Source organism: Streptomyces doebereineriae, from assembly GCF_031845645.1.
In the GTDB taxonomy this organism is placed as follows: Bacteria; Actinomycetota; Actinomycetes; order Streptomycetales; family Streptomycetaceae; genus Streptomyces; species Streptomyces canus.
This window is the reverse complement of the sequence record NZ_JAVREZ010000002.1, coordinates 624023-739365: the sequence shown is the minus strand read 5'-3', so window position 1 is coordinate 739365 and position 115343 is coordinate 624023. Positions and strand designations below refer to the sequence as shown.

Annotated in this window: 103 protein-coding genes, 3 tRNA genes and 1 pseudogene (1 of these 107 cut by a window edge); 68 read left to right on the top strand and 39 right to left on the bottom strand. The window is 68.7% G+C overall.

Annotated elements, in window-relative coordinates; all coding sequences use genetic code 11:
• Positions 1-340: 340 nt before the first annotated feature.
• From RNB18_RS08910 to RNB18_RS08900, 3 genes are all read left to right on the top strand, one after another.
• Positions 341-1453, top strand: a complete 1113-nt coding sequence (locus RNB18_RS08910) for a LacI family DNA-binding transcriptional regulator (RefSeq protein WP_311713571.1) — start codon at positions 341-343, stop codon at positions 1451-1453.
• 200 nt (positions 1454-1653) lie between these two features.
• Complete coding sequence (locus RNB18_RS08905) at positions 1654-2718, top strand: metallophosphoesterase (protein ID WP_311713570.1); 1065 nt, start codon at positions 1654-1656, stop codon at positions 2716-2718.
• Positions 2719-2911: 193 nt separating this feature from the next.
• Positions 2912-3775, top strand: coding sequence for a hypothetical protein (locus RNB18_RS08900; protein WP_311713569.1), 864 nt, complete (start codon positions 2912-2914; stop codon positions 3773-3775).
• 108 nt (positions 3776-3883) lie between these two features.
• Here RNB18_RS08900 and thiC read toward each other — a convergent pair whose 3' ends face one another.
• Positions 3884-5662: a phosphomethylpyrimidine synthase ThiC gene (gene thiC / locus RNB18_RS08895; protein ID WP_311713568.1), complete on the bottom strand. Its 1779-nt coding sequence runs from the start codon at positions 5660-5662 to the stop codon at positions 3884-3886.
• 253 nt (positions 5663-5915) lie between these two features.
• Between thiC and RNB18_RS08890 the strand changes: the two genes are divergently transcribed.
• Entirely contained in the window at positions 5916-7646 is a 1731-nt protein-coding gene (locus RNB18_RS08890; RefSeq protein ID WP_394817600.1) for a YibE/F family protein, read from the top strand.
• A gap of 160 nt (positions 7647-7806) precedes the next feature.
• Here the strand turns inward: RNB18_RS08890 and RNB18_RS08885 are convergent, their stop codons facing one another.
• The 4 genes from RNB18_RS08885 to RNB18_RS08870 form a co-directional block, all read right to left on the bottom strand.
• Positions 7807-8244: an SsgA family sporulation/cell division regulator gene (locus RNB18_RS08885; protein WP_069759570.1), complete on the bottom strand. Its 438-nt coding sequence runs from the start codon at positions 8242-8244 to the stop codon at positions 7807-7809.
• Positions 8245-8342: 98 nt separating this feature from the next.
• Positions 8343-9077, bottom strand: a complete 735-nt coding sequence (locus RNB18_RS08880; protein ID WP_311713687.1) for an IclR family transcriptional regulator — start codon at positions 9075-9077, stop codon at positions 8343-8345.
• 441 nt (positions 9078-9518) lie between these two features.
• Positions 9519-9731: a DUF5326 family protein gene (locus tag RNB18_RS08875; protein WP_037711649.1), complete on the bottom strand. Its 213-nt coding sequence runs from the start codon at positions 9729-9731 to the stop codon at positions 9519-9521.
• Positions 9732-9890: 159 nt separating this feature from the next.
• The gene (locus RNB18_RS08870) at positions 9891-10208 is read right to left on the bottom strand and encodes a cupin domain-containing protein (protein WP_069759568.1); all 318 of its coding nucleotides are present in this window, start codon (positions 10206-10208) and stop codon (positions 9891-9893) included.
• A 58-nt stretch (positions 10209-10266) separates the two neighbouring features.
• Between RNB18_RS08870 and RNB18_RS08865 the strand changes: the two genes are divergently transcribed.
• From RNB18_RS08865 to RNB18_RS08845, 5 genes are all read left to right on the top strand, one after another.
• A complete protein-coding gene (locus RNB18_RS08865; RefSeq protein WP_311713567.1) occupies positions 10267-10644 on the top strand; it encodes a phage holin family protein in 378 nt (125 codons plus the stop codon).
• 6 nt (positions 10645-10650) lie between these two features.
• Complete coding sequence (locus RNB18_RS08860; protein ID WP_311713566.1) at positions 10651-11142, top strand: low molecular weight protein-tyrosine-phosphatase; 492 nt, start codon at positions 10651-10653, stop codon at positions 11140-11142.
• The gene (locus RNB18_RS08855) at positions 11139-12278 is read left to right on the top strand and encodes a cystathionine gamma-lyase (RefSeq protein ID WP_311713565.1); all 1140 of its coding nucleotides are present in this window, start codon (positions 11139-11141) and stop codon (positions 12276-12278) included. Before RNB18_RS08860 ends, RNB18_RS08855 begins: the two co-directional genes overlap by 4 nt.
• A gap of 225 nt (positions 12279-12503) precedes the next feature.
• The gene (locus RNB18_RS08850) at positions 12504-13424 is read left to right on the top strand and encodes a LysR family transcriptional regulator (protein ID WP_311713564.1); all 921 of its coding nucleotides are present in this window, start codon (positions 12504-12506) and stop codon (positions 13422-13424) included.
• An 88-nt stretch (positions 13425-13512) separates the two neighbouring features.
• Entirely contained in the window at positions 13513-13995 is a 483-nt protein-coding gene (locus tag RNB18_RS08845) for an NUDIX hydrolase (protein ID WP_311713563.1), read from the top strand.
• A gap of 12 nt (positions 13996-14007) precedes the next feature.
• On the opposite strand, the gene RNB18_RS08840 is transcribed toward RNB18_RS08845, so the two are convergent.
• Together RNB18_RS08840 and RNB18_RS08835 are read right to left on the bottom strand one after the other, a co-directional pair.
• Positions 14008-15627 carry a globin domain-containing protein gene (locus RNB18_RS08840; RefSeq protein ID WP_311713562.1) on the bottom strand — a complete coding sequence of 540 codons (1620 nt, stop codon included), beginning with the start codon at positions 15625-15627 and terminating at the stop codon, positions 14008-14010.
• Between the two features lie 424 nt (positions 15628-16051).
• A complete protein-coding gene (locus tag RNB18_RS08835) occupies positions 16052-16684 on the bottom strand; it encodes an HAD family hydrolase (protein ID WP_311713561.1) in 633 nt (210 codons plus the stop codon).
• Between the two features lie 208 nt (positions 16685-16892).
• On the opposite strand from RNB18_RS08835, the gene RNB18_RS08830 reads away from it, so the two are divergent.
• A complete protein-coding gene (locus tag RNB18_RS08830; RefSeq protein WP_311713560.1) occupies positions 16893-17759 on the top strand; it encodes a GNAT family N-acetyltransferase in 867 nt (288 codons plus the stop codon).
• Between the two features lie 88 nt (positions 17760-17847).
• On the opposite strand, the gene RNB18_RS08825 is transcribed toward RNB18_RS08830, so the two are convergent.
• Positions 17848-19056, bottom strand: coding sequence for an MFS transporter (locus RNB18_RS08825; RefSeq protein WP_311713559.1), 1209 nt, complete (start codon positions 19054-19056; stop codon positions 17848-17850).
• A 206-nt stretch (positions 19057-19262) separates the two neighbouring features.
• Here RNB18_RS08825 and RNB18_RS08820 point away from each other — a divergent pair, with 206 nt between their 5' ends.
• Complete coding sequence (locus RNB18_RS08820; protein ID WP_311713558.1) at positions 19263-19715, top strand: GNAT family N-acetyltransferase; 453 nt, start codon at positions 19263-19265, stop codon at positions 19713-19715.
• Between the two features lie 91 nt (positions 19716-19806).
• Here RNB18_RS08820 and RNB18_RS08815 read toward each other — a convergent pair whose 3' ends face one another.
• Positions 19807-21192, bottom strand: coding sequence for a serine hydrolase domain-containing protein (locus RNB18_RS08815; protein ID WP_311713557.1), 1386 nt, complete (start codon positions 21190-21192; stop codon positions 19807-19809).
• 408 nt (positions 21193-21600) lie between these two features.
• On the opposite strand from RNB18_RS08815, the gene RNB18_RS08810 reads away from it, so the two are divergent.
• The gene (locus RNB18_RS08810) at positions 21601-22233 is read left to right on the top strand and encodes an NADPH-dependent F420 reductase (RefSeq protein WP_311713556.1); all 633 of its coding nucleotides are present in this window, start codon (positions 21601-21603) and stop codon (positions 22231-22233) included.
• A 96-nt stretch (positions 22234-22329) separates the two neighbouring features.
• Positions 22330-23265, top strand: coding sequence for an SDR family oxidoreductase (locus tag RNB18_RS08805; RefSeq protein ID WP_311713555.1), 936 nt, complete (start codon positions 22330-22332; stop codon positions 23263-23265).
• A gap of 292 nt (positions 23266-23557) precedes the next feature.
• Here RNB18_RS08805 and dnaB read toward each other — a convergent pair whose 3' ends face one another.
• Entirely contained in the window at positions 23558-25036 is a 1479-nt protein-coding gene (gene dnaB, locus RNB18_RS08800; protein ID WP_311713554.1) for a replicative DNA helicase, read from the bottom strand.
• 460 nt (positions 25037-25496) lie between these two features.
• Between dnaB and RNB18_RS08795 the strand changes: the two genes are divergently transcribed.
• A complete protein-coding gene (locus RNB18_RS08795) occupies positions 25497-26834 on the top strand; it encodes an MATE family efflux transporter (RefSeq protein WP_311713553.1) in 1338 nt (445 codons plus the stop codon).
• 155 nt (positions 26835-26989) lie between these two features.
• On the opposite strand, the gene rplI is transcribed toward RNB18_RS08795, so the two are convergent.
• From rplI to rpsF, 4 genes are all read right to left on the bottom strand, one after another.
• Positions 26990-27436, bottom strand: coding sequence for a 50S ribosomal protein L9 (rplI, locus tag RNB18_RS08790; protein ID WP_250073675.1), 447 nt, complete (start codon positions 27434-27436; stop codon positions 26990-26992).
• Between the two features lie 18 nt (positions 27437-27454).
• Positions 27455-27691 carry a 30S ribosomal protein S18 gene (rpsR, locus tag RNB18_RS08785; protein WP_003949403.1) on the bottom strand — a complete coding sequence of 79 codons (237 nt, stop codon included), beginning with the start codon at positions 27689-27691 and terminating at the stop codon, positions 27455-27457.
• A gap of 58 nt (positions 27692-27749) precedes the next feature.
• A complete protein-coding gene (locus RNB18_RS08780) occupies positions 27750-28352 on the bottom strand; it encodes a single-stranded DNA-binding protein (protein ID WP_311713552.1) in 603 nt (200 codons plus the stop codon).
• Positions 28353-28432: 80 nt separating this feature from the next.
• Positions 28433-28723, bottom strand: a complete 291-nt coding sequence (gene rpsF / locus RNB18_RS08775; RefSeq protein WP_311713551.1) for a 30S ribosomal protein S6 — start codon at positions 28721-28723, stop codon at positions 28433-28435.
• Between the two features lie 263 nt (positions 28724-28986).
• Here rpsF and RNB18_RS08770 point away from each other — a divergent pair, with 263 nt between their 5' ends.
• From RNB18_RS08770 to RNB18_RS08760, 3 genes are all read left to right on the top strand, one after another.
• The gene (locus RNB18_RS08770; RefSeq protein ID WP_057609124.1) at positions 28987-29298 is read left to right on the top strand and encodes a hypothetical protein; all 312 of its coding nucleotides are present in this window, start codon (positions 28987-28989) and stop codon (positions 29296-29298) included.
• Between the two features lie 183 nt (positions 29299-29481).
• On the top strand, positions 29482-30603 hold the full coding sequence (gene femX / locus RNB18_RS08765; protein ID WP_311713550.1) for a peptidoglycan bridge formation glycyltransferase FemX: 1122 nt from the start codon (positions 29482-29484) through the stop codon (positions 30601-30603).
• A 75-nt stretch (positions 30604-30678) separates the two neighbouring features.
• Positions 30679-31710 (top strand): alanine racemase, encoded by a 1032-nt coding sequence (locus RNB18_RS08760; RefSeq protein WP_053846236.1) that lies wholly within the window; start codon positions 30679-30681, stop codon positions 31708-31710.
• 147 nt (positions 31711-31857) lie between these two features.
• Here RNB18_RS08760 and RNB18_RS08755 read toward each other — a convergent pair whose 3' ends face one another.
• Positions 31858-33360, bottom strand: a complete 1503-nt coding sequence (locus RNB18_RS08755; RefSeq protein WP_311713549.1) for a glycosyltransferase family 87 protein — start codon at positions 33358-33360, stop codon at positions 31858-31860.
• Between the two features lie 108 nt (positions 33361-33468).
• On the bottom strand, positions 33469-36153 hold the full coding sequence (locus RNB18_RS08750) for a transglycosylase domain-containing protein (protein WP_311713548.1): 2685 nt from the start codon (positions 36151-36153) through the stop codon (positions 33469-33471).
• 351 nt (positions 36154-36504) lie between these two features.
• Here RNB18_RS08750 and RNB18_RS08745 point away from each other — a divergent pair, with 351 nt between their 5' ends.
• The 3 genes from RNB18_RS08745 (at position 36505) to RNB18_RS08735 (ending at position 39675) form a co-directional block, all read left to right on the top strand.
• On the top strand, positions 36505-37185 hold the full coding sequence (locus tag RNB18_RS08745) for a PadR family transcriptional regulator (protein ID WP_311713547.1): 681 nt from the start codon (positions 36505-36507) through the stop codon (positions 37183-37185).
• A gap of 44 nt (positions 37186-37229) precedes the next feature.
• Positions 37230-38312, top strand: a complete 1083-nt coding sequence (locus tag RNB18_RS08740; protein WP_311713546.1) for an inositol-3-phosphate synthase — start codon at positions 37230-37232, stop codon at positions 38310-38312.
• A gap of 88 nt (positions 38313-38400) precedes the next feature.
• The gene (locus RNB18_RS08735) at positions 38401-39675 is read left to right on the top strand and encodes an MFS transporter (RefSeq protein WP_311713545.1); all 1275 of its coding nucleotides are present in this window, start codon (positions 38401-38403) and stop codon (positions 39673-39675) included.
• A 78-nt stretch (positions 39676-39753) separates the two neighbouring features.
• Here RNB18_RS08735 and RNB18_RS08730 read toward each other — a convergent pair whose 3' ends face one another.
• The gene (locus RNB18_RS08730; protein ID WP_311713544.1) at positions 39754-41196 is read right to left on the bottom strand and encodes a CCA tRNA nucleotidyltransferase; all 1443 of its coding nucleotides are present in this window, start codon (positions 41194-41196) and stop codon (positions 39754-39756) included.
• 254 nt (positions 41197-41450) lie between these two features.
• On the opposite strand from RNB18_RS08730, the gene RNB18_RS08725 reads away from it, so the two are divergent.
• From RNB18_RS08725 to trxA, 7 genes are all read left to right on the top strand, one after another.
• Positions 41451-43820 (top strand): DUF6049 family protein, encoded by a 2370-nt coding sequence (locus RNB18_RS08725; protein WP_311713543.1) that lies wholly within the window; start codon positions 41451-41453, stop codon positions 43818-43820.
• Between the two features lie 44 nt (positions 43821-43864).
• Entirely contained in the window at positions 43865-46138 is a 2274-nt protein-coding gene (gene murJ / locus RNB18_RS08720) for a murein biosynthesis integral membrane protein MurJ (RefSeq protein ID WP_311713542.1), read from the top strand.
• 119 nt (positions 46139-46257) lie between these two features.
• Positions 46258-47946: a protein kinase family protein gene (locus tag RNB18_RS08715; RefSeq protein ID WP_311713541.1), complete on the top strand. Its 1689-nt coding sequence runs from the start codon at positions 46258-46260 to the stop codon at positions 47944-47946.
• A gap of 21 nt (positions 47947-47967) precedes the next feature.
• Positions 47968-48693 carry an RNA polymerase sigma factor SigM gene (sigM, locus tag RNB18_RS08710; RefSeq protein WP_266562426.1) on the top strand — a complete coding sequence of 242 codons (726 nt, stop codon included), beginning with the start codon at positions 47968-47970 and terminating at the stop codon, positions 48691-48693.
• A complete protein-coding gene (locus tag RNB18_RS08705; protein WP_311713540.1) occupies positions 48690-49586 on the top strand; it encodes an anti-sigma factor in 897 nt (298 codons plus the stop codon). The genes sigM and RNB18_RS08705 overlap by 4 nt, the downstream gene beginning before the upstream one ends.
• Before the next feature lie 167 nt (positions 49587-49753).
• Positions 49754-50722 (top strand): thioredoxin-disulfide reductase, encoded by a 969-nt coding sequence (trxB, locus tag RNB18_RS08700; protein WP_311713539.1) that lies wholly within the window; start codon positions 49754-49756, stop codon positions 50720-50722.
• A 44-nt stretch (positions 50723-50766) separates the two neighbouring features.
• Positions 50767-51099 carry a thioredoxin gene (gene trxA / locus RNB18_RS08695; RefSeq protein ID WP_007383275.1) on the top strand — a complete coding sequence of 111 codons (333 nt, stop codon included), beginning with the start codon at positions 50767-50769 and terminating at the stop codon, positions 51097-51099.
• 52 nt (positions 51100-51151) lie between these two features.
• On the opposite strand, the gene RNB18_RS08690 is transcribed toward trxA, so the two are convergent.
• The 9 genes from RNB18_RS08690 to rpmH all read right to left on the bottom strand — a co-directional run bounded on the left by RNB18_RS08690 (position 51152) and on the right by rpmH (position 58062).
• Positions 51152-51769 (bottom strand): GNAT family N-acetyltransferase, encoded by a 618-nt coding sequence (locus RNB18_RS08690; protein WP_057609102.1) that lies wholly within the window; start codon positions 51767-51769, stop codon positions 51152-51154.
• Between the two features lie 320 nt (positions 51770-52089).
• On the bottom strand, positions 52090-53190 hold the full coding sequence (locus RNB18_RS08685; RefSeq protein ID WP_311713538.1) for a ParB/RepB/Spo0J family partition protein: 1101 nt from the start codon (positions 53188-53190) through the stop codon (positions 52090-52092).
• Entirely contained in the window at positions 53187-54260 is a 1074-nt protein-coding gene (locus RNB18_RS08680; RefSeq protein ID WP_078935937.1) for a ParA family protein, read from the bottom strand. The genes RNB18_RS08685 and RNB18_RS08680 overlap by 4 nt, the downstream gene beginning before the upstream one ends.
• A 265-nt stretch (positions 54261-54525) precedes the next feature.
• Positions 54526-55242: a 16S rRNA (guanine(527)-N(7))-methyltransferase RsmG gene (gene rsmG / locus RNB18_RS08675; RefSeq protein ID WP_311713537.1), complete on the bottom strand. Its 717-nt coding sequence runs from the start codon at positions 55240-55242 to the stop codon at positions 54526-54528.
• Positions 55243-55363: 121 nt separating this feature from the next.
• Positions 55364-55876, bottom strand: coding sequence for a Jag family protein (locus tag RNB18_RS08670; RefSeq protein ID WP_311713536.1), 513 nt, complete (start codon positions 55874-55876; stop codon positions 55364-55366).
• Positions 55877-55891: 15 nt separating this feature from the next.
• The gene (yidC, locus tag RNB18_RS08665; RefSeq protein WP_311713535.1) at positions 55892-57181 is read right to left on the bottom strand and encodes a membrane protein insertase YidC; all 1290 of its coding nucleotides are present in this window, start codon (positions 57179-57181) and stop codon (positions 55892-55894) included.
• A 3-nt stretch (positions 57182-57184) separates the two neighbouring features.
• Entirely contained in the window at positions 57185-57535 is a 351-nt protein-coding gene (yidD, locus tag RNB18_RS08660) for a membrane protein insertion efficiency factor YidD (RefSeq protein WP_057609092.1), read from the bottom strand.
• Positions 57532-57903, bottom strand: a complete 372-nt coding sequence (gene rnpA, locus RNB18_RS08655; protein ID WP_059208182.1) for a ribonuclease P protein component — start codon at positions 57901-57903, stop codon at positions 57532-57534. Before rnpA ends, yidD begins: the two co-directional genes overlap by 4 nt.
• A 21-nt stretch (positions 57904-57924) precedes the next feature.
• A complete protein-coding gene (rpmH, locus tag RNB18_RS08650) occupies positions 57925-58062 on the bottom strand; it encodes a 50S ribosomal protein L34 (RefSeq protein ID WP_005482975.1) in 138 nt (45 codons plus the stop codon).
• A 383-nt stretch (positions 58063-58445) separates the two neighbouring features.
• Between rpmH and dnaA the strand changes: the two genes are divergently transcribed.
• The 11 genes from dnaA (at position 58446) to RNB18_RS08595 (ending at position 72655) form a co-directional block, all read left to right on the top strand.
• Positions 58446-60398, top strand: coding sequence for a chromosomal replication initiator protein DnaA (dnaA, locus tag RNB18_RS08645; RefSeq protein ID WP_311713534.1), 1953 nt, complete (start codon positions 58446-58448; stop codon positions 60396-60398).
• Positions 60399-61267: 869 nt separating this feature from the next.
• The gene (gene dnaN / locus RNB18_RS08640; RefSeq protein ID WP_020119489.1) at positions 61268-62398 is read left to right on the top strand and encodes a DNA polymerase III subunit beta; all 1131 of its coding nucleotides are present in this window, start codon (positions 61268-61270) and stop codon (positions 62396-62398) included.
• A 217-nt stretch (positions 62399-62615) separates the two neighbouring features.
• The gene (gnd, locus tag RNB18_RS08635; RefSeq protein ID WP_311713533.1) at positions 62616-63491 is read left to right on the top strand and encodes a phosphogluconate dehydrogenase (NAD(+)-dependent, decarboxylating); all 876 of its coding nucleotides are present in this window, start codon (positions 62616-62618) and stop codon (positions 63489-63491) included.
• Positions 63492-63556: 65 nt separating this feature from the next.
• Complete coding sequence (gene recF / locus RNB18_RS08630; RefSeq protein ID WP_311713532.1) at positions 63557-64678, top strand: DNA replication/repair protein RecF; 1122 nt, start codon at positions 63557-63559, stop codon at positions 64676-64678.
• Positions 64675-65217, top strand: coding sequence for a DUF721 domain-containing protein (locus RNB18_RS08625; RefSeq protein ID WP_311713531.1), 543 nt, complete (start codon positions 64675-64677; stop codon positions 65215-65217). The genes recF and RNB18_RS08625 overlap by 4 nt, the downstream gene beginning before the upstream one ends.
• Positions 65218-65589: 372 nt before the next feature.
• The gene (gene gyrB / locus RNB18_RS08620; RefSeq protein ID WP_311713530.1) at positions 65590-67662 is read left to right on the top strand and encodes a DNA topoisomerase (ATP-hydrolyzing) subunit B; all 2073 of its coding nucleotides are present in this window, start codon (positions 65590-65592) and stop codon (positions 67660-67662) included.
• Between the two features lie 42 nt (positions 67663-67704).
• Entirely contained in the window at positions 67705-70302 is a 2598-nt protein-coding gene (gene gyrA, locus RNB18_RS08615) for a DNA gyrase subunit A (protein WP_311713529.1), read from the top strand.
• An 18-nt stretch (positions 70303-70320) separates the two neighbouring features.
• Positions 70321-71124: a DUF3566 domain-containing protein gene (locus RNB18_RS08610; protein WP_311713528.1), complete on the top strand. Its 804-nt coding sequence runs from the start codon at positions 70321-70323 to the stop codon at positions 71122-71124.
• Between the two features lie 111 nt (positions 71125-71235).
• A tRNA-Ile gene (locus RNB18_RS08605) sits at positions 71236-71312 on the top strand.
• A 377-nt stretch (positions 71313-71689) separates the two neighbouring features.
• The gene (locus RNB18_RS08600; RefSeq protein ID WP_311713527.1) at positions 71690-72061 is read left to right on the top strand and encodes a hypothetical protein; all 372 of its coding nucleotides are present in this window, start codon (positions 71690-71692) and stop codon (positions 72059-72061) included.
• Positions 72062-72301: 240 nt separating this feature from the next.
• Positions 72302-72655 carry a VOC family protein gene (locus RNB18_RS08595; protein WP_311713526.1) on the top strand — a complete coding sequence of 118 codons (354 nt, stop codon included), beginning with the start codon at positions 72302-72304 and terminating at the stop codon, positions 72653-72655.
• Positions 72656-72805: 150 nt separating this feature from the next.
• Here RNB18_RS08595 and RNB18_RS08590 read toward each other — a convergent pair whose 3' ends face one another.
• Positions 72806-73144: a DUF6344 domain-containing protein gene (locus RNB18_RS08590; protein ID WP_311713525.1), complete on the bottom strand. Its 339-nt coding sequence runs from the start codon at positions 73142-73144 to the stop codon at positions 72806-72808.
• Positions 73145-73483: 339 nt separating this feature from the next.
• Here RNB18_RS08590 and RNB18_RS08585 point away from each other — a divergent pair, with 339 nt between their 5' ends.
• Positions 73484-73612, top strand: a complete 129-nt coding sequence (locus RNB18_RS08585; protein WP_003999697.1) for a DLW-39 family protein — start codon at positions 73484-73486, stop codon at positions 73610-73612.
• Between the two features lie 220 nt (positions 73613-73832).
• Complete coding sequence (locus tag RNB18_RS08580; RefSeq protein ID WP_394817603.1) at positions 73833-75227, top strand: hypothetical protein; 1395 nt, start codon at positions 73833-73835, stop codon at positions 75225-75227.
• A 1969-nt stretch (positions 75228-77196) separates the two neighbouring features.
• Here RNB18_RS08580 and RNB18_RS08575 read toward each other — a convergent pair.
• Positions 77197-78097 (bottom strand): annotated as a pseudogene (locus RNB18_RS08575) (serine/threonine-protein kinase); the annotation flags it as partial.
• 238 nt (positions 78098-78335) lie between these two features.
• Positions 78336-78884: a helix-turn-helix domain-containing protein gene (locus RNB18_RS08570; RefSeq protein ID WP_031036313.1), complete on the bottom strand. Its 549-nt coding sequence runs from the start codon at positions 78882-78884 to the stop codon at positions 78336-78338.
• 184 nt (positions 78885-79068) lie between these two features.
• Between RNB18_RS08570 and RNB18_RS08565 the strand changes: the two genes are divergently transcribed.
• A tRNA-Ala gene (locus tag RNB18_RS08565) sits at positions 79069-79141 on the top strand.
• Positions 79142-79248: 107 nt separating this feature from the next.
• On the opposite strand, the gene RNB18_RS08560 is transcribed toward RNB18_RS08565, so the two are convergent.
• A complete protein-coding gene (locus tag RNB18_RS08560; protein ID WP_311713523.1) occupies positions 79249-80199 on the bottom strand; it encodes a glycoside hydrolase family 26 protein in 951 nt (316 codons plus the stop codon).
• Between the two features lie 150 nt (positions 80200-80349).
• Entirely contained in the window at positions 80350-81051 is a 702-nt protein-coding gene (locus RNB18_RS08555; protein ID WP_311713522.1) for a DUF5324 family protein, read from the bottom strand.
• A gap of 242 nt (positions 81052-81293) precedes the next feature.
• On the opposite strand from RNB18_RS08555, the gene RNB18_RS08550 reads away from it, so the two are divergent.
• Both RNB18_RS08550 and RNB18_RS08545 read left to right on the top strand, forming a co-directional pair.
• Positions 81294-81827, top strand: a complete 534-nt coding sequence (locus RNB18_RS08550; RefSeq protein WP_311713521.1) for a peptidylprolyl isomerase — start codon at positions 81294-81296, stop codon at positions 81825-81827.
• 104 nt (positions 81828-81931) lie between these two features.
• Positions 81932-82816: a rhomboid family intramembrane serine protease gene (locus tag RNB18_RS08545; protein ID WP_311713520.1), complete on the top strand. Its 885-nt coding sequence runs from the start codon at positions 81932-81934 to the stop codon at positions 82814-82816.
• Positions 82817-83059: 243 nt separating this feature from the next.
• Here RNB18_RS08545 and crgA read toward each other — a convergent pair whose 3' ends face one another.
• Complete coding sequence (gene crgA, locus RNB18_RS08540; protein ID WP_311713519.1) at positions 83060-83314, bottom strand: cell division protein CrgA; 255 nt, start codon at positions 83312-83314, stop codon at positions 83060-83062.
• A 140-nt stretch (positions 83315-83454) separates the two neighbouring features.
• On the opposite strand from crgA, the gene RNB18_RS08535 reads away from it, so the two are divergent.
• From RNB18_RS08535 to RNB18_RS08510, 6 genes are read left to right on the top strand one after another with little or no spacing between them, the layout of a single operon-like run.
• Positions 83455-84234, top strand: a complete 780-nt coding sequence (locus tag RNB18_RS08535) for a DUF881 domain-containing protein (protein WP_311713518.1) — start codon at positions 83455-83457, stop codon at positions 84232-84234.
• A gap of 27 nt (positions 84235-84261) precedes the next feature.
• On the top strand, positions 84262-84951 hold the full coding sequence (locus RNB18_RS08530; RefSeq protein ID WP_266562388.1) for a class E sortase: 690 nt from the start codon (positions 84262-84264) through the stop codon (positions 84949-84951).
• Between the two features lie 16 nt (positions 84952-84967).
• The gene (locus RNB18_RS08525) at positions 84968-85165 is read left to right on the top strand and encodes a hypothetical protein (RefSeq protein ID WP_311713695.1); all 198 of its coding nucleotides are present in this window, start codon (positions 84968-84970) and stop codon (positions 85163-85165) included.
• Entirely contained in the window at positions 85162-85800 is a 639-nt protein-coding gene (locus RNB18_RS08520) for an aminodeoxychorismate/anthranilate synthase component II (RefSeq protein ID WP_311713517.1), read from the top strand. Before RNB18_RS08525 ends, RNB18_RS08520 begins: the two co-directional genes overlap by 4 nt.
• A complete protein-coding gene (locus tag RNB18_RS08515) occupies positions 85797-86915 on the top strand; it encodes a class E sortase (RefSeq protein ID WP_311713516.1) in 1119 nt (372 codons plus the stop codon). The genes RNB18_RS08520 and RNB18_RS08515 overlap by 4 nt, the downstream gene beginning before the upstream one ends.
• Positions 86916-86928: 13 nt before the next feature.
• On the top strand, positions 86929-87666 hold the full coding sequence (locus RNB18_RS08510; RefSeq protein WP_311713515.1) for a class E sortase: 738 nt from the start codon (positions 86929-86931) through the stop codon (positions 87664-87666).
• 65 nt (positions 87667-87731) lie between these two features.
• Here the strand turns inward: RNB18_RS08510 and RNB18_RS08505 are convergent, their stop codons facing one another.
• The 7 genes from RNB18_RS08505 to RNB18_RS08475 all read right to left on the bottom strand — a co-directional run bounded on the left by RNB18_RS08505 (position 87732) and on the right by RNB18_RS08475 (position 96690).
• A complete protein-coding gene (locus tag RNB18_RS08505) occupies positions 87732-88202 on the bottom strand; it encodes a DUF2034 domain-containing protein (RefSeq protein ID WP_311713514.1) in 471 nt (156 codons plus the stop codon).
• 322 nt (positions 88203-88524) lie between these two features.
• Positions 88525-90507: a Stk1 family PASTA domain-containing Ser/Thr kinase gene (pknB, locus tag RNB18_RS08500; protein WP_311713513.1), complete on the bottom strand. Its 1983-nt coding sequence runs from the start codon at positions 90505-90507 to the stop codon at positions 88525-88527.
• A 169-nt stretch (positions 90508-90676) separates the two neighbouring features.
• Entirely contained in the window at positions 90677-92149 is a 1473-nt protein-coding gene (locus tag RNB18_RS08495; protein ID WP_311713512.1) for a peptidoglycan D,D-transpeptidase FtsI family protein, read from the bottom strand.
• Positions 92146-93600, bottom strand: coding sequence for an FtsW/RodA/SpoVE family cell cycle protein (locus RNB18_RS08490; protein ID WP_057609046.1), 1455 nt, complete (start codon positions 93598-93600; stop codon positions 92146-92148). Before RNB18_RS08490 ends, RNB18_RS08495 begins: the two co-directional genes overlap by 4 nt.
• A 27-nt stretch (positions 93601-93627) precedes the next feature.
• A complete protein-coding gene (locus RNB18_RS08485; protein ID WP_311713686.1) occupies positions 93628-95193 on the bottom strand; it encodes a Stp1/IreP family PP2C-type Ser/Thr phosphatase in 1566 nt (521 codons plus the stop codon).
• Positions 95194-95291: 98 nt separating this feature from the next.
• A complete protein-coding gene (locus RNB18_RS08480) occupies positions 95292-95804 on the bottom strand; it encodes an FHA domain-containing protein FhaB/FipA (RefSeq protein WP_037707129.1) in 513 nt (170 codons plus the stop codon).
• Positions 95805-95814: 10 nt separating this feature from the next.
• Complete coding sequence (locus RNB18_RS08475) at positions 95815-96690, bottom strand: DUF3662 and FHA domain-containing protein (protein ID WP_311713511.1); 876 nt, start codon at positions 96688-96690, stop codon at positions 95815-95817.
• Positions 96691-97158: 468 nt separating this feature from the next.
• Here RNB18_RS08475 and RNB18_RS08470 point away from each other — a divergent pair.
• The 19 genes from RNB18_RS08470 to RNB18_RS08380 form a co-directional block, all read left to right on the top strand.
• Positions 97159-97245: transfer RNA gene (locus RNB18_RS08470), tRNA-Leu, on the top strand.
• Positions 97246-97678: 433 nt separating this feature from the next.
• Complete coding sequence (locus RNB18_RS08465) at positions 97679-97882, top strand: hypothetical protein (RefSeq protein WP_311713510.1); 204 nt, start codon at positions 97679-97681, stop codon at positions 97880-97882.
• A 179-nt stretch (positions 97883-98061) separates the two neighbouring features.
• Positions 98062-99072, top strand: a complete 1011-nt coding sequence (locus tag RNB18_RS08460) for a helix-turn-helix transcriptional regulator (RefSeq protein ID WP_311713509.1) — start codon at positions 98062-98064, stop codon at positions 99070-99072.
• A gap of 176 nt (positions 99073-99248) precedes the next feature.
• Positions 99249-99518, top strand: coding sequence for an acyl carrier protein (locus RNB18_RS08455; protein WP_311713508.1), 270 nt, complete (start codon positions 99249-99251; stop codon positions 99516-99518).
• A 33-nt stretch (positions 99519-99551) separates the two neighbouring features.
• Positions 99552-100814 carry a beta-ketoacyl-[acyl-carrier-protein] synthase family protein gene (locus tag RNB18_RS08450; protein WP_311713507.1) on the top strand — a complete coding sequence of 421 codons (1263 nt, stop codon included), beginning with the start codon at positions 99552-99554 and terminating at the stop codon, positions 100812-100814.
• Entirely contained in the window at positions 100811-101974 is a 1164-nt protein-coding gene (locus RNB18_RS08445) for a beta-ketoacyl synthase N-terminal-like domain-containing protein (RefSeq protein WP_311713506.1), read from the top strand. The genes RNB18_RS08450 and RNB18_RS08445 overlap by 4 nt, the downstream gene beginning before the upstream one ends.
• Positions 101967-103004, top strand: a complete 1038-nt coding sequence (locus tag RNB18_RS08440; protein WP_311713505.1) for a beta-ketoacyl synthase N-terminal-like domain-containing protein — start codon at positions 101967-101969, stop codon at positions 103002-103004. The genes RNB18_RS08445 and RNB18_RS08440 overlap by 8 nt, the downstream gene beginning before the upstream one ends.
• Positions 103005-103045: 41 nt before the next feature.
• Positions 103046-103873, top strand: coding sequence for an alpha/beta hydrolase (locus tag RNB18_RS08435; protein ID WP_311713504.1), 828 nt, complete (start codon positions 103046-103048; stop codon positions 103871-103873).
• A gap of 81 nt (positions 103874-103954) precedes the next feature.
• On the top strand, positions 103955-104932 hold the full coding sequence (locus RNB18_RS08430; RefSeq protein ID WP_311713503.1) for an acyl-CoA thioesterase: 978 nt from the start codon (positions 103955-103957) through the stop codon (positions 104930-104932).
• The gene (locus tag RNB18_RS08425) at positions 104929-106143 is read left to right on the top strand and encodes a beta-ketoacyl-[acyl-carrier-protein] synthase family protein (RefSeq protein WP_311713502.1); all 1215 of its coding nucleotides are present in this window, start codon (positions 104929-104931) and stop codon (positions 106141-106143) included. Before RNB18_RS08430 ends, RNB18_RS08425 begins: the two co-directional genes overlap by 4 nt.
• Positions 106136-107239 (top strand): beta-ketoacyl synthase N-terminal-like domain-containing protein, encoded by a 1104-nt coding sequence (locus RNB18_RS08420; RefSeq protein ID WP_311713501.1) that lies wholly within the window; start codon positions 106136-106138, stop codon positions 107237-107239. The genes RNB18_RS08425 and RNB18_RS08420 overlap by 8 nt, the downstream gene beginning before the upstream one ends.
• Positions 107223-108038: an SDR family oxidoreductase gene (locus RNB18_RS08415; RefSeq protein ID WP_311713500.1), complete on the top strand. Its 816-nt coding sequence runs from the start codon at positions 107223-107225 to the stop codon at positions 108036-108038. Before RNB18_RS08420 ends, RNB18_RS08415 begins: the two co-directional genes overlap by 17 nt.
• Before the next feature lie 58 nt (positions 108039-108096).
• Positions 108097-109215: a beta-ketoacyl synthase N-terminal-like domain-containing protein gene (locus RNB18_RS08410; RefSeq protein WP_311713499.1), complete on the top strand. Its 1119-nt coding sequence runs from the start codon at positions 108097-108099 to the stop codon at positions 109213-109215.
• 136 nt (positions 109216-109351) lie between these two features.
• Positions 109352-109621, top strand: coding sequence for an acyl carrier protein (locus RNB18_RS08405; RefSeq protein WP_311713498.1), 270 nt, complete (start codon positions 109352-109354; stop codon positions 109619-109621).
• On the top strand, positions 109618-110067 hold the full coding sequence (locus RNB18_RS08400) for a 3-hydroxyacyl-ACP dehydratase FabZ family protein (protein ID WP_311713497.1): 450 nt from the start codon (positions 109618-109620) through the stop codon (positions 110065-110067). The genes RNB18_RS08405 and RNB18_RS08400 overlap by 4 nt, the downstream gene beginning before the upstream one ends.
• The gene (locus RNB18_RS08395; RefSeq protein WP_311713496.1) at positions 110064-110573 is read left to right on the top strand and encodes a 3-hydroxyacyl-ACP dehydratase FabZ family protein; all 510 of its coding nucleotides are present in this window, start codon (positions 110064-110066) and stop codon (positions 110571-110573) included. Before RNB18_RS08400 ends, RNB18_RS08395 begins: the two co-directional genes overlap by 4 nt.
• A 23-nt stretch (positions 110574-110596) precedes the next feature.
• On the top strand, positions 110597-111349 hold the full coding sequence (gene fabG / locus RNB18_RS08390) for a 3-oxoacyl-[acyl-carrier-protein] reductase (protein WP_311713495.1): 753 nt from the start codon (positions 110597-110599) through the stop codon (positions 111347-111349).
• Entirely contained in the window at positions 111346-112065 is a 720-nt protein-coding gene (locus RNB18_RS08385) for a 2-hydroxychromene-2-carboxylate isomerase (RefSeq protein WP_311713494.1), read from the top strand. Before fabG ends, RNB18_RS08385 begins: the two co-directional genes overlap by 4 nt.
• A gap of 212 nt (positions 112066-112277) precedes the next feature.
• Positions 112278-115343, top strand: the 5' portion of a protein-coding gene (locus RNB18_RS08380) for an AMP-binding protein (protein WP_311713493.1). It continues 420 nt past the right edge of the window; only the first 3066 of its 3486 coding nucleotides appear in the window; it begins with the start codon at positions 112278-112280; its stop codon lies beyond the right edge, outside the window.

The window sequence follows — 115343 nt, the reverse complement described above, 5'->3', positions numbered from 1 at the left end:
GCCGCTGCGTACACGTCAGAGCGAACCTCGTCTGCCCCACAGGCATCAGGGGCATCACCGTACGAAGGCAGACGAATCAGGGGGCGCGGTCACATATATCTATGCGCCGGTGGCTCGCGCCGTGGCGCGCGTCACCCGTGCAGGTGAGTTGAGACCTCTTCGAAACATCGGGGACTTGGCAGGCCCATGCGTGCCGACAAGTTACGTAATGCCATTGGATCGTTTAACTGGCTCTGTTTCAAAGGTAGTTGACGCCATATGACCTTGCAGAAACGTGCCTGTCAACGCGTGCATATGCGTCCGCCCTACCCCACCGCATGAGCCCTACTATCGGCTCGCCATGACAGCAGCAGGGAAGCACCAGGTGAGCCGCGCGGAAACCTCCCGTCGAGGCAGCCGGCCGGGCCGGGCGGGCATCAGAGACGTTGCCGCCGCCGCCGGAGTCTCCATCACGACCGTCTCCGACGCCCTGAACGGCAAGGGCAGGCTCCCGGACGCCACCCGCCGCCATGTCAGAGAGGTCGCTGACCGGCTGGGCTACCGGCCCTCAGCCGCGGCCAGAACCCTCCGTACCGGCAAGTCGGGACTCATCGGCCTGACCGTGACGACGTACGGGGATGAACCTTTCACCTTCACCGAGTTCGCGTACTTCGCCGAGATGGCGCGGGCCGCGACCTCCGCCGCACTCGCCCGCGGCTACGCCCTCGTCATCCTGCCCGCGACCTCACGCCACGACGTGTGGTCGAACGTCGCCCTGGACGGCACCGTGGTCATCGACCCGTCCGACCAGGACCCGGTCGTCAGCGAGCTGGTCCGGCAGGGTCTACCGGTGGTGTCCGACGGTCGCCCGGCCGGTACCCTCCCGGTCACCGCCTGGGTCGACAACGACCACGAGGCCGCCGTCCTCGGCATCCTCGACCATCTGGCCGAGGCCGGCGCCCGCCGCATCGGCCTGCTGACGGGGACGACGACGGACACGTACACCCACCTTTCGACCAGCGCGTATCTGCGGTGGTGCGAGCGGGTCGGGCAGGACCCGGTGTACGAGGCCTACCCCGCACACGATCCGTGCGCGGGCGCCGTCGCCGCCGACCGGCTGCTCGCCCGCCCGGACCGGCCGGACGCCGTCTACGGCCTGTTCGACCCGAACGGCACCGACCTGCTGGCCGCCGCCCGCCGCTACGGGCTGCGCGTCCCCGACGACCTGCTGATCGTCTGCTGCAGCGAGTCCACCGTGTACGCCAGCACCGAGCCGCCCGTCACCACGCTCTCCCTCAAGCCGCGCCGCATCGGCACGGCCGTGGTCCAGCTCCTCATCGACGCCATCGAGGGGGTCGAATCGGACCAACCGGTCGAGCAGGTGATACCGACCGAGCTGATCGTGCGCACCTCCTCCCAGCGGCGTGCCCCGCGCACGACGGTCAGCTCGCCGCGGTCGCCCGAGGAGAAGTAGCAGGAAGCGGCCGGGCGAGGGTCCAAGCCCGGCCCAATCGGGGCGAATGCCGCGGTGAACAGGAGTCTTGCTCCGATTCACTACCCCTGGGTCATCACATGGCGCGATCCGCATTCCTATGATGGGCCCCACGACACCGCGGGCCGCTGCGACCAGGCAGTCCGAAGCGGTGCAGATGCGGCGCGATGGTGGAGGGTCTGATGACTCAGGGGGCCGGTCAGGGACCCGAGGTGGAGCGCACGGCGGTGCTGCGCGACTTCCGGGTGCCCGCGTACGTCAACGAGACCGGTCCGTACGGCCACAGCACGCACCCCGGCGACGTCGTCCCGGCCGGCGAGGAGGCGTACCCGGAGGGGTACACCCCCACCGAGCAGGACCTGCCCGTCATCCATCACGGTGACGAGCTCCAGGCGGCCGCCGACCCCGCGGCACAGGCGGTGGACGGTCCCGGTCCGCTGTTCGTCGTCGGCGACGTCCACGGCTACCTCGACGAACTGACGTCCGCGCTCCAGGACAAGGGCCTCGTCGACGCCGCCGGCAACTGGTGCGCGGGCACCGCCCGGCTGTGGTTCCTCGGCGACTTCACCGACCGCGGGCCCGACGGCATCGGCGTCATCGACCTCGTGATGCGGCTGTCCGCGGAGGCCGCCGCGGCCGGCGGCTACTGCAAGGCCCTCATGGGCAACCACGAACTGCTGCTGCTCGGGGCCAAGCGGTTCGGCGACACCCCCGTCAACTCCGGCGCGGGCACCGCCACCTTCCAGGCGGCCTGGCTGCTCAACGGCGGACAGAAGACCGACATGGACCGCCTCCAGGACCACCATCTGCAGTGGATGGCGCGGCTTGACGCCGTCGAGGAGGTCGACGGACATCTGCTCGTCCACTCCGACACCACCGCCTATCTCGACTACGGCGACTCGATCGAGGCGGTCAACGACACCGTCCGCGAGACCCTCACACGCAACGACGCGGACGAGGTGTGGGATCTGTTCCGCAAGTTGACCAAGCGCTTCTCCTTCCGCGACGAGGGCGGCGCCGACCATGTGCGTTCGCTGCTCGATACGTACGGCGGCAACCGCATCGTTCACGGCCACAGTCCGATCCCCTATCTGCTCGGCGAAGTGGGTTCCGAGGACGATGAGGAAGAATCCGGTCCGGTGGTCGATGGACCGCACGTCTACGCCGACGGACTGGCCATCGCGATGGACGGCGGGGTGACCATGGCCGGAAAACTGCTGGTCCAGCAACTGCCCCTGGATATCTGAACGTTCGCGGGGCAGTCGTTCCCGCAGGACGGACCGACCGGCGACCGCGCAGGCCAGAGGCCAATTTCTGGAAACCCCCTGTCACCGTGTGCCGTCACCGCTCTACCATCGGCTTATCCGTAGCAGGCTCCCCTCCGTTTCTGCCCGACGGCTCGTTGGCATGCGAGCCCCAAGCCCTACGGAGCATCGGGGGATGCACATGAACAGCGTTCCGCAGCACCTGCACAGCGAGGACCGCCAGGAGTACGAGCGGATCCTCGATGAGGCGCTGCGCTCCGCACCACACCGTCCCGAACTGGCCGCTGTCGGACAGCGGCTGAATCCCGAACAGCTGCGCACCATGGCGCTCAACGCCACCGCACTCGTCACGGCGGCCGCGGCGACCGAGTACCAGCACTACGTGAAGGTCCGCGAGGAACAGCGCCGCCCGGCGGCGCCGTCCACCCTGTCGTCCGTGCATGAACCCGGTCCCGCCGAGTCGGGCACGGGTGCGATGGGGCTCGCCACCACCATGGGAGAGGTCGCCGAGACCGCCGGTGCGGGCGCCGTCGCCGTCGCCGCGGTCCTGACGCCCGTCCTCGCCGGAATCGCCGCGGCGATCTTCCTGCTCGTGGGTTACATCCTGCAGATGCTCGACCCCGAGCCGGCGTTCGCCCACGCCATGATCACCATCGGATGGGTGTTCGGCGCCCTGACCGCGGCCGCGATCCTGGTCGCCGCTGTCGGACTGCTGCTCACCGCTCTGCGCAACCGGCCCTCGCCGGACGCGGGGTACGGCGAGCTGAGCGAGGAGGTGGCACGGGCCAGGGACGCCTGGCGCGAGGCCCTGCTGGAACGCGGCATCCTCCCCTTCCTCAGGGAGGCCCTGGCCGACCCCGGCACCGCCGCACTGCACCACACGGCTCCACCCGCACCGACCAGCCGGATGCCCAGCCTCGGCTACGGCCGCCCGGGCTTCAGCAGCCCGGACGACGGAGCGTCCGGTGCCCGCCCGAGCTTCAGCAGCCCGGACTACTCCAGCCCGGACTTCGGGGGGCCGGAACACCAGCCGGAGTAGCACCCGGCGCGGCCCCTCGGCTTGCGCCCCCACCACGGGGAGCGCAAGCCGAAGACCCGGCCGCGTGCCGGCCGCCGATGCGCCACGCCGGTCGGCGATCCGCCTGCGTCAGTCCGTGATCGGCAGATACACCCGGTTGCCCGCCGCCGCGAACTCCTTCGACTTCTGGGCCATGCCCTCCTCGATCTCCCCCTGGCTGTCGCCGTGGCGACGGCGAATGTCCTGGGAGATCTTCATCGAGCAGAACTTCGGCCCGCACATGGAGCAGAAGTGAGCCGTCTTGGCCGGTTCGGCCGGGAGGGTCTCGTCGTGGAACTCCCGGGCTGTGTCGGGGTCGAGGGCCAGATTGAACTGGTCCTCCCAGCGGAACTCGAAGCGCGCGTCGGAGAGGGCGTCGTCCCACTCCTGGGCGCCGGGGTGTCCCTTGGCGAGGTCGGCCGCATGGGCGGCGATCTTGTAGGTGATGACACCCGTTTTGACGTCGTCCCGGTTGGGGAGGCCCAGGTGCTCCTTGGGCGTGACGTAGCAGAGCATCGCGGTGCCCCACCAGGCGATCATGGCGGCGCCTATACCGGAAGTGATGTGGTCGTAGGCCGGCGCGACGTCGGTGGTCAGCGGGCCGAGCGTATAGAACGGAGCTTCATCGCAGATCTCCTGCTGAAGGTCGATGTTCTCCTTGATCTTGTGCATCGGGACGTGCCCAGGGCCCTCGATCATGGTCTGTACGTTGAAACGCTTCGCGATCCGGTTGAGTTCCCCGAGCGTGCGCAACTCCGCGAACTGTGCCTCGTCGTTGGCGTCCGCGATCGAACCGGGCCTGAGGCCGTCGCCCAGCGAGTACGTGACGTCGTAGGCGGCGAGGATCTCGCACAGCTCCTCGAAGTTCTCGTACAGGAACGACTCCTTGTGGTGCGCGAGGCACCAGGCCGCCATGATCGAGCCGCCGCGCGAGACGATGCCGGTCTTGCGGTTGGCCGTCAGTGGTACGTACGGCAGGCGCACGCCCGCGTGGACCGTCATGTAGTCCACGCCCTGCTCGGCCTGTTCGATGACGGTGTCCTTGTAGATCTCCCAGGTCAGCTCCTCGGCGCGGCCGTCGACCTTCTCCAGGGCCTGGTAGAGCGGCACCGTGCCGATGGGGACGGGGGAGTTGCGCAGCACCCACTCACGAGTGGTGTGGATGTTGCGGCCGGTGGACAGGTCCATGACCGTGTCGGCGCCCCAGCGGGTCGCCCAGGTCATCTTCTCCACCTCCTCCTCGATGGAGGAGGTCACCGCGGAGTTACCGATGTTGGCGTTGACCTTCACCAGGAACCGCTTGCCGATGATCATCGGCTCGATCTCCGGGTGGTTGACGTTCGACGGCAGTACCGCGCGCCCTGCCGCGATCTCCTCGCGGACGACCTCGGGAGAGACATTCTCCCGGATGGCCACGTACTCCATCTCGGGTGTGATCTCTCCGCGACGGGCGTAGGCGAGCTGCGTGACCGCGTTGCCGTCACGGCTGCGGCGGGGCTGGCGTGGCCGCCCCGGGAACACCGCGTCGAGGTTGCGCAGGCCACCCCGCGGCGAGGTGTGCTTGATCCCGTCGTCCTCAGGGCGCACGGGACGTCCCGCGTACTCCTCGGTGTCCCCACGGGCGATGATCCAGTTGTCCCGCAGTGGGGCAAGGCCCCGTCGGACATCCGTCTCGGTGAGAGGATCGGTGTACGGGCCGGACGTGTCGTACAGCGTGACCGACTGCCCGTTGGTGAGGTGCACCTGCCGGACCGGCACCCGCAGATCGGGGCGCGAGCCCTCGATGTACGCCTTGTGCCAGCCGATGGACTTCCCGGCCTCCCCGTCGAGCTGATCGGAGGCAGGCGTGCGCGCGTCCTTGATGGTCATGAGACCTACTCCCTACGCCGGCATTACCCGGTAACAGGTTCGGCGGTCGACGCAGCGGTTTCCGTCTGCCGACGTTTCGTGGGGAACGTCACTCGCTGGAGATGACGTTCCACGTGAAACATCGCTGGGACGGAGGTCAGCGCCCTCTCAGCCCGGTGCTCCGAGCTCCCGCGTGTACAAAGGTGGCTCCACGCTAGCGTCAATTCGGGCGCGGTGAACAGAGGGCCCCTGTCGTTCTTGCGATGATCGGGCGGTGACCACGACGCATCAGCCCCCGTACCCGCCTCCCGAGCCTCCGCGCCGGCCGGGCTCCGGAAACGGCCCCGGGCTCGGCCCCGGCAATGGCTCCCGCGGGAGCTACGGAAACAGCGGGGCCGGGGCCGACGGCTGGCACGAGCATGAGCACGGCGGGCAGGGCGGGCAGGGCGGGCACAGCGGGCAGGGCTACGGGTACGGGCCCGGAGCCGGTGGTGAAGGCCAGCGCGGTGGGGGCAGTGACCTGGGCGGCGGCCACAGTGGTGGCGGTCAGGGTGGCGGGGGCCGGGGTGGTGACGGCCATGGGCACGAACCCGGCGACGGACACGGGCACGGGGAGGGGCAGAGGGACGGCTCCGGGTCCGGCAGCGGTGGCGGGCACGGCCACAGTCACAGCCACGGACCGGCAACTCCCGTCTCCAAGCACCTGCGCAAGGTCATCGCGGCGATCCTCATCCCGTTCGGCGTAGCCGTCGTGGTGGGGCTGGCGGTGCTGTGGCCCGGTGGTGCCCCGGCACACCAACGCACCGGGGTCGGCTTCGACCGGCAGACCCAGCAGGCCACGGTCAGCAAGGTCGTGAGCATCAGCTGCAAGTCGGTGAACGCCTCGGGGGAGACCCCGACCGGGGACACCTCCACAGCCGAGGGCTCCTCCGCCGAACAACAGGCGAACGGCACCTGCAAGAAGGCGACGATCCGGGTCGACACCGGCAACGACAAAGGCCGCACCTTCACGGAGATCGTCCAGCCGGACCAGTCTCGGCAGTTGCACGAGGGCCAGAAGGTCGTGGTCGCGTACGAACCCTCGGCGCCCAGGGATCTGCAGTACTCGGTCGCCGACGTGAACCGCAGGCTCCCCATGGGGCTGCTCGCCGGCATCTTCGCGCTCGCCGTGGTGATCGTCGGGCGGCTGCGCGGTGTCATGGCGCTGGTCGCGCTGACCGTCAGCTTCCTGCTGCTGAACTTCTTCGTCCTGCCCGCGATCCTGCAGGGCTCGAACCCGCTCCTCGTGGCGGTGGTCGGGTCGAGCGCCATCATGCTGATCGCCCTCTACATGTGCCACGGTCTGTCGGCCAGAACCTCCGTGGCGGTACTGGGCACGCTGATCTCCCTGATTCTGATCGGCATCCTCGGATCGCAGTTCATCGGTTGGGCCGCGCTCACGGGCAACACGGACGACAACACCGGGCTCATCCATGGGTTGTATCCGTCGATCGACATGAGCGGCCTGCTGCTCGCCGGCGTCATCATCGGCTCGCTCGGTGTCCTTGACGACGTGACGGTCACGCAGACCTCGGCCGTCTGGGAGCTGCACGAGGCCAACCCGACGATGGGCTGGCGCGGGCTCTACCGCGCGGGTATCCGGATCGGGCGCGACCACATCGCCTCCGTCGTCAACACGCTCGTCCTCGCCTACGCGGGTGCCGCGCTGCCGCTGCTGCTGCTTTTCTCCATCGCGCAGTCCAGCGTGGGGACCGTTGCCAACAGTGAGTTGGTGGCGGAGGAGATCGTGCGCACGCTGGTCGGCTCGATCGGCCTCGTCGCCTCGGTACCGGTCACCACGGTCCTCGCGGCCCTGGTGGTCTCGGCGGACCGGCCGGAGGCGGAGGCGGTGGGGTCGGGGGCACGGACTCCCGTACCCGTACCGGCGACGAGTGTGAGCGCGGGCACGGCCGACAGCCGGCCGGCAGCGGCACGAGGTGGCAAGGGGCGGCGGCGCAAGCGTTAAGAGGCACCCTGGGGCTCCCGGCTCCCGGTATCAGCGATGAGATCCGCTCGCCGTAGAACGGGTGCGGACACGCCCGCTGGATCATGCCGCATCGGCAGAAGCGTTCCTGCGTCCTCCCACCTCACGATGAAGCGTGCCGTCACCTCACATCGGTAGAGCCTCAGCCCGCGCTCTGTTCCTCCGCCAGGATCCGGTCCAGCGCCTCGTCGAGGTGGGTGTCGAAATCGGCCAGTGCGGCCTCCTGCCCCAGCGGCACCAGCTTGTCGGTGCGGTCGAGGAACGCGATGACCGGCGCCGTCGACGAGCGGAACAGTGCCTGATCACCGCCGACCTGAAGCCTGATCAGAACGTCGCCCAACAGGTCGGAACCGGCGGGCGAGACCCGCACATCGCCCTCCCCACATGGCCGGCCCACCCCGTCGATCAGCAGCTCACGGCCGAAAGCCCAGGTCACCGGGTCGTCGCCCGGGAGATGGAAGGTGAGCCGGACTGCGTAGGGATCGCAGGCCTCGTAGCGCAGCTCCACCGGAATGCGGAAGGAGAGCTCCTCCGAGACGAGAAAGCTCATCATGACCTCTGCCTGTACGGACTCACGCATCGCCTACCCCGTCATCTGCCTTCGTTGGCCGGGAATGATCCCTCTGACACTGGTGGCATCTTGCTGAACGTGCACGACAGATCACAAGGAGTGAGTTTTCAGATACTGATAGAGATCGCCAGCGAGCCCATCAGCCGCCCGATTTCCTCTTGCAGTTGCTGGGTCGCGGCCGGCAACCGGTCCGCCTGATGGGCAGGCAGGGAGATGGCCATCGTTGCCGCAGCGTTACCCAATGTGATCGGAATGGCCGCGCACACCGTCCCCAGCGCATACTCCTGGCGCTCGGTCACCGGCTCCATCCGCGCGGTCCGTTCGAGACGCCGGAGCAGGCTGTGCCCGTCTCGCACGGTGTACGGGGTGATGGACTGCACGGGGTACCGATCGAGGTGGTCGCGCCGAGCCTCGTCGTCGAGCTGAGCGAGAAGACACTGTCCGATGGCGTGCGCGTGCCCGGTCTCGCGGAAGTCGGCCCACTCCTCGACCGCCGGGTTGCCGGGGCTGTCGGAGACACAGAGGACCTCGATCTCGCCGTTCCGGTACTGCGCGTAGTACACCGGCACGCCGATCAGGTCGCGCCAGTGCGCGAGTGCTTCGACGACGGTGCTGCGACGTTTCTGCTCGGCTCCGCTGCTGCTCAGCCGCTCGGCCGCCTCCCCGAGGAAGAACAGGCCCTTGTCGCGGCGCAGATAACCCTCGTGCACGAGGGTGCGCAGCAGGTGGTACGCCGTGGGGAGCGCCAGCCCGGTCTCGCGGGCGAGTTGTTTGGCGGGGGCTCCGTGCTCGTGCTCCGCGACGGACTCGAGCAGGCGCATCGCACGCTGGACGGACCCGATGAGCGTGGCGGAGTGGGTCTGTTCGGGCGCTTCGGAGGAGGGCGCCGCGTGGCGCTGTACGGGGGCTGACGGCCGTACGGGAGCGGATGTCTGTACGGGGGCTGACGCCCGTACGGGAACTGACGGTCGTACCGGAGCAGACGGCCGTACGGGAGTTGTCGGTTGTACCGGCGCTGTCGGTTGTGCGGGAGCCGTCGTCGAGAGGGTGTCGATCTGTGCGGGTGCGGTGTCAACCGTGGCCAAGGGTCACTCCCGGAGCGCGAGGGGGCAGCCCGTGCGGGAAACACGGGAGGGGGTGTACGCCGCTCGCGGGGTCGTCCCCGCGTCGAGTTCCGGACTTTAACGGTCCGACACCGCACATATACGGCCCGTCCGGAAAACTTCCCTCCCCCGAGGGAACGGGGGATTCCTGTTACCGGTCGCCCCGCCCGCTCCGGACGCTCACCAGTCGCTGCGCGACGAGGAGCTCGACATGAACTTCCGTACGACGTAGACGAGTCCGCCGACCAGGGCCACGAAGACCAGCAGCTTGAAGAGCAGGCCGATGACGAAGCCGACAACTGTGGCTATCAGCCCGCCGAAAACGACCAGGGCAATGACCGGCACAGCGATCCACTTCACCCACCACGGCAGCCCCGCGAAGATCTCTCCCATCGCACTTAACCTCTCTGAAGTCCTGCACGGTCCGGCCCTTCTGGTACCGGATCCACCAATGTCCTGCACTCGATGCTAGGGCCGGCAGGTGCCTCTGCGGGGGCCTCGCACCCCTTGTCCTCCCCTGACTGATCCCCTAGGGAACCCCGAGGCCACAAGTCAGCTCTCCGGGGGAGAGAACACCACCATGACCCTGAGGTCCTCGCTGATGTGGTGGAACTTGTGGGCGACACCGGCCGGCACGTACACCACGCTGCCGCGCGACACCTGAGTGGTCTCCATGCCCACGGTGATCGCCGCGCGGCCGCTGACCACGAAGTAGACCTCGTCCTGGTGGTGCGGCTGCTGCGGGTCCTGGGCGCCCGCGTCGAGTGCGTACAGGCCGACGGACATGTTGCGCTCACGCAGGAACTGCAGGTAGGCACCGTCGTTGGCGGCGCGCTCCGCCTCCAGTTCATCCAACCGGAATGCCTTCATCGACTTAGTCCGCCCTCGTCAGTGCCCGTAACCGATCTCTTCTGTCACGATCAGACACATGAAGAATTTCGTAGTCAAGACGATCGCCAACGCGGGCGCTCTGGCGGTCGCGGTGTGGCTGCTCGACAAGATCACCCTGACCGGTGACAGCACCGGTAAGAAGGTCTGGACGCTGATCCTCGTCGCCCTGGTCTTCGGCCTGGTGAACTTCCTGGTCAAGCCGATCGTGAAGGTACTGACCTTCCCGCTGTTCATCCTGACGCTCGGCCTGTTCACACTGATCGTCAACGCGCTGATGCTGCTGCTCACCTCGTGGCTCGCCGACAAGATCGACCTGAGCTTCCACGTCGAGGGGTTCTGGACCGCCGTCCTGGGCGGCCTGATCATCTCGATAGTGGCCTGGGCCCTGCACGTCGTCCTGCCCGACGAGGACTGAGGAGGCATGGCCTACCGCGTCTGTTTCGTCTGCACCGGCAACATCTGCCGTTCCCCGATGGCGGAGTCGGTCTTCCGCGCCCGCGTGGCGGAGGCCGGCCTGGACGGTCTGGTCGAGGTCGACAGCGCCGGAACCGGCGGCTGGCACGAGGGCGACGGCGCCGACCCGCGCACCGTCTCCGTCCTGGAGGAGCACGGTTACGAAGGCGGCCACACGGCCCGGCAGTTCCAGCCGTCCTGGTTCTCCCGCCTCGACCTCGTCATCGCCCTCGACACCGGCCACCTCAGGGCCCTGCGACGCCTCGCACCCACTCCGCAGGATGCCGGGAAGGTGCGGCTGCTGCGTTCGTACGACCTCGCCGCGGGGGACGAGCTCGACGTTCCGGACCCGTACTACGGGGGCCTGGACGGCTTCGAGGAGTGTCTTGAGATGGTGGAGGCGGCGAGCGAGGGTCTGCTCGCCGAGGTGCGCGAGCAGACGGAAGGACGGGTGGCATGAGCGACAGGGCTGCGGACAAGGGAGAGGGCACGCGCGCGGTGCGGGCCGGACTGCCCGAGGCGCTCAAGAACGAACCGACCCTGCCCGGTCCGGCCTTCGCCGCGCACTTCCATCTGCCCGGGGAGGTCGACGGCCCGTACACCTACGGCCGCGACACGAACCCGACCTGGAGCCTGCTGGAAAGCGCCATTGGCGAGCTGGAGGCGCCGGGGCAGGACGGCGTGGAGACGCTCGTCTTCGCCTCGGGCATGGCGGCCATTTCCGCTGTGCTCTTCTCCCAACTGCGCGCAGGCGACACCGTGGTCCTGCCCGACGACGGCTACCAGGCACTGCCCCTGGTGCAGGCACAGCTGGAGGCGTACGGCATCGAGGTGCGCACCGCTCCGACCGCCGGTGACGCCCAGCTCGACATCCTGGACGGCGCACGGCTGTTGTGGATCGAGACGCCGTCGAACCCCGGCCTCGACGTGTGCGACATCCGGCGGCTCGTCGAGGCGGCACACGCGCGTGGGGCGCTCGTAGCCGTCGACAACACGCTCGCCACTCCGCTCGGACAGCGCCCGCTGGAGCTCGGCGCGGACTTCTCCGTGGCCAGCGGCACCAAGCAGCTCACGGGGCACGGAGACGTCCTCCTGGGGTACGTCGCCGGCCGCGAGGGCGAGGCCATGGGCGCCGTACGCCGTTGGCGGAAGATCGTCGGTGCGATCGCGGGACCCATGGAGGCCTGGCTCGCGCATCGCTCGATCGCCACGCTCCAGATGCGGGTCGACCGGCAGAACGCGACCGCCCTCGTGCTCGCCCAGGCGTTGCGCGAGCGGCCGGAGGTGACCGGGCTGCGCTATCCGGGACTGGCCGACGACGCCTCGCACAAGATCGCATCGCAGCAGATGCGCCGTTACGGATGCGTGGTTTCCTTCACGCTGCCCACGCGCGCGCGTGCCGACCGTTTCCTCGACGCCCTGCGGCTCGTCGACGACGCGACGAGCTTCGGCGGGGTGCGCTCCACGGCCGAGCGGCGTCGGCGCTGGGGCGGGGATGACGTGTCGGAGGGCTTCATCCGCTTCTCGGTCGGGGCGGAGGATCCCGAGGATCTGGTGGCGGATGTGCTGCGTGCGCTGGACGAGTCGACGGACTGACCGATTCCTGAGGGCTCCGCAGGTGTCCGGCTACGTACAACGGACGGTCCGAGCCTCCCCCCTCGTGGCTCGGACCGCCCCGGTTCTGCGCGCGAAGAACCGCGCGAACAAGGCTAGTTGACTCTCTGTCAGTGTCCAATCACAGTAGCGACAGAGACCTATCGACATATTTATAGTTGGGCCCTGCCTCGATGCCGGGAGAAGGGCAGGGAAGGGGGGCATTCCATGGATCTGGCTTTGCTGCGCACCTTTGTGACGGTGCACCGGGCCGGTTCCTTCACCCGTGCCGCCGCGCTGCTGGGTCTCTCGCAGCCGGCCGTCACCTCGCAGATCCGCACTCTGGAGCGGCAGTTGGGGCGCCCCCTCTTCCTGCGACAGGCCCGCGGAGTGACCCCGACGACCATCGGCGACGAACTCGCCCACAAGGCCGCCCCCCATCTGGACGCCCTGGTGGAGATCACCGAGACTGGCCTCGACGACGAGTCGTCCCTGAGGACGCTGCATCTCGCGGGGCCACCCGAGTTCACCGCTGAGCGGGCTCTTCCCGCGCTCACCGAGCTGACCGGCGAGGACGGCCAGGGCTACGCTCTGCGGGCGTCCTTCGGGAACGCCGAGGAAACACTGGAGGGTCTGGCTGCCGGGCATCACGATCTGGCCATCAGCACGGCTCGTCCACGGGGTGCGCTGCTCACGGCGAGCACGCTCTGCGACGAGGAGCACGTCCTGGTCGCCGCCCCGAGCTGGGCAGGTCAGATCGGCTCAGGGGAGGCGCTCAAGACTGTTCACGCGGTCAAACGAGCCCCTGCGTTCGAGAACGTCCCCGTGATCGAGGTGCACGAGTCACTCCCCTTCGTTTCGCGCTACTGGGCATCCGTCTTCGATTCCCGCCCGGCCGCACCCGGCGCCGTGGTCGTCCCCGATCTGCGTGCGGTGCTCGCCTGCGCGGCCGCGGGCGCCGGACTCGCGGTGCTGCCCCGCTATCTGTGTGCGGCAGCCCTGGAACGTGGTGACGTCGTCGCTCTCCACGAGCCCACCGTGCCGCCGCTTCGGACGTACTTCCTGGTGGTGCGCACCGGAACGCTGGCCATGCCACACATCGCACGGGCGCACGAGTGGTTACTGCGGGCGGCTGCCGACTGGTGTTGAGCAGGTACTTTGCGGATTTCACGCAGCGAGCCCGGCTGGTCACCACATGCGATGTTTCACGTGGAACCATCCGGGCCACATTCCCCCCATGACCGTCCGACCCGTGGTCAAGCGCACCGCCCGAGCCGTCCTGCTGGACGGTGACGCCCTGATCCTGATCAAGCGCACCAAGCCCGGCATGGATCCTTACTGGCTGACCCCCGGCGGTGGAGTCGAGCCGACGGACACGACCGTCGTCGACGCCCTGCACCGCGAGGTGTACGAAGAGCTCGGCGCCAAGATCACCGACGTGGTGCCCTGCTTCGTGGACACCGTCGAGCACATCGGCGACGACGGCGGCGCGACCGGAGTGAAGGTGCAGCACTTCTTCGTCTGCCACCTGGAGTCGATGGACCCGTCGCTCCGGCACGGGCCCGAAGTGGACGAGCCCATCGGAGAGTACGAGATCGTCCGGGTGCCGTTCACCCGCGTCGGGATCGCCTCCGTCCACCTCGTCCCGCTGTCCCTGCGGCACTATCTGGACGGCAACATCGAAGGCGTACGGGCCATGCACGCCCCGGATCTGGGCTGACCTCTCGCCGGGTCACTGCGCCAGGACGATTTCCTCCACGGAGTCGTGGCGTATACGTTCCGACGGGATCCCGATGGACCTGAGTGTGTCCACACCGCTGCGGATCATGCCGGGCGGGCCCGAGAGATAGGCGTCGTACTCGTGCCAGGGGCCGAATTCGCGTACGGCGTCCGGGAGCTGGAGATGGGCCTGCCGGTCGACGATGGCGCGGACGGACAGCCAGGGGTGGGACTGCTGGAGCCTGAGCATCGTGTCGATGTCGTACAGGTCGTTGTCGGTGCGAGCTCCGTAGAACACCTCGACCGACCGTCGTGCGCCGTGTTCGGCCACGTCCTCGACCAGCGCCTTGATCGGGGCTATGCCGGTGCCACCGCCCAGACAGAGCAGTCCGCTGTCGGTGGTGTGGTCCACGGTCATCGACCCGGTCGGCGGACCGAGCCGGATGACGTCGCCGGGGTGGGCCCGATGCACCAGGGCGTTGGAGACCCAGCCCGCGGGGACGGCCTTCACGTGGAACGACAGCAGACCGTCCGAGCGTGGCGCCGAGGCGAAGGAGTAGTGCCGCCATATGCGCGGCCACCACGGCGTCTCCAGGCTTGTGTACTGGCCGGCGAGGAACGGGTAGGGCTGGTCGGGCCGGACAGTGACGACGGCGACGTCCGGGGTCCTCAGATCGTGTGACACGACCTCCGCATACCACCAGGCGGGGGCGCGCAGCTCGTCCGCTGCTGCCGCGTCGATCATCACCTGCGAGATCGTCGTGTACGCCCGGACCCAGGCGGCTTCCGTCTCCGTGTCCCAGATGCCGGAGGCGTACTTGCTCAGCGCGCCGATGAGGCACTCCCCGACCGCCGGATAGTGCTCGGCACGGGTGCCGTACTTGCGATGGCCCCGGCCCAGGTTCTGCAGGTAGCTGACCAGGACCGGGGCGTTGTCGATGTGCTCGGCCGCCGTCAGCAGTGCCCTGAGCAGGCGGTCCCGCTGGGCGTCCATGGCGGCGGGGAACATCGGACGCAGATCGGGGTGGCGTACGAAGAGCAGTGCGTAGAAGTACGACGTGACCTTCTCGGCGACGGGGGCGACCTCGGCCATGGTCCGGCGGATGCGGACGGCGTCCGGGGAGGGCGGTTGGTCTCTCGGGGACAGGCCCGGGAACTGCGGCGCGTTGGTGCCGAGCGGGGTGGTGGCGCCCTGGGGCGGGGAGAAGCGCTGGACGGGCACTCGGAGGCCCGTGGAGGGAGTGTCGTCCGGCACTTCCTGGGGCTGAGCGGGGGTGGAAGTCGGGGTCTGCGAGGTCTGCTCCGGTGGGTGTATTTCCTCCGGCCGGGCCGGGAGCTGTGTCTCGTCGTCCGGCGCGGCCATCTCCTCGGCGGGTGTCACTTCCTCGCCGTCGGTCTGCGTGCCGGGCGGCGCTCCGGCCTCGTCCGACGGGTCCCCTTCGGTGGCTGTGGAGGGCCCTGGCGAGTTCCCCGTCCTCGTCCTGAGGACCGGGCGCAGCGCGGCCAGTCTGCTTCCCTCCGCCGTCTGCTGTTCGGCGCCGGGCGCCGCCGTCGGCTGATTGCGTGGAGTGAACCAGCCGTCCCCGCCCCCGGATATGCCGTTGTCGGCCGACATGGTGGTCGGAGCGTCCATGGTGTGCCTCGCCTCGAACATCTTTCGGTCGGTCTGCGCACTTCCTCGGTCGGAAGATGCCTGCTTTCCCCCGCAGACGGCTTGCTTTCCCGCTCGGCGTCATGGCCAACACGGCCACATTCAACCCGTATCCGCCGTCCGTACGGACAAGTAGGCGAGAGTGTGACATTGGCCGCATCACCCTCACTGCAGCGTCCCACCGCGCACGGATGCCCTGGCCGTGTAACCACAAATGCGGGTCTTCGATCTCTCTGTCCCGTTAGGCTGCATTGCCCCGCTCTCGGGCCGCACAGGGGTCGTCGCACCCCAGTACGGACAGGAACCGGAGTCGACCCTACCGGTCACCGCTCCGCACACAAGTCCCCCCTCCTCCTCCACGAATTGCTCGCGGGGTGTTCGCGGGGCGAACCGTGAATTGACTCAATTACCGGACGTGGCGCACCAATTCATAGGCTTCCCATAGATCCATGCCCTTGTAGGAGTGGGTCGAGATGTCGGACAGGTGATGGTCCGCATTGACCGCCACGGAGATCGGCACCGCGGCGAACAGGTCCTTGTCGGAGGACGAGTCTCCATAGGCAATGCAGTCCGCCCGTGTCACTCGGAATTGCTCACACAGCCGGTCCGCGATCAGGACCTTGGCGGCTGCGCTGAGCACTCCGGCAGGATCCACGGGCTCGGTGAAGGGGACGGCCGGAAAGCGGGACCCGTATGCGGCATGGGCTCCCCAACTGGTGAGCCGTTCCACGAAGAAGGACGGCGACAGCGACACGACCGCGCAGTAGTCGCCCTGCTCCCTGATCTCGGCCCAGACCTCACGAATGCGGGCCAGCCACGGGGCACCTTCGAAGGCTGCGACGACGTGTGCCTCGGTCAGGGACGCCCACAGCGCGTACACCTGCTGCGCGTATTCGGGTGGCCCTATCAGTCCGGCCCCGATCGCCTGGTCGAGTGCCACCGTCTCGGCCTCGAGCCCGAGCTGCCGGGAAATCTGTACGGGCGCACTGGTCCCATGCAGCAAAGTGCCATCGAGGTCGAAGAGATGAAGTCTCGCCATGTTCTTGAGGCTAGTGGTCCATCAACCCGGTGAGGCATCTGGGGCGCTTCCGGTCGATCGCCGGACGGTCGCCGTTCTCCGATGTTTCACGTGAAACACCCGGCATCTGATCGCCTGTTGTGCGCTTGGCTACGACATGGCCAAAAGCTCGTACGCACCCCCGGAAACAGGTGGACGCCGAGGGCACCCATCGGACAGCCTGACCTGCGTGCCGACTCCTTCCCTCGCCGCTCTTCCCATCCGTCGTCTGACGCTTCGCGATCTCACCGCCTGCGCGGACTTGTCCGAGGACCGGGGGTGGCCGCGCGAGGAGCACAAGTGGGGCCTCCTGCTCGCGGCCGGAAAGGGCTACGGCATCGACGACCCTCACGGAGGGCTCGTCACCGCCTGCGTGGTCACGGAGTACGGCCCCTACAGCGAGCCCGACCTGGGAGCAATCGGGATGGTGCTGGTCGCCGAACGGCACGCCCGACAGGGCATCGGCCGTCGGCTCATGCGTCACGTTCTCTCCGCGATGGGCACCACCCCTCTGACTCTTCACGCGACGCCCTTTGGCCGCCCGCTCTACGAGGAACTGGGCTTCAAACTGACCGGCCGTGCGGAGATGCTCCAGGGGCACTTCACTCCGGGCGGGCCGGCGCCGACGGTGAGCACGCGTGCGGCCACCGCTGAGGACCTCGCCACGATCCTCCGGCTCGACGAGGAGGTTCTCGGCACGGATCGCACACACCTCATCACCCGGCTGCCCGCCTTCGCCGACCAGTTGCGCGTAGCCGAGGAGAGCGGACGGATCATCGGATACGCCGCCGCCTGGCCCAACATGAACACCCATGTCGTGGGCCCTCTGATCGCCCGTGACACCGAGACGGCACAGGCACTCCTCACATCGCTCGCCGCAGGCACCGACCGTCCACTGCGCACCGACATCGACGTACGACACGAAGAGCTGCGGGCGTGGGCCGGAGAACGCGGTCTGACTCCCGTCGGGCTCAACTCGGTCATGACGTACGGAATCCCGGAGCTGCCGGGCGACTGGAGTCGGCGGTTCGCTCCGCTGACCGTGGCGGCGCTCTGAGTCACGTCTGTACGCCGCCGTCGGCTCCCCGGACTTCGGGAAGCCGACGGCGGCGTCGTCGTAGTGCCTGGCTGCCGGTCAGGTCGGCTCAGTGGTGCACTGCGGGCCTCTGTCCGTCGGGCGTCGCCCCTGCGACCACGGCGCTGGAAGCGCTGTCCCGACGCTCCAGCGCGGCCGAGAGGAACGCGAGGAGGAGAGCCCCTGCGGCCAGGGCGGCACCCACCCAGTTGGGGGCGGTGTAGCCGAAGCCGGCAGAGATGACCAGGCCGCCGAGCCAGGCCGAGAGGGCGTTGCCGAGGTTGAAGGCACCGATGTTCACAGCTGAGGCGAGCGTGGGGGCGTCGTGCGCCTGGTCGAGGACCCTCTTCTGGAGTGGCGGCACGGCGGCGAAGCCCAGAGCACCGATGAGAGCGATCGTGACGCCGGCCAGGGCCTTGTTGTGCGCGGTGAGCGTGAAGAGCGCGAGCACGACGGCCAGGGCGCCCAGGGAGACGTACAGCATGGGCATCAGAGCGCGGTCGGCGTACTTGCCGCCCACAAGGTTGCCGCCGACCATGCCGAGCCCGAAGAGGACCAACAGCCAGGTCACCGAACTGTCGGCGAAGCCCGCCACGTGGGTCATCATCGGCGCGATGTAGGTGATGGCAGCGAAGACACCGCCGAAGCCGAGGACAGTCATCGCCATGGCGAGCAACACCTGGGCATTCTTGAAGGCGGCCAGCTCGTGGCGCAGACGCACGCCCTCCGGCCGGGGCATCTCGGGGACGAGCCTGGCGACGCCGATCAGACCGACGACGCCGAGGGCCGCGACGATGGTGAAAGTCAGACGCCACCCGGCGGTCTGGCCGATCAGCGTGCCGAGCGGGACGCCGACAACATTGGCGACGGTCAGGCCGGTGAACATCATCGCGATGGCTCCGGCCTTCTTGTCCGGGGCCACCAGGTCGGCGGCGACGACCGAGCCGATGCCGAAGAAGGCTCCATGGGCGAGGGAGGCGACCACCCGTCCGATCAGCATGACGGTGAAGGCCGGGGCGAGGGCGGAGAGCAGATTGCCGACGATGAACAGCCCCATCAGCAGCATCAGCATCCGCTTGCGGGAGACCTTGGTGCCGAGGGCGGTCATCAGAGGAGCGCCAAGCATGACGCCGAGCGCGTAGCCGGTGACCAGGAAGCCGGCAGTGGGGATGGAGACCCCGAAGTCGTCCGCGACCTCGGGCAGCAGCCCCATGATCACAAACTCGGTGGTTCCGATTCCGAAGGCCCCGATCGCGAGAGCCAGAAGCGCGAGCGGCATGGGGGGGACCCTTCCCAGACGATTGCAGGAGCGTGTTGCACACGGCCACAATAATTGCACGCGCTCTATATCTGCAAACGATGGCTATCGTGGCACGCTCCTGCCTCGACAGGTGAGCAGGGAGCGACGGCGTGGGGTGGGCTTGTTCGGCCCACATCGAGCGCCCTGCGGTGCCCGCACTCGAGCACCCGGCATAGGGTGCGGCCATGGGAGATCTTGAAATTCGGCCCGCCGCGCTGGACGACCTCTCCGCGATCGTCGCCATGCTCGCCGACGACCCCCTGGGCGCCCAGCGCGAGTCGCCGAACGACCTGGCGCCGTATGTGCGCGCGCTGGAGCGCCTCTCCTCCGACCCGAACCAGCATCTGGTCGTCGCCACGCGGGAGGGTCGTGTGGTCGGCACGCTCCAACTCACGGTCATTCCGGGACTGTCTCGGCGCGGTGCCGCCAGATCGATCATCGAAGGGGTACGCATCCACTCCGACGAGCGTGGCAGTGGGCTCGGGACCCGGCTCATCGAGTGGGCGATCGAGGAATCCCGGCGTCAGAACTGCCAGTTGGTGCAGCTGACGTCTGACAACACACGCACGGACGCCCACCGCTTCTACGAGCGGCTCGGTTTCACGGCCTCGCACGTGGGCTTCAAGCTGGCCCTGTGATCCTCCCCCATAGTCACTCGTCCGCCGCATAGCAAGGCGCCCTGTTTCACGTGAAACAGGGCGCCTTGCTATGCCGATGGGGCAGGGGCGTCTAGCCGATGCCTCGCCACCCCTCCGGATCGACACCACCCGGCACGGAAGCCCCCTCGTCGTACGGCTGCCGAGTGAAAACGAACGAGCCGAGGTCGAGATGGTCCACGGACCCGTCAGGGCGCCGTACGGCCTTCAAGAGCTCCCCATGGAAGTAGCCCTCCAGCCCGGTCCAGGTACCGTCACCGTTGGCCCGAAATCGCGAGCGCCGGCCCGTGCCCGACAGGGGCTCCAGCGAGGCGAGTCCGTCCGCAGTCAGCCGTAGGGCGAATCCGTTCGTTCCCCAGTACCACTGACCCGCCAACTCCAGTGAGGGCGAGTCGGCTTCGTGCATCGGGCGCCAGGGCTCGGGGATTCCGGGTTCGGCCTCGGCGACGATCCGTACGAGATCGGCCCCTACGACGGACAGCAGCGGGCCGGAGGTGCAGTTGGCCAGCACCACTGCGGCCACGTCGTCCGCCACACTGATCGTAAGATTCGCCAGGAAGCCGGGCAGCGAGCCCGAATGGCCCACGAGCAGTCGCCCGTCGCGGTGCTGGACCTGCAATCCGAGCCCGTAAGAGGCGCCGTCGGCGAGATCCCCCAGCCCGGCCGGAGCCGCGGGCATGTGCATTTCCCTCACGGTCTCCGCACTCAGTACGCGATCGTCACCGTTGGTGAGGAAGACCGCGAATCGGGCCAAGTCTCCAGTGGTGGACCAGAGTTGACCCGCGGGAGCCATCCGTCCGAGATCCTCGGAGGGCTCGGGCAGCATCACATCGGCCCACGGATGTACGGCCCACCCGCCCGCATGCGGCGCTTCCTGGCGGACGCTCGTGCGGTCGAGGCCCAGAGGTACGAGCACTTCACGTCGGAGCACCTCCTCCCACGGAGCCCCGCGCAGCTTCTCGACGAGTGCGCCCAGCAGGGTGTAGCCGGGGTTCGAGTAGTGGAAGCGGCGTCCGACGGGGTGCAGAAAGGGCTGCTCGCCCAGTACGTCGGCGATTTCCGGGCGCAGTCCCCCGGAGGTGCGCTCCCACCAGGGCGCGGGAGACTCGGCCGCCAATCCACTGGTGTGAGCGAGGAGTTCAGCGACCGTGGCCTCCCCCGCTCCCGTGCCGGACACGTGCTTCTCCAGCGGATCACCGAGGTCGAGCAGTCCCTCGTCCCGCAGTCGCATGACGAGAACGGCGGTGAAGGTCTTGGTGATCGACCCGATGCGGTACTGCACGTTCTCGTCCGGGCCGTGCCCGTCCACCGAGGTGCGCGAACCGTGCCACACCGTCCGTCCGCCCCGCACGACCGCCGCTACCAGCGACGGTGCCCGCCCTTCGGCCTGGGCCACAGCGATCCGGTGCAGCAACGCCCTGCGCGTGCCGGGAAGCAGCTCTCCCTGAGATGTCGTCATGCCCCCAGTCCATCCCGCCGGGTACGCGGACGTCGACTTCTTTAGCCCCGTGGGCCTTGCAGGGGATGGACCGCCGCCGCCCGTCTCACGCCCAGGTCAACACCGCGTCGAACGCTCGGCACCTGGGCGGCGATTACCGGTGGATCGGTCGGACTCGAGTTCAACCTGTCGGCCGCGGCGACGAAGTGACGCAATTTGCGCAGGTCCAAACCCATGGCGCCTTCCCCAGGCCGGTGATGCCTCCTCGGCATCACCACTGCTAAAAGAAGTCTTGGACACCCAATCAAGCAAATGGCATCGTTAATGGGACCGGAGCGATTCGGAATAATAATTCGGCGTTGACGAAAAATCGTTAACAACGACGGGGTGGGCATGCCGTTCTGTCCAGCTCCGGAAAGCAGGAACTCCATGAGCAGCATCAGCATTATCGGCCTGGGCAACATGGCCGGCGCCCTCGCCGACCGGGCGCTCGTCGGCGGCCACGCAGTCGAGATCATCGGCCGCGACCCGGCCAACGCCAAGGAATTGGCCGCCGTGCTCGGCGGCGCCACCGTAGGGGCAGCAGGCGCCGCCCCGGCCGGAGACATCGTTGTCCTCGCCGTGCCGTACGGCAGCGCGGCGGCGGTGGTGAGCGAGTACGGGGACACACTGCGCGGCAAGGTGGTTATCGACATCACCAACCCCGTCAACGCCGATTTCACGGGCTTGGTCACCCCCGAGGGCAGTTCCGGGGCGCAGGAGATCGCCAAGGCCGCCCCCGTCGGCGCGCACGTCGTCAAGGCGTTCAACACCCTGTACTCCCATGTTCTGGCCGCCGGCCCAGCCGAGGGCCGCCCATTGGACGTGTTCATCGCCGGCGACGACGCGCAGGCAAAGGCACGCGTGTCGGCGTTCATCGAGAGCCTGGGACTGCGCCCGATGGATACCGGGCAGCTGCCAATGGCGCGGACATCGGAGAACGCTGCCCTGTTGATGCTGGGCCTCGTCGCCCACTCCATCAAGCACACGAATTTCTTCCTCGGCGTCAGCATTTCCAGCTGAGTGCACTCGCACCACTACTTCTCGCGCCACGTCACACCAGCCGGTCTACAGCACGAGAAGAAAAGCCCTTCCACCCATCCTCACAAGGACAGCAGCATGCGCGTTTTCGTCACTGGCGGGACCGGCCATTCCGGTTCGTACATCATTCCCGAGCTCATCGCCGCCGGGCACGAGGTCACCGGTCTGGCCCGGTCGGACACGGCCTCGGCGGCGGTGTCCGCGCTCGGCGCGAAGGTGCGTCGCGGCGACCTAGAGGATCTCGACGGGCTCAAGGAGGCGGCCGCGGACTCCGACGGCGTCATCCACGTCGCGCACAGGCAGGATCTGCTTCCGTCCGGCGGGATCGACGCCGTGGCCGCCGCAGAGCTCCCGATCATGCTCGCGTACGGCGAGGCACTGGCGGGAACGGGAAAGCCGCTGGTCGCGGCGGGGAGCATAGGCTCGCCAGGGAACCTGGGCCGGCCCGCCACCGAGGAGGACCCGGCCCTTCCGGGCGGCGATGAGTACAAGGGCACCCTGCGGGTTCGTAACGTCGTGGAGACCGCCGTCGTCGGCCTCGCTGAGCGGGGAGTACGGTCTTCGGTCGTGCGGATTGCCAACATCGCGCACAGCACGACCGATCGTGCCGGCTTCCTCGTGCAGCTGATCGCGCTCGCGAAGGAGAAGGGTTTCGTCGGCTACCCCGGAGACGGCGCGAACCTGTGGAACGCCGTGCACGTCCGCGATGTCGCCTCCTTGTTCCGCTTGGCGCTGGAGAAGGGGCCGGCCGGCAAATACTGGCACGCGGTTGGGGACGGGGCCATCCCGCTCCGCGAGATCGCCGAGGCCATTGGCAGTCGTCTGGGCCTGCCCGCCGTGAGCGTTCCCGCGGACGTACTGATGGTGCCGGGATACTTTGGGTTCCTCGCGAACATCGTCACGCAGAACTACCCGGCGTCCAACCTCATCACCCGCCGGACCCTCGGCTGGGAACCCGCTCAGCCCAGCCTGCTCGCCGATTTGGACAACGGCCATTACTTCTCCGCCAGTTGACGGCAAGGACCCGAGTCGGCGTTCGCGTTGAGCCCGCAGGTCCAGATGTTCCTGCAGCAGTTGCCGCATCAGATCTCGTTCCCGCGTCGTGAGGAGTAGCCTCGCGGTCCAGCGATATGCCAGCTTCTCCAGGTCGGTGAAAGTGGCCTCGACCGACGCCCGGATCGGCGGGATCTCGGGAGAGGCAGCCCCGGATACGGCGTCGTTCTTCACCTGGTCCAGCAGTTCCCTCTCCAGGCGTTCGGCGCCGACGTGTACGGCTCTCTGACAGCCGCGGTTGATCAGCGTTATGTCAGGTCTGCGCCATGTCCACGAAGCGCGAGTAGTGGCCCTGGAAGGCGACAGTGATCGTCGCCGTCGGACCGTTACGGTGCTTGCCCACGATGATGTCCGCCTCGCCCGCGCGCGGAGACTCCTTCTCGTAGGCGTCCTCACGGTGCAGCAGGATCACCATGTCGGCGTCCTGCTCGATGGAACCGGACTCACGCAGGTCGGACACCATCGGCTTCTTGTCCGTACGCTGCTCGGGACCACGGTTGAGCTGCGAGAGCGCGATCACCGGGACCTCAAGCTCCTTGGCCAGGAGCTTGAGATTACGGGACATGTCCGAGACCTCCTGCTGACGGCTCTCGGAACGCTTGGAACCACCGGCCTGCATCAGCTGCAGATAGTCGATGATCACGAGCTTGATGTCATTGCGCTGCTTCAGCCGCCGGCACTTGGCCCGGATTTCCATCATCGACAGGTTCGGGGAGTCGTCGATGTAGAGCGGGGCGGAGGACACCTCGGGCATTCGGCGCGCCAGCCGGGTCCAGTCCTCGTCCGTCATGGTGCCCGAACGCATGTGGTGCAGGGCCACACGCGCTTCCGCCGACAGGAGACGCATCGCGATCTCGTTGCGCCCCATTTCGAGGGAGAAGATGACGCTGGCCAGGTTGTGCTTGATGGAAGCCGCGCGGGCAAAGTCCAGCGCGAGGGTGGACTTTCCCATGGCGGGGCGGGCGGCGATCACGATCATCTGGCCCGGGTGCAGGCCGTTGGTGAGCGAGTCGAGGTCCGTGAAACCGGTGGGCACACCGGTCATCTCGCCGCTGCGCGAGCCGATCGCCTCGATCTCGTCGAGCGCGCCCTCCATGATGTCGCCGAGCGGCAGATAGTCCTCGCTGGTGCGCTGCTCAGTGACCGCGTAGATCTCGGCCTGGGCACGGTTGACGATCTCGTCGACGTCGTCGTCGGCCGCGTATCCCATCTGGGTGATGCGCGTCCCCGCCTCGACCAGACGCCGCAGGACAGCGCGCTCGTGGACGATTTCCGCGTAATACTCGGCGTTCGCCGCCGTCGGCACGGTCTGGACGAGGGTGTGCAGATACGATGCGCCGCCGACCTTGTTGATCTCCCCGCGCTTGGTGAGCTCGGCGGCGATCGTGATGGGGTCGGCCGGCTCGCCCTTGGCATAGACGTCCAGGATCGCCTGGAAGATCGTCTCGTGGGCGGGCTTGTAGAAGTCGTGGCCCTTGATGACCTCGACGACGTCCGCGATGGCGTCCTTGGACAGGAGCATGCCGCCGAGGACGGACTGCTCCGCATCCAGGTCCTGGGGAGGGACCCTCTCGAAGGCCGCGCCTCCGCCGTCCCACTCGCCGGTGTCCCTGCCGCGGTCGTGCTGTTCGTCTCGGCCCCGGCCTCCGTCGCCGCGGCGGCGCGCGGAAGGCAGACGATCACTGGGACCGCTGTCGGCCCAGGGGTCGTCCAAGGGCTCGGAAATGCTCACCGAGCCACCTCCTCCCGTCCGCCGAGGCGGACCTCGCCGTGCTTTTCAGTTCTACGGCACGGCACTGACAAATGAGACGCCCAACTCCGGTTCTAGCGCGTCGGTTTTGTGATGATTTCCAAGCCGACGAACGGAGCGGGCGCCGGACCACGGTAGGCCCGTCGGCACCGTCAGCCAATCTGGTTATCCACAGGCCATGTGGACGACGGCCCGGATGCTGTGGAGAACTCGGCAAAACCTGTGCACGACTCGGTGGACAGGCCTGTGAACAAGCTGCGCCTCATCCTCAAAGAGGTGACTTGACCTGCACCTTCGCCGTCCACCGGCTGTGCAGAAGAAAAACTTTCCCGGTCGGCTCAAGATCAGTTCGAACTGTACACAGCGGCGCACTCCCCCCGAACGCAGGTAAGGGTCTAATCTTCGTTGCATCTCTTACCTGTGGACGATTAGATTGGTGCACATGACACAGGCGTCCGCGACCCCCAAGGCCACCCGGCGACAGCACGACCGCGAGATCGTCGCACTCGCCGTTCCGGCCTTCGGCGCGCTCGTCGCCGAGCCTCTCTTCGTCATGGTCGACAGCGCGATCGTCGGCCATCTGGGCACCGCCCAACTCGCCGGTCTCGGCATCGCCTCAGCCCTTCTCACTACGGCCGTCAGCGTCTTCGTCTTCCTCGCCTACGCCACCACGGCCGCCGTCGCCCGCCGCATGGGAGCCGGAGACCTCCAGGCCGCCATCCGTCAGGGCATGGACGGAATCTGGCTGGCGCTGCTGCTCGGTGCCGCCGTCATCGCCGTCGTCCTGCCCACCGCTCCGTCGATCGTGGAGCTCTTCGGTGCCTCCGACACAGCAGCCCCCTACGCGACCACGTATCTGCGGATCTCGGCCCTCGGCATCCCGGCCATGCTGGTCGTGCTCGCTGCGACCGGAGTACTCCGCGGACTGCAGGACACCAAGACCCCGCTCTATGTGGCCATCGCCGGCTTCGTAGCCAACGCCGTCCTCAACGTAGGCCTCGTCTACGGCGCCGACCTCGGCATCGCCGGCTCCGCCTGGGGCACGGTCATCGCTCAGTGCGGCATGGCCGCCGCCTATCTCGTGGTCGTCGTTCGCGGTGCCCGCAGGCACGGCGCCTCCCTGCGCCCCGACGCCTTGGGGATCAGAGCCTCCGCCCAAGCCGGGGTTCCCCTGCTGGTCCGCACGCTCTCCCTGAGAGCGATCCTGATGATTGCCACGGCCGTGGCAGCCCGCCTGGGTGACGCCGACATCGCCGCCCACCAGATCATCCTGTCCCTGTGGAGCCTGCTCGCCTTCGCACTCGACGCCATCGCCATCGCCGGGCAGGCCATCATCGGACGCTATCTGGGCGCCGATGACACCGACGGTGCCCGCCAGGCATGCCGTCGGATGGTGGAGTGGGGGATCGCGGTCGGAGTCGCTCTCGGCCTACTGGTCATACTCTCCCGGCCGTTGTTCCTTCCACTGTTCACTGGTGACTCCGCGGTCAAGGACGCCGCGCTACCCGCTCTGGTGATCGTGGCTCTCTCCCAGCCGATCTGCGGTGTCGTCTTCGTTCTGGATGGCGTACTCATGGGTGCCGGAGACGGCCCCTACCTGGCCAAGGCGATGATCCTGACTCTGGTGGTCTTCGCCCCTGTCGCCCTGCTCGTCCCCACGCTGGGCGGTGGACTGACCGCTCTCTGGGCCGCCATGACCCTGATGATGACGGTACGGATGCTGACGCTGTGGCTGCGGTCCCGCTCAGGCCACTGGTTGGTGACGGGTGCTACACGCTGACCGTTTCACGTGAAACACACCCCGGCGGCCGCACTGACCGTTTCACGTGAAACATCACCCCTCCCCGACCGCCAGCAGACAGAAGGGGCCGCACCCCAGCGGGTGCGGCCCCTTCACAGCTGATCAGCCAAAGCTGTTCAAGCCAGACGCAACGATCAGGCCGCGACGACCTCGATGTTGACCTTGGCGGCAACCTCGGGGTGCAGACGCACGGACGTCTCGTGGGCGCCCAGGGTCTTGATCGGCGAGCCCAGCTCGATGCGGCGCTTGTCGACCTCGGGGCCACCGGAAGCCTTGATCGCGGAAGCGATGTCGGCCGGGGTGACGGAACCGAAGAGACGACCGGCGTCGCCGGAGCGGACGGCCAGACGGACCTTGACACCCTCGAGCTGGGCCTTCACGGCGTTGGCCTGCTCGATGGTCTGGATCTCGTGGATCTTGCGAGCACGACGGATCTGCTCGACGTCCTTCTCGCCGCCCTTGGTCCAACGGATCGCAAAGTTCCGCGGGATCAGGTAGTTGCGAGCGTAACCGTCCTTGACGTCGACGACGTCGCCCGCGGCACCGAGGCCAGAGACCTCGTGGGTGAGGATGATCTTCATTAGTCGGTCACCCTTCCCTTATCGCGCGGTGGAGGTGTAGGGCAGCAGCGCCATCTCACGGCTGTTCTTGACGGCCGTGGCGACGTCACGCTGGTGCTGCGTGCAGTTGCCGGTCACGCGGCGGGCACGGATCTTGCCGCGGTCGGAAATGAACTTCCGCAGCATGTTCGTGTCCTTGTAGTCCACGTACGTGACCTTGTCCTTGCAAAAAGCGCAGACCTTCTTCTTAGGCTTGCGCACAGGCGGCTTCGCCATGGTGTTTCTCCTGTGTGATCAAGAAGTGTGGGTACGACCCACCCTCCGGCCCGAGGGCCTAGAAGGGGGGTTCGTCCGAGTAGCCGCCGCCCTGCTGGCCGCCGCCGGAGTTTCCACCCCAGCCGCCACCACCACCGCCGCCCTGGCTGCCACCGGCGGGAGCGCCGGTCGCCCACGGGTCGTCCGCGGGAGCAGCGCCGCCCTGCTGGCCGCCGCCGGAGTTTCCACCCCAGCCGCCGCCAGCCTGGCCACCACCGCCGCCGCTGTAACCACCCTGGCCACCGCGCCCGGCACCGCCTGCGGTCTTGGTGACCTTGGCCGTGGCACTGCGCAGGCTGGCGCCGACTTCCTCGACGTCCAGCTCGTAGACCGTGCGCTTGACGCCCTCACGGTCCTCGTAGGACCGCTGCTTCAGCCGGCCCTGCACGATGACGCGCATGCCTCGCTGGAGCGACTCGGCGACGTTCTCCGCCGCCTGACGCCAGACCGAGCAGGTCAGGAACAGGCTTTCGCCGTCCTTCCACTCGTTCGTCTGACGGTCGAAGGTGCGGGGGGTGGACGCGACACGGAACTTCGCGACCGCCGCACCGGAAGGGGTGAAGCGCAGCTCGGGGTCATCGACAAGATTGCCGACGACCGTGATGACGGTCTCGCCTGCCATGGGGAACCTCTCGGCGGGTTTGCTGCTCTGGCTGCTTGGTTGCTGCTACTCGAATCCCGAGATCAGCTGAGCGGGAAAGCTCAGTGGTTCTCGGGGCGGAGGACCTTGGTCCGGAGGACCGACTCGTTCAGGTTCAGCTGGCGGTCGAGCTCCTTGACGACCGCAGGCTCGGCCTGCAGGTCGATGACCGAGTAGATGCCCTCGGGCTTCTTCTTGATCTCGTACGAGAGCCGACGACGGCCCCAGGTGTCGACCTTCTCAACCTTGCCGTTGCCCTCACGGACGACGGAGAGGAAGTTCTCGATCAGGGGGGCGACAGCGCGCTCCTCCAGATCGGGGTCGAGGATGACCATCACCTCGTAGTGACGCATGTGGAACCCACCTCCTTTGGACTCAACGGCCACGGTCGTTCCGTGGCAGGAGGGTTGTGATGCGTACGCAACGGTATCGGCCGCCACTGACAATCGGGGCTTCCTCGCGGTAGTCCCGGTCGTGACATGGGCAGACACCGTGCAGACGGTACAGACTACCCGCACACCGGCTTCCGGTTGAAATCCGGCCCCGGAGGCGGTCACTCTGTACACATCGGGTGTGTATGGCGCTACCGTGCGCCGTCTTCCGCAGGAGGTGCCCTATGGCACAGGCAATGCGACCCAACACCGCCGGAGGCCTTTTCGCCACGGACGGAAAGCCCCACCCCCTCCAGGACACGCTGCTCGCGGTGACCCTGGTGCTGGGCATCACGGCGTTCGTCACGGCGATGTTCCACAACCTGCACCTGCTCAGCTCCTGGACGGGCCTGGTGGGCATCCTCACCGGCGCATACGGCCAGTGGATCTCGGAGACGACCCGCGAGCGCTTCGGACTGATCCTCGGTCTCGGCGCATCCGCGATCGGCTTCTTCCTCGGCATGGCGCACGGCGGCCTCTTCGGTGGACTCTTCTAGCCGACGCCACGGGCACGGTCCCCCTGACACCACCCAAAGCACCGCGTTACGCCTCGGCGGCCCATGAGCCGGGGCGCAGGTTCCGTATGCCCAGTCAGGGCGCTCGCAAGGCGCAGTAGGCTTCGGCGCGAGAGCCGGAGCCCCTGTACCCATGGGGACACACCAGCCCGAGGAGCGCCCCGAATGAGCCTGACCCTGAGGACGATCAGTCGCGAGCAGCATCTGGCATACATCCAGAGCCTGCCGTCGGCGAGCCACATGCAGGTTCCGGCCTGGGCAGACGTCAAGGCGGAGTGGCGCTCCGAGAGTCTCGGCTGGTTCGACGAGCGCACAGGTGAGCTGGTCGGCGCAGGTCTCGTCCTCTACCGTCAGCTGCCCAAGATCAAGCGCTACCTCGCCTATCTGCCCGAGGGCCCGGTCATCAACTGGTTCGCGCCGAATCTGACCGACTGGCTGGAACCGATGCTCGCGCACCTGAAGCACCAGGGTGCCTTCTCCGTGAAGATGGGTCCGCCGGTGATCATCCGGCGCTGGGAGGCCACCTCCATCAAGGCGGGCATCCAGAACCCGGACGTGAAGCGCCTTCGCGACATTGAGGCCGACTTCATCGAACCGCGCGCCTTCGAGGTCGCCGACAAGCTGCGCCGCATGGGCTGGCAGCAGGGCGAGGACGGGGGAGCCGGCTTCGGTGATGTGCAGCCCCGCTACGTCTACCAGGTGCCACTCGCCAACCGCTCGCTCGAAGAGGTGCACAAGAACTTCAACCAGCTGTGGCGCCGCAACATCAAGAAGGCCGAGAAGGCCGGCGTCGAGGTCGTCCAGGGCGGTTACCAGGACCTCGAGGAATGGCAGCGGCTGTACGAGATCACGGCGGTGCGCGACCACTTCCGGCCCCGACCGCTGTCGTACTTCCAGCGTATGTGGACGGCCCTCAACACCGAGGACCCCAACCGGATGCGGCTGTACTTCGCCCGGCACGAGGGCGTGAACCTCTCGGCGGCGACCATGCTGATCGTCGGAGGGCACGTCTGGTACTCCTACGGCGCCTCCGACAACATCGGCCGCGAGGTCCGGCCCTCGAACGCGATGCAGTGGCGGATGCTGCGTGACGCCTACGCGCTCGGCGCGACCGTCTACGACCTGCGGGGCATCTCCGACTCGCTGGACGAGACCGATCACCTCTTCGGCCTGATCCAGTTCAAGGTGGGCACGGGCGGCCAGGCCGCCGAGTACCTCGGCGAGTGGGACTTCCCGCTCAACAAGCTGCTCCACAAGGCGCTCGACATCTACATGTCGCGCCGCTGACGTCGCGATCTTCGCTTCAATAGCTCCCATACCTCTGATACACCGCAGCCACTAGAAAGGTTCCGGGTCCCGGCCATGGCGCTCACGCTCTACGTCGACACCGCGCGCTGGCGGGCGCACCACAAGCACGTGCAGGAGCAGTTCCCGGGGCTCGTCCCGGTCTGCAAGGGCAACGGCTATGGCTTCGGGCACGAGCGGCTGGCGGAGGAGGCCACCCGGCTGGGCTCGGACGTCCTCGCCGTGGGCACGACCTACGAGGCCGCGCGGATCAAGGACTGGTTCGGCGGTGACCTGTTGGTGCTGACGCCGTACCGCCGAGGCGAGGAGCCCGTGCCCCTGCCCGACCGGGTGATCCGCTCGGTGTCGTCGATCGACGGGGTCTACGGCCTCGTGGGCGCCCGCGTGGTCATCGAGGTGATGTCCTCGATGAAACGGCACGGCATCAGCGAGCAGGATCTTCCGCAACTGCACGCCGCCATAGAGAACGTGCGCCTCGAGGGCTTCGCGATCCACCTGCCGCTGGACCGCACCGACGGCTCGGACGCCGTCGAGGAGGTCATCGGCTGGATGGACCGGCTGCGCGCGGCCCGGCTGCCGCTGCACACCATGTTCGTCAGCCATCTCAAGGCCGAAGACCTCGCCCGGCTGCAGCAGCAGTTCCCGCAGACCCGCTTCCGCGCCCGCATCGGGACCCGGTTGTGGCTCGGGGACCACGACTCCACCGAGTACCGCGGCGCCGTCCTGGACGTCACCCGCGTCTCCAAGGGGGACCGTTTCGGCTACCGGCAGCAGAAGGCGGCCTCCGACGGCTTCCTGGTCGTCGTGGCCGGCGGTACGTCGCACGGCGTGGGTCTGGAGGCTCCGAAGGCCCTGCACGGCGTCATGCCGCGCGCCAAGGGGGTCGCCCGCGCCGGTCTGGCCACGGTCAACCGGAACCTTTCTCCGTTCGTCTGGGGCGGCAAACAGCGTTGGTTCGCCGAACCGCCGCACATGCAGGTGTCCATCCTGTTCGTGCCCTCGGACGCCCCGGAACCGAAGGTCGGCGAGGAGCTGGTGGCCCATCTGCGGCACACCACCACGCAGTTCGACCGGATCGTCGACCGCTGAACGACGCGGGACGACCGTTGAGCGCCGTAAGCACGGGTCGCTGAGCGCCCCTGGACCGGACGGACGAAGGGCCGTACACGGAAGCTTCCGTGTACGGCCCTTCGCGTACGTGCCCCAATCGGCGTACGCCACGCAGGCTCTGTTCGCTCAGAGCGAACGGTCAGCAGCTCCCTGGTCGTTGCCCCACTCCACCTGCGGTCCGTCGAAGTGGGCCGCGTGCCGTGGTGGATGGGCGGCGGGGCCGAACACGAAGACGTCCTCCGCTCCGTCGAGCACACCACCAGAGGGATCGTCGTCGCCGGCCCGCCGTACCACGTCCCGTTCCGGCATGAGGATGTCGCGCAGGATCATCGCGCACAGGTAGGCCGTGCCCAGGAGATGCAGTCCGATGGCCCAGTGATAGCCGTCGGTCGGCAGGCCTTTGTGGGCGTTGCCGCTGGTCGTGTACGCGAGATAGAGCCAGATCCCCAGGAAGTACGCCACCTCGCACGCCTGCCAGATGAGGAAGTCCCGCCACTTCGGCCGCGCCAGCACGGCCAGCGGCACCAACCACAGGACGTACTGCGGCGAGTAGACCTTGTTGGTGAGGATGAACGCGGCGACGATCAGGAACGCGAGCTGGGCGAAACGCGGCCGGCGCGGCGCGGTCAGGGTGAGCGCCGCGATACCGGCGCAGGACAGCAGCATCAGCAGCGTGGCGAGCGTGTTGACGGTGTCGGTGCTCAACGGGTCGGTCGAGTTCTGAGCCAGGATCAGCCAGAAGGAGCCGAAGTCCACACCCCGCTCCTGGCTGAACGTGTAGAACTTCGACCAGCCGTCGAAGGCGAAGAACATCACCGGCAGGTTCACCACGAGCCAGGAGACCGCCGCGCCGCTCAGGGCCTTGCCGAAGTCCCGCCACTTGCCCGCCCGCCAGCACAGCACGAACAGCGGCCCGAGCAGGAAGATCGGGTAGAGCTTGGCGGCCGTGGCGAGCCCCAGGAGGACGCCGAAGGCGAGCGAGCGTCCCCGCGCCCACATCAGCATCGCGGAGGCCGTCAGAGCGACCGCCAGCAGGTCCCAGTTGATGGTGGCCGTCAACGCGAAGGCGGGCGCCAGAGCGACCAGCAGACCGTCCCAGGGCCGACGGGCATGCGTACGGCTCACGGAGACGACGATGATGGCCGCACACACCATCAGCATCCCGGCGTTGACCATCCAGTACCACTGCTCCTGGTGCTGGATGCTGCCGCTGCCGGGCGTCAGCCAGGCGGCGACCTCCATGAACACACCGGTCAGCACCGGGTATTCGAGGTACTGCATGTCGCCGGGGAGCTTGTCGAAGTACGGGACGAGTCCGTCGGCGAAACCGCGTCCCTGATAGAGGTGCGGGATGTCCGAGTAGCACGCGTGGGTGTACTGGGAGCTGGCGCCGAAGAACCAGCCACCGTTGTAGCAGGGAGCCTTCTGGACCAGGCCCAGCGCGAACACGCCGATGGCCACGAGCGCGATGACCCGGACGGGGGTCCACCACGACGTCCCCAGCAGGGCACGTCGCCCTAGAGGGCCGCCGATGAACTCGCTGCCGCTCCTGGAGACCTCGTCGTCCTTGGTCGGATGCACTGGGTCCGACTCGTGCACGCTCGTTGGCGTCGATTCAGCACTGGGCATGCGGCCCATCCTGCCGTACGAGGCTAGGAGTACGCCGAGGGCCGCCGCACCTGGTGGGTGCGACGGCCCATGTTTCACGTGAAACACCCTCGACGGGGCATTTGGCGACTAACCGCTCGAGCCGCCGAAGAGGCCCCCATTGCCATTGCCGTTGGAGTTGCCGCCGTTCGTGTCCGTCGACGTGGCCGTAGGCGTCGAGGTCACACCGCCGTCGGTGCCACCGTTGTCCGTACCGCCCGCGTCACTGCACTGCCAGTCGAACCGGCAGGACTCGGACGCAGTGGGCGTCGGTGTGATGAGCGTCTGGCTGGGCGTCGGTGTCGGTGTCGGGGTGGCCGACTCGGTCTCAGTGGGCGTCGGAGTGGGCGTCGGGCTCGGCTCCTCATTGACGATCTCGCCGATGGGCTCCGGCGTCGGGAAGTCGATCGACTTCTCGCCCTTCAGTGCCTGCTCCATGTAGTCGTGCCAGATCTCGGACGGGAACGAAGCACCGTGGATCTTCTCCTGGCCACCCGTTCCGTACATCTCCAGGAAGGTGCGGTTCTTCTTGGTCTCGTCGTCGTCCAGCCGGAACATGATGATCGACGTGGAGAGCTGTGGGGTGTACCCCACGAACAAGGCGGACTTGTTCTTGTCGGTGGTACCGGTCTTCCCCGCCACCTCACGGCCGGTCAGCTGAGCGTTGGTACCCGTACCGTCCTCGACCACGGTCTTGAGGACGTCGGTGACGTTGTCGGCGACCTTCTTGTCGAAGGCCTGCTGGGGCTTCGCCTCGTGTGTGAAGACGTCGCCGTCCTTGCTGGTGACCTTCTCGACGGAGTACGGCTCGTTCTGCTTGCCACTGGCCGCGAAGGTGGCGTACGCGCCCGCCATCCGGATCGCGCTGGGGTCGGAGATGCCGATGGAGAAGGACGGGAAGTTGGTGCCGGCCAGGCTGTTCTCCTTGAGGCCCGCGTCCATGGCCGACTCCTTCACCTTGTCCAGGCCGACGTCCATGCCGAGCTGCACGAAGGCGGAGTTCACCGACTCCCGCATCGCCTCACGAAGGTCGATCTGGTACTTGGGCGGAGAGCCATAGGACTGCTTGCCGTCGTTCTCCTGGAGCCACTCCTTGCCCTCCTCGTTCTTCCAGATCGAACCGTCGTAGTTCTTGATCTTGAGGTCGTTCTTGCCGCTGAACAGGCTCTTCGCGTTGACGACCGTACGCTCGTCCTGCGCTTGGCTCTCACCGAGATCCGGATCGCGCACGCCCCACTTCATCGCCGCGGCGAGCACGAACGCCTTGAACGTCGAACCGACCTGGGCACCGGTCGAGTCGCAGTTGTTGGTGAAGTGGGTGGTCGCGTCCTCGCCTCCGTAGCAGGCCCGGATCGCCCCGGTGGAAGGCTCCACGGACGCCCCGCCGAATTGGACGTAGGTGTCCTTCGTCGGGCGCTTCTTGGGATCGATGTTCTCCTTGCGGACCTTCTTGACCGCTGCCTCGAGTTCGCTGACCTTCTTCTTGTCGAAGGTCGTGTAGATCGAGAAGCCGCCCTGCTGGAGCTTGTCAGCACTGACGATCTTGTTGTTGATCAAGTAGGCCTTGGCGAGGTCGACCAGATAGCCGGTCTGTCCCTTGAGCTGGGTGTTGGACCGAGGGTTCTGCCACTCGGGAAGCGCGGTGTACTTGGCCCGCTCCGTCGCGCTGAGGTGCCCGTACTCGACCATCTTGTCGAGGGTGTCCTGCATCTGCCGCAGAGCACGCCTGGCGTTGGCGTCGGGGGTGGCGTTCGCCGGGTCGATGGACCGCGCGCCCGCCGGGTCGTAGTACGTGGCGCCCTTCAGCATGGCGGCCAGGAAGGCACACTCGCCCGGGTCGAGGTCCTGGGCATTCTTGTTGAAGTACGCGCGCGCGGCCGCCTGGATGCCGTAGGCGTTGCGACCGTAGTACGCGGAGTTCAGGTAGCCCGCCATGATCTCGTCCTTCTTGACCGTGGCACCCACCTTGATGGAGATGAAGATCTCCTTGAACTTACGGGTGACGGTCTGGGACTGGTCGTCCAGGCGCGCGTTCTTGACGTACTGCTGGGTGATGGTGGAGCCACCCTGCGTGTTGCCACCCCGGGCCATGTTGAACACGGCGCGGGCGATGCCCTTGGGGTCGATGCCGCTGTCGGTGTAGAAGGTCTTGTTCTCCTGCGAGACGACGGCATACTGCATCGCCTTCGGGATCTGCGCGAGGTTGACGATCTGGCGGTTCGTCTCACCGCCGGTGGAGACCATCTCGGTCTTGTCGGACCAGTAGTAGACGTTGTTCTGCGACGTCGCGGTCTCGGCGACGTTGGGAACGCTCACGAGCGCGTAGCCGACGCCGGCGATCGCGACCAGGCCTCCGATGAAGCCGATGAACAGGCCCGTCACCAGCTTCCAGGACGGCACCCAGCGCGCCACGCCGTACTTACCCGCGCGCGGGTAGTCGATGAACCGCTTCCTGCCCGGATCGGACGCGCGGCCCCGGCCTGTCGGCGCCCCGCGCCGACCTCCGCGGCCCGGCTCTGCCACTCTGCGGCGACCACCGCCGGTGCTTCTCTGGGCCGCACGTCGGGCCTCGGCACGGCCGCCGTACGGACGTTCCTCGCCTCCCGGACCGTAGGAATCCGACTCTTGGGAGCTCGTCCCATAGGAGTCGGCAAGAGACCCGGTGGCGCCTCGCGGAGCCGCGCGGCGGCCGGAGGCCGAGCCGGACTGGCCGCGTCGGGCCGCGGCACGTCCGCCTCCCTGCGGCTGCGGCGGTTTGCGACGGTGCTCGCTCATCGAACGACTACTCCTCGGGCAGGCGCACCTTTGCGCGCCTGGAAACGGCGGCTGGTTTCCGGTCCCCCCGAAGTACGGATGTGGTCGGTCCCGCATTCATCCGTACCGCACCGGGACAGCGACGCCCCCCAGGCGTCACTCGGTTCCCGGTGGTGTGCATGCCGCACAGACTACGCACCGTCAAAACCAGCCGAGCCCCGAAGTTCACCCCAAATCAGGCAACTTGGTTCGCATGAATCATTGATGTGATCCCGTTCACCGTCCCCCCACTTGTCGCTTCCGGAAGAGCGTTCTATCGTCTTGATGTATCGAGTCGATACATCGGTGCGAGATAGAGACGAGGAGGCGACGATGAGCCGGCGTTCCGGGATCCTCGAATTCGCCGTACTCGGCCTGCTCCGTGAGTCCCCGATGCACGGCTATGAGCTGCGTAAACGTCTCAATACCTCACTGGGCGTGTTCCGTGCGTTCAGCTACGGCACGCTCTACCCCTGCCTCAAGACGCTGGTCGCCAACGGCTGGTTGATCGAGGAACCGGGGCACACCACCGAGGACGCCCTCGCCGCACCACTCGCAGGGCGTCGCGCCAAGATCGTCTACCGGTTGACGGCGGAAGGTAAGGAGCACTTCGAGGAACTGCTCTCGCAGACGGGTCCTGACGCGTACGAGGACGAGCACTTCGCCGCTCGTTTCGCCTTCTTCGGGCAGACCTCGCGCGACGTCCGCATGCGAGTCCTCGAAGGCCGCCGCAGCCGGCTTGAGGAGCGCCTGGAGAAGATGAGTGCCTCGCTGGCACGCACCCGGGAGCGTCTCGACGACTACACGCTTGAGCTCCAGCGCCACGGGATGGAGTCCGTGGAGCGCGAAGTGCGCTGGTTGAACGAGCTCATCGAAAGTGAGCGGGCCGGCCGGGACCTGAAGGGTCCCGGCCATGGAGAGCCCACTCGCGACACCACAGAGGGAGCGCCGGGCGTCCTGCCCCGGGCCGGGGACACCCCCGGTCCGGATACGCCCGGCGACACCGCCACGTGAGGTCCCTGCCAGGGCCTCACTCGTACACACAGGGAGCAACCGGAATGGGTTCGGTTCGCGTAGCCGTAGTCGGCGTGGGCAACTGCGCCGCGTCGCTGGTTCAGGGAGTCGAGTACTACAAGGACGCCGATCCGGCGGCCAAGGTCCCCGGGCTGATGCACGTCCAGTTCGGCGACTACCACGTGCGTGACGTCGAGTTCGTCGCGGCGTTCGATGTCGACGCAAAGAAGGTCGGTCTCGACCTCGCCGACGCCATCGGCGCCTCCGAGAACAACACCATCAAGATCTGCGACGTGCCGAACACCGGCGTGACCGTCCAGCGCGGCCACACCCTCGACGGCCTCGGCAAGTACTACCGCGAGACGATCGAGGAGTCCGCCGAGGCCCCGGTCGACGTCGTCCAGGTCCTCAAGGACAAGCAGGTCGACGTCCTGGTCTGCTACCTGCCCGTCGGCTCCGAGGCCGCGGCGAAGTTCTACGCCCAGTGCGCGATCGACGCCAAGGTCGCCTTCGTCAACGCCCTCCCGGTCTTCATCGCCGGCACCAAGGAGTGGGCGGACAAGTTCACCGAGGCGGGCGTCCCGATCGTCGGTGACGACATCAAGTCGCAGGTCGGCGCCACCATCACGCACCGCGTCATGGCGAAGCTCTTCGAGGACCGGGGTGTCGTCCTGGACCGCACGATGCAGCTGAACGTCGGCGGCAACATGGACTTCAAGAACATGCTCGAGCGCGAGCGCCTGGAGTCCAAGAAGATCTCCAAGACGCAGGCCGTCACCTCCCAGATCCCCGACCGGGACATGGGCGCGAAGAACGTCCACATCGGCCCGTCCGACTACGTCGCGTGGCTCGACGACCGCAAGTGGGCCTATGTCCGCCTCGAGGGCCGTGCCTTCGGTGACGTCCCGCTGAACCTGGAGTACAAGCTCGAGGTCTGGGACTCCCCGAACTCCGCCGGTGTCATCATCGACGCCGTGCGCGCTGCGAAGATCGCCAAGGACCGGGGTATCGGCGGCCCGATCCTGTCGGCCTCCAGCTACTTCATGAAGTCCCCGCCGGTCCAGTACTTCGACGACGAGGCCCGCGAGAACGTCGAGAAGTTCATCAAGGGTGAAGTCGAGCGCTAAGGCTCACTCAAAACGCTCCTGCCAGGGCTACAGAGGGTCTCCGGGTTGTATCGCCCGGGGACCCTCGCCGTATGTGAGGCTGTGCCCCATGTCCGTCGTCCGTGATCTGCGGGTCCTGCTGCGCTTCCGGGACTTCCGGCGTCTGCTCTCCGTGCGCCTGCTCTCCCAGGGCGCGGACGGTGTCTACCAGATCGCGCTCGCCGCCTACGTCGTCTTCTCCCCGGAGAAGCAGACCTCGGCCACGGCGATCGCCTCCGCGATGGCGGTCCTGCTGCTCCCTTACTCCTTGGTGGGCCCCTTCGCCGGCGTCTTCCTGGACCGCTGGCGCCGCCGTGAGGTCTTTCTCTACGGCAACCTCTTGCGCGCCCTGCTGGCTTCGGTGACGGCCGTCCTGATGCTCAGCCACGTCCCGGACTGGCTCTTCTACGTCTCTGCCCTGTGCGTCACCGCCGTCAATCGCTTCGTTCTGTCCGGCCTGTCCGCCGCACTGCCCCGTGTCGTGGACGAAGAACGGCTGGTGATCGCCAACTCCCTCTCCCCGACAGCCGGAACTCTCGCCGCGACCGCGGGCGGCGGCCTCGCTTTCGTCGTACGACTGCTGGTCGCCGACTCCGACGCAGTCGTGGTGCTGCTGGGAGCGGGGCTGTACCTGTGCGGCGCGCTCGCCGCGCTGCGCATGCCACCGGACCTACTGGGCCCCGACCGTGAGTTGATAAAGCCCCGCCTCGGTACGGCTCTCGCCGGAACGGCCCGTGACCTGGTCGCCGGTATACGCCACCTGGCCGCACCGTCACGTCGGTCGGCCGCCCGGGCGCTCGGCGCGATGTCACTCATGCGGTTCTGCTACGGCGCTCTGCTCGTCATGGTCCTGATGCTCTGCCGGTACGCCCTGACGTCCGATCCTGACGACGGACTCGCCCTGCTGGGGCTGGCATTGGGAATCTCCGGTGCCGGCTTCTTCGTCGCCGCGGTCATCACCCCTTGGACCGCGGGAAAACTCGGACCGGAGCGTTGGATCGCCGTGTGTGCGGCAGCCGCCGCAGCGCTGGAGCCCACTCTCGGGCTTCCCTTCGCCACCGCCCCGATACTCATCGCGGCGTTCGTCCTGGGCCTGATCACCCAGGGCGCGAAAATCGCCACGGACACGATCGTGCAGTCCTCCGTCGACGACGGATTCCGGGGCCGGATTTTCTCTGTCTACGACGTCCTGTTCAACATCGCCTTCGTGGGCGCCGCGGCCGTAGCCGCCCTGATCCTGCCGCCGGACGGCCGCTCGGCGATCCTCGTGATCGCGGTCGCCGTCCTCTATGCGGCGGTCGCCCTGGTGATGACGAAGGAACGGCGGATGGCGACGGAACGATGAGGGGGCGATGTTTCACGTGAAACACCGCCCCTCGATGCGCCAGGGCTCATGTTTCACGTGAAACATGACGCCGCGGCCTCAGTCCTGTGCGGCCCACCACTCCTTGAGCGCGGCCACCGCTTCATCGTGCCCCATCGGCCCATTCTCCAGGCGAAGCTCCAGCATGTGCTTGTACGCGCGGCCCACAGCAGGGCCTGGCCCCACGCCGAGGACCTCCATGATCTGGTTTCCGTCGAGGTCGGGCCTGATCGAGTCCAGCTCCTCTTGCTCCTGAAGCTGGGAGATCCGCTCCTCCAGACCGTCGTACGCACGGGACAACGCGGCCGCTTTGCGTTTGTTCCGGGTGGTGCAGTCCGAGCGGGTCAGCTTGTGGAGCCGGTCGAGCAGCGGACCCGCGTCCCTCACATAGCGGCGAACCGCCGAGTCCGTCCACTCCCCGGTGCCGTACCCGTGGAAACGCAGATGAAGTTCAACGAGCCTCGAGACGTCCTTCACCAGCTCGTTGGAGTACTTGAGCGCAGTCATCCGCTTCTTGGTCATCTTCGCCCCGACCACTTCATGGTGGTGGAACGAAACCCGGCCGTCCTTCTCGAAGCGGCGGGTACGCGGCTTGCCGATGTCGTGGAGCAGCGCGGCCAGGCGGAGGGTCAGGTCGGGCCCTTCCTTCTCCAGCTCGATGGCCTGCTCCAGGACGATCAGCGTGTGCTCGTAGACGTCCTTGTGCCGGTGGTGCTCGTCGCTCTCCAGGCGCAGGGCCGGAAGCTCGGGCAGCACGTGCTCGGCAAGCCCCGTGTCGACCAGCAGCGTCAGACCCTTGCGGGGATGGGCGGACAGGACGAGCTTGTTCAGCTCATCCCGCACCCGCTCGGCGGAGACGATCTCCAGACGCCCGGACATCTCCGTCATCGCGGTGACCACCTCGGGCGCCACCTCGAAGTCGAGCTGAGCGGCGAAGCGCGCGGCCCGCATCATCCGCAGCGGGTCGTCCGAGAAGGACGCCTCCGGGGTACCGGGCGTCCGCAGCACACGCGCCCCGAGGTCGTCGAGGCCGCCGTGCGGGTCGATGAACTTCTTCTCCGGGAGAGCGACGGCCATCGCGTTCACGGTGAAGTCACGCCGGACGAGGTCCTCCTCGATGGAGTCGCCGTACGACACCTCTGGCTTGCGCGAGGTCCGGTCGTACGCCTCGGACCGGTAGGTGGTCACCTCGATCTGGTAGCCATCCTTCTGCGCCCCCACGGTGCCGAACGCGATTCCGACCTCCCACACGGCGTCCGCCCAAGGCCGAACAATCTTCAGAACGTCCTGGGGACGGGCGTCGGTCGTGAAGTCCAGATCGTTGCCGAGCCGCCCGAGCAGTGCGTCCCGGACCGACCCGCCGACCAGGGCGAGTGAGAACCCGGCCTCCTGGAAGCGGCGGGCGAGGTCGTCTGCGACAGGTGCGACCTCAAGCGGTTCGTTCACCGCGCGGTCCTGCACCTGGCTCCGGGCGCTGAGGTTGTCTTTGTTGGCGTTCGGCACAACAGAAGAGGGTACGTGGCCCGAGCCTCTCCGAGCGCCTCCATTAAACGTGCACAGATTCGCCATCCGGACCTGCACAAGGTCTGCTCCGGAGACTCACGGGCACGCTCCCCTTTATACGTGCACATTCAGGACAGTGCGGTAGTGTCCTCCGATCTTGTGGAGCAGTCCGCGGCACTTCCCCTCAGCGCGCATCGTTACCATGCGTGGACGCACATTCCAACGACCACTGACGACTAGGGACGGGCGAGCGCGTGGCCGAGGCGGCAGACTTCCAGGGGACGAGTCCCTCACCTGCCCGCCGCTGGCTGCGGCGTACCGGGGCCCTGCTCGCAGGAGCTCCTCTGTTGGCCGGGCTGTGCCAGCTGACCACCGCAGCGCCCGCTCAGGCCGCCGACGACTCCGGTTCGGTGTCCGTCGCGGTCGACACACTCAGCCCCAGCGCGCCTACGGACGGTGACACGCTCACCGTGTCGGGGACGGTGACCAACAACGGCAAGCAGGCTGTCACGGCCGCCCATGTGGGACTGCAGGTGGGCCCCGAGCTGAACACCCGCTCGTCGATCGACACCGTCACCGAAAACAAGGACTCGCTCCAGGGAGCCACGGGATCCGAGGTCGGCGGCAAGTATGTGGCGAAGTTCGCGAAGCTGACCCCCGGGGTGGCCGAGCCTTTCTCCATCTCCGTGCCGGCCGACGAGTTGGATCTCGGCGACGCCGGCGTCTACCAGTTCGCCGTCTCCCTCTCGGGCAAGACCTCCGCGCAGCCGTGGGACCGGACGCTCGGCATCCAGCGGACCTTCCTGCCCTGGCAGTCCGACGAAGTGGACACGAAGACGAAGACCACCTTCCTGTGGCCACTGCTCTCCACTGTGCACATGACGGCGGAGACCGGCTCGAACGCGCAGCAGACTCCGGTCTTCCTCAACGACGACCTCGCCGAGGAGATCTCGGCGGGCGGCCGGCTGGACCAGATGCTGTCGCTCGGCGAGAACCTGGACGTCACCTGGGTGATCGATCCTGACCTGCTGGCGTCCGTCGACGCGATGACCCGCAGCTACCGGATCCAGGGCGAGGGCGACACCACCATCGCGGGCACCCACCAGGCACTCGCCAAGCAGTGGCTGGCCAGGTTGCAGAAGGCAGTGGCGGACAAAGAGGTCGTCGCGCTGCCCTTCGCCGACCCCGACCTCGCCTCGCTGGCCCACAACGGCACAAGTGTCACCGGCTCGCTCAGCCACCTCGACGAGGCCACCGACGTCGCGGCCACCACGGTGAGGACCGTGCTGCACGTGACGCCGAGCACCGACTTCGCCTGGCCCGTGAACGGCGCGGTGGACCCCTCGATCGTCAAGGTCGCCACCTCCGCCGGCGCCGACAAGGTGATCACCCGCAGCGACAGCCTCCAGGAGACCGCCGGACTGTCGTACACGCCCTCCGCGGCCCGCCCCATCGGCGGCGGCACCACAGCGGTCGTAGCGGACGCACGGCTGTCGACGGCGTTCCAGGGTGATCTCACGAGGGCCTCCTCCGCCACACTCGCCGTCCAGCGCTTCCTCGCTCAGAGCCTCGCTCTCGACCTCCAGACGGACAATCAGCGCAGCATCGTCGTCGCCCCACAGCGCATGCCCACGGCGAGCCAGGCCGACGCCATGGCCGAAGCGATCACCGCTCTACAGGGCGGGAACTGGTCCCAGACGCAGAAGCTCACAGCGGCGGCCGCGGCCAAGCCCGACCCCGAGGCCACCACCAAGGTGCCCTCGGCGTCCGCCTACCCCTCCTCGCTGCGCAAGCAGGAGCTGCCGAAGTCGGCCTTCCAGCAGATCGCCAGCACACAGAGCAAGCTCGACAACTTCAAGGTGATCCTCTCCGACCAGTCCCGAGTCGTGACCCCCTTCGGACGGGCCGTGAACCGCGAGATGTCGACGTCGTGGCGGGGCCGCGCCACCGAGGCGAGCGGCTTCCGCAGCGACGTAGAGGCCTACCTCGACGAACTGATCTCCCAGGTCAGCCTGATCGACAAGTCGGAGACCAAGCTCTCCGGCCGCAGTGCCACGATCCCCGTGACGGTCCAGAACAACCTGGTTCAGGGTGTGGAGCACCTTAGGCTGCGGCTGACCTCGTTGAGCCCGAACCGGCTCGAGATCGGTGGCTCCTCCTACTACGAGCAGCCGGTGGAGGTCTCGGGCGGCCACAGCCAGACGGTGAAGTTCACCACGACGGCCAACGCCAACGGCAAGGCCTCGGTGGTCGCCCAGCTGTACACGGAGGACGGCCAGCCGTACGGCGACGACGTCAGGTTCGACGTGAAGGTCACCGAGTTCACGGCCACGGTGATGCTGGTCATCGGCGGGGGTGTCCTGCTGCTGGTTCTGGCAGGCTTCCGGATGTACACCCAGCGCAAGCGCGCGGCCGCACGGGCGGCCGAGCAGAACGGCCCCGACGACGAGGCAACCGAAGCCGTGGACGGTCCGGAGAATCCCGGTGGCCCTGAGGACCGTCTAGAGGAGGAGTCGGGCACCGGCACCGAGGAAGGCGCCCCGGAGCAGCCGAGTGACCCGACAGCGGACACCGCAACGGAAAACGCCGACCCGTCCGGCACGGGTGAGAGAGTGGACCGTTGAGGATGTCGTGGCCGGTGGGCCCGGGACGATGAGGTGGGGTAACCATGAACGCGCCGTACGACGGTGATCGCGGTCAGGGCGCGGACAACTCGGGTAGCCCCGAGGGGCCGCCGCCCGAGCATGGCCAGGTGCCGCCGCAGGCTCCCGCGGACATGTATCTCCAGGACGCGTACGACCAGGACCCCTACCGTGCGCAGGACCTCTATGCCCAGGACCCGGTCGCCGAGGCTCTCTACGACCGTGCCGCGCATCCCCCGCCGCCCCCTGGCACTCATCAGCCGCAGCAGCCGTTGTACTCCCAGCCGCCCCAGTCCCCTTACGCCCCCGACCCGCACGTGTGGGCACAGACCCCGGCGCCCGAGCCGGAGGGCCCGACGCAATATCTGCCATATGGCGACAACCCTCGCACCACTCAGTTCGTGGGGGTCGACGACCTGATGAGCCAGGCCGGCGACGAACGCCACGAGCCTGATGCCTTTGCCCATCTCTTCCGCGACCAGCAGCAGAGTGGCGGCCGTCCGACGGATCCCCCGTCGGTGCCGGGGCCGGCGCCTGCCCCGGGCGGGCTGCCGCCCGCACCGCAGTTCCAGGCACCCGCGGCCCCGGCTCCCTCAGCCGACGAGACCATGAACCTCGGTACCGCGCCGGCTGCGGCGGCCCATGCGTCCCCTGCTCCCGGGAAGAAGGACGGGAAGGCCGGGGGCCTGCTGAAGTCGAGCGCCGTGATGGCCGCGGGCACGATGGTCTCGCGTCTCACCGGCTTCGTTCGCTCGGCGTTGATCGTGTCGGCTCTGGGTGTCGGTCTGCTCGGTGACACCTTCCAGGTCGCCTATCAGTTGCCGACGATGATCTACATCCTGACCGTCGGTGGCGGCCTCAACTCCGTCTTCGTGCCGCAGCTCGTGCGTGCAATGAAGGAGGACGAGGACGGCGGCGAGGCGTACGCCAACCGGCTGTTGACCCTGGTGATGGTGGCGCTCGGCGTACTCACCGGGCTCGCGGTCCTCGGCGCCCCGTTCCTGATCCGGCTGCTGTCCGACTCGGTGGCCGGCGACCCGGCGGCCAACGAGGTCGGCATCACCTTCGTCCGCTACTTCCTGCCCTCGATCTTCTTCATGGGCATCCACGTGGTGATGGGGCAGATCCTCAACGCGCGGGGGAAGTTCGGCGCGATGATGTGGACCCCGGTCCTGAACAACATCGTCATCATCGTGACGCTCGGCATGTTCATGTGGGTCTACGGCACCGCCGCCGACTCCGGCATGAAGGTCACGAACATTCCGCCGGAGGGGCAGCGGCTCCTGGGCATCGGCGTTCTGCTCGGCCTCACGGTCCAGGCGCTGGCGATGATCCCGTACCTCCGCGAGACCGGCTTCCGGATGAGGCTGCGCTTCGACTGGCGGGGCCACGGCCTCGGCAAGGCCGTGACGCTCGCCAAGTGGACCGTCCTGTTCGTCCTGGCCAACCAGGCCGGCGCGATCGTCGTCTCGCAGCTGTCCACTGCGGCAGGCAAGGCCTCCCCGGTCGACGGCACCGGCTTCTCCGCCTACGCCAATGCCCAACTCATCTGGGGTCTGCCGCAGGCCATCATCACCGTCTCCCTCATGGCGGCTCTGCTGCCGCGCCTGGCCCGCTCTGCGGCAGAGGAGGACGGCGGCGCAGTCCGTGACGACATCTCCCAGGGCCTGCGCACCACTGCCGTCGCCATCGTGCCGATCGCCTTCGGATTCGTCGCCCTCGGCATCCCGATGTGCACGTTGATCTTCGGTTCATCCGGTATCAGCGAGGCCACGAACATGGGCTTCATGCTGATGGCCTTCGCCCTCGGCCTGATCCCCTACTCCGTGCAATACGTCGTCCTGCGCGCCTTCTACGCCTACGAGGACACCCGCACCCCCTTCTACAACACGGTCATCGTGGCAGCGGTCAACGCGGGCGCCTCGGCGCTGTGTTACCTGGTGCTGTCACCGCGCTGGGCCGTGGCGGGCATGGCTGCCTCCTATGGTCTCGCCTACGCGATCGGCGTCGGCGTCGCCTGGAACCGGCTGCGCAAGCGCCTCGGCGGCGACCTGGACGGCAACCGTGTCCTGCGGACCTACGCCCGGCTCTGCATCGCCTCGGTACCGGCGGCGTTGCTGAGCGGTGCGGCCTGCTACGGCATCGGTCACTCGCTCGGCCAGGGAGTCGTCGGTTCGTTCGCCGCTCTGATCGCGGGTGGAGCGGTTCTGCTCGGGATCTTCTTCGTCGCCGCTCGCAAGATGCGGATCGAGGAGCTGAACTCGCTGGTCGGCATGGTCCGGGGGCGTCTGGGGCGCTGAGGCAGGGGTACGCGCACAACCATCGTCCGCCACTGTGTGTCGTGCATAGCGTCGGACTGTGGGCACAATTGGATTCTGCGTCGCACGGCGCGCAATGTATGGGGAGGCAGGGAACGACGGTGGCGGAACGGAGCACGGCTGCCGTCGACGTGGCAGACAACAGCGGTGACGAACCGCTGACCGCCCAGGCGGACCAGTCCACGGCCGACGGCGTGGCCAAGAACCGGGAGCGGGACACGGAAGACGTCGAGGCACAGGGGAGTGGCGGGACCGAGAGTCCTGGCAAGACGTCACCGCCGGAGTTGCACAGCGGCCACAAGCTCGCCAGACGCTACCGTCTCGAGGAGTGCGTCACCCGTCTGGACGGGTTCAGCAGCTGGCGTGCCGTCGACGAGAAACTCCGTCGGGCCGTCGGCGTGCACATCCTGCCCGCCGACCATGCGCGGGCGCGTTCCGTCCTGGCCGCGGCCCGTTCGTCCGCGTTGCTGGGCGACCCGCGCTTCGTCCAGGTCCTCGACGCCGTCGAGGAGAACGACCTCGTCTATGTCGTCCACGAGTGGCTGCCCGACGCGACCGAGCTGACCGCGCTCCTCGCTCCGGGTCCGCTGGAGGTGTATGACGCCTACCAGATGGTCAGTCAGGTGGCGTCCGCCATGGCCGCGGCCCACCGCGAGGGGCTGGCACATCTGCGGCTGAACCCGAACGCGGTCCTGCGTACGTCGAGCGGGCAGTGGCGCATCCGCGGCCTCGCCGTGAACGCCGCGCTGCGGGGCGCGAGTTCGGAGGCTCCGCAGCGCACCGACACGGAGGCGATCGGCGCGCTCCTGTACGCGGCGCTCACCCAGCGGTGGCCGTACGAGAACGACGCCTACGGTCTGGCCGGTCTACCCAAGGACGTCGGTCTCATCGCGCCCGACCAGGTGCGGGCGGGTGTCCACCGTGGGCTGTCCGAGCTGGCCATGCGGGCGCTCGTCAACGACGGTGCCACCGCCTCGCGCCACGAGTCGGCGTGCACCACACCCGAGGAACTGGTCAAGGCGATCGGTGAGATGCCCCGCATCCGCCCGCCGGAGCCGACGTTCACAGCCCCGCCCGAGTACCAGCGCACGACCTACCAACAGGGCACGTACGGCCGCCCGGCACCGCACCCCGGCGTCACTCAGCCGGTCCCGACCCCGCCTCCACCCCTCCAGAGCCGCACCGGCCGAGCTCTGAAGTGGGCGGTCTCCGCCCTCCTCATCGCCGCGCTGGGCCTGGGCAGTTGGCAGCTGGCGGACGCGCTGATGGACCGGGGCGGCAAGTCGGACGAGAACCAGACCCAGACGACCGACGACGGCGACAAGAACCCGCCGAAGGCGGCCAGCGTTCCGATCACCATCGCCAAGGGATACGACTTCGACCCGTTCGGTGACGGATCCGAGAAGCCGAAGACCATAAAGAAGGCCTACGACAACGACACCTCGTCGTACTGGCAGACGGACTTCTACGAGGGCGCCAACTTCGGAAACCTCAAGCCTGGCCTCGGAATGATCCTCGACCTCGGCAAGGTCCAGGACATCGGGAAGGTCACCGTCACATTCGTGGGTGACACGTCTGTGGAACTGCGCGCCGCCGCCAGCGACGCGGGCTCCAGGCCCACGAGCTTCGACGCCTACACGAAGGTCGCGGAGGGCTCCGGTACTGGAGTCCCGCTCAAGCCGGACAAGGCCGTGAAGTCCCGCTACCTTCTGATCTGGCTGACCAAGCTGCCGCTGACGGAAGAAGGCAATTACCGCGGTCGGGTGGCAGACATCAAGATCGCCAGTTAACGCGGAGAGGAGGGGGGTCCGATGGCAGATGACACCGCGTACGGCGACACCAGCGATCAGGACCTCCTGGCCCTTCATGTAGACGGCGACCCCGACGCCTTCGGCGAGCTCGTGCGGCGGCACCGGGATCGGCTCTGGGCCGTCGCCCTCCGCACGCTCGGAGACCGCGAGGAAGCCGCTGACGCCGTTCAGGACGCCCTTGTGTCCGCCTACCGCGCCGCGCACACGTTCCGGGGCCAGTCCGCGGTCACAACCTGGCTGCACCGGATCACGGTCAACGCCTGCCTGGACCGGGCCAGAAAGGTGGCCTCCCGCAAGACGTCTCCGGTGGACGACACCGAGCGCCTGGAGCAGCTCCTGGAGCCGCACGAGTCCGCCTCGGCGCCGGCAGAGCGCAACGACCTCCACCGCCAGCTCCTGGAGGCCCTCGGCACGCTCCCGCCCGACCAGCGGGCCGCCCTCGTCCTGGTGGACATGCAGGGCTACCCGGTCGCCGAAGCCGCCCGCATGCTCGACGTGCCGACCGGGACGGTCAAGAGCCGCTGCGCCCGAGGCAGAGCCAGACTGCTCCCCCTTCTCACTCATCTACGGCCGGAAAGAGCCGGAGACGGCAGAGAAGCGGGCGCTGGACGGAACCGGACGCAGGGGACATCCGTCCCACCCGCAGCGGGACCTCCGTCAGAAGGCCCGCCGGATTCGGGATCAAGCGATTCAGCTGCAGTGAAGGGCGGAGGCGGGCGAGCGTGACTTCCACGACAGACACAGCCGGGCACCCGGACGTCGCGGAGATCTCCGACCTCACCGAAGGCCTCCTCCCCGCCTCCAGGACCGCAGATGTACGTCGGCATCTGGACGAGTGCGAACTCTGCGCAGACGTGCACACGTCGCTGGAGGAGATCCGCGGACTGCTCGGCACACTGCCGGGCCCACCGCAGATGCCCGCCGACGTCGCCGGCAGGATCGACGCCGCCCTCGCCGCGGAAGCTCTCCTGCAGGCAACTGCTCCCGAGGTGGTGAACGCACCGGCGCCGGTCGAAACGGCGCATGTTTCACGTGAAACATCGCCCACCGCCGCCCGCCCCACGGGACATGCCCGTACTGCCACCACTGGCCCCGGCCGCAAGGACCGCAAGAGGAACGGTCGCCGCAAGGTTGCCGTCCTCGGCGCCGTCTTCACGGTCGCCGCACTGGGATTCGGCTCTGTTCTGTTGTCGGCGTTGGACGACGGCAAGCCGACCGACGCGGCACACGGACGGGCGACCACCTCCGCCGACACCTTCTCCGCGAGTGGGCTTGAGAGGCAGGTCTCGGATCTTCTCACCGAGAAGAGTGCGAGCAGCGGCGGGTCTCGGGCTCCGCACACCAGCATGGGTGCGAATCACGTCCCGGGCTCAGGGGATCCCCGTATCCTCGTGACGCCTGAGGTTCCTCAGTGCATCCAGAACGGCATTCACACCAGTGACTCGCCGCTCGCAACCGATGACGGCGTCTACAAGGGCACGGACGCGCTTCTCGTCGTGCTGCGTGACCCCTCTGACAGCACCCGGGTCACCGCCTACATCATGGATGCGTCGTGCGTGAAGAACGCACCGACGGGCACCGCGAAGGTTCTTCTGAAGCAGTCCTACGCACGCTCCTGAGCACTCATGCTTCGTCTCCATCCTGCGCGGTAATGCGTACGGTGTGGCCTCTCCGTGTGCCCGGACACACCGGGAATGCGCGCCCCTTAGGATCCGTTGGGTGGGGTGAGAGTTCTGAGTGGGCTCCACCGGTCCGACGACGCAGTCCAGAGACGAGGAACCAAGCCGTGAGCGACGTCCGTAACGTGATCATCATCGGCTCCGGGCCCGCCGGCTACACGGCGGCGCTCTACACCGCGCGCGCGTCGCTGAAGCCGCTGGTGTTCGAGGGCGCCGTCACCGCCGGTGGCGCGCTGATGAACACCACCGAGGTGGAGAACTTCCCCGGCTTCCAGGACGGCATCATGGGCCCCGAGCTCATGGACAACATGCGCGCCCAGGCCGAGCGTTTCGGTGCCGAGCTCGTCCCGGACGACATCGTCAGTGTCGACCTGACCGGCGAGATCAAGACCGTAACCGACACCTCGGGCACAGTGCACCAGGCCAAGGCCGTGATCGTCACCACCGGCTCGCAGCACCGCAAGCTCGGCCTCCCGAACGAAGACGCTCTGTCCGGGCGTGGTGTCTCGTGGTGCGCCACCTGTGACGGCTTCTTCTTCAAGGACCAGGACATCGCCGTGATCGGCGGTGGTGACACCGCGATGGAGGAGGCGACGTTCCTCTCCCGCTTCGCCAAGTCCGTGACGATCGTGCACCGTCGTGACACCCTGCGCGCCTCCAAGGCGATGCAGGAGCGCGCCTTCGCCGACCCGAAGATCAAGTTCGTATGGGACAGCGAGGTCGCCGAGATCCAGGGCGACCCGAAGCTCTCGGGCCTGAAGCTGCGCAACCTCAAGACCGGCGAACTCTCGGACCTGGCTGTCACCGGCCTGTTCATCGCGATCGGCCACGACCCGCGCACCGAGCTGTTCAAGGGGCAGCTCGAGCTGGACGGTGAGGGCTACCTGAAGGTGGAAGCGCCTTCGACCCGCACCAACCTGACCGGTGTCTTCGGCGCCGGTGACGTGGTCGACCACACCTACCGCCAGGCGATCACCGCGGCCGGCACCGGCTGCGCCGCCGCTCTCGACGCCGAGCGCTTCCTCGCCGCCCTCGCGGACGAGGAGAAGGCCGAGCCCGAGAAGACCGCTGTCTGACCCCCATCCCGCCCCACCGCACCAACCCAGTTAAGGAGCCCGCCGTGGCCGGCACCCTGAAGAATGTGACCGACGATTCCTTCGAGCAGGACGTCCTGAAGAGCGACAAGCCCGTCCTGGTGGACTTCTGGGCCGCCTGGTGCGGTCCGTGCCGTCAGATCGCGCCGTCCCTCGAGGCTATCGCTGCCGAGTACGGCGACAAGATCGAGATCGTCAAGCTGAACATCGACGAGAACCCGGGTACGGCCGCCAAGTACGGCGTCATGTCCATCCCGACGCTGAACGTGTACCAGGGTGGCGAGGTCGCCAAGACCATCGTCGGTGCCAAGCCGAAGGCTGCGATCGTCCGCGACCTTGAGGACTTCATCGCCGAGTAATGTTTCACGTGAAACACGATGGGGCCGGCCCGAAAGGGCCGGCCCCATCGCATTACAGGGGGCGCAGCGCTGGTTCCTTCTGTACCGCCCCCAGAAGCCGGTCCAGTGCCATCTCCACGTCTTCCTTCCACGAGAGCGTGGTGCGCAGCTCCAGCCTCAGCCGCGGATACGCGGGGTGGTGCCTGACCGTCTTGAAGCCCACGGCAAGAAGATGGTCCGCGGGAAGCAGGCAGGCGGGCTCTTTCCAGCGAGCGTCACCGAAGGCCTCGATGGCCTTGAAACCCCGCCGCAGCAGATCCTTGGCGACCGTCTGCACCATCACCCGGCCCAGGCCCTGTCCCTGATAGCCCGGCATGATGAACGACGTCATCAACTGGACAGCGTCCGGCGAGACAGGACTCGTGGGAAACGCCGTCGAGCGAGGAACGTACGCAGGAGGGGCGTAGAGGACGAAACCGACCGGGACGTCGTCGACGTAGACGACTCGACCGCACGATCCCCAGTCGAGGAGGACGGCGGAGATCCAGGCTTCCTTCTCCAGAGCGGGTGTTCCCGCTTTTACCGCGGCTTCTCCGCTGACGGGGTCCAACTCCCAGAAGACACACGAGCGGCAACGCCGGGGGAGGTCCGGAAGGTTGTCCAGCGTGAGCGGTACGAGCCGACGCCCCATGAAGGCTGATCCTCGCTTCCTTCGCCCGCCGCATCGCGGGCGGCCGTCAGAGCGCTCCGTTCCCTGAGCAGGCTGCCGACGAATCCGCCGACCGCCCCCAGTCCCAGGCCCGCGCTCACCAGTCCGCTTCGGCTCATCGTTCGCATGGCCCCTGCCTCTCCTCAGAGGTACTGCCGGGTGGATGTGCCGCACCCCTTCGCATCGTATCCACACAGCGATTCCATCGATACCGCCTGAAAGCAAAGAGCGGGCCGTGTCCGGTACACACCGGTCACGGCCCGCTCTTCATGCCTCACCCGGGCGGTGCCCCGGGACCTGGCTCAGGCTTCCGTCTCCTCGGCCTCGTCGTCCAGCAGGCTCTTCTGCAGAACCGGTCCTTCACCCGGGGCGAGGGAACTGAGGATGCGCTCGAGGTCCTCCATCGAGGCGAACTCGACCGTGATCTTGCCCTTCTTCTGTCCCAGGTCGACCTTCACCCGCGTCTCGAAGCGGTCCGAGAGACGGGTCGCGAGGTCGGTCAGCGCCGGGGAAACGAGGGCGCCGGCACGCGGGCCCTTGGAGCGCTGGGCGGTCTGCGGTCGGGACCCCATGAGGGTCACGATCTCCTCAACAGCACGCACCGAGAGTCCCTCGGCCACGATCCGGTGAGCCAGCCGGTCCTGCTCCTCCGAGTCATCGACGGAGAGCAGCGCCCGGGCATGTCCGGCGGAGAGAACTCCGGCGGCCACCCGGCGCTGGACCGCGGGTGAGAGCTTCAGCAGTCGCAGTGTGTTGGAGACCTGGGGGCGGGACCGGCCGATACGGTCCGCCAACTGGTCGTGCGTGCAGTTGAAGTCCTTCAGCAACTGGTCGTAGGCGGCTGCCTCTTCCAGTGGGTTCAGCTGAGCACGGTGCAGGTTCTCCAGGAGCGCGTCCAGGAGAAGCTTGTCGTCGTCCGTGGCCCGCACGATCGCCGGGATCGCCTCCAGGCCCGCCTCACGGCATGCCCGCCAGCGCCGCTCTCCCATGATGAGCTCGTAGCGGGCGGGACCCAACTGGCGCACGACGACCGGCTGGAGGAGGCCCACCTCCTGGATGGAGGTGACCAGCTCCTGAAGAGCGTCCTCGTCGAAGACCTCACGCGGCTGGCGCGGGTTCGGCGTGATGGAGTCGAGAGGGAGCTCCGCGAAGTGGGCGCCCATGGGAGGCGCAGGCGTCTCCGCATAGCCGTTGACCGACGGCTCCTCGGTTTCATGTGAAACAGGCGGCAGCGTGGCCACCTTCGCCGCGGCCACCCCACGGTCGGTCGTCAGCACCGGGACGGACGTCGGGGAGGCGGAACCAGCGCCCCCCATCGCCGCCGGGGTCGGCGTCTTCTCTGTCGGGGCAGCGGGGATCAATGCGCCGAGCCCACGGCCCAAACCCCTCCGTCGCTCGCTCACTGGATCCCCTCCACCATGCTCGGGTTGCTCTGTGCGCCGATGTGCGCCTGAGTCGGGTCATAGCTGACGCCGACTCCCTTCAACGCGATCTCTCGCGCCGCCTCAAGGTAGGACAGGGCACCGCTCGATCCGGGATCGTAGGTCAGCACCGTCTGTCCATAGCTCGGCGCCTCGGAGATACGGACCGAGCGAGGAATGCTCGTCCGTAGCACCTCGTCGCCGAAGTGGGTTCGCACCTCGTCAGCGACCTGGGACGCAAGGCGCGTCCGGCCGTCGTACATGGTGAGCAGGATGGTCGATACGTGCAACGTGGGGTTGAGGTGGCCCCGCACCAGGTCGACGTTCCGCAGCAGCTGGCCCAGGCCCTCCAGCGCGTAGTACTCGCACTGGATCGGGATGAGGACCTCCGCACCAGCCACCAGCGCGTTGACCGTCAACAGGCCAAGTGAGGGCGGGCAGTCGATGAGGATGTAGTCCAGGGGCTGCTCGTACGCCTGGATCGCTCGTTGCAGTCGGCTCTCACGTGCCACCAGGGACACCAACTCGATCTCCGCACCGGCGAGATCGATGGTGGCGGGGGCACAGAAGAGGCCTTCGACATCGGGGACCGGCTGGACAACCTCGGCCAGCGGCCTGCTCTCGACCAGGACGTCGTAGATGGACGGGACTTCCGCGTGATGGTCTATACCCAGCGCCGTGGACGCGTTGCCCTGGGGGTCGAGGTCGATGACCAGGACACGGCCGCCGTGCAGAGCAAGCGAAGCGGCAAGATTGACGGTCGTCGTCGTCTTGCCCACCCCGCCCTTCTGGTTGGCGACGACCATGATCCGGGTCTGCTCGGGCCGTGGCAGGCCCTCGCCGGCACGGCCCAAAGCCTCTACTGCCAGTTGGGCAGCACGACCGATCGGCGTGTCGTCCATCGGGGGCGGTGTTTCACGTGAAACATCCTCCCCCATCGACTCGGTACGGGGACCGGGGACCGGATCGGTCATCGGTCCCGCGATGTTGGCGTCGGACCGCAAGGATTCACTCTCCTCGACTTCAGGCTCGCAATGAACAGAGCCTCCCATGTCTTCGGGGTCGTGAACCAGTGAGGCCTGTTGTTCTGTGGAGAAATCCACCTCTGTGGACAACTCCGTTACCTCTCCGAGTGACCCGAGAGGCTTTCGGTCGCGGGGTTCGGCCGCGGCGCGGCCCCGGCTGATGATGCCGTGCAGCAGTGAGCGACGTTTCACGTGAAACACGATGCAGGGCGACCGTGCCCGTTCTGCCGCGACACTCCGGCATGCATAGGTTTGGCAGCTTGTGTGGAGTACGTCTCGTCGTCAGGACGGATCAGCGACGTCGACGAGTACGGCCGGTACGGGCCGCCTTGGCACGCTTGGCCGCGAAACGGACACCACCGGGACTCTCCCCGACCTCAACCCTCACCACCGTGGACAACGGGTCAACCACGCCCTCACCCACATGCAGGATGGAGGTCTCCACGGCGCCAAGCTTACTCAGGGCCGTACCTGCCGCCTTGAGCTCCTCCTCCGCGGTGTCGCCCTTGAGCGCAAGCATCTCGCCGTAGGGACGCAGCAGCGGGACGCCCCACGCCGCCAGTCGGTCGAGCGGGGCCACCGCCCGCGCTGTCACCACATGCACAGGGGTCAGCTTGCCCATGACCTCCTCGGCGCGGCCACGCACGACTGTGACATGGTCCAGGCCCAGCAGCTCCACGACCTCGGTGAGGAAGGTGGTGCGCCGCAGCAGCGGCTCCAGCAGCGTGATCTTCAGATCCTCGCGTACAAGCGCCAGGGGGATGCCGGGCAGGCCGGCGCCGGAGCCGACGTCGCACACCGTCACGCCCTCGGGAACCACCTCCGAGAGCACCGCACAGTTCAGCAGGTGCCGCTCCCAGAGGCGGGGCACTTCACGCGGGCCGATGAGACCGCGCTGCACCCCCGCCTCGGCGAGCAGCTCCGCGTAGCGAACCGCGTCGTCGAAGCGATCGCCGAACACCGCACGCGCCTGCTCGGGCGCAGGGGGTAGCTCCGCTGCCTCCGTCACGGGGAACCGTCCTTCCGTACCGCATCAGCGCACGGGCGCCGACAACCAGAACTATCAGGCTGACAAAGTTCGGCCCCGCCTGCTCTACAGACAGACGGGGCCGGAGGAACGTACGGACCGATCAGGCGGGAAGCACGACGACGAAGCGCTGCGGCTCCTCGCCCTCGGACTCGCTGCGCAGGCCGGCGGCCTTGACCGCGTCGTGCACGACCTTGCGCTCGAACGGCGTCATCGGATTGAGCTTCACGGACTCGCCGGTGCTCTTGACCTCGGCGGCGGCCTTGGCGCCCAGCTCGGAGAGCTCGGCGCGCTTCTTGGCCCGGTAACCGCCGATGTCCAGCATCAGCCGGCTGCGGTCCCCGGTCTCCCGGTGCACGGCCAGGCGGGTGAGCTCCTGCAGGGCTTCCAGCACCTCGCCGTCCCGGCCTACCAGCTTCTGCAGGTCGCGGCCGCTCGCGTCGCTGATGATCGAGACAGCGGCGCGGTCGGCCTCGACGTCCATGTCGATGTCGCCGTCGAGGTCGGCGATGTCGAGCAGACCCTCGAGGTAGTCCGCCGCGATCTCGCCCTCCTGCTCCAGGCGAGTCAGGGTGTCTGCACCCTCGGCAGCGGCGGAGGTGGTGCCTTCCGTCACGGGATGGACTCCTTCTTACTTCTTGGACGGGGACTTGGGCCGCTGCGGACCCTTGCGCTGTCCGGACTGGGCCTTGCTGCGGGTACCGCCGCCGGGCTGCTTCTTGGCGGGTTCGGCGGGCTTGGCGTCCTCGGGCTCATCGGACTTGCTCAGCGAGGTCGGCTCCGACGACGGGGCGTCACCGGCCGCCTTGCCACCCGAGACCGCCGCGCTGCCCGACTGCCGCTGGGATTTGCTCTGCCGCTTGGGCTGCTGGCGCTTGGGGGCGGCTGCGCTGGTCGACGTGCCGTCCTCGGTCTGGACCGCGGCCTGGGACTCGCTCTGGACCACGGAGCCGTCGGCCTGGGCCGCCAGGCCCGCCTTGTTCAGACCGTTGATGAACTTGCGCTCGAACTCGTTGCGGTCGCGGCCCTTGGCGACGATCGCCTTGATGATGGTGCGCTCGCTGCGCTTGCGGGCCTTGCCGTGGCTCGTGACGTGCTTGGTGAGACGCTCCAGGTAGGCCGCCTGAGCCTTGGAACCCGGCGTCGGGTTGTTGCGGATGACGTACATCTGCTGGCCCATGGTCCACACGTTGGTGGTCAGCCAGTAGACGAGGACACCGACCGGGAAGTTGATGCCGAAGACGGCGAACATGACCGGGAAGACGTACATCAGCATCTTCTGCTGCTGCATGAACGGCGTCTTGACCGTGGTGTCGACGTTCTTCGTCATCAGCTGACGCTGCGTGTAGAACTGCGACGCCGACATCAGGACGATCATGACCGCGGTGACGACCCGGACGTCGGTCAGCGAGGCGCCGAGTGCCTCGACCTTGCTCGAGCCGTCCGTGAACTTCGCGGCCAGCGGGGCACCGAAAATGTGCGCCTTACGGGCGCTGGCCAGCAGCGAATCGTTGATGACGCCGATCGTCGAGCCGGTCGCGATGCCGTTGAGCACGTGATACAGGGCGAAGAAGAACGGGGACTGCGCCAGGATGGGAAGGCACGAGGAGAGCGGGTTGGTGCCCGTCTCCTTGTACAGCTTCATCATCTCTTCGGACTGACGCTGTTTGTCGTTCTTGTAGCGCTCCTGGATCTTCTTCATCTCGGGCTGGAGCGTCTGCATGGCCCGCGTCGACTTGATCTGCTTCACGAAGAGCGGGATCAGGCAGATACGGATCAGGATCACGAGGGACACGATCGACAGGCCCCAGGCCCACCCGGTGTCAGGGCCGAAGATCTTGCCGTACACCGTGTGGAACTGGACGATGACCCAGGAGACGGGTGTCGTGATGAAGCTGAAAAGACTGGCAATCGTGTCCACTAATCATGCTCCTTGGGCATGGGACGGAGTCTCTGCGGCCGGGCTCGAAGGAGTCTGTCCCTCGGTGGCCGAGGCGGCGGAGGGCCCGCCCCTACGTGCACGCCAGGCGTTACGCAGCATTTCGTGCCACCGCGGACGCTTGCGCGGCGGGACATGGTCCACACCGCCCAGCGACCACGGATTGCACCGCAGGATGCGCCAGGCGGTGAGTGCCGTTCCCTTGATCGCACCGTGCCGGTCGATGGCCTGGAAGCCGTAGTGGGAGCACGACGGGTAGTACTTGCACACCGGCCCCAGCAGCGGACTGATGGTCCACTGGTACAGCTTGATCAGCGCCAGCAGCGGGTACTTCATCGTGCGCCCCCTCCCAGCAGCCGCTGAACGGCGGCATCCAGGTCTCGGGCCAGCTGTTCGTGATCGGCGTCGCCCGCCTCGGGCAGCGCTCGTACGACTACCAGGCTACCGGGGGGAAACAGAGCGACCCTGTCGCGCATCAGATGACGCAGTCTGCGCTTCACCTTGTTGCGCACGACGGCGCCGCCCACGGCCTTGCTCACGACGAAACCCGCACGCGTCGGGGGAGCGCTCTCCCCAGGCGCGTGCGGGTCCGTGGCACCGCTACGAAAATGGACGACGAGGGACGGGCGTCCGGCCCGGCGCCCTCGTCGTACTGCGGTCGCGAAGTCCTCGCGCCGCCTCAGCCGGTTCTCGGTGGGCAGCACGACGGCATGACCTGACCGGGATCAGGCGGACAGGCTGGCGCGACCCTTGCTGCGGCGGTTCGCAAGAATCGCGCGGCCGGCACGGGTACGCATCCGCAGGCGGAAGCCGTGGGTCTTCGCGCGACGACGGTTGTTCGGCTGGAAGGTGCGCTTGCTCACTCGGGGGCTCCAGAAATAAATCGGTGGTTGCGGGTGCCGTCCTGGCTGTCACCGTGCGCCCACGAGTAGCTCGCAGTAACGCCCGAGTGCACCGCTTCCCGATCACCCGAGGCGATCTGTGCCCATCGGAGGCAGGCGGCAGCAGCCATCGACAACTCGACCTGGTTACGGTACGCGCGGCTGCGCCATCCGGTCAAACCAGTGGTCACCGGGAGACACTATCCACAGGCTGGGGACAACAACTTGAACCGCACCCGTCGCCCTGACTACCGTGGCTGAACTCCGATTCGTTCCGTTGACCCCTCTGTTTCGGCTCCACCCCATTTGAATCCCGACTCGTCCCACAACCACACGTTCGTGGGACCCGTGAGAGAGCGTGCCCTGTGGCTGACGTACCTGCCGATCTTGCCGCAGTGTGGCCACGCGTACTCGAGCAACTTCTCGGCGAGGGCCGCGTCCAGGGCGTGGAGGCGAAGGACGAGCACTGGATCCGGCGCTGCCAGCCGCTCGCGCTGGTCGCCGACACCGCCCTGCTCGCCGTACCGAACGAATTTGCGAAAGGCGTACTGGAGGGCCGGCTGGCCCCTGCCGTCAGCGAGACGCTGAGCCGTGAGTGCGGTCGCCCGATCCGTATCGCGATCACGGTCGACGACTCCGCGGGCGAACCCCCGGCACCGCCCGCGCCTCCGGCCCCCCGGCCCCAATCGCGCTATGAGGAGCCGGAACTCCCCTCCGGCCAGTACGACAACCAGTACGAGGGCTACGGCCGTCACCGCGCCGACGACTCCCGTCCGAACCGCGGCGAGCAGCGCCCCGGGCCCCAGGGCGACCACGCCCCCCGCCCGGACCAGCTCCCGACCGCCCGCCCCACCTACCCCTCGGAGTACCAGCGCCCCGAACCCGGCGCCTGGCCGCGGCCGACACAGGACGAGTACAGCTGGCAGCAGCAGCGGCTCGGCTTCCCCGAGCGCGACCCGTACGCGTCGCCGTCGCAGGAGCCGTATCCGCAGGAGTCGTACGGCCCCCCGTCGCAGGACTACCGCCCGCAGGCGATGGAGCGCCCGTCCTACGACAGTCCGCGCCGCGACTACGACCAGCGGCCGGACTACGACAAGCCGCGGCCCGACTACGACCAGCCCCGGTCCGACTACGACCAGCGCGACGTCCGCCGGGACCTGCCCGATCCCCCGTCCGGCTCCGGACATGTGCATCGCGGCGGCCCGGTCGGCTCCAGCCTGCCCACCACCGGTGCTCCCGGTCCGCTCGCCGCGCAGCCCGCGCCGGCGACCGGCCCCGGTGAGCCCACCGCGCGGCTGAACCCGAAGTACCTCTTCGACACCTTCGTCATCGGCGCCTCCAACCGCTTCGCCCACGCGGCCGCGGTGGCGGTCGCCGAGGCGCCGGCCAAGGCCTACAACCCCCTCTTCATCTACGGGGAGTCGGGACTCGGCAAGACCCACCTGCTGCACGCGATCGGGCACTACGCGCGCAGCCTGTATCCCGGCACGCGCGTGCGGTACGTGAGCTCGGAGGAGTTCACCAACGAGTTCATCAACTCCATCCGCGACGGCAAGGGCGACAGCTTCCGCAAGCGCTACCGCGAGATGGACATCCTGCTCGTCGACGACATCCAGTTCCTCGCGGACAAGGAGTCGACGCAGGAGGAGTTCTTCCACACCTTCAACACGCTCCACAACGCCAACAAGCAGATCGTCCTGTCCAGCGACCGGCCGCCCAAGCAGCTGGTGACGCTGGAGGACCGGCTGCGGAACCGTTTCGAGTGGGGTCTGATCACCGACGTCCAACCGCCCGAGCTGGAGACACGGATCGCGATCCTGCGCAAGAAGGCGGTGCAGGAGCAGCTCAACGCGCCGCCGGAGGTCCTGGAGTTCATCGCCTCCCGGATCTCGCGCAACATCCGCGAGCTGGAGGGCGCGCTGATCCGGGTGACGGCGTTCGCGTCGCTCAACCGGCAGCCGGTCGATCTGGGCCTGACCGAGATCGTCCTCAAGGACCTGATCCCCGGCGGCGAGGACTCGGCCCCGGAGATCACCTCCACGGCCATCATGAGCGCCACGGCGGACTACTTCGGCCTGACCGTCGAGGACCTGTGCGGCACCTCGCGCGGGAGGGCGCTCGTCACGGCCCGCCAGATCGCCATGTACCTGTGCCGCGAGCTGACGGATCTGTCGCTGCCGAAGATCGGCGCGCTGTTCGGCGGCCGCGACCACACCACGGTCATGCACGCCGACCGCAAGATCCGCAATCTGATGGCCGAGCGGCGCTCCATCTACAACCAGGTCACCGAGCTGACGAACCGCATCAAGAACGGCTGACAGAGGCAGAGTTACGTCGGTTTCGACGCTGAAGGGCGCCCTGGGGACGAGATCCCGGAGGCGCCCTTCTTCATGCCGCCGTAGCCGGCTGTTCGATTCCCCGCCGGGTTACGGCCTCTCTCCACAGATCCGGCGACTTTTTCCCGTCCACATCCTGGGGACTGCGAAGTTGTCCAGATCACGGTCCACAGGCTCCCTGTTCAAAGACCATCAGGCCAGGTCAGGTGGTTGTGGATTCGTGGACGAACGATCTCCACAGACTGTGGACAGCGAGAAGATCCACAGGCTGTGCACCGAGTTGTCCACCGGCAACCCACAGACCGGGGCCGGTTGTCCCCAGCGATCACCGGGTTCTCCACATGCCTGTCCACTGTTCGGCAACGCGACGCGCCTGATCACCGGGTCGAGTGAAAGGCGTCACACGAAGGTGCCGGGTTGGCCTGTGGGAAAGGTGGGTAAAGCTGGGGACGGCGCTGGGGAGAACTCGCCTCAGGCTGTGCACGGAGTGTGCAGAACTTTCTGTTCTCCACAGATACGCCCGGTTGTCCACCGCCTCCGCCCACAGGGCCAGTGGACAAAATTTCCCCTCTGAGCTGGGAAAACGGGGTTATCCACGGTATCCACAGCCCCTACTACTACTCCCAACTAGAGAGAGCTGGGAATCCGTTTCGAAGTGGGGCCTGTGCACAACTCGCTGTCCGGCTCCCGACTGCCCCTCGTCACGACTTGACCCCGAGAGGCACCTACTGTCAGTGGGGTGCGTCAGACTGTTCCCCGGTGTCCTTCCCGCCACAGGGGCCGACGACACCGAGACAGACGACGAAGCCAGGCAGGCCGAGCAGCGCCGGCAACAGCAGGAGGCGGCAACAGTGAAGATCCGGGTGGAACGCGACGTACTCGCGGAGGCAGTGGCCTGGGCGGCGCGCAGCCTCCCGGCCCGTCCGCCGGCGCCTGTCCTCGCCGGCCTTCTCCTGAAGGCCGAGGAAGGCCAGCTGAGCCTGTCCAGCTTCGACTACGAGGTCTCCGCGCGGGTGTCCGTGGAGGCCGAGGTCGAGGAAGAGGGCACGGTGCTGGTCTCCGGCCGCCTGCTCGCCGACATCTGCCGCGCCCTCCCCAACCGTCCGGTGGAGATTTCCACAGACGGTGTACGGGCCACGGTGGTCTGCGGCTCCTCGCGATTCACACTCCACACCCTGCCTGTGGAGGAGTACCCGGCGCTGCCGCAGATGCCGAGCGCCACGGGCACCGTCCCCGGTGAGGTCTTCGCCTCCGCCGCCGCCCAGGTGGCCATCGCCGCGGGGCGTGACGACACGCTCCCCGTTCTGACCGGTGTACGCATCGAGATCGAGGGCGACACCGTCACGCTGGCGTCCACCGACCGCTACCGCTTCGCCGTCCGTGAGTTCCTGTGGAAGCCGGAGAACCCCGAGGCGTCCGCGGTCGCCCTGGTGCCCGCCAAGACGCTCCTGGACACCGCCAAGGCGCTCACGAGCGGCGACAGCGTCATCCTGGCGCTGTCCGGTTCGGGCGCGGGCGAGGGCCTGATCGGCTTCGAGGGCGCGGGCCGCCGTACGACCACGCGTCTGCTCGAAGGCGACCTGCCGAAGTACCGCTCGCTGTTCCCGACGGAGTTCAATTCCGTCGCCGTGATCGAGACCGCCCCCTTCGTGGAGGCCGTCAAGCGTGTGGCCCTGGTCGCCGAGCGCAACACCCCGGTGCGGCTGAGCTTCGAGCAGGGCGTGCTGATCCTGGAGGCCGGTTCCAGCGACGACGCACAGGCTGTGGAAAGGGTTGACGCCCAGCTGGAGGGCGACGACGTCTCGATCGCCTTCAACCCGACCTTCCTGCTGGACGGCCTGAGCGCCATCGACTCCCCGGTGGCCCAGCTGTCCTTCACGACGTCCACCAAGCCCGCGCTGCTGAGCGGCAAGCCGGCCCTGGACGCCGAGGCGGACGAGGCCTACAAGTACCTGATCATGCCGGTGCGGCTGAGCGGCTGAGCATGCCGGCCGGCCTGGGCTGGACGGCTGCTGGGGGTGTGGGGGTCGTCCCCCACAAGATCGCAGCATGCTGGTGCGGCTGAGCGGCTGAGTCAAAGCCCCAGGTGAGGGCATACGTTTGAGCGCGTATGCCCACAGGTGTGCGTGAGCGTCCGGGTTTAGGCTCGTACGTGGGTACGAAAGTGCTCTCACGCCACAGCAACCTAAGGAACCACTGATGGAGCTCGGTCTCATCGGCCTCGGCAAGATGGGCGGCAACATGCGCGAGCGGATCCGCCGCGCAGGCCACACCGTGATCGGATACGACCGCAACCCGGACCTCGCCGATGTCCACAGCCTGAAGGAGCTTGTGGACGCGCTGCAGGGCCCGCGGGTCGTGTGGGTTATGGTCCCGGCCGGTGCGCCGACCCAGGCGACCATCGACGAGCTGGCCGAGCTCCTGGAGCCCGGTGACGTCGTGGTGGACGGCGGGAACTCCCGCTGGACGGACGACGAGAAGCACGCCGAGGAGCTGGCGGCCAAGGGCATCGGCTTCGTCGACTGCGGCGTCTCCGGTGGCGTGTGGGGCCTGGAGAACGGCTACGCGCTGATGTACGGCGGCGACGCGGAGAACGTCGCCAAGGCGCAGCCGGTCTTCGACGCCCTCAAGCCCAAGGGCGAGGCCGGTGCGGTGCACGCCGGAAAGGTCGGTGCCGGCCACTTCGCGAAGATGGTCCACAACGGCATCGAGTACGCGATGATGCAGGCCTACGCCGAGGGCTGGGAGCTCCTGGAGAAGGTCGACTCCGTGACCGACGTCCGGGAGGTCTTCCGCTCCTGGCAGGAAGGTACGGTCATCCGTTCCTGGCTCCTCGACCTCGCGGTCAACGCCCTCGACGAGGACGAGCACCTGGACAAGCTGCGCGGTTTCGCACAGGACTCCGGCGAGGGCCGGTGGACGGTGGAGGCCGCCATAGACCACGCGGTGCCGCTGCCGGCGATCACCGCGTCGCTGTTCGCGCGGTTCGCGTCCCGCCAGGACGACGCGCCGCAGATGAAGATGATCGCGGCGCTGCGCAACCAGTTCGGCGGCCACGCGGTCGAGACGAAGTAATCCACAGGGCTGCGGAGCAATCCACAAGCCGCAGTCCACAACCTGGGGGAGGTCGGCGACCGACCATGCACGTCACGCATCTGTCGCTGGCCGACTTCCGCTCGTACGCCCGGGTCGAAGTTCCGCTCGACCCGGGCGTCACCGCGTTCGTGGGCCCCAACGGGCAGGGCAAGACGAACCTGGTCGAGGCGATCGGCTACCTCGCCACCCTCGGCAGCCACCGGGTCGCCTCCGACGCCCCCCTGGTCCGTATGGGCGCCGACCGCGCGATTGTCCGGGCGCAGGTCAGACAGGGTGAGCGGCAGCAGCTGGTCGAGCTGGAGCTCAATCCCGGCAAGGCGAACCGTGCCCGGATCAACAGGTCCTCACAGGTCAGGCCGCGTGATGTGCTCGGGATCGTGCGGACCGTGCTGTTCGCGCCGGAGGATCTCGCGCTGGTGAAGGGCGACCCGGGTGAGCGGCGCCGCTTCCTGGACGAGCTGATCACCGCCCGCTCCCCGCGCATGGCCGGCGTTCGCTCGGACTACGAGCGCGTGCTCAAGCAGCGCAACACCCTGCTGAAGTCGGCCGCGCTCGCGAGGCGGCACGGCGGTCGCTCGATGGACCTGTCCACCCTCGACGTGTGGGATCAGCATCTCGCGCGCGTGGGCGCCGAGTTGCTAGCCCAGCGGCTCGACCTGATCGCCGCGCTCCAGCCGCTGACCGACAAGGCGTACGAGCAACTGGCACCCGGCGGCGGCCCGGTCGCCCTGGAGTACAAGCCGTCCGCGCCGGGCGAGGCACACACGCGTGAGGACCTCTACGAGCAGTTGATGGCCGCGCTCGCGGAGGCGCGCAAGCAGGAGATCGAGCGGGGCGTGACCCTCGTAGGACCGCATCGGGACGATCTGCTTCTCAAACTCGGTCAGCTGCCCGCCAAGGGATACGCCTCGCACGGCGAGTCCTGGTCGTACGCACTGTCGCTGCGCCTCGCGTCGTACGACCTGCTCAGGGCCGAGGGCAACGAACCGGTGCTGATCCTCGACGACGTGTTCGCCGAGCTGGACACCCGTCGCCGTGAGCGCCTGGCCGAACTCGTCGCGCCCGGTGAGCAGGTCCTGGTGACGGCGGCGGTCGACGACGACGTGCCGCACGTGCTGACGGGGACGCGGTACACCGTGTCCGAGGGGACGGTGGAGCGCGTATGACCGACGAACAACCCCCCGCTGAGCCCCCCAAGCCCGCCGAGCCCTCCGGCGTCGACCTCGCGCGCGTGGCGCTCAGGGCCGCGAAGGAACAGGCACGCGCGCGTGGGGACGCGGCGCAGCAGAAGCGCCAGGCCCGGCGCGGTGGCGGGCTGCGCTCCGGCGCGCGCGCCGACGGACGCGATCCCATGGCGTTCGGGGCCGCCATCAATCGCCTGATCACCGAGCGCGGTTGGGAGACGCCCGCCGCGGTGGGCGGGGTGATGGGGCGCTGGCCGGAGATCGTGGGCGAGGACCTGGCCAAGCACTGCGAGCCGGAGAAGTACGACGAGGACGAGCGGGTCCTGGTGGTGCGCTGCGACTCGACCGCGTGGGCGACGAACCTGCGGCTGCTCGCGCCGCAGCTGGTGGCCCGTCTGAACGAGGATCTCGGGCACGGCGCCGTGAAGTTGATCAAGGTGAACGGCCCCAGCGGTCCCGCTCGTCGCTACGGCCCGTTGCGCGCCCCGGGCAGCACGGGGCCCGGCGATACCTACGGGTGACAGACATCACATCAAGGGCGTCGGCGGTGCCATCGAGGCATCGGCGACGCCTTTGTCGTAGCCCTGTACGCGGTGGCGAATTCCGACCTGACTCCCAAGTAGCCATGGGTTGACAGCTCGAAGCGCTGAGTGCCTCCGTGAGCCTCTTGGAGCCCCGCTCCGTATATGGGGACCCGGAAGACGCCGGTTGAGGGCGGCACATGAGGACTCAGGTACCGGCAAACCCCCATCACTGTCGGCGCTACCGGTAGACTGGAAGCCAATCCCGCCCCAAACGTGGGGACCGCCCGGGAAACGCTGAGCAACGCTGATCAAGGCTTACCAACGCAACATGCCGCAGCCGCTCCGGCAACCCGCCGACGAGCCTGGCTCGTGCTGTGCCAGAAAGGGCGCTTCGTGGCCGATTCCGGCAACCCCAACGAGAACATCCCGTCCACCGACGCCGAGGCGACCTCGTCGAACGGCGAGGTAACCGCCTCGTACGACGCCAGTGCCATCACCGTCCTCGAGGGTCTGGACGCGGTCCGCAAGCGACCCGGTATGTACATCGGCTCGACCGGCGAGCGCGGCCTGCACCACCTGGTGCAGGAGGTCGTCGACAACTCCGTGGACGAGGCGCTGGCCGGCCACGCGGACACCATCGACGTGACGATCCTGGCCGACGGCGGCGTGCGCGTCGTCGACAACGGCCGAGGCATCCCGGTGGGCATCGTCCCCTCCGAGGGCAAGCCGGCCGTCGAGGTCGTGCTGACGGTGCTGCACGCGGGCGGCAAGTTCGGCGGCGGCGGCTACGCGGTCTCCGGCGGTCTGCACGGCGTGGGTGTCTCCGTGGTGAACGCCCTGTCCAGCAAGGTCGCCGTCGAGGTCAAGACCGACGGCTACCGCTGGACGCAGGACTACAAGCTGGGCGTCCCGACGGCTCCGCTGGCCAAGCACGAGGCGACGGACGAGCACGGCACGTCGGTCACCTTCTGGGCCGACAGCGACATCTTCGAGACCACCGAGTACTCCTTCGAGACGCTCTCCCGCCGCTTCCAGGAGATGGCGTTCCTCAACAAGGGTTTGAGGATCAAACTCACCGACGAGCGCGAGTCGGCGAAGGCCACCGCCGGGGCGGACGAGGCGGGCGCCGACGAGAAGGACGAAGTCAAGGTCGTCGAGTACCACTACGAGGGCGGCATCGTCGACTTCGTGAAGTACCTCAACTCCCGCAAGGGAGACGTGGTGCACCCCACCGTGATCGACCTGGAGGCCGAGGACAAGGACAAGCTCCTGTCCCTCGAGGTCGCGATGCAGTGGAACAGCAGCTACACCGAGGGCGTCTACTCCTTCGCGAACATCATCCACACGCACGAGGGCGGCACGCACGAGGAAGGCTTCCGCGCGGCGCTGACGAACCTCGTCAACAAGTACGCGCGCGACAAGAAGCTGCTGCGTGAGAAGGACGACAACCTCACGGGTGACGACATCCGCGAGGGTCTGACCGCGATCATCTCGGTGAAGCTGAGCGAGCCGCAGTTCGAGGGCCAGACCAAGACCAAGCTGGGCAACACCGAGGTGAAGACCTTCGTCCAGAAGGTCGTCTACGAGCACCTCACCGACTGGCTGGACCGCAACCCCGTCGAGGCCGCGGACATCATCCGCAAGGGCATCCAGGCGGCCACCGCGCGCGTGGCGGCCCGCAAGGCCCGTGACCTGACGCGCCGCAAGGGCCTCCTGGAGACCGCGTCCCTGCCGGGCAAGCTTTCCGACTGCCAGTCGAACGACCCCACCAAGTGCGAGATCTTCATCGTCGAGGGTGACTCCGCCGGCGGTTCGGCCAAGTCCGGCCGCAACCCCGAGTACCAGGCGATCCTCCCGATCCGCGGCAAGATCCTGAACGTCGAGAAGGCGCGGATCGACAAGATCCTGCAGAACCAGGAGATCCAGGCGCTGATCTCGGCCTTCGGCACCGGGGTCCACGAGGACTTCGACATCGAGAAGCTGCGCTATCACAAGATCATCCTGATGGCGGACGCCGACGTCGACGGCCAGCACATCTCCACGCTGCTGCTGACCTTCCTGTTCCGCTTCATGCGGCCGCTGGTCGAGGCCGGGCACGTGTACCTCTCCCGTCCCCCTCTGTACAAGATCAAGTGGGGCCGGGACGACGTCGAGTACGCCTACTCGGACCGCGAGCGCGACGCACTGATCGAGATGGGCCGGCAGCGCGGCAAGCGCATCCGCGAGGACTCCATCCAGCGCTTCAAGGGTCTCGGCGAGATGAACGCCGAGGAGCTGCGAGTGACCACCATGGACCAGGAGCACCGCGTCCTCGGCCAGGTCACCCTCGACGACGCCGCCCAGGCGGACGACCTGTTCTCCGTGCTGATGGGCGAGGACGTGGAGGCCCGCCGCCAGTTCATCCAGCGCAACGCCAAGGACGTCCGCTTCCTCGACATCTGAGTCGGTCTCAGCTGACCGCACCAGGAAGGATCTTCACCCGCAATGGCCGACGAGAACACGCCCGTCACCTCTGAAGAGGGCGGCGTCATCGCCCAGCGTGTCGAGCCCGTCGGGCTCGAGACGGAGATGCAGCGTTCGTATCTGGACTACGCGATGTCCGTCATCGTGTCCCGTGCGCTGCCGGACGTCCGGGACGGTCTCAAGCCCGTCCACCGCCGCGTCCTGTACGCCATGTACGACGGCGGCTACCGCCCCGAGCGCGGCTTCTACAAGTGCGCGCGCGTGGTCGGCGACGTCATGGGCAACTACCACCCCCACGGCGACTCCTCGATCTACGACGCCCTGGTGCGCCTCGCCCAGCCGTGGTCGATGCGGATGCCGCTGGTGGACTCCAACGGCAACTTCGGCTCCCCGGGCAACGACCCGGCGGCGGCGATGCGCTACACCGAGTGCAAGCTCGCGCCGCTGTCCATGGAGATGGTCCGTGACATCGACGAGGAGACCGTCGACTTCACGGACAACTACGACGGCCGCTCCCAGGAGCCGACCGTCCTGCCGGCCCGCTTCCCGAACCTGCTGATCAACGGCTCGGCGGGCATCGCGGTGGGCATGGCGACCAACATCCCGCCGCACAACCTCCGTGAGGTCGCGTCCGGCGCCCAGTGGTACCTGGAGAACCCGGAGGCCTCGCACGAGGAGCTCCTGGACGCCCTCATCGAGCGCATCAAGGGCCCCGACTTCCCGACCGGCGCGCTGGTCGTGGGTCGCAAGGGCATCGAGGAGGCGTACCGCACCGGTCGCGGCTCGATCACCATGCGCGCCGTCGTCGAGGTCGAGGAGATCCAGAACCGCCAGTGCCTGGTGGTCACGGAACTGCCGTACCAGACCAACCCCGACAACCTCGCGCAGAAGATCGCCGACCTGGTGAAGGACGGCAAGGTCGGCGGCATCGCGGACGTCCGGGACGAGACGTCGTCGCGGACGGGCCAGCGGCTCGTGATCGTTCTGAAGCGTGACGCGGTCGCCAAGGTCGTGCTGAACAACCTGTACAAGCACACGGACCTGCAGTCGAACTTCGGCGCCAACATGCTGGCGCTCGTCGACGGCGTCCCCCGCACGCTCTCGCTCGACGCGTTCATCCGGCACTGGGTGGCGCACCAGATCGAGGTCATCGTCCGCCGTACGAAGTTCCGGCTGCGCAAGGCCGAGGAGCGGGCGCACATCCTGCGCGGCCTCCTCAAGGCCCTGGACGCCATCGACGAGGTCATCGCGCTGATCCGGCGCAGCGACACCGTCGACATCGCGCGCACGGGCCTGATGGAGCTCCTGGAGATCGACGAGATCCAGGCCAACGCCATCCTCGAGATGCAGCTGCGCCGCCTCGCCGCCCTGGAGCGCCAGAAGATCATCCAGGAGCACGACGAACTCCAGGCGAAGATCGCCGAGTACACCGAGATCCTGGCCTCGCCGGTCCGCCAGCGCGGCATCGTCAGCGCCGAGCTCACCGCGATCGTCGACAAGTACGGCGACGACCGCAAGACCATGCTGGTGCCCTACGACGGCGACATGTCCATCGAGGACCTCATCGCCGAGGAGGACATCGTCGTCACGGTGTCGCGCGGTGGTTACGTCAAGCGCACCAAGACCGTCGACTACCGCGCCCAGAAGCGCGGCGGCAAGGGTGTACGCGGCACGAAGCTCAAGGAAGACGACATCGTCGACCACTTCTTCGTCTCCACGACGCACCACTGGCTGCTGTTCTTCACCAACAAGGGCCGCGTCTACCGGGCCAAGGCGTACGAACTGCCGGATGCCGGCCGTGACGCGCGTGGACAGCATGTCGCCAACCTGCTGGCCTTCCAGCCGGACGAGGCGATCGCCGAGATCCTCGCGATCCGCGACTACGACGCGGCGCCGTATCTGGTGCTCGCCACGAAGGCGGGTCTGGTCAAGAAGACGTCACTGAAGGATTACGACTCTCCGCGTTCCGGTGGCGTCATCGCCATCAATCTGCGTGAGCGCGAGGACGGTTCGGACGACGAACTGATCGGTGCCGAACTCGTCTCGGCCGACAGCGATCTGCTTCTGATCAGCAAGAAGGCGCAGTCGATCAGGTTCACCGCCTCGGACGACACCCTGCGTCCCATGGGCCGTGCCACCTCGGGTGTCAAGGGCATGAGCTTCCGTGAGGGAGACGAGCTGCTCTCGATGAATGTTGTTCGACCCGGTACGTTCGTGTTCACTGCTACGGACGGCGGGTACGCGAAGCGGACCCCCGTCGACGAGTACCGCGTCCAGGGTCGCGGCGGCCTCGGTATCAAGGCCGCCAAGATCGTGGAGGACCGTGGATCGCTCGTCGGAGCGCTGGTGGTCGAGGAGACCGACGAGATCCTCGCCATCACGCTGTCCGGCGGTGTGATTCGTACGCGAGTCAGCGGGGTCAGGGAGACGGGCCGTGACACCATGGGCGTCCAACTGATCAACCTGGGCAAGCGCGATGCCGTGGTCGGCATCGCACGTAACGCCGAGGCGGGACGTGAGGCGGAGGAGGTCGACGGCGATGTGCCCGACGACGAGACCGTCGAGGGTGCCGCCGCGACCATCGGCACGGACGAGGGTGAGGCACCCTCGGCCGAGTAGCACGAGGAGTGAGTCATCGTGAGCGGAGCCACGGGCGCCGGATCGACCGGAACCTCTACGGGGTCTTCCCCCGGCTCGGAGGCGGACGGCGGCGGCCGTGGCTCTGCCGCGCGTGCGGCAGAAACGCACCCAACAGATACGCACACGACTCAACTCAAGGCGATCAAGCCGCCCGCGACGGACTCGCGCTCGCCCGAGACTCATGGATCCCAGGGGGGACCTGTGACGGACACCCAGCCGCCGGCCCAGCCGACGGCGCCCGCCGCACCGCCGAAGGCGGCGGCTCAGCCGCAGCCCGCGGTGCAGCCCCAGCCTTCGCCCTCTCCGCTGCCGGGGGAACGCCGGCCGCAGCAGCAGGCCGGCCCGTACCACCCACCGCAGGCCTACCCGACGCAGGCCACCCCGGCCGGTGCCGTACGACGCCCGCGCACCGGCGCGCGCACCACGCCCCGTACCCGCAAGGCACGTCTGCGGGTGGCCAAGGCCGACCCGTGGTCCGTCATGAAGGTCAGCTTCCTGCTCTCCATCGCGCTGGGCATCTGCACGATCGTCGCGGCCGCCGTGCTGTGGATGGTCATGGACGCGATGGGCGTCTTCTCGACGGTCGGCGGGACGATCTCCGAGGCGACCGGCTCGAACGAGTCGAACGGCTTCGACCTCCAGGCGTTCCTCTCCCTGCCGAACGTCCTGATGTTCACGTCGATCATCGCGGTCATCGACGTCGTCCTCGCGACGGCTCTCGCGACCCTCGGCGCGTTCATCTACAACCTCTCCGCGGGCTTCGTCGGCGGCGTCGAGCTGACGCTGGCGGAGGACGAGTAACGCTGCCTCAAACATGCGGAGGCGGTCCTCGGGGAACCGATTTTGGGACTGCCCACGTCGTGCGCTAATCTTCAGGAGTCAGCGCGCGGGACACACTCCGCAGAGCGCGGCGGGGCTATAGCTCAGTTGGTTAGAGCGCATCCCTGATAAGGATGAGGCCACAGGTTCAAATCCTGTTAGCCCCACCAGCGAAAAGACCCCCGGCCCACAGGGCCGGGGGTCTTTTTTGACACCCATGGTTGACACCAACCGCCAGGGCCGCGCCAGGTGGCGTGGAGCGGACACCGCTCGTCGGCCGCCAGGCGAATGTCTCCCTCCCGACGTAGAAGCCGCCGTCCAGCCGACCTGTGCCTCCCAGGCGCAGTCAGCGGGGTCCAGGGAGAGCCGAAGGCTCACGGTGTAGTGCGCCCCTTCGGCACCGGGATGGACGGGGCGCCGTTCGCGACTGCGGGTTCGTAGTGGCGTGCGCTGGGAGCTGGGGACAGGTAGTGCCGGTTGTACGCGAGTACGTTGGCGATCCCAAGGCTGACAGGAAGGCGCACCCGTGCAGATAGCCGGAGTCGACTTGTACGTCAACAACCCGATCATGGCTTTGGGATCCCCGGACTGGATTCGCGATGACCTGGAGTTGCGGGGCGCTCCCGCTGCATCCTCAGACACTCATGTCATTGTCCGTGTACAAGCACAGACAGTTCTGATCAAGGTGCGACTGTTCCGGGACGACGGTCAGGGTGTCGCCGCCGATCCATCATTGACCACGGTCTTCGACGGGTCGCTCTACTTGGCAGACCGACGCTTCGTGATCGGTGACGTGTTGGGAGAGAGTCGATTCGTCAAGTACCTCGGGGGACCGCAACATTGGTGGGTGCGGGTGGCTGTCGATGACCCGAAGGGATACGCGCGTGCTGCCGACGTGGTCCTTTGCGTCGAGGAGTAAAGGCGACTCCGCTGCCAAGACCGCATGCGGCGTCTGACACCAGCGGCTGACACCAACAAACAGGACCGTTGGTCGACGTCGACAAGCCCCTGTGATCGACCTGACAAGGATGAGACCACAGGTTCAAATCCTGTTGGCCCCACCAGCACGAAGGCCCCCAGCCGATCTTGGTTGGGGGTTTTGTCATGTGCGACGGACATCAGTCTCGGGGGCCGCGTCCCGTGTGCCTAGACTCGGCAGATGACCTTGGAATGGGAACAGGTAATCGTTCACTCGGTGGATCCGGTGGCCCTGGGGCAGTGGTGGGCCGAGGCTCTTGGCTGGGTGGTGGTTCACGACTCCGATGAGGAGTTCGAGATTCGCCCGGAGCCGGATCGCCTGCCAGGGCTGGACTTCGTCAGGATCGCAGAGAGCAAGAAAGTCAAAAGTCGGCTGCATCTCGACTTCAGGCCCGATGACCAGGCCGCCGAGGTGGCTCGCCTTGAAGCTCATGGTGCCAAGCGTGTCGACATCGGTCAGGGTGACCAGTCGTGGGTCGTCATGGCGGACCCTGAAGGCAACGAGTTCTGTGTTCTGGGCCAACGGCGTCAGTGAGCCTCCGGAGCCCATCGGCGTACGGGCGGGTGTTTCCGTGCGGTGCTGCGCGCGACGTCGTCACTTCTTCGGCGCTTCTTCGATGCGTCTTTGATACGTATTCAATGGGTATTCAATGCGTTTAGGCGTTTCTCGGGTGCCGCAGTGGCATCAGGCACAGTCTGCTGCAGCGGGTTGGGCTGTGTCGGCTTCCGCGGCGGCGGCGGCCGTGTCGGTGTCGGCGAGGGAGCGGGGGCGGCAGCTGGGGGTCTTGCCGTGGGCCTCGGCCCGGATGCGCTGCTTCATCGTGGGGGGCAGCGATCTGACGTAGGACCAGAGGCCGTGGGACATCGCCAGGGGCTCCGGGTGTGCGACGGCGCTGTTGCGGGCCGGCTGGGTCTGCGGTACGGCAGCGGCGGCGGTCGTCGTGATGAGTCCGAGCGCCGTGAACAGCGCGAGGAAGGCGGTGACGACGACGGTCCACAGCTTCATGACCTTGTTCCGGGCCATGGTCCCTCACTTTCGGGTCGGTCGATTTGCGTACTTTCCTCATGATGTGTATGGGCGTCGCGAAAGCACGGACCCGAGGTCGTGGCGCGTCGATCTTCAGATGAACAGCACACGAATGGGTGCATAGAAGGAGAAAAATAGGAGAACCTGGGCGATACGGTCTTAAGTGACCGTTCGTGGAGGTGTGATCACCCTCTGATCGGAGGTCCCTGTTCCGCTTCTACTGGGCCGCTCGCGACGGGAGTTGAGGCCCCGGACACAGGTCACCGATCGGTATCGGTCGGTGTGTATAGTCGGGCGCCAGAGGTCCCCTACGTCAAGGAAAGACGAGGTCGCGCGGTGAAGAAGCTTCTCCTGGTCGCACTGGCCGCCATCGGCGGGCTCCTCGTGTACCGCCAGATCCAGGCGGATCGCGCCGAGCAGGATCTGTGGACGGAGGCGACTGACTCCGTGCCCACGGGTTCGTGAGTACCGAGATCCGATTCTGAACAGACCCCGGCCGTTGTTGCGGTCGGGGTTTTGTGTTGCCCGGGACCGGCGGCCGGGGGTTTCGGACGGTCGTACGGATTGCGAGGGTGGGTGGCGGCCCCGCGGGGCAGGATGGGCCACGGCCGGCCGCACAGGTGGTCGTGTCGCATCGATGACGTTCGTGGGAGCTCGGGGCGCGGGCACGGAGGGGTGGCGCGGGATGGGGCGGCGTACGGCGTGGTGGCGGGTGGCCGTCGTGGGGATCGTGCTGGGGACGGTGGCAGGTGCGCCGGGGTCTCCTGGCTTCGCCGCTTCCGCCTCGCCCTCCACGTCTCCTCCCGCCTCTCCGTCCACCCTCGCTTCTCCTTCTGCCTCCGCCTCTCGTTCTTCCTCTGCTACGACCTCCTCGTACGCCTTCGCCGAAGACGCCCTGTCGGTCACCGGGGCGGCGGACACCGCCGACGCCGACATCCTTGAACCCGGCACGACGTACCGGAGTTCGCTGCCGAGTGACGGCAAGGTCTACTACCGCCTCCAACTCGACGGCACGTCGACCGTGTACGTCGCCGCGACGGCCGTACCCCCGACGGACGTGGCGGTCACCCCCACCGAAGGCGTCAGGGTGTCCGTGCAGGACGCCGACGGCCGTTCCTGCTCCGCGGCGGACACCGCCAGCATCGGCGCCGGCCGCAGCCCGCGTCCCCTCACCGTGTGGGGCGCTCGTCAGCTCTCGCCGAGCCGGTCGCTGTGCCAGGGCGCCGGTACGTACTACGTCGTCGTCCAGCGGGTGCTGCGCACCGAGTCCTCGCCGGGCGACTGGGACCTGGAGCTCGCGCCCGTGCTGGAACCGCGGTTGCGGAAGGCCGGCTCGACCAGCGCGCCCGAGGCCTGGGACTCGGCCACACCCTCGCCTCCCTCCGGTGCTGCCGTGCGGGTGCGGGGCGGCGGGGGATTCGGCTCGGCGACCGCGCTGGAGCAGGGGGTCTGGCGCGACGACGTAAGGCCCGGGCAGACGCTGTTCTACGAAGTGCCGGTCGACTGGGGACAGCAGGTGTACGCCACTGCCGATCTGAGCAGTTCGAGCGGCGGCGGGGCGGGTGGGGGTTTCGTGCCGGGGGGCGTGAATCTGGCGCTGTACAACCCCGTGCGCGGACTCGTCGACGCCACAAGCATCAGTTACAACGGCAGCCAGAAGGCGGGTGCTCTTGCTGCCCTGCCGCCGGTCGGGTACGACAACCGGTACGCCGTTTCCGACCGGGTGAACGGGATGCGGTTCGCCGGGGCCTACTACCTCGTCGTGCATCTCGCCGCGCGGGTGGGCGAGGAAGTCGGCGACGGGCCGTTCGGACTGGTGCTGCGTGTGCGGGTGACGGGGGAGGCGACGGTCGGGCCCGGCTACGCGGGACAGTCCGAGCCGTCGGGAATCTTCCAGGTGGGGCTACTCGGGCGGGGCTCTGGGGCGGCGGGCCAGGCGGACTCGAGCGACGGCGGTGGGGGCGGCGGTGATGCCGGAATGAAGCTGGTGGCCGTCGGGGGCCTCGGGGCGGGGACCGTGGTGTTGGTGGTGCTCGGGGTGTGGGTTGTGGTGGGGCGGCGGAGGGCTGCCGGGGTGTAGGGGGCGGGGTGGGGCCGTGGGGCCCGCCTGCGTTTGGCTTGTGCTGCGGGATGCGGGCTGCGGCCTGGGGGCATGTGAGGCCTGCGGGCTGTGGGCCTGGGGATGCAGGGCTCGTGGGGTGCTGGGGGCCTTGGGAATACCGGGGCAGGGGATCACAGGGCCCTTCGGGACTGCGTGTGGCTGCCCTGCCGCCGGTCGATGCCTGCGTGAGATTTCGGGGCGCGGGTGCGTCAGGACTGAGGCTGCGTCGGGGGCTACGGCTGAGTCACCCCTGAGGGTGGTGCAGGACTGCCGGTGCTTCAGGGCCGCGGGGCTCTCCGCGGCGCGGGCGCTTGGGATTGCGGTCTGTCCGAGGTGCCGGGTCCTCAGATCTGGGTGAGTGCCCAGAACCCCACGGCGTAGCAGGCCAGGGCCAGGAGCAGGAGGGGGATCGCCACCTTTGCGGGTGGGCCGCTGCGGCGTGCTCGCGAAAGTGACGGGGCGGGGGGTGGAACCTGCGGGCTCTGAGCGGTGTACGAAGCAGTAGAGGTATCAGCGTGGGGCTGGTGCGGGAATGGTGTCGGGGCCTGCGTGGGGAACCGTGGGGCGTGGGGTTGGGGGGAGGGCAGGACATGAGTCGGGGGTGTGGGGTCGTGGGGGGAGATGTAGGCGGAGTGGGTCGGGGCAGGCCGGTATGGCTGTCCCTGGGCCTGTGGGTGGTGGTGATGCGGCTGTACCTGGTGCTCCGGTGGGGTGGAGGACTGGGAGCGGGAGTCCGCGGGCCGGGGTGGTGGCAGATGGAAGCTGCCGGTGTCCGACACCGAGGGTGGCCGGGTGGGGGCGGGTGCTGTGTGGTGCACGGGCCAGGGCGTTTCGGAGCCCGTTCCGGGGGCGGGGCTCGGGAAGGGCGTGTTGTCGGTGCCACCCGTGCCGGCGTTGGGGTGAGCGGCTGGGGCGTCGGTGCCTGGGGAGGGCGGAGGGCCCGCCTCGCCGGCCCAGGAGGGCGGGTTGGCTCGTTCGGGCCATGGCGCCGGGTTCGATTCCCGGGGCCAGGACGTCGGGTTCGCCTCACCGGGCCAGGGCGGCGTGCTTCCTTCGTCTGGCCGAGATACGGGACTGCCCTCCCGGGAACGCCGGGCAGCGTGGCTGCCTTCGCTGAGCCAGGGCGTGGCGCTTCTTTCGCCGGGCCGGGGGGATTCGCCTCCCTCGCTGGGTCGGGCCGCTTGGTTGCCGTCGCTGGGCCAGGGTGCGGCGCTACTTTGGCCGAGCCAGTGCGACTCGCTGTCCTCACCGGGCCGGGAAACAGGCCTGTTCGTCTCACCGGGCCGGTGCACAGCGTCGTTCTCCTCGCCGTGCAAATAAGGAGCGCCCTTCGGCCCGCCTCGCTGGTTGGCCGCGTCGCTTGCCTCGCTAGGGCGGGGAGGTATTCCACTTTCTTCGCCGTGCCAAGAGGGCGCCCCACCTGGCACTCCGGGCTGGGAGGACCACCCGTCGCCTTCGCCGGGCCGGTACGGGGTCCCGCTCGCTTCTCCGGGCTGGGAGGGTGCCGGCCCATTGCCTTCGCCGGGCCGGTAGGGGGCTCCGTCCGCTTCTCCGGGCTCGGAGCCCACCTCAGAGCCCACCCCGTTTCCCTCGCCGAACCAGGAGGACGCTCCGCCGCCCCCATTGACCGCACCGGGGCGAGACGTCTCGCTGGGGCCCTGGCCCGGCCAGGAAGACGCCCCGTCCGCCTCACTGGCCGCACCGGACCCAACACCGGCGCCCGGGCCGGCTCCCGACCCGACGCCAGCGCTGGGTCCAGCAGAAGCACCGGAGCCGACACCGGCACCCGGTCCAGTACCGGCCCCACGCCAGTCAGCCGCCCCGTCTCCTCCGCCGACGGCAAAAGCCCCCGCGCTTCCTCCGTCCCCAAAAGACCCCCCGCTTCCGTCACCGGTCCCGAAGCGCGGATCTCCCCCCGCCCCGGAGATTCCGTTCCGCGTCCTGTTCGGGTCCACGCCCGGGGCTCGCTTGAGGGGGCCTTCCGGGCCGAACCCCGGAGGCAGGGGGCCGAGTTGATCGAAGATTTCGATGGACTCGTCGTCCGGGCCGGGCTCCGGGAGGAGTTCCCTGGCGGCTGCGAGGGCTTTGCGGGCCCCCGTGGCCGTGCGGAAGCGGGCCTGGGGATCCGGCTGGAGGAGCGAGGCCACGACCTGCCAGAGCGGTTCGGGGACGCTCTGGGGCGCTCCGGGGGTGCCGTGGGCGGCGAAGTACTGGATGAGTGCCTTGGCGTCGGGCTTGGCGCCCTCCAGGAGGTACAGCGCGACCAGGCCGACGGCGAACAGGTCGGCGGGGAAGTCCGGTTCCGCGCCCATCATCTGCTCGGGGGCGAGATAGCCGGGCGTGCCCACGACGAGGTTGGTCTCGGTCAGGCGCGGTTCGCCCAGCCGCATGGCGATACCGAAGTCGGACAGCCGCAGCCGCGGGCGGGCGGTGCCGGTGGCCTCGAGCAGGATGTTGGCGGGCTTGATGTCGCGGTGCACGACGCCTTCCGCGTGCACCGCGGCCAGCCCCGCGAGGAGTTGGTCGAGCAGGGTGCAGACGAAGACCGGTGGCAGGGGGCCGTAGTCCCCGACCAGATGGACCAGCGAGCCGCCGGCGACCAGGTCCATCGTGAACAGGACCTTGTCGTCGTCGGCGGCCCAGCTGGCGGGCGCGAGGACATGGGGGTGATCGATCCGCAGGGCCTGTTCGCGGACGAAGCGCAGCAGGGAGTGCGCGTCGCTCTGCAGCAGGACCTTGGCGGCCACATAGCGGCGGCGCCGGTGGTCCCAGGCACGCCAGACGGCGCCGACGCCTCCGCGTCCGATCGGATCGGCCAGCTCGTACCGGCCGGCGAACACCTCACCCATGACTGCGCGTCGCTCCTCCCCCTGCGGTTACCCCCCTTGCTTCCCCCTCGATGAGCGATACGACCCCTCGTGGCCTCCCGGATGAGAGATACGGCCCCGTGTTCCTCGTCTCCTCGGCGGCTGACACACCCCCGTGTGTCAGCCCCCGGTGAGAAGCGCGACCCCCCGCGCTCCTCCGTGCTGCCTGCACAGCCCCCGGCCCGGCCGCCGAACCCCCTTCGGCTACCGGGCGGACGGCTCAGTTCTGGTGGGACTGGTAGTGCGTGACCGCGTCGGAGGTGCGGCCCGCGCCGTAGACCCGGAGGAACTCTGCCAGTTCCGGGTGGGTCGGGGCGAGGGTGTCCGCCGCGTCGATGATGTCTCCGGCGGCGGCCACCGAGCGCAGCAGCGACTGGATCTCGCGGACGACCCGCTTGACCGTCGGCGCTCCCGAACTGCTCGTCGTGGTCGTGGTGTTGCTGAGCACCGAGCCCCCCTGCGACTTCTTGATCTCGTCCATGCGCTCGGTCGCCTCGGCCGCGCTCACGCTGCCGTCCGCGACCTGCCCCGCCAGGTCCTGCAGCAGCTGTACCCGCTGGACCACGGCGGGATTGCCGATCTTCGCCCGCTGACCGCTCATCAGCTGAGACAGCATCGGAGCCGACAGCCCCAGTACCCCCGCCAGACGAGCCTGGTTGAGACCGAGGTCGTCTATGAGCTTACGGAAGAGCGCCCCCAGCGGCTCCCCATACCAGTTCCGCTGCAGTTCCCGCGCTCTTGCGGTCGCTTCCTGCTGTGCGGCGTCCATGTGCGTCTCCCCATCGCTTCCCCAAAAATCCGTGGTTCGCGACAGCGAACCACGCCGAGCATCTTACGGAGAGTGGTCGTTCGCGGGGACCCCCAATCCTTTTGCGGAATACTGGGGGTGACCCGGTACTCTGGTCTGCGGCGCCCACCGGTACGTGGTTCTTCCGGCGGACGTTTCTCTTCCCGGGGCCTTAGCTCAGTTGGTAGAGCGCTGTCTTTGCATGGCAGATGTCAGGGGTTCGACTCCCCTAGGCTCCACTTCAGAAAACCCCTCCGACCTGCGGATACGCGGGCGGAGGGGTTTCTCGTGTGCGGGGGTGGGAGCCGGTTCGCCCGGCGGGCCGGCGGGGACACACCACACCGGCCTACTTCATCAGCGAGCGGTAGACCGCCGACGACCTCGGATGGGCTCGGCACCCCCACACGCCGTGCGGGCAGTAGTCGGTGATGGCCTGGTAGAGGGGGCGCTCCCGGGCGAACCAGGTGAGCATGCCGTACATGTACACCGGGTTGTCGCCGTTCTCGTACAGACCCCACTCCTGGTACGAGAACGGTTTGCCGTGGGCGCGGGCGAAGCGGACATGGGCGCGCAGGCCGTACGGCTCGTTCACCTGGTCGGTGAAGCGCAGGCCGCGCGGGGCGTCGTAGGCGTCCATGCCGATGATGTCGACGACCTCGTCGCCCGGATAGCAGCGCGGCCACGGGATCGCGTCGAGGCCGCGGTTGGGCGTGAACTCGAAGCGGAAGCGCTGACCGGGTACCGAGCGCATCACGCGCACGATCCTCGTCCAGTACGCCTTCCACGCCGCCGGGTCCGGGCCGCAGCGGTGGGTGTAGGTGGTGCCGTTCATCTCCCAGCCGAGCACGACGATCGTGTCCGGGACGCCGAGAGCCGTCAGCCGGCGGGCCAGGGTGCGGAAGTGACCGTCGTACTCGCCGGCCGCCCCGCGCCGCAGCTCGGTGCGGACCGTGCTGTCGGGGAGATCGGCCTCGGTGCGTTCCAGCATCGGCACGTCGAGGACGAGCATCCGCCGCGGGTCGGCCCGCCGCCATGACGCCCAGGACTCCAGAAAGCCCGGCGCGCCCTCGATGTTGCTCCAGCGGTCGCCGGGCAGATACACGTGCCCGACCCGGGGCACGGGCCCGCCGAGCCAGGCGCCGAGTTCGCCGAGACGGCCCACGTCGGCGGGCTCGTAGCCGACGTACGCGCCGTACGCGGAAGCCGTCGAGGGCTCGGGGGCGCGAGCGGTGCAGGCCGAAGCCAGGAGCAGCAGTACGGCGGCCAGGGCGGCCGGCCCACGGCACGAGGGCTTCATCAGGGCGGCGGTCCATCCGGTGCGGAGACGTGTCCCTGCGAACTGTGGCGCACGGGGGCCCTGCCGCACCGGTCGAGTCACACCGTCGGGTGAACACGACGGTGGGGCGGAAAACTTCCGCCCCACCACTGGTACACGCCGGTATCGGCGTCAGCGCCCTTCGTCGTGCTTCGCGGCGTCCTCCTCGGCCTCCTTCGCCTGGACCTCCGGGTCCAGGACCGACTGGCCGCTGCCGTCCACGGACGTCAGACGGCCCGTCTCGGGCACCTCGGTCGCGGCCGGCGGCTCGACCAGCCAGTCGGGGTTGGCCTGCTTGTCCCACCACTTCCAGGCGGCGAAGGCGCCACCCGCCACGAGACCCGCGACCGCCAGCGCCTTGGCAAGGCGTCCTGCACGGGCCCGCCGCTCATGCTTGCGGACCAGCTTCTGGACCTCCTTCGGCGTGATCTGACCGCGCAGAGCGGCCAGTGCGGCCGCGCTCCGGGCCGTGGCCTCATCACGGACCGGACCGGCCGCGGCGACGGCCTGCTCGATCCTCGGACGGGAGTAGTCGGCGGCCTGACGGGCCGCCTTGCGGGTGCGTACGGCAGCCTCGTGGGCCGCCTGGTCGACCTTCGGCGGAACATGCGTACGGGCCTGCTCCAGGCGCGGCGCGACATGAGCGCCGTACTGGACACGCGCCTGCTCGGCCGCCTGCGAGACCTTCGGCGCGAGCCGTACGCGTGCCTCCGTCGCGTAGTGCGAGGCCTTGTCCTTGGCCGTGTCGGCGTAGGGCGCCACCACTTCCGCGGCGTGCAGCACGCTGTCCTTCGCCGAGCCGGTCGCGGCGCGCACGCTGTCGATGCGGGTCACGGGATCCTCCTCCTCGGTGGCGTACGGTATTTCGACTTTCCACCCTTTTACGGATCATGCCTGCCGGAGTGCAGCCCGGCACCTGTGGGCGGGCATCCGGATCAATAACGGATGAATATGTGGCAACAGGAGCTTGTCGACGACAATGCCACGGATCGCTGCTCCGCGCCCCTGCCCGGACCCTCCTCGGCCGGATCCGTGCGAGGATCGGTCGGGCAAAAGAAGACAACGGAAGGCAGATCGTGGCCGAGCAGCTTTACGCCACCCTGAAGACCAACCACGGCGACATCGAAGTCCGGCTCCTGCCGAACCACGCCCCGAAGACGGTCAGGAACTTCGTCGAACTCGCCCAGGGCGAGCGCGAGTGGACGCACCCGGGCACCGGGGAGAAGTCCACCAAGAGGCTCTACGACGGCACGATCTTCCACCGCGTCATCAGCGGCTTCATGATCCAGGGCGGCGACCCGCTGGGTACCGGCATCGGCGGCCCGGGCTACGAGTTCGAGGACGAGTTCCACCCGGACCTCGGCTTCAACAAGCCCTACCTGCTCGCCATGGCCAACGCGGGCCCCGGCACCAACGGCTCGCAGTTCTTCATCACCGTCTCCCCGACGGCCTGGCTGAACCGCAAGCACACCATCTTCGGCGAGGTCACGGACGCGGCCAGCCAGAAGGTCGTGGACGCCATCGCCGGCGTCAAGATCACCCGCCCCAACGACCGGCCGGTGAACGACGTCGTCATCGAGCAGGTCGTCGTGGAGACCCGCCAGGGCTGAGCCCCGGGCGACACCGCGAAGGGAACCAAACGCCCCGCTCAACCGTAAGGATGAGCGGGGCGGTGCATGTGGGCACGACGACTCAGGGCGACTTAGGGGATGGCATGAATCAGGAGGCGGGCAGCACACCGGAGGCCCAGAACCTGCCTGGCTGCTACCGGCACCCGGACCGTGAGACCGGCATCCGCTGCACCCGCTGCGAGCGCCCGATCTGCCCCGAGTGCATGGTCAGCGCCTCCGTCGGCTTCCATTGCCCCGAGTGCGTGCGCGACGGGGGCGGCGGCGGACCGGCTCCGGCCGCGGCGAGGCCCCGCACCCTCGCGGGCGGGACGGTCACGGCCGACCCCCGGCTGCTGACCAAGATCCTGATCGGGATCAACCTCGCGGTGTTCATCGCCATCAGCACCAACGCGTCCCTGGTGGATGACCTCAGCCTTGTCGGCGCCTATCAGCCGCCACCGTTCCTGCTCACCGAGGGAGTCGCGGACGGGCAGTACTACCGCCTGGTGACCTCGATGTTCGTGCACGAACAGATCTGGCACATCGGCTTCAACATGCTGAGCCTGTGGTGGCTCGGCGGCCCGCTCGAAGCGGCCCTGGGCCGCGCGCGTTATCTCGCGGTCTATTTCGTCTCCGGTCTCGCGGGAAGCGCCCTGGCCTATCTGCTGGCCAGTCCGACCACACAGACCTTTGGCGCCTCCGGTGCGATCTTCGGCCTCTTCGGCGCGACCGCGGTCCTGATGCGACGGCTCAACTACGATCTGCGGCCGATCATGGCGCTCCTGGTGATCAACCTGATCTTCACCTTCGGCTGGAGCAGCATCTCCTGGCAGGCCCACATCGGCGGTCTGGTTGCCGGTGTCGTCACGGGGTACGCGATGGTCCACGCCCCACGCGAGCGGCGGTCGCTGGTGCAGTACGGCACCTGCGCGCTGGTCCTGCTGGTCATCGTGGGCATGACGCTGTTCAGGACCGCCCAGCTGACCTGAGCGGGCCCGTTGTCCACAGCGAGTGCCGGATCTTGTGCATACAGTGCGGGAACAGCTGCGCCCCCTGGCGCTGACCTGCATTTGGGCAGGTCAGGCAGGGGGCGAACAAGCTTGCGGAAGCTGGTGCGATGGTCGTACCGGCGTCAACGTCCGATGGGTTATCCACAGATCGTCGTCTTTTCCCCAGGTCCTGTGGAAATTGCTCCAGGCTGTGGATAACTCAGCGGATACCCCTGGGGAGAGCTACTTCCACTGGGTGGAGACGCCGAACCCCGCGGCGATGAAGCCGAAGCCCACCACGATGTTCCAGTTGTCCAGAGCGTCGATGGGGAGCGAGCCGTCCGTCACATAGAAGACGACGATCCAGGCCAGCCCGATGAGGAACATGGCCAGCATCACGGGGGCTACCCACGCGCGGCTGGTCAGCTTGATGGCGGTCGCCTGCTTCGCCGCGGGCGGCGTGTAGTCGGCCTTCTTGCGGATACGTGACTTCGGCACGAGGGTCTCTCCTGTCGATGCGCTGCGTGGCCGCGCAGGTAACTGGTCGGGCTCGGGGCAGCGTACAAGGGGACACTGAGTGCTCCCCCGGGCGTCCGTTAGCGTAGTGCTTCCGTAGCGCCGAAGGAGATAAGGGTACGTTGAGCAATTCTGCCGACTCACCCCAGTCCGGATCCAGTCCTGCCCGCAGGCGGGGTTTCCGGCCGGTGAGGGTGCTCACGGTGGGCGTCTTCGCTCTCGCGGGACTCATTTTCTTCACGAGTTTCAATACGGCCAAGGGCACCAACATCCGCACGGACGCGTCCCTGCTGAAGCTCTCGGACCTCATCCAGGAGCGCAGCCACAACAACGGTGAGCTCGACGAGTCGAACGGCTCGCTGCGCCGGGACGTCGAGGCACTCGCCGAGCGCGACGACGGCAGCACCAAGGCCGAGGACGACAAGCTCGCCGCCCTGGAGGACCGGGCGGGCACCCAGAAAATCAAGGGGAAGGCGGTCACGGTCACGCTCGACGACGCCCCGCCGAACGCCACCGCCAAGCTCCCCGGCTACCCCGAGCCCCAGCCCGACTACCTGGTCATCCACCAGCAGGACCTCCAGGCCGTGGTCAACGCCCTGTGGAAGGGCGGCGCGAAGGGCATCAAGGTCATGGACCAGCGGCTGATCTCCACCAGCGCCGTGCGCTGTGTCGGCAACACCCTGATCCTCCAGGGCCGCGTCTACTCGCCGCCGTACAAGATCCAGGCGGTCGGTGACCCCGGGAAGCTGAAGCAGGCCCTCGCGGACTCCAAGGCGATCCAGAACTACATGGTCTACGTCAATGTCTACGGCCTTGGCTGGAATGTCGCCGACGACGGCACGGTGACTCTTCCCGGCTACTCGGGCACAGTGGATCTGCAGTACGCCAAGCCCGTGGAGTGAGCACGATGTGAGCCCCTGGAGCCGCCGGTGCGTGTCGTCGTCAGGACCGTCAGCGAGCTGTGTATCACCGTCGGCGCCCTGATCGTGCTGTTCGTCGCCTATGTGCTGTTCTGGACCGGTGTGAAGGCCGACACCGTCATGGACGACCAGATCGACCAGTTACAGAACCAGTGGTCCAAGGGGAGCGTGCAGCAGCCGAAGGTGACGGCGGGTGCCACCGCGACTCCGGCCGAGCCGGCGCCGTACCGGAGCGGGCAGCCCTTCGCGATCATGTACATTCCGCGGCTTGGTTTCACGTGGAACAAGCCCGTGCTCGAAGGCACCCGGGTCGGCACCCTGAAGAAGGGCCTCGGCCACTACGCGAACACCGCGCAGCTCGGTCAGCAGGGCAACTTCTCGGTCGCCGGGCACCGGCGCACCTACGGGGATCCGTTCAAGGACTTCCCGAAGCTTCGGCGCGGTGACGCGGTCGTCCTCACCGACGGGACCACCTGGTTCACGTATCGGATCGACAAAGGGCCTTACAAAACAGTGCCCACCGACATTGAGGTGATCGATCCTGTGCCACGTAAATCCGGGTACACGCGGCCTGGCCGCTATCTCACGCTGACCACGTGCGATCCGGAGTGGGGACACAGTCACCGGCTGATCGTCTGGGCACACCTTGACTCCACACAGCCTGTGGAGGACGGCAAGCCTGTTGCCCTGCGCCGTTAGTCTGGTGCGGTACGGCGTGAGTGTGGTGCCGTGGTGCGACGGAAGGGACGGCATGTACGGCTGGATCTGGCGGCATCTGCCGGGGAGCGCATGGGTGAAGGCGTTCCTCTCACTCGTGCTGGTCGTTGCTGTGGTCTACGTCCTGTTCCAGTACGTGTTCCCGTGGGCCGAACCGCTGCTGCCCTTCAACGATGTGACGGTGGACAACCAGTGAGCGCGCGCATTCTCGTCGTCGACAACTACGACAGCTTCGTCTTCAACCTGGTCCAGTACCTCTACCAGCTGGGTGCAGAGTGCGAGGTGCTGCGCAACGACGAGGTGTCGACGGCGCATGCCCAGGACGGCTTCGACGGTGTCCTGCTCTCGCCCGGCCCCGGCACACCGGAGGAGGCCGGGGTCTGCGTCGAGATGGTGCGCCACTGTGCCACGACCGGGGTGCCCGTCTTCGGTGTCTGCCTCGGCATGCAGTCGATGCAGGTGGCGTACGGCGGTGTCGTGGACCGCGCCCCCGAGCTGCTGCACGGCAAGACCTCGCTCGTCGAGCACGAGGGCAGGGGCGTCTTCGCCGGGCTGCCGACGCCGTTCACGGCGACCCGGTACCACTCCCTGGCCGCCGAGCCGGCGACGGTCCCGGCCGAGCTGGAGGTCACCGCGCGGACGCACGACGGGATCGTCATGGGGCTGAGGCACCGTGAACTGCCGGTCGAGGGTGTGCAGTTCCACCCGGAGTCGGTGCTGACGGAGCACGGGCACCTGATGCTGGCCAACTGGCTGGTGGAGTGCGGGGACCAGGGCGCGGTGGCGAGGTCGGTGGGGCTTGCCCCGGTGGTGGGCAGGGCCACGGCGTGACGGCCCTGCGCCCCGAGCGCGAGGACTTGTACGGCGACGCGTCGTACGAGTCCTACGGCGGCGATCCCTACGGCGGGGAGTCCTTCGGCGGTGGTTCCTACGCCGAGAAGCCCTACGCCGAGGAGCCCTACGCCGAGGAGTCTTTGGGCGGGGCGCCTTCGGGCGGGGCGTCGGCGCCGTACGTACCACCGGCCGATGACGAGACGGTGGCGCTGCGGATCCCTGATCCGCCGCCGCCCCCCATATCCGCCTCTGCGGCCTCTTCCGTCACATCCGCCACTGGATCCCCACAGGGCGGCCGTGCGGCCCGCAGAAAGGCCGCCAAGGGCCGTCACGGGCGTCATGGTGGCGGAGCCGCCCCTGAATCGCAGTCCGAGCAGGAGTCGCCGGACGGGAAACCGCTCTCCCGTGTCGAGGCCCGTCGGCAGGCAAAGGCACGCAAACCAGGCGCGGCCGTCGTCGCGAGCCGTGCGCTCGGTGAGGTGTTCATCACCACCGGCGTGCTGATGCTGCTGTTCGTCAGTTACCAGCTGTGGTGGACGAATGTGCGGGCGCACGCGCAGGCGGACAAGGAGGCCAGCAGCCTCCAGAACGACTGGGCGAGCGGCAAGGGCGCGCCGGGCACCTTCGAGCCGGGCCAGGGCTTCGCCCTGCTGCACATCCCCAAGCTGGACGTGGTGGTGCCGATAGCGGAGGGCGTCAGCAACAAGAAGGTCCTCGACAAGGGCATGGTGGGGCACTACAGCGAGGGCGCGCTGAAGACGGCGATGCCCGACGCCAAGACCGGCAACTTCGCCCTCGCCGGGCACCGCAACACCCACGGCGAGCCTTTCCGTTACATCAACAAGCTCTCCCCGGGCGACGCGATCGTCGTCGAGACGCAGGACGACTACTTCGTCTACAAGATGACGTCGACGCTGCCGGTGACGGCTCCGAGCAACACGAGTGTGATCGACCCCATCCCCAAGGGATCCGGTTTCAGCACGGCCGGCCGCTACATCACTCTCACCACCTGCACGCCGGAGTTCACCAGCAAGTACCGGTTGATCGTCTGGGGCAAGATGGTCGAGGAACGGCCGCGCAGCAAGGGCAAGCCGGATGCGCTCGTCCAGTAAGGGCAGATGACTAGTGGCAGCGACCACCGAGCAAGAGCAGAACACCGGTACCCCAGCGCCGCGTCGCCGCGGCACCGGCCGGATCGCCATGGCGGTCAGCGTCTTCGGTGAACTCCTCATCACTGCGGGCCTGGTGCTCGGCCTGTTCGTCGTCTACTCGCTGTGGTGGACGAACGTCGTCGCGGACCGCGCGGCGGACAAACAGGCCGACAAGGTGCGCGACAGCTGGACCGAGCGGACCACCGGCGGTCCCGGTGCGCTGGACACCAAGAACGGCATCGGCTTCCTGCACGTCCCCGCGATGAAGAACGGCGAGGTCCTGGTCGAGAAGGGCACCGCGACGAAGATCCTCAACGACGGCGTCGCCGGCTACTACACCGACCCCGTCAAGGCCACGCTCCCCACCAGCGGCAAGACGGGCAACTTCTCCCTCGCCGCTCACCGCGACGGCCACGGCGCGAAGTTCCACAACATCGACAAGATCAAAAAGGGCGACGCGATCGTCTTCGAGACCAAGGACGAGTGGTACGTCTACAAGACCTACGCCGTTCTCGCCGAGACCTCGAAGTACAACGTCAAGGTCCTCGGCCAGATCCCCAAGGAGTCCGGCAAGAAGAAGGCGGGCCACTACATCACCTTGACGACCTGCACGCCGGTGTACACCTCGCGGTACCGGTATGTGGTGTGGGGTGAGCTGGTCCGCACCGAGAAGGTGGACAGCGAGCGGACGTTGCCGAAGGAACTGACCTAGCATGACGGAGGCCCGAAGCCGCAACTATCTCTTGCGGCTTCGGGCCTCTTTGCGTCGGGCCGTGCCTACTCATCGCCGCCGAGACCGGGATCACCGTCGTACACCGTGGGCTGCTGGAGCAGTGGAGCGCCGGGGAACCGCTGGAAGTCCTTCGCGAACCGCTTGCATTGGACGACGAGGCGTCGTCCATCGGCCGTGAGGCCGCTGACGTCGATACCCCGGTCTTCGTGGCCGCCCTGCACGGTCACGTTGGTGCATCCGTCGCGGCGCAGCAGCCTGGCGATGTGGTGTTCGAACGTGCGGCCGTTCATGGCGTCCATGGCGGCCATGACTCCGACGGTGGGCCGGTCGTCTCGTACGCCTTCGAGTCGTTGAAGGCGGGTGTGGTGCTGGTGGAGACGTCGCTCGATGCGCTGGACTCCTGCCCGCAGGGCGATCAGTTCCTTGCGGTGCTCGCCCGATGTTTCGATCAGGGCGGACAGAGTTATCCACAGGCTGGGTGCGGGCCAGGTACTCCATGTCCAGGAGGTACACACGCACCTGACGTGCGACTTCGCTGTCTCGGAGCAGCATGGCGACGTTGAGGACGGCTCGGCGGGAGAAGATGGCGAGGGATGCGGTGAGTACGTCCGTCCGTTCCAGCACGCCGTCGCGCAGGGTCTTGGATTCCAGCAGTGCCGATTCGTTGATCACGTTCTGCCCTTCGTTTGAGGCGGGGCCTCATGGCCAGGGCAGAGCTTCGTTACCCCACCCCAACGGGCCAACGAGTCGTCACATAGGAAGACGGTCGCCATGACAAAGCCCCGTCGCCCTGTGAGGGGCGTCGGGGCTTGTCTTTGGGCGGGGTTCTCCGGGCGGCTAGCCGTTTCCGCCGTTGAGGAAGCCTCCGCCGTTGTTGCCGCCGTTGTTGCCGCCGACGCTCACGGTGGCCAGGGTGATCTGGGTGCCGCCCGGGTCGTCGACCTCGTCGCCCGCGTTCGGGCTCTGCTGGGCCACGAGCGCGGTGTCGCTCTGGTCGCTGCCGTTCGCGAACTGGATGTTCGTGAAGCCGGCGTTGTTGAGTATCTGCCGGGCCTGGGCGACCGTCTGGCCGACGACGTTCGGGACCTCGGTCTTGTCCTTCGCCTTGCCGATCTGGATGTTGACCGACGAGTTCTTGTCGGCCTGGGTACCGGCCTGCGGCGAGGTCGCGATGACCTTGCCGATCTGGTTGGTGTCGTCGGTCTCCACCTCGGTGCAGTTGCCGACGAGGTTGTTCGCCTGCATCTGTGCCCTGGCGTCGTCACAGGACTGGCCGGTGACATCCGGGACCGTGGACTTCTCCTCGGCCTTGGCGACCTCGAGTGTCACTGTTGAGTCCTTCTCCAGCTCAGTCCCAGGGTCGGGGTTCTGGCTGAGGACTGTGCCCGGGTCCTGGGAAGACTCGGTCGTGGTCGTCTTCACCTCGAAGCCCTTGTCTTGAAGCAGCTTCGTGGCCGCGTCGATGTCCTTGTCGATCACGTTGGGCACAGCCACCTTCGGGGCGCCCGTGGAGACCACCAGGTTCACGGTGGTGTTCTTGTCCACCTCGGTCCCTTGGGCCGGGTCCTGCTCACAGACCTTGCCCGTGCTCTGCTCCTCACACGTCTTCTTGGTGACCGTGCCCAGCTTGAGGTCGCTGTTGGTCAGCAGTTTCTCCGCGTCGGACCGCGACTGGGCGACGAGGTTCGGCACCTTCACGGTGTCGTTGCCCGCACCGCCGCCGCTGAAGATCCACTTGCCGATCAGGATCGCGCCGACGAGCACCAGGATGCCCGCCACCACCAGAAGGATCGTCGAGGTGTTCGACTTCTTCTGGCGGCGCCGGTCGGGACGGTCGTCGTAGCCGAAGCCGCCGTCGTCCGGGCTCATGGGCGGCAGCATGGTGGTGGCGCCCGCGTCGGCGCGCAGGGCCGTGGTCGGCTGGTCGTCCGGGTAGCCGCCGTAGCCCACCGAGCCCATCGCCGCGGTGGCCGCGACCGGCTGGCCGTCGAGGCAGGCTTCGATGTCGGCGCGCATCTCGTCGGCCGACTGGTAGCGGTAGTTCGGGTCCTTGACCAGGGCCCTGAGGACGATGGCGTCCATCTCGGGCGTGATCTCCGGGTCGAAGACCGACGGGGGCTGCGCCTCCTCGCGTACGTGCTGGTACGCGACGGCCACCGGGGAGTCGCCCACGAAGGGCGGCCGGACCGTCAGCAGTTCGTAGAGGAGACAGCCGGTGGAGTAGAGGTCCGACCTCGCGTCGACCTGTTCGCCCTTCGCCTGCTCGGGCGAGAGGTACTGCGCGGTGCCGATGACCGCGGAGGTCTGGGTCATCGTCATGCCGGAGTCGCCCATGGCGCGGGCGATGCCGAAGTCCATGACCTTGACCTGGCCGTTGCGCGTGAGCATCACGTTCGCCGGCTTGATGTCCCGGTGGACGATGCCGCTGCGGTGGGAGTACTCCAGTGCCTGGAGGATCCCGATGGTCATCTCCAGGGAGCGCTCCGGCAGCAGCTTGCGGCCGGAGTGCAGCAGCTCGCGCAGCGTTGAGCCGTCGACGTACTCCATGACGATGTACGGGATCGAGACCCCGTCGATGTAGTCCTCGCCCGTGTCGTAGACCGCCACGATCGCGGGATGGTTGAGCGAGGCGGCCGACTGGGCCTCCCGGCGGAACCGGGCCTGGAAGGACGGATCGCGCGCGAGGTCCGCGCGCAGCGTCTTCACCGCCACCGTGCGGCCGAGGCGCGTGTCCATGGCGAGGTAGACCTCCGCCATGCCACCACGGCCGAGCACCTGGCCCAGCTCGTACCGGCCGCCGAGGCGACGCGGCTCTTCCATAGCTTCCTACCAGCCCTCTCCGTCGGTCCCGACCGGCACGTGTGTGCCGTCGGAGGCTGCACTCCGGGCCTACCGTACCCGGCTAGCTTTGTGTGACCTGGCCAAGTGCGTCACCCGATACAGGACCGGTATCGCAACGTGCACCGATGTGAAGGGGACGTGAGCGGGGTCACTTCTTGGAGTCGATGACCGCCTCCATGACGCTCTTGGCGATGGGGGCGGCGAGACCGCTGCCGGAGATGTTCTCGCGGACCGCGTTGTCGTCCTGGACGACCACGGCCACGGCGACCGGCGCGCTGTCGCCGACCTTGGCATAGGAGATGAACCAGGCGTACGGGTTCTTGCTGTTGTTCTCGCCGTGCTGCGCGGTACCGGTCTTGCCGCCGACGGTGACGCCCTGGATCTGGGCCGTCGTACCGGTGCCCTTCTGGACGACCGTCTCCATCATCGACTGGAGGATCTGCGCGTTCTCCGCCGACAGCGGCTCGCTCATCTTCTCCGGCTCGGTCTTCTCCAGGGTGTCCAGGTTCGGGGCCTGGAGGGAGTCGACCATGTACGGCTTCATCAGGGTGCCGTTGTTGGCGACGGCCGAGGCGACCATGGCCATCTGGAGCGGGGTCGCGGCGGTGTTGAACTGGCCGATGGAGGACAGCGCGACCTCGGAGGGCGCCATGTCGTCGGAGAAGACCGGCGCGCTGGAGCGGACCGGCGTGAACTGCTCCTCGGTGAAGCCGAACTTCTTGGCCTCGTCGAGCATCTTCTCGTTGCCGAGGTCGGAGCCGACCTTGCCGAAGACCGTGTTGCAGGAGTACTGCAGCGCGGTCCGCAGAGTGGCGTTCTCGCAGGGGATGTTGCCCTCGTTCTTCAACTGGGTCGTGGTGCCCGGCATGGTCCACGGCAGCGGCGACTTGGTCTTCTCGTCCGCCGAGGTGTACAGCCCGTTCTGGAGGGCGGCGGCCGCGGTGACGACCTTGAAGGTGGAGCCGGGCGGGTAGACCTCGCGCAGCGCCCGGTTGAGCGAGGGGTCGTCGGGGTTGTTCTTCTTGTCGAGCTTCTTCCAGGCCTCGGCGTCGGAGTCGCTGCCGCCGGCGATCGTCGAGGGGTCGTACGACGGGTAGGAGGCCAGCGCCAGGATCTTGCCGGTGGAGGGCTCGATGGCGGCGACCGCGCCCTTGCCGCCCTGCTTCTTCAGACCGTTGTAGGCGGCCTTCTGCGCGGCGGCGTTGAGCGTGGTGACGACGTTGCCGCCCTCCTTCGGCTTGCCGGTGAGCATGTCGAGGGTGTTGCGGAAGAAGAGCCGGTCGTCGTTGCCGGTGAGGATGCCGTCCTCGATGGACTCCAGCTGGGTGGCGCCGTAGGACTGCGAGACGAAGCCCGTGACCGGCGCCCACATCGCGCCGTCCTTGTAGGTGCGCTTGTACTTGAAGTCGCCCGACGTCGTCTCCGCGTGCCCGGTGATGGACTTGCCGTCGACGATGATGTCGCCGCGGGGAGTGGCGTACCGCGCGATGAGGACACGGCGGTTGTCCGGGTCCTCCCTGAGGCTGTCGGCCTTGACGTACTGGAGCCAGTTGTCGCGGATGAGCAGGGCCAGGACCAGGAGGCCGCAGAAGATCGCGATCCGGCGCAGGGGCTTGTTCATGACGGGCGGACCACCTGGGTCATCTCGGCGTCGGGGCTGGGGGCGGGGGCGGGCGCCGGGCGGCGTGCGGTGTCGCTGATTCTGATCAGGATGCCGATCAGGGCCCAGTTGGCGATGACGGAGGAACCGCCGTACGCCAGGAAGGGCATCGTCATACCGGTCAGCGGGATCAGGCCCATCACACCGCCGGCCACCACGAAGACCTGGAGCGCGAAGGCGCCGGACAGGCCGATCGCGAGGAGCTTGCCGAACGGGTCGCGGGCGGCGAGGGCGGTGCGTACGCCGCGCTCCACGATCAGGCCGTAGATCAGCAGGATCGCCATGAGGCCGGCCAGGCCCAGCTCCTCGCCGAAGGTGGCGAGGATGAAGTCGGAGTTGGCGGCGAAGCGGATGAGCTCGGAGTGGCCCTGTCCCCAGCCGGTGCCGAGGGTGCCGCCGGAGCCGAAGGCCCACAGGGCCTGCATGGCCTGCTCGGAGTGGACGAGGCCGTCGTTGCTGCCGTTGCGGCTGAGCAGGTACTCGTGCATCGGGTTGAGCCAGGCCTGGACACGGGTCTGGACGTGCGGTTCGAAGCTGGCCACGCCGACGGCGCCGGCCGCGGACATCAGCAGACCGAAGACGATCCAGCTGGTCCGCTCGGTGGCGACGTACAGCATGATGATGAACATTCCGAAGAACAGCAGCGAAGTACCGAGGTCGGTCTCGAACACCAGGATGAGGATCGACATCATCCAGACGACGATGATCGGGCCGAGGTCGCGGCCGCGCGGCAGGTACAGGCCCATGAAGCGGCGGCTGGCGAGGGCGAGCGCGTCCCGCTTGACCATGAGGTAGCCGGCGAAGAACACGGCGAGGACGATCTTGGCGAACTCGCCGGGCTGGATGGTGAAGCTGCCGACCTGGATCCAGATCTTGGCGCCGTAGGTGATGTTGGCGCCCAGACCCGGGACCAGCGGGAGGAGCAGCAGGACCAGCGCGCCGACCATCGAGATGTAGGTGTAGCGCTGCAGGACGCGGTGGTCCTTGAGGAAGACCAGGACGACGGCGAAGAGGGCGATGCCCATCGCCGTGTAGATCAGCTGGTTGGTGGCCTTGCCGCCGGCGACATGGATCTGCTGGAGCAGCTTGGACTGGTCGAGGCGCCAGATCGCGACGAGTCCGAGGCCGTTGAGCAGGGTGGCCAGCGGCAGCATCAGCGGGTCCGCGTACGGGGCGAACTTGCGGACGACGAGGTGGGCGACGCCGGCCAGGAGGCCGAGGCCCAGGCCGTAGCTCAACAGCCCGGTGGGGACCTGGTCGTCGATGGCCAGACCCACGTTGGCGTAGGCGAAGACCGGGATGAGGACGGCGAACACCAGCAGCGCCAGCTCGGTGTTGCGGCGGCTCGGGGCGCCGATCGCGCCGATCGTGGACGTGTGGTGCGTCGACGTGTTCGAAGTACTGCTGCTCATCGTGTGACAGGGCCTCTCACGGCTTGCCTACTGCGTACCGCAGTTCCCGACGACCTGCTTCTCCTCGTCCGAGAGGGTGGGGCCGGGGGTGGGCGTGGGCGCGGTCGGGGATGCGGAAGCGTTCGGGGACGGGGAGGACGTGCTCGTCGGGGTCGGTGTGGCCTTGGACGTCAGGGAGGACTGAGTGGTTCCCGTGGTGCCGCCGGCCTGGCCCTCGCCCGTCTTGGAGTTCTTCTCGCTCTCCTTGGCCTGCGCCTCGGCCTGCTTCTTGCAGGCGGAGGCCTGGACGCCCAGTTCGTCGATCTTCTTCTGGGCCGTCTTCAGGCCGCCTTCGGCGATGGTGCCCTCGACCGACTTCTGCTGGTACGGCGGCAGGTACTTGAGTTCGATCTCGGGGTGGTCCTTGGACACCTTCGAGAGTGAGACCCACGCCAGGTCCTGGCTGATGCCGCGGTACAGCGCCACGTGCTCGTCGTTGACGCCGACGTAGTACTGGGTCTGCGTCCAGCGCCAGCCGCCGTAGAGGCCACCGCCGATGACGGCGAGCGCGAGGACCGAGTAGAACGATCTCTTCAGCCACTTGCGGCCCTTGCGGGGCTTGACGAAGTCGTCGTCGGAGTAGTCGCCGAAGCTGTCCGCGGGGACGTAGCCGGTGGTGTCGGAGGAGCTGGGCTGGCCGTACTCGCCGCCGCCCTGCCCGTGGCCCTGGCGGCCGAGCCCGGAGGCGCGGCCCGCGGGGGTCTGCATGATGCCGTTGTCGTGCAGCTGGTGCTGGTTCTCGGCGACCGCGCCGACCACGACCGGGGTGTCGGAGAGCTGCCCGGCGAGGGTGTCCCCGGTGTCCAGGTCGAGGACGTCCGCGACGATGACCGTGATGTTGTCGGGGCCGCCGCCCCGCAGTGCGAGCTGGATGAGCTCCTGCACGGTCTCCTGGGGGCCCTGGTAGCTGGCGAGGGTGTCCTCGAGCGTCTGGTGGGAGACGACGCCGGACAGACCGTCGGAGCAGATCAGGTAGCGGTCGCCGGCGCGGACCTCACGGATGGAGAGGTCGGGCTCGACGTGTTCACCGCTTCCCAACGCCCGCATCAGCAGCGAGCGTTGGGGGTGGGTGGTGGCCTCTTCCTCGGTGATGCGGCCCTCGTCGACCAGGCGCTGCACCCAGGTGTGGTCCTGGGTGATCTGCGTGAGGACGCCGTCGCGCAGCAGGTACGCGCGCGAGTCGCCGACGTGCACGAGGCCGAGCCGCTGGCCCGTCCACAGCAGAGCGGTCAGCGTGGTCCCCATGCCTTCGAGCTGGGGGTCCTCCTCGACCATGGAGCGCAGCTGGTCGTTGGCGCGCTGGACGGCCACGCCGAGCGAGGTGAGGACGTCGGAGCCGGGCACGTCGTCGTCGAGGGCGACGATGGTGGAGATGGCCTCGGAGGAGGCGACCTCGCCGGCGGCGGCGCCGCCCATGCCGTCGGCGATGGCGAGCAGGCGGGGCCCGGCGTATCCGGAGTCCTCGTTGCCCTCCCGGATCATGCCTTTGTGCGATCCGGCGGCGAAGCGCAGTGACAGACTCATGCGCACCTCGCCCGTCGGCTCCGGGTACATCCGCACGGTGCCCACCCTCCGGTCGGGAGCGCGCCGGGGCCCGGGGTGGGGGCCCACACCGCGTGCTCGCTCCGCTCGCGCCTATTCATGATGTAGCACTACTTCCGCAGCTCGATGACGGTCTTGCCGATGCGGATCGCCGCGCCCAGCGGAATCGGCGTCGGGGTCGTCAGCCGCGTTCGGTCGAGATACGTGCCGTTGGTGGAGCCCAGGTCCTCGACGATCCACTGGCCGTCGCGGTCCGGGTAGATCCTGGCATGGCGGCTGGAGGCGTAGTCGTCGTCCAGCACGATGGTGCTGTCGTGCGCCCGGCCCAGCGTGATGGTCTGGCCCTGGAGGGCGACCGTGGTGCCGGTGAGGGTGCCCTCGGACACGACGAGCTTGGTGGGGGCGTTACGGCGCTGGCGGCCGCCGGCCGCCGGCTGCTGGCGCTGCTGCGGAGGCGCCTGCCGCTGGGCCTGCTGGGCCCGGCCGGCCTCCCGGCGCGAGCCGCGCTGGGTGACACGCGTACCGAACAGGTCGCTGCGGATGACCTGCACGGCCACGATCACGAACAGCCACAGTACGGCCAGGAAACCCAGCCGCATGACCGTGAGGGTCAGCTCTGACATTGCCCCCGCTTCACCCTTCGGCTTGCCGGTAAATGATGGTGGTACTGCCCACGACGATCCGCGAGCCGTCGCGGAGCGTAGCGCGGGTGGTGTGCTGCCCGTCCACCACGATGCCGTTGGTGGACCCGAGATCCTGGATCGTCGAGGGCGTTCCGGTCCGGATCTCACAGTGCCGGCGCGAGACGCCGGGGTCGTCGATCCGCACGTCGGCTTCGGTGCTGCGACCCAGCACCAGCGTTGCGCGGGAGATCTGATGGCGGGTGCCGTTGATCTCGATCCAGTGGCGGGTACGGGAGCCGGGCGCGGGCGCGCCGACCGGGCCGCCGGCGCCGGGGCGCTGGGCCTGGGCGGGCTGCGGATAGCCGTAGCCGCCGGGGGCGCCACGGCCGGGAGGCGGGGCGGACGGCATGGGCGGAGCGCCTGCCGGTGCGGCCGGCGGGTAGCCGTAGCCGCCGGCTCCCGCGCCGGGCCGGGCGGCCGGGGCCGCGGTTCCGGGGGCCTGCTGGTCGGTGGAGCCGGCGAGCGTACGGCTGCGCACCCGGTACAGACCGGTGTCGAGGTCGTCCGCCTTCTCCAGGTTGACCTTGATCGGGCCCATGAAGGCGTAGCGCTGCTGCTTGGCGTAGTCGCGCACCATGCCGGCGAGCTCGTCGCCGAGCTGGCCCGAGTAGGGGCTGAGCCGCTCGAAGTCCGGCGTGCTCAGCTCCACGATGAAGTCATTGGGTACGACCGTGCGGTCGCGGTTCCAGATGGTGGCGTTGTTGTCGCACTCCCGCTGGAGCGCGCCCGCGATCTCCACGGGCTGCACCTCGGACTTGAACACCTTGGCGAAGGTGCCGTTGACCAGACCTTCGAGACGCTGCTCGAACTTCTTCAGGACTCCCATGAGGCACCTCCTCCGTCCTTGCCGTCCTGGGTACTGCGCTGTGTGCTGCTTACCTGGTACTGCTTACTGATCGTATCCACGCGCCGGTGAATCGGCTGGTTCCCCCTGTCGGCACTGTCGACGGGTGTCGACGCCTCCGAAGTTCCCTCTGGAGCTCCACTTCGAACTCCGCGGTCGAACTCCTCTGTCAAGGATCGTAGAGGTGGCCGCAGACCAGTGTCCCGCACCTGACTGTGGAGCCCGACCGGCTCCGGGGCAGACGGGCGCTACCGGTACGAGGTTGATACGTGAACAAGCACAGGTTGATACGTGGCCGACGGCACCCGGGTTCGGTGGACCGCATCCGAACCCGCTGGTGGGCGGCTGCCCCCGGATATGGGATGTGAACCCACCCCCTCCTGCGTGCTAATGTTCTGCGTGTCGGAGGGCGCCGCACCGCAAGGCGAGGAGCCCGAGGACACACCCAATGCGCGGGTGGCGGAATAGGCAGACGCGCTGGATTCAGGTTCCAGTGCCCGAAAGGGCGTGGGGGTTCAACTCCCCCCTCGCGCACCACTGGAAGCCCCTCAGGTCCTGGACCTGAGGGGCTTCTTGTTGTCCCGGTGCGGGGCCCGGGTGGTGGCGGGGCTCACGCTGTGAGGTCGCTCTCACTGGCATCAAGCTGCACCCCCGGGCCGGGCTCCGGGGCGGGCGGCGGGTGTTGTGCGGAGCGGGTGGCTGGGCGGGGTCTGCGGAGGGGGGAACTCCGGCGCGTTGGGCGGGCGTAGCGCCAGGTCAGTCGGCTCCGGTCGCGGAGCGGGATTTCGGGGGCGGAAACCGGCGGGGTGCATTCCGCTGTCAGCACCTTGCCAGCGCAGCTCCCTGCATTGCTTTTCTGTGGTGGTGCGCGGAGTTCCTCGGTGAAGATTCAGTTGTCGGCAGGACGGGGAAATCCGGCCGACGGAATCGCAAGAAATTTAATTCTTGATTTCCGAGGGGGAAATACTTCATGCGTGACAACCTGCTGCGTGCCGCCGTCGCCACCCTGGTTCTTTCGGCCACCGTCGTGCTGGGAGGCGCGAGCGTTTCTGCCGCCGCCTCCGGTTCCGCCCAGGTGGCCGGGGTGTCGACGGTCGCCGCTCCGCAGGACCCCATCTGGGGCTCGGTGACGGTGACGACGGACAGCCCGGACGAGGACCCCATCTGGGGATGAGACGGTCCCCCCAGGGGGATGGAAGTCGGCCAACCGTGGCCGAAAGGGCCCGCTTCGATGAAGCGGGCCCTTTGTTACTGTGCGGTCACCCTGTGGATCGTCACATTTTCGTTGCCAATCATTTTCTGGATAAACATAATGATCGGCGGCACTTTGTGATCACTGGGGGAGGAGCACAGATGCTGGAGCCGCTCGGGCTGCCGTCCCATGTGTCCGAGATCTACCGGTCGCTACTCAGACAGCCGGGGTCCGTGGAGGACCTCGTGTCCTCCCTGGGGTGGCGGCCGGAGCGAGTGCGCTCCGCGCTCGACGAATGTGTACGGCTCAATCTCGTAAAACCCTCCTGGGGCGCTCCGGAAAACCTGCGCGCGGTGAGTCCGGAAGTGGCTCTCCAGGCCCTGGTGACGCGTCGGGAAAACGAACTCCTGGAACGGCAGAAAGAATTGGCCGAGGCGCGGACGGAAGTCGCGCGATTCATCGACGACCACAACGCCGCGCAGCAGGATCTGCGGGGCTCGGTCATCGAGCGGCTCAACGGGCTGGAGGAGATACGTTCCCGCATCGAGGAGCTCACGCAGAAGTGCGAGGGCGAGCTGCTGACGTTCGCGGCCGGAGGACCCCAGACCGCGGAGAGCCGGCAGGCGAGCCGGCCGCTCTGCGAGGACCTCGCGGGACGCGGAGTGGCGATGCGCAGCGTGTATCTCGACAGCGTGCACAACGATCCGGCGACCGTGGAGCACCTGCGGTGGCTGCACTCGCACGGGGACGAGGTGCGTACCACCGTGTCACTGCCGTCGCGGATGCTCGTGTTCGACCGGGCGCACGCGGTGCTGCCGACGGATCCCGACGACTCCGCGGCGGGGGCGCTGGTGCTGCACGGGCGGGGGGTGCTGGTCGCGCTGGGCGAGCTGTTCGAGCGGGTGTGGGAGAACGCGCTGCCCTTCACCCGGGGGCGGCCGCAGCACCGGGAACGGGGGGAGGGGGAGCTGACCTCGCAGGAGCAGGCGGTGCTGCGGCTGCTCGGGGAAGGGCTCACGGACGAGGTCGTGGCGCGCAAGCTCGGGGTCTCGGTGCGGACGGGGCGGCGGATCACGGCGGAGTTGATGAGCCGGCTCGGGGCGCGGAGCCGCTTTCAGGCAGGGTTGCGGGCGGCGCAGCTGGGGTGGCTCGCGGGAGCTGAGGAGGAGTAGCGCGCCCACGGGGGCCGGCCGCGCAGTTCCCCGTGGGCGCGAAGTAGGTGCGGGCACCCGCGTTCCGAGCAGGGGCGCAGAGACCGTATAGGGGCCGTATAGCGGGCGATCTCAGTCTTGGGGCGTCAGAGGGCGGGGCCACCGGGCTCCGGCAGTGACGTACTCAGGGAGTCGAGATGAGCAACGTGAGCCTGACGGACGGGCTGGACGCCGAGCGGAAGCAGGAGATCAAGGAGATCGTCTGCGACATCCTCGAGATCGACGAGGACGAGGTCACCGGGACCAGCCTCTTCAAGGAGGAGCACGACGCGGACTCGCTGCGGGCCATCGAGATCCTCGCCGCCCTGGAGCGGACGCAGCACGTGACCATCGACCAGGCCGAGCTCAGCCGCATGGTCAACCTGGAGGGTGTGTACGCGGTGGTGGCCGAAGCCGCCCGGCACTGACGCCCCTTCCGACCGTCAGACGGGTGAGCTGCGATGAATGCTTCGATCAGCACGGACACACAGGCCTCCGGCCGCCGGGTCGTCATCACCGGACTCGGTGTGATCACCAGCATCGGCATCGGAGTCGAGGCCTTCACCGGCGGACTCCGTGACGGACGCAGCGGCGTCAAGCCGATCACCGCGTTCGACACGACCGGTTTCGCCCACGCCAACGGCTGCGAGGTCACCGACTTCGAGCCGGAGCGCTGGATCGTGCGCCAGCACCCCGAGGAGCTGGGCCGGGCGAGCCAGTTCTCGGTGGCCGCCGCGCGGATGGCGGTCGAGGACGCGGGCATGACCGAGGAGGACGTACGGGCCCGCCGCTCCCTGGTGTCCGTGGGCACCACGGACGGCGAGTCCCGCGACCTCGACCAGCTCGTCGGGATGAGCATCGACAGCGGGCCCGAGGAGTACGACCCCGCCGTCGCCCGGCGCGTTCCCGCGGGCCGGCTCTCCGCGGGCATCGTGCGCGAGCTGGGCCTGACGGACGTGGAGGCCGTGACGATCCCGACCGCGTGCGCGGCGGGCAACTACGCGGTCGGCTACGGCTACGACGCCCTGCGCAGCGGAGACGTCGACATCGCCCTGTGCGGGGGCGCGGACGCGGCCTGCCGCAAGACGTTCACCGGGTTCTACCGGCTCGGCACCGTCGCCCCCGAGGTGTGCCGCCCCTTCGACAAGGACCGCGAGGGCATCCTCACCGGGGAGGGAGCCGGCATCCTGCTCATGGAGAGCCTGGAGTCGGCGCTGGCCCGCGGGGCGCGGATCTACGCCGAGGTGCTCGGCTACGGGCTCGCCTGCGACGCCCTGCACCCGGTCGCACCGGACCAGGGCAGCATCGCGAGGACCATCGAGATCGCCCACCGCAACGCGGGCGTGACCCCGGACCAGGTCGACTTCGTCTCCGCGCACGGCACCGGGACGAAGGCCAACGACATCACCGAGGCGGGCGCCATCCGCCAGGTGTTCGGCGAGGACGCCATGCCGCGCACCGTCTCCATCAAGTCGATGATCGGGCACAGCATGGGCGCGGCCAGCGCCGTCTCCGCGGCGGCCTGCGCCCTGGCGATCACCGAGGGCTTCATCCCGCCGACGATCAACCACCGCGAGACCGACCCCGAGTGCGCGGTCGACTGCGTACCCAACGAGGCCGTCGCGGCGGAGCTGACCATCGTCCAGAACAACGCGCTGGCCTTCGGCGGAAACAACGCCGTCCTCATCCTCGGCGCGTTCCGGGACCACCGGAGCGCGGCATGAGCTGGATCGTGACCGGGATGGGGGCCGTCGCCAGCATCGGCGGCAGTGTCGAGGAGATCTTCGACTCGCTGGTCGCGGGGCGGAGCGGGCTCGGACCGCTGCGCGGCTACGACCGGGAGAAATTCCGGGCGCAGGTGGCCTACGAGATCGACGACCGGCCGGCGCCCGGCGTCGACGAGCCGCTGCGGGCGACCCGCTGGCTGGAACAGGCGGTCGCCGCGGCCGCCGCGGACGCCGGGCTCGGGGACGACCTGTCCTCGGTGCCGGTGCTGGTCGGGACGACGCTCAGGGAGCTGCGCTCCGTCGAGCTGTCCTGGCGCGACGGGATCCCCTTCGACGCAGCCGACCTGCACTTCGGCACCATGCTGCGCCGGCGCTTCGGTGCCGCCGACACCCACACCGTCGCCAACGCCTGCTCGGCCTCGCTGTACGCGCTGGCGATGGGCGCCGACCTGCTGGAGGCGGGCGCGGCGGACACCGTGGTCGTGGCCGGGGTCGACACCATCACCGAGAGCACCTACGGGCTGCTCGACCGCTGCTACCCCGAAGCGCCCGACCGGGTACGGCCGTTCGACCGGGCCCGGCGCGGGATGCTCCAGGGTGAGGGCGCCGTGGCCGTCGTCCTGCGCAGGCAGGCGGACGGCCCGGGAGCGGCGGCCCGGGTGCATGCCCGGGTGCGCGGGGTCGCGGTCAACTGCGACGCCTACCACCCCTCGGCGCCGGACGCCAAGAGCATCGCCGCCGCCGTCCAGGAGGCACACCGGCGGGCCGGCGTACGGCCCGCGGACATCGACCTGGTCATGCTGCACGGCACGGGCACACCGCTGAACGACGAGGCCGAGTCGACCGCGCTGGGCTCGGTGTTCGCGGGGCTGGACGTCTCGCCGTACATGACGGCCATCAAGTCGATGACCGGGCACACCGCCGGGGCGTCCGGGCTGCACAGCCTGGTCGCGGCGGTGGACGTGCTGCGCACCGGGACCGTGCCGCCCACCGTGTACCTCGACGATCCCGTGGAGGCCGTGGCCGGGTTCCGGCTGGTGCGAGGCGTGGCGGAGCGGCCGGCCGAGCCGATGCGGCTCGCGCAGATCGACTCCTTCGGGTTCGGCGGACTCAACGCGGTCGCCGTCGTAGAGCGCGTGGGGGCGAGTGATGAGTGAAGCCGTCACGGCGGATGCCGTGATCACCGGGCTGGGCAGTGCGGTCCGTGGACTCGACGGGCCCTGGCAGTTGCTCTCGGCGTTGCCCGACGGGCATCGTGAGGCCGCAGACCCCGTCTCGCGGCTGAGCGGGCGCGGGCTGCGGTACAAGGACCGGGCAACCAAGCTCGCCATGGTGGCGGCACGGGACGCGCTGCGGGCGGCCGCGCTCCTCGACGAGGCCGGCGATCTGACGGTGCCGGGCGAGAGCGTCGGGGTCAGTGCCAGCACCAACTACGGCAACGCCGACACCGTCTGCGAGACCGTGCGGACCATCGCCGAGTCGACCTACCTCGGCACCAGCCCGATGATGCTGCCCGCCACCTCCAGCAACGTGGTGGCCTCCTGGGTCGCGATCACGCACGGGCTGCGCGGCGCCAACCTGACCCTGTGCAACGGGCCCACCTCCGGTCTCGACGCCGTCAACTGGGCCCGGCTGCTCATCGGTTCGGGGCGGGCCGAGCGGATGCTCGTGGTGGGTGTGGAGCCGGACAATCCGGCGGTGCGCCATGTCACGGGGGTCGCCCAGGAGCGTGCGGGCGGGGTGCCCGAGCTGTTCGACGGGGCGGCGGCGCTCGTCGTCGAGTCGAGGACCTCGGCCGAGGCGCGGGGGGTGCGGCCGCTGGCCGTCCTCGGGCCGTACGCGCGGCGGGGCCGGCATGCGGACGCGGTGTCCGAGGTGCGGCGGCGTACGTCCGGGGTTGTCGGCCTGTGGTGTGTGCCCGAGCATCCGGAAGGGGTGCGGGCGCCTGCGGCGGGGCTGGGTGCGGCGGCGGGCAGTGCCGTGCCGGTGCACGACCTGACCGCTCTGTACGGTCCGGCCTCCGGTGCGCTCGGGGTTCTTCAGTGCGCTGCCGGGGTGGTGTGGCTGGAGGGGCGGTCCGGTGCTGTGGCCGAGGTCGTTCTCGCCAGTGCGGGGACGGGGGACGCCGGCGGCGATGACGCGGGTGCGGCGTTGCTGCTGCTCGCGGCGGCGGGGGGTGCGGCGTGACGGCCTCGCCTTCGGCCTTGGTGTTCCCACCCGCACCACCCGTGCCGCTTTCGTCGCCGTCGGCGGCCGCCCGGGTCCGGTTGCGGCGAGGGGCGCTCGGAGCCGTCGAGCCGGTGCGGGTGTTGCTGCTGCACGGGCTGGCCGGGAGTACGTCCCAGTGGGGGGCGTACACGGAACTCGCCGATGACGCGGTCGAGGTCTGGGACGGGGTGCTGCCCTGGGGGGCCGAGGGCGACCCGCGGTGGAGCGTCACCGAGGAGCCGGGCCGGCATGTGGAGCGTGCTCTGGACGAGGTGCCCGGTGGGGTGGACGTGGTCGTCGTGCACTCCTTCACCGCGGGACCGGCCCTCGAGGTGCTGGCCCGGCGGGGGGACATCGGGGCCGCTGTCGTCGTCGCTCCCTTCCACCGGCGCTCCCCCGACGCCTTCACCTGGGACGACGCCCAGTACTACCTGAACGGGTTCCACCGGATCCTCGAAGAGGGACTGCGGATCGGCGCGGGTGACCGCGTCCCGCCCGAGCTGCGTGCCGCGATGGCGCTCAGGGTGCGGGAGCGGATCGGGCCGTACGGCTGGCAGCAGTTCTTCGGCGCCTATCTGCGCAGCCCCGGACTCGACGTCGACGCGCTGCGGCTGCCCGTGCTCGTCGTGGCCGGCGCCGAGGACTTCGCCGCCCCGCCCGAGGACGCGCGGGCGCTGGCCGCCGCTCTGCCCGACGGCCGGCTGCGGATGTTCGACGACTGCGGGCACTGCGCGATGGCGGAGCGGCCGCGGGACTTCGCCGACGCCGTGCACGAGCTGCTGTACGAGGTCTTTCCCGAGCGGGTCGGGACGTCGGGCGTCGCCCGCGCGATCCGCACGGCCTCCTGAGGCCGGTCCGGACCCGCACCACCGTCCTTCACCTGCACGAGCGTTCAGTTTCTCCTGCCCATCTCTACTCACGGAGTCGACGTGACCACCACGCACACCGCTGACATCGAGGCCGCGGTCCTCGCCCTGAAGGAGCCCAGCTCCCTGGAGATCCGGCCCCGTTACGAGGGCTCCAACATCTGCACCTGGATCGGGTTCAAGCACGTCAACTACCTCGTCGAGGAGGCAGTGCTGAACCATCTCAGGCAGGCCGGCCTCGCACCCGGCACGGTCTACGAGGTGTACGGGCTGTGCACCGACATCGTCGACATCGACACCCGCATCCTGCACGCCTTCCACATCGACGACACGGCCGTCGCCGAGGTGCGGCCGCACCGCAGGGCCAAGGACGGCGAGCTGGTCTTCGCCGTCACCCTGCACGTGCGGCGCGAGACCCTGCTCAAGGCCGTCACCTCCACCGTGCGCGTCCAGCTGCGCCTCGACCCGCGCGGCGGCGGCGAGCTGCCCGTGCCGGCCGCGCTCGCGCCGTTCGCGGTGGACCGGCTGGCCGCCGAGCCGGGCTGGACGCCCGAGCCGGTCGAGGCCGACCTCGCCGCCGACGACCTGGTCAAGGAGCTGACGGCCGGGAAGAACGCGTACGCCTGGAAGTTCCGTATCCCCTACTGGTACTGCCACTTCACCGAGCGCCAGCAGATGTCCGGCTATCTGCGGCTGATGGAGGAGGCCAAGGACCGGCTCGTCGCCGACCGCGGGGTCTCCATCAAGACACTGCTCGACGAGCAGAACTGGATCCCGGTGGTGCCGCACTCGCGGATCACCGTCCTCGACGAGGCGCGGATGGAGGAGGACCTCTACGTCGTCCTCACCGTCGAGAGCGTCTTCAAGGGGTTCACCTACGACTCCCGCATGGACACGTACGTCGTACGGGACGGGAAGCTGGTGCAGACCGCCACCGGGCGGATCACCCACGGGTACGCCGTCATCGAGAACCGGCGCGACTGGTCGCTGGTCTCCTTCGACGACCGCATGAACGCTGCCCTGGAGGGCCGGGCGGCATGAACGCCGAGGTCGAGGTCGTGGTCACCGGGGTCGGCGCCGTCACCTGCCACGGTGTGGGCGCGGGCGAGCTGTGGCGGGCCATGACGGCGGCCGGGACCCGTCTGCCGGACCGGCCCGCGGATCCGCTCGCCCTCATGGACCTGCCGCTGATCAACCTGGTGCCCGACCTCGACCTGCCCGGTCTCGACCCGACGTCCGAGCGGGCGACGCGGTTCGCCTCGCTCGCCGCCGCCGAGGCACTGGCCGACGCCGGGCTGGACGCCGATGCCCTGGACGCGGTGCGCAGCGCCGTCGTGCTCGGCAGCTGCATGGGCGAGCCCGGGGTGAACGAGCGGGAGCGGGGCGGACAGCGGTGGGAGCCGCCGTTCCGGCTCGCGAGCGCGCTCGCCGATGAACTGGGGCTGTTCGGTACGGCCCTCGACGTCGCCAACGCCTGTGCCGCCGGGGGGTACGCCCTCGGGGTCGCCATGGACCTGGTGCGTGCCGGTGAGGCCGATGTCGTGATCGCGGGGGGTTCCGACGCCTACTCGCGGGTCGCGCTCGGGTGCTTCAACCGGCTCGGGGCCGTCGATCCCGAGCGGTGCCGGCCCTTCGAGAGCGACCGGGCCGGGACGGTGTTCGCGGAGGGCGCGGGCGTGGTGGTCGTGGAGTCGGCGGCGCACGCCCGGGCCCGCGGGGCGCTCGACTCCGGTGACGGGCGGGTGCTGAGCCTCGACGGGGTCGGCTGGAGCTGTGACGGCGACCATCCGACGGCGCCCCGGGAGGACGGCGAGCAGATCGTGCGGGCGATGCGGCGGGCGCTGGGTGAGCCGCCGTACGACGTGGGGTGCGTGGTGCCGCACGGGACCGGTACGCGGCTCAACGACGTGCTGGAGAGCCGGTTGCTGCGGCGGGTGCTCGGTGCGGGTGTGGGCGCTGGTGCCGGGCCGGTGCCGCTGTACAGCCTGAAGGCGCTGCTCGGGCATGCGGGTGGGGCGTCGGCGGCGCTCGGGGTGGTGGCCGGAGCGCTGATCCTGCGGCACGGAGTGGTACCGGGGAACGTCCCGGTGAAGGAGCAGGACCCGGAGTGCGAGGTGTGGTTGCCGGAGCGGGCTGTGCCGCTCGGGGTGCGGCGGGTGCTGGTGAACGCGTACGGGTTCGGCGGGAACAACGCGTCGGTGGTGCTGGCGGCGGCCGACGGTTCGTCGTCCGTGGGGGGTTCCGATGGATGAGATCGCTGTGACCGGGGTGGGAGTCGTTTCTGCCTGGGGCGATGAGCCCGGGGTCGCGGCGGCCCACCGTGGGCTGCCGTCGGACGGTCGTGAGTGGTTCGATCACCGGGTGCGGCTCGGGGCACGGGGGTACAAGTACCTTCCCGCCGCCGCCCAGTACGTGCTCGCCGCGGCGCGGGCCGCGGTCGCCGGCGGGGCCTGGGCCGATGCCGTGCCCGCCGACCGGCGGGGGCTGCTGCTCGCCACCAACGCCGGACTCGCCGCGGTGTACGACGCGATGGACGCCACCGTGGCCGAGCGCGGCGCCGACGGGATCTCCCCCGCCCTGGCGCCGTACTTCGCGGTCAACGTGCTCGGCAACCGGCTCGCCGCCGAACTCTCCCTGCACGGCTTCGCGCTGACCGTCGCCACCGCCCGTACGGCCGCGCTGGACGCCCTGTCCACGGGGGCGTCGGCGCTGGCCGCCGGCCGGTGCGGCGCGCTGCTGCTGGCCGCGGCCGAGGAACCGGTGCCGGCCCCGCGGGGCGGGGGCGGGGAGCAGGGCGCGGCGGTGCTCGCCCTGGAGCCGCTCACCTCGGCCCGCGCCCGCGGCGCCGCCGTCCACGCCACGCTCCGGGCCCGTTCGGTGTTCCTGCCCCCAGGGGCACTGGCTCGTCCGCAGGGCCGCGAGCGGGCCGCGCGGGTTATGGACCGGGTGCTGGAGGAGCTGGTTCCTGGAGCGCGCGTGCACGAGGGCGCGAGTGCGGTCGCGGGCGAAGCGCCGGGGGTGTCCGGGGGGGCCGGTCGGGTGCCGGGCGGGCCGGTGTCGTCGGCGCTGAGTGTGCACCTCGATCTCGACACCTCCCCGGTGTCCGAGGCCGTCGCCGGGGCGCTCGCCGGAGTGCGCACGCGGATGGGGGCGGAACAGGACGAGGTGCCCCTGCGGCGGACCGGATGTCTCGGTCCCGCTCTCGCTCTCGCGCACGCCGTGACCGCGCGGGACGACGGGGAACGGCTCGTCGTCAGTGCGACCGGGGCGGGCCAGGTCGCGTTCGTCCGGGTCTCCCCCGTACAGGACCGTCTCACACAGGAGTTGCAGCATGCTGAAGTCGCTTGAGGGCAGCTGGTGCCTGGTTCTCGGGGCGTCCAGCGGGATCGGACGGGCCATCGCGCTCGGACTGGCCGAGGAGGGCGTCCATGTCGCCGGGGTGCACTTCGACACCGCCGCGCGCGAGGACGAGGTCGCCCGGCTGGTCGAGGACATCCGCGGCAAGGGCGTCGAGGCGCGGTTCTTCAACGCCAACGCCGCCTCCCGGGCGACCCGGGCCGACATCGTGCCCGAGCTCGCCGAACTGACCGGGGCCACCGGGGGGATACGGATTCTCGTCCACTCGCTGGCCTTCGGATCGCTGGTGCCGTTCCTGCCGCGGGAGGGCTGGGAGAAGCAGATCAGCGGACGGCAGATCGAGATGACGCTCGACGTCATGGCGCACAGCCTCGTCCACTGGACGCAGGACCTGGTCGCGGCCAACCTGCTGCGCAGCGGTTCCAAGGTGTACGCCATGACCAGCGCCGGGACCTCGCAGCACCTGCCCAGCTACGGGGCGGTGTCGGCGGCCAAGAGCGCCCTGGAGTCCCATGTGCGCCAGCTCGCCTGCGAGTTGGCCACCAGCGGGATCGCCGTGAACGCGCTGCGGGCGGGGACCACCGTCACGCCCGCGCTGCGGCGGATCCCCGAGCACGCCGGGTACATCGAGCGGGCCGCCGAGAACAACCCGCACGGGCGGCTGACCCGGCCCGAGGACGTCGCGGACGCGGTCGCGCTGCTGTCCCGTACCGAGTCCTCGTGGCTGACCGGCAACACCATCGGCGTCGACGGGGCGGAGTTGCATGCCGCCGCCGGGGCGTGGGGCTGACTTCCCCCCTACTTCCCCTACTGCCCCCTACCTTCTACGACTTCAGGAGAAGACAGCTATGAGTGTCAGTCTTGCCACCGGGGCGGACCCGGACACCCTGGTCGTCTCCGGCTGGTCCGTGGCGTCGCCGTACGGTCTCGGCGCCCAGGCCTTCGCCGAGGGCGTGCGGGGACTGCGGGACGCGGTGCGTGCCGGTGACGAGGAAGCCGACCTCGGGCCGTACGAACGGGCCGGGCGGATACCGGACTTCGATGTGCGCGCCGTGCTCGGACGCAAGGGGACCCGGGCGATGGACCGGGCCACCGGGCTCGCCGTGGCCACCGCCGGGATGCTGCTGGAGCAGGCCGGGGCGGGGCTCGCCGAGGAGGTGCCCGAGGCCGTGGGCATGGTGCTGGGCACCGGGCACGGCAGTGTGCAGTCGATCATGGACTTCACGCGGGACTCGTTGACCGGGGAGAAGCCCTTCCATGTCGATCCCGCGCTGTTCCCCAACACCGTGATGAACCGCGCCGCCGGGCAGAGTGCCATCTGGCACACCCTGCGCGGGCCCAACACGACCGTGTCCGGCGGGGCGTTGACCGGGCTGCTCGCACTCAGTTACGCGGCGCGGCTGCTGCGGCGCCGGCACTGTGAGGCGGTGCTGTGCGGGGCGGTCGAGGAGTTCTCCCGGGAGCGGGCCTGGCTGGAGTACCGGGCGCGCAGCGGGGGGCCGCATCGGCAGCCGGTCGGGCCGCTCGGTGAGGGGTGCGCACTGTTCCTGCTGGAGTCGGCCGGGCGGGCTCGGGCCTACGGCCGCAGTGCGCTGGCTTCGCTGCTCGGGTCCCGGTTCATCGCCTTTCCCGATCCCGAGGGGGCCGACGAGGCCGTGGCCCGGGCCGTGCGGGAGGCGCTGAAGGAGGCCGACGTCCCGGTCGAGGACGTGGGGCTGCTGGTTCCGTCCGACGGGGGCGGGGTGCTCGGGGCCCGGGAGGATGCCGCGCTCGCCGGGATCTTCGGGGAACATCGGCCGCCTCGGCTGCGGTTGCGGCGGCTGGTCGGGGATCTGGGGGCGGCGTCCGCGTCGCTGCAGCTCGCCGGGGCGGTTGCCGCCGGCGGTGCGGGTTCGGTGGCGCTGGTGACGTCCGTGGATGCGGACGGGCAGGCCGGGGCGGTCGTGCTGCGGGTGGGGGAGCCGTGACGGCCTCGGCTTCGCCTTCGGCCCTTGTGTTCTCACCCGCACCACCCGTGCGGCTTTCGTCGTCGGGTTCCCCTCCCGTCACCGGCTTTTTCAGTTCGTCTGTGTTCACCCTCATCAGGAAGGACGTGTGTACGTCATGACCGACACCACCATCGCCGCCTCCGTGCTCGACAAGGAGCAGCTGCGGGATCTGGTCGCCGATGTTCTCGACCTGGACGTCACCGAGGTCACCGACGAGGCGCACTTCGTGGACGACCTCGATGTGGACTCGTTGATGGCGCTGGAGATCACCGTGCGGTTGGAGAAGGAGTACGGGGTCAAGCTCCAGGAGACCGAGCTCGCCGCCATCACCTCGCTGCGCGGGACCTACGAGCTGCTCGACCGCAAGCTGCGGGACGCGCAGTGAGCGCCGCGACGCCGCTCGGCGACCTCGAGCTGATCCGCAGCGGTCCCGCGGGGGCCGTCACCGCCTTCGACGCACCGGTGGACGGGCCCGTCGTGGACGGTCACTACCCCGGCTTCCCCGTGCTGCCAGGCGTGTTCCTCATCGAGGCCGCCGACCGCACGGTCCGCCAGTGGGCGCACGGCAACGTCCCGGCCCGCGACGGGGCCGAGGGCGGCGAGGTCGACCTCGTCGCGATGGACCGCTGCCGGTTCCACCGGCCGGTGTTCCCCGGCGACCGGGTGCTGGCCGACGTGACCGTGACCGACAACGCGGCCGGCCTGCTCTTCAAGGCGGCCGTCGCCACCAACCGCGGCAAGGTCGCCGACATCCGGCTCCGCTACCGCGTGCGGGACGGCCAGGGCGACGGCGCCGAGCAGGGCGAGCAGGAAGCCGAGGGCGCCGCGTGACCCGGGGCGAGTACGGCGTCAGCCGTATCAAGAACACCATTCCGCACCGGGGCGCCCTGCTGCTCGTCGACCGGGTCCGGCGGGTCGTCCCCGGGCAGAGCCTCACCGCCGTCAAGGCCGTCTCCGGCAACGAGCCCTGCTACGCCCCGCTGGGCCAGGACGCCGCCCCGGCCGACTACGCCTACCCGACCTCCCTGGTCGTGGAGTCCTGGGCGCAGTCCGCGGTGCTGCTGTCGGTGTGGGAGGCGCCCAACCCGGACGTGCTGGCCGGGAAGGTCGAACTCGCGGGCTCCATCAACGAGGTGGCCTTCGGGGCGCGTGCCTACCCCGGGGACGTCCTCGAGCACCGGGTGCGGATGGTCAAGGCCGTGGACGAGACGGCGATCCTCGCCGGGGAGACGTACGTCGGCAGCCGTGAGGTGCTGCGGATCGGGGCGTTCGTGGTGGCGCTGCGGGATGTCACCGAGCTGGCGCCGGCGCCCGGGCGCGCGCTGCTGACCGTATGAGACAGCCAGAAGGAGACGACGCAATGTCCGCACCACCCAAAAGCCCCAAAGTCGCGCTCGTCACCGGCGGGTCGCGCGGTATCGGCCGGGCGGTCGTCGAGCGGCTCGCCCGTGACGGCCACGACATCGGGTTCTGCTACCGCTCCGACGAACAGTCCGCCGCCGTCGTGGAGAAGGAGGTGCGCGAGCTGGGGCGGCGGGTGTTCGCGCGGCGCGTGGACGTGGCCGACGCCGCCCAGGTCCGGGAGTTCGTGCAGCGGGCCGAGGACACCCTGGGGCCGGCGACGGCCGCGGTCACCTCGGCCGGGATCACCCGGGACAGCCCGCTGGTGCTGATGCCGGACGAGGACTGGGACGCGGTCGTGCGCACCAACCTCGACGGCACCTACCACCTGTGCCGCGCGGTGGCCTTCCCGATGGTCAAGCGGGGCGGCGGAGCCGTCGTCACCCTCTCCTCGGTGGCCGGGGTCGCGGGCAACGCGGGCCAGACCAACTACTCGGCGTCCAAGGCGGGGATCATCGGCTTCACCCGGTCCTTCGCCAAGGAGGCCGGGCGGCACGGCATCCGCGCCAACGCGGTCGCGCCCGGCTTCATCGACACCGACATGACCTCCGTACTGCCGCCGAAGAAGGCCAAGGAGATGCAGGGCCGGATCCCGCTCAAGCGGTTCGGGTCCCCCGGGGACGTCGCCTCGCTGGTGTCCTTCCTGGTCTCCGAGGAGGCGTCGTACATCACGGGCCAGGTCTTCCAGGTGGACGGCGGCATCTCGCTGTGAGCGCCGCCCGCCGGACCCGCAGGCCTCCGCGGTTCTACTTCTCGCTGCGCAGCCCCTACTCGTGGCTGGCGTACCGGGATCTGCTGGAGCACCACCCGCGGACGGCGGCCGCCCTGGAGTGGGTGCCGTTCTTCGAGCCCGACGAGCTGAGCGCGAAGATGCTCGCCGAGGCCGGCGGGGCCTTTCCCTACACGCCGATGTCGGCGGAGAAGCACCGCTACATCCTCCAGGACGTACGGCGGCTGGCCGCCGCGCGCGGGCTCTCCTTCAGCTGGCCGGTGGACCGCGACCCGGTGTGGGAGGTGCCCCACCTCGGCTATCTGGCCGCGGCACGGCACGGCCGGGGACCCGAGTACATCGCCCTGGCCGCCCGGGCCCGCTGGGAGCTGGGGCAGGACGTCTGCGACCGGCGCACCATCGCCGGTTTCGGCGCCGAACTCGGCCTGGACGCGGAGGAGCTGGCGTGCGCCTCGGACGACCCGGAGCTGCGCGCCGAGGGGGTGCGGGTGCTGCTGGACATCCAGCGTGACGGTGTCTTCGGCGTCCCCTTCTTCGTCGACCACTACGACAAGTACTGGGGAGTCGACCGGCTCCCCGCCTTCGTCGCCGCGCTCGCGGCGAACAATCCCCGGCTCGCGCCGGACCCCGGCGAGCCCGCTCCCCTCGACGGCGCCGAAGTCCGCGTCGACGACGGGCACGCGGGCGGATGCGGCTGAGCCACCCTCTGGCCCGCCGCATCACCCCCCCACGGCCGCCGTACGTCACCCCTCCCCCTGTGGTGCGTACGGCGGCCGTCGACATGCGCGGAACGCTGTATACCGCGCCAAAGGCCACATATAGGTGCCGCATAGTGCGCCCCGGTTGGCTGAAGTCCAGACCGCAGCTGTGCGAGCGCGGCCCGACGGGTCGCAGAGGGTGAGTAGTTGGGGTGACCGACTTCGAGAGCTTCGTCGGCGCGCTGCGCCGCAGGGCCGAGCGCCGGCCCGCGCACAGCGCCGTCCGTTTCCGCACCGGGCCGGAGGTGGAGGAGCTGACGTACGGGGAGCTGGACCGCCGGGCCCGGGCCGCCGCACAGTGGCTCGCGGGCCGGGTGGCGCCCGGCGACCGGGTGCTGGTGTCCTGCGGCCCCGGAACCGGTTTCCTGCGCGCGTTCCTGGCCTGCCTCTACGCCGGCGCGGTGCCCGTGCCGGTGCCGTTGCCCGGCGGGTTCGGGCGCCAGGAGTCACGGACCACCGCGATCGCCGCCGACACCGGGGCACACCTGGTGCTGACCGACGGCCCGGGCCTGACGGCGGTGCGCCCCTGGCTGGAGGCCGAGCAGGCGGACCTGCCCGGACTCACGGCGGTGGAGGTGGAGTCGGCCGAGCAGTCGGGGGACGCCGACGCCTGGCACGAACTTCCCGTCGAACCGGACACGTTGTGCTTCCTCCAGTACACCTCCGGCTCCACCAGTGACCCGAAGGGCGTGATGGTGCCGCACGGGGCGCTCGTCCACAACCTGGGGATGATGCGCGACCGGCACGGCTGGCACGGCGACATGACCTGGTGCAGCTGGCTGCCCGCCCACCACGACATGGGGCTCATCGCGATGATGCTCGCCCCGCTGTACCTGGGCGGCACGGCGGTGCTGATGTCGCCCACCGAGTTCCTCAAGCGCCCGGTGTCCTGGCTGCGGCTCATCGACGAGTACGGCGCCGAGGTCAGCTGCGCCCCCAATTTCGCCTACGACCTCTGCGCGCGCCGCCTGACCGAGGAACAGACCGCGGGCCTGGACCTGTCGCGCTGGCGCTACGCCTGCAACGGCGCCGAACCGGTCGACGCCGCCACCCTCGCCCGGTTCGCCGAGCGGTTCGCGGACGCGGGCTTCTCGGCACGGGCCCTGCTGCCCGGCTACGGACTCGCCGAGGCCACCCTCTACGTCTCCGGCACCCCCGCCGACGAACCGCCGACGGTGCTGTCCGCCGACGCGGGCGCGCTGGCCCGGGACGAGGTCACCGAGGCCCAGGAGGACGCCGTACGGCAGGATTTGGCAAGCAGCGGTGTCGTGCACGGGCTCGACGTGCGGATCGTGGACCCGGCCGGCCGCCGCGAACTGCCCGAGGGGCGGGTCGGGGAGATCTGGATCCGCGGGGACAGTGTCGCGCTCGGCTACTGGAACCGGCCCGCGGAGACCGAACGGACCTTCGGCGCGGTCACGGCCGACGGGACCGGGCCCTTCCTGCGCACCGGCGACCTGGGGGCGCTCAGGGACGGACAGCTCTACGTCACCGGCCGCCTCAAGGAAATGATCATCGTGCACGGCCGGAACCTCTATCCGCACGACATCGAGCGTGAACTGCGCGACCTGGACCCCGCCTTCGCCGACCGTCCGGCCGCGGTCTTCGCGTCCCGGCCCGGTGGCGCGGGGGCCGAGGAGATCGTCGCGGTCCAGGAGGTGCGCGGGCGCGGCCGTACGGCCGACGAGCTGGCAGCCCTCGCCCGCACCGCCCGCGCCCGCCTCGCGCAGCGCCTCGGGGTGCGGGTCGGCGGTGTGGTGCTGGTCAAGCCGGGCCGCGTCCACCGGACGACGAGCGGGAAGATCCGCCGGGCCCGGATGCGGGAGCTGTTCGAGAGCGGTGGACTGACCGCTCTGCACGAGGAGTTGTCGCCGGAGCTCGCCAGGGCCTTCCGGGCCGGCTGGGATCCGCACGGGTTCGCCCGGACGCTGGAGGAAAAGCTCGGCGACCCCCGTGACGAGCGGCGGGTGTTCTCCTACCGCCGGGTCGCGGAGTGGGACCGGGCCGAGGAGTTCCCGGCCGAGGTGTGCCGGGAGCTGGACGCGCTCGGGGTGCCCCGCTTCTTCGTGCCGGCCGAGCACGGCGGTGAGCTGCGCACCGGCGAGGAACTGCTCCAGCTCATCCGCACGCTGTCCCGGCGGGACTTCACCTCCGCCCTCGCGCACGCCAAGACGTATCTGGGTGCCATATCGGTGTGGGTGGCGGGAGGCGAGGAGCAGGCACGGGCGCTGGCCGAGCGGGTCGGCGCGGGTGCCGTCGTCTCGCTGGCGCTCACCGAACACGCCCACGGCAGCGACCTGCTGGCGGGTGAGCTGCGGGCCGAGCCCGTCGCGGGCGGCTGGCGGTTGGACGGCCGGAAGTGGCTCATCAACAACGCGACCCGGGCCGACCTGGTGTGCGTCCTGGCCCGCACCAGGCCGCAGGGCGGCACTCGCGGCTTCAGCCTCTTCCTCGTGGACAAGTCGGCTCTGGCCGAGGGCAGTCGGCATGCGCTGCCGCAGGTGCCCACCCACGGTGTGCGCGGCGCCGACATCAGCGGCATCGCCTTCGACGGCGCCCTGATACCGGCCGACGCGCTGGTCGGCGGCGAGGGCGAGGGCCTGGAGATCATCCTCAAGGGCTTCCAGATCACCCGTACGCTCTGCTCGGCGATGTCCCTGGGCATGACGGACCACGCCCTGCGCATCGCCGTGGAGTTCGCCCGCTCCCACCACCTGTACCGGCGTCCGCTCGCCGGACTCCCGCACGCCGCCCGCACCCTGGCCGAGTCCTACGCCGACCTGCTGGCCATGGAGGCGGCGGCCCTGGTGGCGACCCGCTCCGCGCACACCCTGACCGGGGAGCAGAGCGCGGTGTCGGCGGTGGCGAAGTACCTGGTGCCGACGCTGGGTGACGAGGTGATCGGGGCGCTGCGCTCGCTGCTGGGCGCCCGCGCGATGCTGACCAGGGACTTCGCCGACGGGGCGTTCCAGAAGCTGGAGCGGGACCACCGGATCGTCGGGATCTTCGACGGCAGTACGGCCGTCAACCTCAACTCCCTGATCAACCAGTTCCCGGTGCTGTGCCGGGGCTGGCGCGGACGGCTCGCCGACCTGGACGGGGTGGCGGTGGCCGCCCGGCTGGACGGGCCCGCGCCCACGCTGGACCACGGTCGGCTGAGCCTGTACGCGCGGTCCGGGTCCAGCGTCGTACAGTCGCTGCCGGAGGCGGTCGAGCGG

Bases quoted from the DNA above. Each gene is read 5' to 3' on its own strand.
- RNB18_RS08680 (WP_078935937.1), bottom strand. From the start codon at position 54,260: ATGGGAGGCTCTGTTCATTGCGAGCCTGAAGTCGAGGAGAGTGAATCC.
- RNB18_RS08590 (WP_311713525.1), bottom strand. From the start codon at position 73,144: ATGGCCCGGAACAAGGTCATGAAGCTGTGGACCGTCGTCGTCACCGCC.
- RNB18_RS08900 (WP_311713569.1), top strand. From the start codon at position 2,912: ATGCACATGAACAGCGTTCCGCAGCACCTGCACAGCGAGGACCGCCAG.
- RNB18_RS08760 (WP_053846236.1), top strand. From the start codon at position 30,679: ATGGCGCTCACGCTCTACGTCGACACCGCGCGCTGGCGGGCGCACCAC.
- RNB18_RS08805 (WP_311713555.1), top strand. From the start codon at position 22,330: ATGCGCGTTTTCGTCACTGGCGGGACCGGCCATTCCGGTTCGTACATC.
- RNB18_RS08835 (WP_311713561.1), bottom strand. From the start codon at position 16,684: ATGGCGAGACTTCATCTCTTCGACCTCGATGGCACTTTGCTGCATGGG.
- RNB18_RS08440 (WP_311713505.1), top strand. From the start codon at position 101,967: ATGAGTGAAGCCGTCACGGCGGATGCCGTGATCACCGGGCTGGGCAGT.
- RNB18_RS08570 (WP_031036313.1), bottom strand. From the start codon at position 78,884: ATGGACGCCGCACAGCAGGAAGCGACCGCAAGAGCGCGGGAACTGCAG.
- RNB18_RS08415 (WP_311713500.1), top strand. From the start codon at position 107,223: ATGCTGAAGTCGCTTGAGGGCAGCTGGTGCCTGGTTCTCGGGGCGTCC.
- RNB18_RS08910 (WP_311713571.1), top strand. From the start codon at position 341: ATGACAGCAGCAGGGAAGCACCAGGTGAGCCGCGCGGAAACCTCCCGT.
- RNB18_RS08845 (WP_311713563.1), top strand. From the start codon at position 13,513: ATGACCGTCCGACCCGTGGTCAAGCGCACCGCCCGAGCCGTCCTGCTG.
- sigM (WP_266562426.1), top strand. From the start codon at position 47,968: ATGGCAGATGACACCGCGTACGGCGACACCAGCGATCAGGACCTCCTG.
- RNB18_RS08795 (WP_311713553.1), top strand. From the start codon at position 25,497: ATGACACAGGCGTCCGCGACCCCCAAGGCCACCCGGCGACAGCACGAC.
- RNB18_RS08875 (WP_037711649.1), bottom strand. From the start codon at position 9,731: ATGGGAGAGATCTTCGCGGGGCTGCCGTGGTGGGTGAAGTGGATCGCT.
- gyrA (WP_311713529.1), top strand. From the start codon at position 67,705: ATGGCCGACGAGAACACGCCCGTCACCTCTGAAGAGGGCGGCGTCATC.
- RNB18_RS08455 (WP_311713508.1), top strand. From the start codon at position 99,249: ATGAGCAACGTGAGCCTGACGGACGGGCTGGACGCCGAGCGGAAGCAG.
- RNB18_RS08755 (WP_311713549.1), bottom strand. From the start codon at position 33,360: ATGCCCAGTGCTGAATCGACGCCAACGAGCGTGCACGAGTCGGACCCA.
- RNB18_RS08495 (WP_311713512.1), bottom strand. From the start codon at position 92,149: ATGAACAAGCCCCTGCGCCGGATCGCGATCTTCTGCGGCCTCCTGGTC.
- murJ (WP_311713542.1), top strand. From the start codon at position 43,865: ATGAACGCGCCGTACGACGGTGATCGCGGTCAGGGCGCGGACAACTCG.
- RNB18_RS08865 (WP_311713567.1), top strand. From the start codon at position 10,267: ATGAAGAATTTCGTAGTCAAGACGATCGCCAACGCGGGCGCTCTGGCG.
- gnd (WP_311713533.1), top strand. From the start codon at position 62,616: ATGGAGCTCGGTCTCATCGGCCTCGGCAAGATGGGCGGCAACATGCGC.
- fabG (WP_311713495.1), top strand. From the start codon at position 110,597: ATGTCCGCACCACCCAAAAGCCCCAAAGTCGCGCTCGTCACCGGCGGG.
- RNB18_RS08905 (WP_311713570.1), top strand. From the start codon at position 1,654: ATGACTCAGGGGGCCGGTCAGGGACCCGAGGTGGAGCGCACGGCGGTG.
- RNB18_RS08840 (WP_311713562.1), bottom strand. From the start codon at position 15,627: ATGGACGCTCCGACCACCATGTCGGCCGACAACGGCATATCCGGGGGC.
- femX (WP_311713550.1), top strand. From the start codon at position 29,482: ATGAGCCTGACCCTGAGGACGATCAGTCGCGAGCAGCATCTGGCATAC.
- recF (WP_311713532.1), top strand. From the start codon at position 63,557: ATGCACGTCACGCATCTGTCGCTGGCCGACTTCCGCTCGTACGCCCGG.
- RNB18_RS08885 (WP_069759570.1), bottom strand. From the start codon at position 8,244: ATGCGTGAGTCCGTACAGGCAGAGGTCATGATGAGCTTTCTCGTCTCG.
- RNB18_RS08465 (WP_311713510.1), top strand. From the start codon at position 97,679: ATGCGTGACAACCTGCTGCGTGCCGCCGTCGCCACCCTGGTTCTTTCG.
- yidD (WP_057609092.1), bottom strand. From the start codon at position 57,535: ATGAAGTACCCGCTGCTGGCGCTGATCAAGCTGTACCAGTGGACCATC.
- RNB18_RS08625 (WP_311713531.1), top strand. From the start codon at position 64,675: ATGACCGACGAACAACCCCCCGCTGAGCCCCCCAAGCCCGCCGAGCCC.
- RNB18_RS08770 (WP_057609124.1), top strand. From the start codon at position 28,987: ATGGCACAGGCAATGCGACCCAACACCGCCGGAGGCCTTTTCGCCACG.
- RNB18_RS08745 (WP_311713547.1), top strand. From the start codon at position 36,505: ATGAGCCGGCGTTCCGGGATCCTCGAATTCGCCGTACTCGGCCTGCTC.
- RNB18_RS08815 (WP_311713557.1), bottom strand. From the start codon at position 21,192: ATGACGACATCTCAGGGAGAGCTGCTTCCCGGCACGCGCAGGGCGTTG.
- RNB18_RS08485 (WP_311713686.1), bottom strand. From the start codon at position 95,193: ATGTACCCGGAGCCGACGGGCGAGGTGCGCATGAGTCTGTCACTGCGC.
- thiC (WP_311713568.1), bottom strand. From the start codon at position 5,662: ATGACCATCAAGGACGCGCGCACGCCTGCCTCCGATCAGCTCGACGGG.
- RNB18_RS08735 (WP_311713545.1), top strand. From the start codon at position 38,401: ATGTCCGTCGTCCGTGATCTGCGGGTCCTGCTGCGCTTCCGGGACTTC.
- RNB18_RS08690 (WP_057609102.1), bottom strand. From the start codon at position 51,769: ATGGGGCGTCGGCTCGTACCGCTCACGCTGGACAACCTTCCGGACCTC.
- rpsF (WP_311713551.1), bottom strand. From the start codon at position 28,723: ATGCGTCACTACGAGGTGATGGTCATCCTCGACCCCGATCTGGAGGAG.
- RNB18_RS08490 (WP_057609046.1), bottom strand. From the start codon at position 93,600: ATGAGCAGCAGTACTTCGAACACGTCGACGCACCACACGTCCACGATC.
- RNB18_RS08580 (WP_394817603.1), top strand. From the start codon at position 73,833: ATGGGGCGGCGTACGGCGTGGTGGCGGGTGGCCGTCGTGGGGATCGTG.
- RNB18_RS08870 (WP_069759568.1), bottom strand. From the start codon at position 10,208: ATGAAGGCATTCCGGTTGGATGAACTGGAGGCGGAGCGCGCCGCCAAC.
- RNB18_RS08450 (WP_311713507.1), top strand. From the start codon at position 99,552: ATGAATGCTTCGATCAGCACGGACACACAGGCCTCCGGCCGCCGGGTC.
- pknB (WP_311713513.1), bottom strand. From the start codon at position 90,507: ATGGAAGAGCCGCGTCGCCTCGGCGGCCGGTACGAGCTGGGCCAGGTG.
- RNB18_RS08545 (WP_311713520.1), top strand. From the start codon at position 81,932: ATGAATCAGGAGGCGGGCAGCACACCGGAGGCCCAGAACCTGCCTGGC.
- RNB18_RS08740 (WP_311713546.1), top strand. From the start codon at position 37,230: ATGGGTTCGGTTCGCGTAGCCGTAGTCGGCGTGGGCAACTGCGCCGCG.
- RNB18_RS08860 (WP_311713566.1), top strand. From the start codon at position 10,651: ATGGCCTACCGCGTCTGTTTCGTCTGCACCGGCAACATCTGCCGTTCC.
- RNB18_RS08850 (WP_311713564.1), top strand. From the start codon at position 12,504: ATGGATCTGGCTTTGCTGCGCACCTTTGTGACGGTGCACCGGGCCGGT.
- RNB18_RS08475 (WP_311713511.1), bottom strand. From the start codon at position 96,690: ATGGGAGTCCTGAAGAAGTTCGAGCAGCGTCTCGAAGGTCTGGTCAAC.
- RNB18_RS08560 (WP_311713523.1), bottom strand. From the start codon at position 80,199: ATGAAGCCCTCGTGCCGTGGGCCGGCCGCCCTGGCCGCCGTACTGCTG.
- rpsR (WP_003949403.1), bottom strand. From the start codon at position 27,691: ATGGCGAAGCCGCCTGTGCGCAAGCCTAAGAAGAAGGTCTGCGCTTTT.
- RNB18_RS08810 (WP_311713556.1), top strand. From the start codon at position 21,601: ATGAGCAGCATCAGCATTATCGGCCTGGGCAACATGGCCGGCGCCCTC.
- rplI (WP_250073675.1), bottom strand. From the start codon at position 27,436: ATGAAGATCATCCTCACCCACGAGGTCTCTGGCCTCGGTGCCGCGGGC.
- RNB18_RS08750 (WP_311713548.1), bottom strand. From the start codon at position 36,153: ATGAGCGAGCACCGTCGCAAACCGCCGCAGCCGCAGGGAGGCGGACGT.
- RNB18_RS08420 (WP_311713501.1), top strand. From the start codon at position 106,136: ATGGATGAGATCGCTGTGACCGGGGTGGGAGTCGTTTCTGCCTGGGGC.
- RNB18_RS08820 (WP_311713558.1), top strand. From the start codon at position 19,263: ATGGGAGATCTTGAAATTCGGCCCGCCGCGCTGGACGACCTCTCCGCG.
- RNB18_RS08595 (WP_311713526.1), top strand. From the start codon at position 72,302: ATGACCTTGGAATGGGAACAGGTAATCGTTCACTCGGTGGATCCGGTG.
- RNB18_RS08405 (WP_311713498.1), top strand. From the start codon at position 109,352: ATGACCGACACCACCATCGCCGCCTCCGTGCTCGACAAGGAGCAGCTG.
- RNB18_RS08460 (WP_311713509.1), top strand. From the start codon at position 98,062: ATGCTGGAGCCGCTCGGGCTGCCGTCCCATGTGTCCGAGATCTACCGG.
- RNB18_RS08425 (WP_311713502.1), top strand. From the start codon at position 104,929: ATGAACGCCGAGGTCGAGGTCGTGGTCACCGGGGTCGGCGCCGTCACC.
- RNB18_RS08410 (WP_311713499.1), top strand. From the start codon at position 108,097: ATGAGTGTCAGTCTTGCCACCGGGGCGGACCCGGACACCCTGGTCGTC.
- RNB18_RS08445 (WP_311713506.1), top strand. From the start codon at position 100,811: ATGAGCTGGATCGTGACCGGGATGGGGGCCGTCGCCAGCATCGGCGGC.
- RNB18_RS08780 (WP_311713552.1), bottom strand. From the start codon at position 28,352: ATGGCAGGCGAGACCGTCATCACGGTCGTCGGCAATCTTGTCGATGAC.
- RNB18_RS08480 (WP_037707129.1), bottom strand. From the start codon at position 95,804: ATGTCAGAGCTGACCCTCACGGTCATGCGGCTGGGTTTCCTGGCCGTA.
- RNB18_RS08825 (WP_311713559.1), bottom strand. From the start codon at position 19,056: ATGCCGCTCGCGCTTCTGGCTCTCGCGATCGGGGCCTTCGGAATCGGA.
- RNB18_RS08855 (WP_311713565.1), top strand. From the start codon at position 11,139: ATGAGCGACAGGGCTGCGGACAAGGGAGAGGGCACGCGCGCGGTGCGG.